Origin of the sequence: Flavobacterium myungsuense, from assembly GCF_042677265.1 — a bacterium.
In the GTDB taxonomy this organism is placed as follows: Bacteria; Bacteroidota; Bacteroidia; order Flavobacteriales; family Flavobacteriaceae; genus Flavobacterium; species Flavobacterium myungsuense.
The window spans coordinates 1-115,343 of the sequence record NZ_JBHTIZ010000013.1; the positions used below are offsets into that span (position 1 = coordinate 1).

113 protein-coding genes and 2 tRNA genes are annotated in these 115,343 nt (G+C 31.9%); 72 read left to right on the forward strand and 43 right to left on the reverse strand.

Features of this window, described 5'->3' with window-relative positions:
• Positions 1–507 precede the first annotated feature (507 nt).
• Positions 508–1,182, reverse strand: a complete 675-nt coding sequence (locus tag ACFQ0S_RS05245) for a DUF4294 domain-containing protein (protein WP_379756812.1) — start codon at positions 1,180–1,182, stop codon at positions 508–510.
• 84 nt (positions 1,183–1,266) lie between these two features.
• Here ACFQ0S_RS05245 and ACFQ0S_RS05250 point away from each other — a divergent pair, with 84 nt between their 5' ends.
• From ACFQ0S_RS05250 to ACFQ0S_RS05305, 12 genes are all read left to right on the forward strand, one after another.
• Complete coding sequence (locus tag ACFQ0S_RS05250; protein ID WP_379756809.1) at positions 1,267–2,355, forward strand: M42 family metallopeptidase; 1,089 nt, start codon at positions 1,267–1,269, stop codon at positions 2,353–2,355.
• 84 nt (positions 2,356–2,439) lie between these two features.
• A complete protein-coding gene (locus ACFQ0S_RS05255) occupies positions 2,440–2,658 on the forward strand; it encodes a hypothetical protein (RefSeq protein WP_379756807.1) in 219 nt (72 codons plus the stop codon).
• Between the two features lie 29 nt (positions 2,659–2,687).
• Positions 2,688–2,831, forward strand: coding sequence for an SsrA-binding protein (locus tag ACFQ0S_RS05260; RefSeq protein ID WP_379756804.1), 144 nt, complete (start codon positions 2,688–2,690; stop codon positions 2,829–2,831).
• Positions 2,832–2,915: 84 nt separating this feature from the next.
• Positions 2,916–2,989 (forward strand) — tRNA-Arg (locus ACFQ0S_RS05265).
• Positions 2,990–3,151: 162 nt separating this feature from the next.
• Positions 3,152–4,015 (forward strand): hypothetical protein, encoded by an 864-nt coding sequence (locus ACFQ0S_RS05270; RefSeq protein ID WP_379756801.1) that lies wholly within the window; start codon positions 3,152–3,154, stop codon positions 4,013–4,015.
• Positions 4,016–4,162: 147 nt separating this feature from the next.
• Positions 4,163–4,378 (forward strand): hypothetical protein, encoded by a 216-nt coding sequence (locus ACFQ0S_RS05275; RefSeq protein WP_379756799.1) that lies wholly within the window; start codon positions 4,163–4,165, stop codon positions 4,376–4,378.
• Between the two features lie 148 nt (positions 4,379–4,526).
• Positions 4,527–4,946, forward strand: coding sequence for a hypothetical protein (locus tag ACFQ0S_RS05280; RefSeq protein ID WP_379756796.1), 420 nt, complete (start codon positions 4,527–4,529; stop codon positions 4,944–4,946).
• 87 nt (positions 4,947–5,033) lie between these two features.
• Positions 5,034–5,402, forward strand: coding sequence for a hypothetical protein (locus tag ACFQ0S_RS05285; protein WP_379756793.1), 369 nt, complete (start codon positions 5,034–5,036; stop codon positions 5,400–5,402).
• Positions 5,399–5,593 (forward strand): hypothetical protein, encoded by a 195-nt coding sequence (locus tag ACFQ0S_RS05290; RefSeq protein ID WP_379756790.1) that lies wholly within the window; start codon positions 5,399–5,401, stop codon positions 5,591–5,593. The genes ACFQ0S_RS05285 and ACFQ0S_RS05290 overlap by 4 nt, the downstream gene beginning before the upstream one ends.
• Entirely contained in the window at positions 5,568–5,774 is a 207-nt protein-coding gene (locus ACFQ0S_RS05295; protein WP_379756787.1) for a hypothetical protein, read from the forward strand. The genes ACFQ0S_RS05290 and ACFQ0S_RS05295 overlap by 26 nt, the downstream gene beginning before the upstream one ends.
• A 121-nt stretch (positions 5,775–5,895) precedes the next feature.
• Positions 5,896–6,513: a recombinase family protein gene (locus tag ACFQ0S_RS05300; RefSeq protein ID WP_379756783.1), complete on the forward strand. Its 618-nt coding sequence runs from the start codon at positions 5,896–5,898 to the stop codon at positions 6,511–6,513.
• Entirely contained in the window at positions 6,503–6,943 is a 441-nt protein-coding gene (locus ACFQ0S_RS05305) for a hypothetical protein (protein WP_379756780.1), read from the forward strand. The genes ACFQ0S_RS05300 and ACFQ0S_RS05305 overlap by 11 nt, the downstream gene beginning before the upstream one ends.
• A gap of 99 nt (positions 6,944–7,042) precedes the next feature.
• Here ACFQ0S_RS05305 and ACFQ0S_RS05310 read toward each other — a convergent pair whose 3' ends face one another.
• The 8 genes from ACFQ0S_RS05310 to ACFQ0S_RS05345 all read right to left on the reverse strand — a co-directional run bounded on the left by ACFQ0S_RS05310 (position 7,043) and on the right by ACFQ0S_RS05345 (position 16,571).
• A complete protein-coding gene (locus ACFQ0S_RS05310) occupies positions 7,043–7,468 on the reverse strand; it encodes a hypothetical protein (RefSeq protein ID WP_379756778.1) in 426 nt (141 codons plus the stop codon).
• A gap of 2 nt (positions 7,469–7,470) precedes the next feature.
• Positions 7,471–10,668: a type I restriction endonuclease subunit R gene (locus ACFQ0S_RS05315; RefSeq protein WP_379756776.1), complete on the reverse strand. Its 3,198-nt coding sequence runs from the start codon at positions 10,666–10,668 to the stop codon at positions 7,471–7,473.
• Between the two features lie 3 nt (positions 10,669–10,671).
• Entirely contained in the window at positions 10,672–11,268 is a 597-nt protein-coding gene (locus ACFQ0S_RS05320) for a mobile mystery protein B (RefSeq protein ID WP_379756773.1), read from the reverse strand.
• Positions 11,259–11,723 carry a mobile mystery protein A gene (locus tag ACFQ0S_RS05325; RefSeq protein WP_379756771.1) on the reverse strand — a complete coding sequence of 155 codons (465 nt, stop codon included), beginning with the start codon at positions 11,721–11,723 and terminating at the stop codon, positions 11,259–11,261. The genes ACFQ0S_RS05320 and ACFQ0S_RS05325 overlap by 10 nt, the downstream gene beginning before the upstream one ends.
• 83 nt (positions 11,724–11,806) lie before the next feature.
• On the reverse strand, positions 11,807–12,457 hold the full coding sequence (locus ACFQ0S_RS05330) for a hypothetical protein (RefSeq protein ID WP_379756768.1): 651 nt from the start codon (positions 12,455–12,457) through the stop codon (positions 11,807–11,809).
• Complete coding sequence (locus tag ACFQ0S_RS05335; protein WP_379756765.1) at positions 12,454–13,614, reverse strand: restriction endonuclease subunit S; 1,161 nt, start codon at positions 13,612–13,614, stop codon at positions 12,454–12,456. The genes ACFQ0S_RS05330 and ACFQ0S_RS05335 overlap by 4 nt, the downstream gene beginning before the upstream one ends.
• Positions 13,611–15,644, reverse strand: a complete 2,034-nt coding sequence (locus ACFQ0S_RS05340; protein ID WP_379756762.1) for a type I restriction-modification system subunit M — start codon at positions 15,642–15,644, stop codon at positions 13,611–13,613. The genes ACFQ0S_RS05335 and ACFQ0S_RS05340 overlap by 4 nt, the downstream gene beginning before the upstream one ends.
• 36 nt (positions 15,645–15,680) lie before the next feature.
• The gene (locus ACFQ0S_RS05345; RefSeq protein WP_379756760.1) at positions 15,681–16,571 is read right to left on the reverse strand and encodes a helix-turn-helix transcriptional regulator; all 891 of its coding nucleotides are present in this window, start codon (positions 16,569–16,571) and stop codon (positions 15,681–15,683) included.
• 109 nt (positions 16,572–16,680) lie between these two features.
• On the opposite strand from ACFQ0S_RS05345, the gene ACFQ0S_RS05350 reads away from it, so the two are divergent.
• From ACFQ0S_RS05350 to ACFQ0S_RS05380, 7 genes are all read left to right on the forward strand, one after another.
• The gene (locus ACFQ0S_RS05350) at positions 16,681–17,256 is read left to right on the forward strand and encodes a DUF4468 domain-containing protein (protein ID WP_379756757.1); all 576 of its coding nucleotides are present in this window, start codon (positions 16,681–16,683) and stop codon (positions 17,254–17,256) included.
• Positions 17,257–17,540: 284 nt separating this feature from the next.
• Positions 17,541–18,158, forward strand: coding sequence for a hypothetical protein (locus ACFQ0S_RS05355; protein WP_379756754.1), 618 nt, complete (start codon positions 17,541–17,543; stop codon positions 18,156–18,158).
• Between the two features lie 77 nt (positions 18,159–18,235).
• The gene (locus ACFQ0S_RS05360) at positions 18,236–18,691 is read left to right on the forward strand and encodes a hypothetical protein (protein WP_379756752.1); all 456 of its coding nucleotides are present in this window, start codon (positions 18,236–18,238) and stop codon (positions 18,689–18,691) included.
• A 256-nt stretch (positions 18,692–18,947) separates the two neighbouring features.
• Positions 18,948–19,397, forward strand: a complete 450-nt coding sequence (locus ACFQ0S_RS05365) for a LexA family protein (RefSeq protein WP_379756749.1) — start codon at positions 18,948–18,950, stop codon at positions 19,395–19,397.
• Positions 19,397–20,656, forward strand: coding sequence for a Y-family DNA polymerase (locus ACFQ0S_RS05370; protein ID WP_379756746.1), 1,260 nt, complete (start codon positions 19,397–19,399; stop codon positions 20,654–20,656). Before ACFQ0S_RS05365 ends, ACFQ0S_RS05370 begins: the two co-directional genes overlap by 1 nt.
• The gene (locus ACFQ0S_RS05375; RefSeq protein ID WP_379756743.1) at positions 20,656–21,294 is read left to right on the forward strand and encodes an SOS response-associated peptidase; all 639 of its coding nucleotides are present in this window, start codon (positions 20,656–20,658) and stop codon (positions 21,292–21,294) included. The genes ACFQ0S_RS05370 and ACFQ0S_RS05375 overlap by 1 nt, the downstream gene beginning before the upstream one ends.
• 67 nt (positions 21,295–21,361) lie before the next feature.
• The gene (locus ACFQ0S_RS05380; RefSeq protein WP_379756740.1) at positions 21,362–21,655 is read left to right on the forward strand and encodes a helix-turn-helix domain-containing protein; all 294 of its coding nucleotides are present in this window, start codon (positions 21,362–21,364) and stop codon (positions 21,653–21,655) included.
• Between the two features lie 37 nt (positions 21,656–21,692).
• Here ACFQ0S_RS05380 and ACFQ0S_RS05385 read toward each other — a convergent pair whose 3' ends face one another.
• Complete coding sequence (locus ACFQ0S_RS05385; RefSeq protein WP_379756737.1) at positions 21,693–23,003, reverse strand: site-specific integrase; 1,311 nt, start codon at positions 23,001–23,003, stop codon at positions 21,693–21,695.
• 303 nt (positions 23,004–23,306) lie between these two features.
• Here ACFQ0S_RS05385 and ACFQ0S_RS05390 point away from each other — a divergent pair, with 303 nt between their 5' ends.
• From ACFQ0S_RS05390 to ACFQ0S_RS05455, 14 genes are all read left to right on the forward strand, one after another.
• A complete protein-coding gene (locus tag ACFQ0S_RS05390; protein ID WP_379756734.1) occupies positions 23,307–23,876 on the forward strand; it encodes a pentapeptide repeat-containing protein in 570 nt (189 codons plus the stop codon).
• A 364-nt stretch (positions 23,877–24,240) separates the two neighbouring features.
• Positions 24,241–24,858 (forward strand): GNAT family N-acetyltransferase, encoded by a 618-nt coding sequence (locus tag ACFQ0S_RS05395; RefSeq protein WP_379756731.1) that lies wholly within the window; start codon positions 24,241–24,243, stop codon positions 24,856–24,858.
• A 46-nt stretch (positions 24,859–24,904) separates the two neighbouring features.
• On the forward strand, positions 24,905–26,098 hold the full coding sequence (locus ACFQ0S_RS05400) for an argininosuccinate synthase (RefSeq protein ID WP_379756729.1): 1,194 nt from the start codon (positions 24,905–24,907) through the stop codon (positions 26,096–26,098).
• Positions 26,091–27,068, forward strand: coding sequence for an N-acetyl-gamma-glutamyl-phosphate reductase (gene argC, locus ACFQ0S_RS05405; RefSeq protein WP_379756727.1), 978 nt, complete (start codon positions 26,091–26,093; stop codon positions 27,066–27,068). The genes ACFQ0S_RS05400 and argC overlap by 8 nt, the downstream gene beginning before the upstream one ends.
• A 20-nt stretch (positions 27,069–27,088) precedes the next feature.
• A complete protein-coding gene (locus ACFQ0S_RS05410; protein WP_379756725.1) occupies positions 27,089–28,255 on the forward strand; it encodes an aspartate aminotransferase family protein in 1,167 nt (388 codons plus the stop codon).
• 2 nt (positions 28,256–28,257) lie between these two features.
• Positions 28,258–29,454, forward strand: a complete 1,197-nt coding sequence (locus tag ACFQ0S_RS05415) for a glutamate-5-semialdehyde dehydrogenase (RefSeq protein ID WP_379756722.1) — start codon at positions 28,258–28,260, stop codon at positions 29,452–29,454.
• Entirely contained in the window at positions 29,438–30,208 is a 771-nt protein-coding gene (gene proB / locus ACFQ0S_RS05420) for a glutamate 5-kinase (protein ID WP_379756719.1), read from the forward strand. The genes ACFQ0S_RS05415 and proB overlap by 17 nt, the downstream gene beginning before the upstream one ends.
• Before the next feature lie 69 nt (positions 30,209–30,277).
• On the forward strand, positions 30,278–31,228 hold the full coding sequence (locus ACFQ0S_RS05425) for an N-acetylornithine carbamoyltransferase (RefSeq protein WP_379756716.1): 951 nt from the start codon (positions 30,278–30,280) through the stop codon (positions 31,226–31,228).
• Positions 31,218–32,003, forward strand: coding sequence for an acetylglutamate kinase (gene argB / locus ACFQ0S_RS05430; protein WP_379756713.1), 786 nt, complete (start codon positions 31,218–31,220; stop codon positions 32,001–32,003). The genes ACFQ0S_RS05425 and argB overlap by 11 nt, the downstream gene beginning before the upstream one ends.
• A complete protein-coding gene (locus ACFQ0S_RS05435) occupies positions 32,000–33,073 on the forward strand; it encodes a M20 family metallo-hydrolase (protein ID WP_379756710.1) in 1,074 nt (357 codons plus the stop codon). The genes argB and ACFQ0S_RS05435 overlap by 4 nt, the downstream gene beginning before the upstream one ends.
• A gap of 54 nt (positions 33,074–33,127) precedes the next feature.
• Positions 33,128–34,408, forward strand: coding sequence for an argininosuccinate lyase (argH, locus tag ACFQ0S_RS05440; protein WP_379756707.1), 1,281 nt, complete (start codon positions 33,128–33,130; stop codon positions 34,406–34,408).
• A gap of 206 nt (positions 34,409–34,614) precedes the next feature.
• Entirely contained in the window at positions 34,615–35,139 is a 525-nt protein-coding gene (locus tag ACFQ0S_RS05445; RefSeq protein ID WP_379756704.1) for a hypothetical protein, read from the forward strand.
• Positions 35,140–35,202: 63 nt separating this feature from the next.
• On the forward strand, positions 35,203–35,964 hold the full coding sequence (locus ACFQ0S_RS05450; RefSeq protein WP_379756701.1) for a superoxide dismutase: 762 nt from the start codon (positions 35,203–35,205) through the stop codon (positions 35,962–35,964).
• A gap of 99 nt (positions 35,965–36,063) precedes the next feature.
• Positions 36,064–37,260 (forward strand): LETM1-related biofilm-associated protein, encoded by a 1,197-nt coding sequence (locus ACFQ0S_RS05455; RefSeq protein ID WP_379756699.1) that lies wholly within the window; start codon positions 36,064–36,066, stop codon positions 37,258–37,260.
• On the opposite strand, the gene ACFQ0S_RS05460 is transcribed toward ACFQ0S_RS05455, so the two are convergent.
• Positions 37,257–38,180 (reverse strand): LysR family transcriptional regulator, encoded by a 924-nt coding sequence (locus ACFQ0S_RS05460; protein ID WP_379756697.1) that lies wholly within the window; start codon positions 38,178–38,180, stop codon positions 37,257–37,259. The genes ACFQ0S_RS05455 and ACFQ0S_RS05460 overlap by 4 nt on opposite strands.
• Before the next feature lie 149 nt (positions 38,181–38,329).
• Between ACFQ0S_RS05460 and ACFQ0S_RS05465 the strand changes: the two genes are divergently transcribed.
• The 6 genes from ACFQ0S_RS05465 to ACFQ0S_RS05490 all read left to right on the forward strand — a co-directional run bounded on the left by ACFQ0S_RS05465 (position 38,330) and on the right by ACFQ0S_RS05490 (position 42,611).
• Complete coding sequence (locus tag ACFQ0S_RS05465; protein ID WP_379756695.1) at positions 38,330–38,764, forward strand: transposase; 435 nt, start codon at positions 38,330–38,332, stop codon at positions 38,762–38,764.
• A 92-nt stretch (positions 38,765–38,856) separates the two neighbouring features.
• Entirely contained in the window at positions 38,857–39,153 is a 297-nt protein-coding gene (locus ACFQ0S_RS05470) for a hypothetical protein (protein WP_379756692.1), read from the forward strand.
• A gap of 400 nt (positions 39,154–39,553) precedes the next feature.
• The gene (locus ACFQ0S_RS05475; protein WP_379756689.1) at positions 39,554–39,832 is read left to right on the forward strand and encodes a hypothetical protein; all 279 of its coding nucleotides are present in this window, start codon (positions 39,554–39,556) and stop codon (positions 39,830–39,832) included.
• 5 nt (positions 39,833–39,837) lie between these two features.
• A complete protein-coding gene (locus tag ACFQ0S_RS05480; RefSeq protein ID WP_379756686.1) occupies positions 39,838–40,674 on the forward strand; it encodes a DUF6671 family protein in 837 nt (278 codons plus the stop codon).
• An 8-nt stretch (positions 40,675–40,682) separates the two neighbouring features.
• Entirely contained in the window at positions 40,683–41,642 is a 960-nt protein-coding gene (locus tag ACFQ0S_RS05485) for an L-threonylcarbamoyladenylate synthase (protein ID WP_379756683.1), read from the forward strand.
• A 6-nt stretch (positions 41,643–41,648) separates the two neighbouring features.
• Positions 41,649–42,611 (forward strand): sodium-dependent bicarbonate transport family permease, encoded by a 963-nt coding sequence (locus tag ACFQ0S_RS05490; protein ID WP_379756680.1) that lies wholly within the window; start codon positions 41,649–41,651, stop codon positions 42,609–42,611.
• 10 nt (positions 42,612–42,621) lie between these two features.
• Here ACFQ0S_RS05490 and can read toward each other — a convergent pair whose 3' ends face one another.
• Positions 42,622–43,266: a carbonate dehydratase gene (can, locus tag ACFQ0S_RS05495; RefSeq protein ID WP_379756677.1), complete on the reverse strand. Its 645-nt coding sequence runs from the start codon at positions 43,264–43,266 to the stop codon at positions 42,622–42,624.
• Between the two features lie 21 nt (positions 43,267–43,287).
• Positions 43,288–44,943, reverse strand: a complete 1,656-nt coding sequence (locus tag ACFQ0S_RS05500) for a SulP family inorganic anion transporter (protein WP_379756674.1) — start codon at positions 44,941–44,943, stop codon at positions 43,288–43,290.
• Between the two features lie 173 nt (positions 44,944–45,116).
• Here ACFQ0S_RS05500 and ACFQ0S_RS05505 point away from each other — a divergent pair, with 173 nt between their 5' ends.
• Complete coding sequence (locus tag ACFQ0S_RS05505; protein WP_379756671.1) at positions 45,117–46,058, forward strand: LysR substrate-binding domain-containing protein; 942 nt, start codon at positions 45,117–45,119, stop codon at positions 46,056–46,058.
• A gap of 35 nt (positions 46,059–46,093) precedes the next feature.
• Here ACFQ0S_RS05505 and ACFQ0S_RS05510 read toward each other — a convergent pair whose 3' ends face one another.
• From ACFQ0S_RS05510 to mnmD, 3 genes are all read right to left on the reverse strand, one after another.
• Positions 46,094–46,291: a hypothetical protein gene (locus tag ACFQ0S_RS05510; RefSeq protein WP_379756668.1), complete on the reverse strand. Its 198-nt coding sequence runs from the start codon at positions 46,289–46,291 to the stop codon at positions 46,094–46,096.
• A 219-nt stretch (positions 46,292–46,510) separates the two neighbouring features.
• A complete protein-coding gene (locus ACFQ0S_RS05515; protein ID WP_379756666.1) occupies positions 46,511–46,708 on the reverse strand; it encodes a hypothetical protein in 198 nt (65 codons plus the stop codon).
• Between the two features lie 175 nt (positions 46,709–46,883).
• Positions 46,884–47,546, reverse strand: a complete 663-nt coding sequence (gene mnmD / locus ACFQ0S_RS05520; RefSeq protein WP_379756663.1) for a tRNA (5-methylaminomethyl-2-thiouridine)(34)-methyltransferase MnmD — start codon at positions 47,544–47,546, stop codon at positions 46,884–46,886.
• Positions 47,547–47,835: 289 nt separating this feature from the next.
• Between mnmD and ACFQ0S_RS05525 the strand changes: the two genes are divergently transcribed.
• The gene (locus tag ACFQ0S_RS05525) at positions 47,836–48,903 is read left to right on the forward strand and encodes a branched-chain amino acid aminotransferase (RefSeq protein WP_379756660.1); all 1,068 of its coding nucleotides are present in this window, start codon (positions 47,836–47,838) and stop codon (positions 48,901–48,903) included.
• A gap of 435 nt (positions 48,904–49,338) precedes the next feature.
• Here the strand turns inward: ACFQ0S_RS05525 and ACFQ0S_RS05530 are convergent, their stop codons facing one another.
• Positions 49,339–50,193, reverse strand: a complete 855-nt coding sequence (locus tag ACFQ0S_RS05530; protein WP_379756657.1) for a DUF2911 domain-containing protein — start codon at positions 50,191–50,193, stop codon at positions 49,339–49,341.
• A 141-nt stretch (positions 50,194–50,334) separates the two neighbouring features.
• On the opposite strand from ACFQ0S_RS05530, the gene ACFQ0S_RS05535 reads away from it, so the two are divergent.
• The 3 genes from ACFQ0S_RS05535 to ACFQ0S_RS05545 are packed head-to-tail and all read left to right on the forward strand — an operon-like array spanning position 50,335 to position 52,831.
• Positions 50,335–50,802: an SRPBCC family protein gene (locus ACFQ0S_RS05535; RefSeq protein WP_379756654.1), complete on the forward strand. Its 468-nt coding sequence runs from the start codon at positions 50,335–50,337 to the stop codon at positions 50,800–50,802.
• A 2-nt stretch (positions 50,803–50,804) separates the two neighbouring features.
• Positions 50,805–51,503 carry an SDR family NAD(P)-dependent oxidoreductase gene (locus ACFQ0S_RS05540; RefSeq protein ID WP_379756651.1) on the forward strand — a complete coding sequence of 233 codons (699 nt, stop codon included), beginning with the start codon at positions 50,805–50,807 and terminating at the stop codon, positions 51,501–51,503.
• A 41-nt stretch (positions 51,504–51,544) separates the two neighbouring features.
• Positions 51,545–52,831 carry a cryptochrome/photolyase family protein gene (locus ACFQ0S_RS05545; RefSeq protein WP_379756648.1) on the forward strand — a complete coding sequence of 429 codons (1,287 nt, stop codon included), beginning with the start codon at positions 51,545–51,547 and terminating at the stop codon, positions 52,829–52,831.
• 2 nt (positions 52,832–52,833) lie between these two features.
• Here ACFQ0S_RS05545 and ACFQ0S_RS05550 read toward each other — a convergent pair whose 3' ends face one another.
• From ACFQ0S_RS05550 to ACFQ0S_RS05560, 3 genes are read right to left on the reverse strand one after another with little or no spacing between them, the layout of a single operon-like run.
• Positions 52,834–53,490 (reverse strand): HAD family hydrolase, encoded by a 657-nt coding sequence (locus tag ACFQ0S_RS05550; RefSeq protein ID WP_379756645.1) that lies wholly within the window; start codon positions 53,488–53,490, stop codon positions 52,834–52,836.
• Positions 53,491–53,496: 6 nt separating this feature from the next.
• Positions 53,497–54,240: a tRNA threonylcarbamoyladenosine dehydratase gene (locus ACFQ0S_RS05555; RefSeq protein WP_379756642.1), complete on the reverse strand. Its 744-nt coding sequence runs from the start codon at positions 54,238–54,240 to the stop codon at positions 53,497–53,499.
• A gap of 47 nt (positions 54,241–54,287) precedes the next feature.
• Positions 54,288–54,944, reverse strand: a complete 657-nt coding sequence (locus tag ACFQ0S_RS05560) for a TatD family hydrolase (RefSeq protein WP_379756639.1) — start codon at positions 54,942–54,944, stop codon at positions 54,288–54,290.
• Between the two features lie 84 nt (positions 54,945–55,028).
• Between ACFQ0S_RS05560 and ACFQ0S_RS05565 the strand changes: the two genes are divergently transcribed.
• Positions 55,029–56,246, forward strand: a complete 1,218-nt coding sequence (locus ACFQ0S_RS05565; RefSeq protein ID WP_379756636.1) for an MFS transporter — start codon at positions 55,029–55,031, stop codon at positions 56,244–56,246.
• A 107-nt stretch (positions 56,247–56,353) separates the two neighbouring features.
• On the opposite strand, the gene ACFQ0S_RS05570 is transcribed toward ACFQ0S_RS05565, so the two are convergent.
• The 7 genes from ACFQ0S_RS05570 to ACFQ0S_RS05600 all read right to left on the reverse strand — a co-directional run bounded on the left by ACFQ0S_RS05570 (position 56,354) and on the right by ACFQ0S_RS05600 (position 60,535).
• Complete coding sequence (locus ACFQ0S_RS05570) at positions 56,354–56,644, reverse strand: ankyrin repeat domain-containing protein (protein ID WP_379819063.1); 291 nt, start codon at positions 56,642–56,644, stop codon at positions 56,354–56,356.
• Positions 56,635–56,775: a hypothetical protein gene (locus ACFQ0S_RS05575; protein ID WP_379756633.1), complete on the reverse strand. Its 141-nt coding sequence runs from the start codon at positions 56,773–56,775 to the stop codon at positions 56,635–56,637. The genes ACFQ0S_RS05570 and ACFQ0S_RS05575 overlap by 10 nt, the downstream gene beginning before the upstream one ends.
• Positions 56,776–56,982: 207 nt before the next feature.
• A complete protein-coding gene (locus tag ACFQ0S_RS05580) occupies positions 56,983–57,192 on the reverse strand; it encodes a YgaP family membrane protein (RefSeq protein WP_379756630.1) in 210 nt (69 codons plus the stop codon).
• Between the two features lie 36 nt (positions 57,193–57,228).
• Complete coding sequence (gene trxA / locus ACFQ0S_RS05585; protein ID WP_379756627.1) at positions 57,229–57,528, reverse strand: thioredoxin; 300 nt, start codon at positions 57,526–57,528, stop codon at positions 57,229–57,231.
• 14 nt (positions 57,529–57,542) lie between these two features.
• On the reverse strand, positions 57,543–58,949 hold the full coding sequence (locus ACFQ0S_RS05590) for an MBL fold metallo-hydrolase (RefSeq protein ID WP_379756624.1): 1,407 nt from the start codon (positions 58,947–58,949) through the stop codon (positions 57,543–57,545).
• Positions 58,950–59,024: 75 nt separating this feature from the next.
• Positions 59,025–59,828, reverse strand: a complete 804-nt coding sequence (locus ACFQ0S_RS05595) for a sulfite exporter TauE/SafE family protein (RefSeq protein WP_379756621.1) — start codon at positions 59,826–59,828, stop codon at positions 59,025–59,027.
• A 77-nt stretch (positions 59,829–59,905) separates the two neighbouring features.
• Positions 59,906–60,535, reverse strand: coding sequence for a Crp/Fnr family transcriptional regulator (locus tag ACFQ0S_RS05600; RefSeq protein ID WP_379756618.1), 630 nt, complete (start codon positions 60,533–60,535; stop codon positions 59,906–59,908).
• Positions 60,536–60,700: 165 nt separating this feature from the next.
• Here ACFQ0S_RS05600 and porX point away from each other — a divergent pair, with 165 nt between their 5' ends.
• The 5 genes from porX to ACFQ0S_RS05625 are packed head-to-tail and all read left to right on the forward strand — an operon-like array spanning position 60,701 to position 66,211.
• A complete protein-coding gene (gene porX / locus ACFQ0S_RS05605; RefSeq protein ID WP_379756615.1) occupies positions 60,701–62,281 on the forward strand; it encodes a T9SS response regulator signal transducer PorX in 1,581 nt (526 codons plus the stop codon).
• A 56-nt stretch (positions 62,282–62,337) separates the two neighbouring features.
• Positions 62,338–62,748 (forward strand): tRNA (adenosine(37)-N6)-threonylcarbamoyltransferase complex ATPase subunit type 1 TsaE, encoded by a 411-nt coding sequence (gene tsaE, locus ACFQ0S_RS05610; RefSeq protein ID WP_379756612.1) that lies wholly within the window; start codon positions 62,338–62,340, stop codon positions 62,746–62,748.
• 45 nt (positions 62,749–62,793) lie between these two features.
• Positions 62,794–63,987 carry an alanine dehydrogenase gene (locus tag ACFQ0S_RS05615; RefSeq protein ID WP_379756609.1) on the forward strand — a complete coding sequence of 398 codons (1,194 nt, stop codon included), beginning with the start codon at positions 62,794–62,796 and terminating at the stop codon, positions 63,985–63,987.
• A gap of 35 nt (positions 63,988–64,022) precedes the next feature.
• Complete coding sequence (locus ACFQ0S_RS05620) at positions 64,023–64,397, forward strand: DUF4258 domain-containing protein (protein WP_379756606.1); 375 nt, start codon at positions 64,023–64,025, stop codon at positions 64,395–64,397.
• 29 nt (positions 64,398–64,426) lie between these two features.
• Entirely contained in the window at positions 64,427–66,211 is a 1,785-nt protein-coding gene (locus tag ACFQ0S_RS05625; RefSeq protein ID WP_379756603.1) for an ABC transporter ATP-binding protein, read from the forward strand.
• Between the two features lie 86 nt (positions 66,212–66,297).
• Here the strand turns inward: ACFQ0S_RS05625 and ACFQ0S_RS05630 are convergent, their stop codons facing one another.
• Both ACFQ0S_RS05630 and gyrA read right to left on the reverse strand, forming a co-directional pair.
• Complete coding sequence (locus tag ACFQ0S_RS05630; RefSeq protein ID WP_379756601.1) at positions 66,298–67,581, reverse strand: tetratricopeptide repeat protein; 1,284 nt, start codon at positions 67,579–67,581, stop codon at positions 66,298–66,300.
• A gap of 24 nt (positions 67,582–67,605) precedes the next feature.
• Positions 67,606–70,227 carry a DNA gyrase subunit A gene (gene gyrA / locus ACFQ0S_RS05635; RefSeq protein ID WP_379756598.1) on the reverse strand — a complete coding sequence of 874 codons (2,622 nt, stop codon included), beginning with the start codon at positions 70,225–70,227 and terminating at the stop codon, positions 67,606–67,608.
• Between the two features lie 262 nt (positions 70,228–70,489).
• On the opposite strand from gyrA, the gene ACFQ0S_RS05640 reads away from it, so the two are divergent.
• The 3 genes from ACFQ0S_RS05640 (at position 70,490) to ACFQ0S_RS05650 (ending at position 75,018) form a co-directional block, all read left to right on the forward strand.
• Positions 70,490–73,033 (forward strand): ATP-dependent Clp protease ATP-binding subunit, encoded by a 2,544-nt coding sequence (locus ACFQ0S_RS05640; RefSeq protein ID WP_379756595.1) that lies wholly within the window; start codon positions 70,490–70,492, stop codon positions 73,031–73,033.
• Positions 73,034–73,114: 81 nt separating this feature from the next.
• A complete protein-coding gene (rimK, locus tag ACFQ0S_RS05645; protein WP_379756592.1) occupies positions 73,115–74,485 on the forward strand; it encodes a 30S ribosomal protein S6--L-glutamate ligase in 1,371 nt (456 codons plus the stop codon).
• Positions 74,486–74,502: 17 nt separating this feature from the next.
• Entirely contained in the window at positions 74,503–75,018 is a 516-nt protein-coding gene (locus ACFQ0S_RS05650; protein WP_379756589.1) for a DUF421 domain-containing protein, read from the forward strand.
• Here the strand turns inward: ACFQ0S_RS05650 and hutH are convergent.
• Complete coding sequence (gene hutH / locus ACFQ0S_RS05655) at positions 75,015–76,520, reverse strand: histidine ammonia-lyase (protein WP_379756586.1); 1,506 nt, start codon at positions 76,518–76,520, stop codon at positions 75,015–75,017. The two genes, ACFQ0S_RS05650 and hutH, sit on opposite strands and share 4 nt — an antisense overlap.
• Positions 76,521–76,947: 427 nt before the next feature.
• Here hutH and thrA point away from each other — a divergent pair, with 427 nt between their 5' ends.
• The 3 genes from thrA to thrC all read left to right on the forward strand — a co-directional run bounded on the left by thrA (position 76,948) and on the right by thrC (position 81,813).
• On the forward strand, positions 76,948–79,395 hold the full coding sequence (gene thrA, locus ACFQ0S_RS05660) for a bifunctional aspartate kinase/homoserine dehydrogenase I (protein WP_379756584.1): 2,448 nt from the start codon (positions 76,948–76,950) through the stop codon (positions 79,393–79,395).
• 67 nt (positions 79,396–79,462) lie between these two features.
• Entirely contained in the window at positions 79,463–80,383 is a 921-nt protein-coding gene (locus tag ACFQ0S_RS05665) for a homoserine kinase (RefSeq protein WP_379756581.1), read from the forward strand.
• A gap of 143 nt (positions 80,384–80,526) precedes the next feature.
• On the forward strand, positions 80,527–81,813 hold the full coding sequence (gene thrC, locus ACFQ0S_RS05670; RefSeq protein ID WP_379756578.1) for a threonine synthase: 1,287 nt from the start codon (positions 80,527–80,529) through the stop codon (positions 81,811–81,813).
• Here the strand turns inward: thrC and ACFQ0S_RS05675 are convergent, their stop codons facing one another.
• The 4 genes from ACFQ0S_RS05675 to ACFQ0S_RS05690 all read right to left on the reverse strand — a co-directional run bounded on the left by ACFQ0S_RS05675 (position 81,814) and on the right by ACFQ0S_RS05690 (position 87,387).
• Positions 81,814–82,671 (reverse strand): NAD(P)H-hydrate dehydratase, encoded by an 858-nt coding sequence (locus tag ACFQ0S_RS05675; RefSeq protein ID WP_379756575.1) that lies wholly within the window; start codon positions 82,669–82,671, stop codon positions 81,814–81,816.
• Positions 82,672–82,738: 67 nt separating this feature from the next.
• Entirely contained in the window at positions 82,739–84,754 is a 2,016-nt protein-coding gene (locus tag ACFQ0S_RS05680; RefSeq protein WP_379756572.1) for a protein-disulfide reductase DsbD family protein, read from the reverse strand.
• Positions 84,751–86,064 (reverse strand): tRNA lysidine(34) synthetase TilS, encoded by a 1,314-nt coding sequence (tilS, locus tag ACFQ0S_RS05685; protein ID WP_379756569.1) that lies wholly within the window; start codon positions 86,062–86,064, stop codon positions 84,751–84,753. The genes ACFQ0S_RS05680 and tilS overlap by 4 nt, the downstream gene beginning before the upstream one ends.
• Before the next feature lie 27 nt (positions 86,065–86,091).
• Entirely contained in the window at positions 86,092–87,387 is a 1,296-nt protein-coding gene (locus ACFQ0S_RS05690) for an anthranilate synthase component I family protein (RefSeq protein WP_379756566.1), read from the reverse strand.
• 200 nt (positions 87,388–87,587) lie between these two features.
• On the opposite strand from ACFQ0S_RS05690, the gene ACFQ0S_RS05695 reads away from it, so the two are divergent.
• Both ACFQ0S_RS05695 and ACFQ0S_RS05700 read left to right on the forward strand, forming a co-directional pair.
• A complete protein-coding gene (locus ACFQ0S_RS05695) occupies positions 87,588–88,478 on the forward strand; it encodes a DUF4349 domain-containing protein (RefSeq protein ID WP_379756563.1) in 891 nt (296 codons plus the stop codon).
• 173 nt (positions 88,479–88,651) lie between these two features.
• Positions 88,652–89,026, forward strand: coding sequence for a DoxX family protein (locus ACFQ0S_RS05700; RefSeq protein WP_379756560.1), 375 nt, complete (start codon positions 88,652–88,654; stop codon positions 89,024–89,026).
• A gap of 61 nt (positions 89,027–89,087) precedes the next feature.
• Here ACFQ0S_RS05700 and lpdA read toward each other — a convergent pair whose 3' ends face one another.
• Positions 89,088–90,491 carry a dihydrolipoyl dehydrogenase gene (gene lpdA, locus ACFQ0S_RS05705; RefSeq protein WP_379756557.1) on the reverse strand — a complete coding sequence of 468 codons (1,404 nt, stop codon included), beginning with the start codon at positions 90,489–90,491 and terminating at the stop codon, positions 89,088–89,090.
• 281 nt (positions 90,492–90,772) lie between these two features.
• Between lpdA and ACFQ0S_RS05710 the strand changes: the two genes are divergently transcribed.
• On the forward strand, positions 90,773–91,843 hold the full coding sequence (locus ACFQ0S_RS05710) for a T9SS type A sorting domain-containing protein (protein WP_379756555.1): 1,071 nt from the start codon (positions 90,773–90,775) through the stop codon (positions 91,841–91,843).
• Positions 91,844–91,930: 87 nt separating this feature from the next.
• On the opposite strand, the gene ACFQ0S_RS05715 is transcribed toward ACFQ0S_RS05710, so the two are convergent.
• Positions 91,931–93,610, reverse strand: coding sequence for an amino acid permease (locus ACFQ0S_RS05715; protein WP_379756552.1), 1,680 nt, complete (start codon positions 93,608–93,610; stop codon positions 91,931–91,933).
• A gap of 228 nt (positions 93,611–93,838) precedes the next feature.
• On the opposite strand from ACFQ0S_RS05715, the gene katG reads away from it, so the two are divergent.
• The 4 genes from katG (at position 93,839) to ACFQ0S_RS05735 (ending at position 97,568) form a co-directional block, all read left to right on the forward strand.
• On the forward strand, positions 93,839–96,022 hold the full coding sequence (katG, locus tag ACFQ0S_RS05720; RefSeq protein ID WP_379756549.1) for a catalase/peroxidase HPI: 2,184 nt from the start codon (positions 93,839–93,841) through the stop codon (positions 96,020–96,022).
• 244 nt (positions 96,023–96,266) lie between these two features.
• A complete protein-coding gene (locus ACFQ0S_RS05725; RefSeq protein WP_379756546.1) occupies positions 96,267–96,902 on the forward strand; it encodes a peroxiredoxin in 636 nt (211 codons plus the stop codon).
• 89 nt (positions 96,903–96,991) lie between these two features.
• Complete coding sequence (locus ACFQ0S_RS05730) at positions 96,992–97,306, forward strand: thioredoxin family protein (protein ID WP_379756542.1); 315 nt, start codon at positions 96,992–96,994, stop codon at positions 97,304–97,306.
• Between the two features lie 4 nt (positions 97,307–97,310).
• Positions 97,311–97,568, forward strand: a complete 258-nt coding sequence (locus tag ACFQ0S_RS05735; RefSeq protein ID WP_379756539.1) for a DUF6952 family protein — start codon at positions 97,311–97,313, stop codon at positions 97,566–97,568.
• Positions 97,569–97,773: 205 nt separating this feature from the next.
• Here the strand turns inward: ACFQ0S_RS05735 and ACFQ0S_RS05740 are convergent, their stop codons facing one another.
• The 7 genes from ACFQ0S_RS05740 to ACFQ0S_RS05770 form a co-directional block, all read right to left on the reverse strand.
• The gene (locus tag ACFQ0S_RS05740; protein ID WP_379756536.1) at positions 97,774–98,901 is read right to left on the reverse strand and encodes an efflux RND transporter periplasmic adaptor subunit; all 1,128 of its coding nucleotides are present in this window, start codon (positions 98,899–98,901) and stop codon (positions 97,774–97,776) included.
• Between the two features lie 4 nt (positions 98,902–98,905).
• Positions 98,906–103,258 (reverse strand): CusA/CzcA family heavy metal efflux RND transporter, encoded by a 4,353-nt coding sequence (locus ACFQ0S_RS05745; protein ID WP_379756533.1) that lies wholly within the window; start codon positions 103,256–103,258, stop codon positions 98,906–98,908.
• Between the two features lie 87 nt (positions 103,259–103,345).
• Positions 103,346–103,648, reverse strand: a complete 303-nt coding sequence (locus ACFQ0S_RS05750) for a hypothetical protein (protein WP_379819058.1) — start codon at positions 103,646–103,648, stop codon at positions 103,346–103,348.
• Positions 103,649–103,785: 137 nt separating this feature from the next.
• Entirely contained in the window at positions 103,786–104,817 is a 1,032-nt protein-coding gene (gene arsB, locus ACFQ0S_RS05755; RefSeq protein WP_379756526.1) for an ACR3 family arsenite efflux transporter, read from the reverse strand.
• A gap of 82 nt (positions 104,818–104,899) precedes the next feature.
• Positions 104,900–105,508: an arsenate-mycothiol transferase ArsC gene (locus tag ACFQ0S_RS05760; protein ID WP_379756523.1), complete on the reverse strand. Its 609-nt coding sequence runs from the start codon at positions 105,506–105,508 to the stop codon at positions 104,900–104,902.
• 114 nt (positions 105,509–105,622) lie between these two features.
• The gene (locus tag ACFQ0S_RS05765) at positions 105,623–106,099 is read right to left on the reverse strand and encodes a DUF6428 family protein (RefSeq protein WP_379756520.1); all 477 of its coding nucleotides are present in this window, start codon (positions 106,097–106,099) and stop codon (positions 105,623–105,625) included.
• Between the two features lie 66 nt (positions 106,100–106,165).
• Positions 106,166–106,489, reverse strand: a complete 324-nt coding sequence (locus ACFQ0S_RS05770; protein ID WP_379756517.1) for an ArsR/SmtB family transcription factor — start codon at positions 106,487–106,489, stop codon at positions 106,166–106,168.
• A gap of 140 nt (positions 106,490–106,629) precedes the next feature.
• On the opposite strand from ACFQ0S_RS05770, the gene tpx reads away from it, so the two are divergent.
• The 9 genes from tpx to ACFQ0S_RS05815 all read left to right on the forward strand — a co-directional run bounded on the left by tpx (position 106,630) and on the right by ACFQ0S_RS05815 (position 115,262).
• The gene (gene tpx / locus ACFQ0S_RS05775) at positions 106,630–107,127 is read left to right on the forward strand and encodes a thiol peroxidase (protein WP_379756514.1); all 498 of its coding nucleotides are present in this window, start codon (positions 106,630–106,632) and stop codon (positions 107,125–107,127) included.
• Between the two features lie 6 nt (positions 107,128–107,133).
• Entirely contained in the window at positions 107,134–107,508 is a 375-nt protein-coding gene (locus ACFQ0S_RS05780; protein WP_379756511.1) for a diacylglycerol kinase family protein, read from the forward strand.
• A 35-nt stretch (positions 107,509–107,543) separates the two neighbouring features.
• Positions 107,544–109,991, forward strand: coding sequence for a DNA translocase FtsK (locus ACFQ0S_RS05785; RefSeq protein WP_379756508.1), 2,448 nt, complete (start codon positions 107,544–107,546; stop codon positions 109,989–109,991).
• 1 nt (position 109,992) lies between these two features.
• The gene (locus ACFQ0S_RS05790; RefSeq protein ID WP_379756505.1) at positions 109,993–110,634 is read left to right on the forward strand and encodes a LolA family protein; all 642 of its coding nucleotides are present in this window, start codon (positions 109,993–109,995) and stop codon (positions 110,632–110,634) included.
• Positions 110,635–110,640: 6 nt separating this feature from the next.
• A complete protein-coding gene (locus tag ACFQ0S_RS05795) occupies positions 110,641–112,092 on the forward strand; it encodes an LptF/LptG family permease (RefSeq protein ID WP_379756502.1) in 1,452 nt (483 codons plus the stop codon).
• A 6-nt stretch (positions 112,093–112,098) separates the two neighbouring features.
• Complete coding sequence (gene ribB / locus ACFQ0S_RS05800) at positions 112,099–113,232, forward strand: 3,4-dihydroxy-2-butanone-4-phosphate synthase (protein WP_379756499.1); 1,134 nt, start codon at positions 112,099–112,101, stop codon at positions 113,230–113,232.
• Positions 113,233–113,390: 158 nt separating this feature from the next.
• A tRNA-Ser gene (locus ACFQ0S_RS05805) sits at positions 113,391–113,475 on the forward strand.
• Positions 113,476–113,768: 293 nt separating this feature from the next.
• A complete protein-coding gene (locus ACFQ0S_RS05810) occupies positions 113,769–114,998 on the forward strand; it encodes a site-specific integrase (RefSeq protein ID WP_379819064.1) in 1,230 nt (409 codons plus the stop codon).
• A 39-nt stretch (positions 114,999–115,037) separates the two neighbouring features.
• Positions 115,038–115,262, forward strand: a complete 225-nt coding sequence (locus ACFQ0S_RS05815) for a DUF4248 domain-containing protein (RefSeq protein ID WP_379756492.1) — start codon at positions 115,038–115,040, stop codon at positions 115,260–115,262.
• The last annotated feature ends 81 nt before the right edge of the window (positions 115,263–115,343 follow it).

Below are 115,343 nucleotides of genomic sequence, written 5' to 3' on the forward strand. Positions count from 1 at the left end.
TTCAATATGTCTAGGAACGTGTTCTTCTTCTTAATAACGCTTTCATTCTCAAAGCGGGTGCAAAAGTAAGCATTCTTTTATATCTAACAAGCTTTTTGAAATAATTTTTTGATTTTATTTTCTTTTGTCTCGTTTTCAGTATTTTATAAGAACATCCCTCTTTCGCGGGGTGCAAAGATAAACACTTATCTTACTTTTTTCCAAAACTTTCTTACCCTTTTTTTTACTTTTTTTATAAATCGTTGGACATGTGCGGGTTGTCAATTTTAAAATTTGCTTACAAAGGCGCAATGTTTTTTTTATGAGTTAATAAAAATAGCTCGAAAAGGCGCTAAGACGCAAAGTTCATCAGGAAAACAAACTAACAAAGTACAAAAAGTTATTCAAATGTGCTTTTGAAATCAAATGCTAATAGCCCTGATAGAAGTGAAAATCCTTTTTTTTGCTTCTTTAGCAAGAAAAAGATTGTAACGGATAGCAGGAAGTAGCTCCTTGAAAAAATGAGATTTAATTTTTATTCAATGCTTTTTGCTCCCAAAAATCGGATAAATCATCATAACTGACTGGGTTTTTAGATTCTTGTTTGATTAATCTTCCGCTATTGAATGCTCTAAAGAGAATAGTTTCAATAAGATAATCTTCGTTAACTTCGTATGGAGAATAAGGTGTTTTGAGATTTATGTCGAATACTTTTGCAGTTGTGTTAGACCAAAATGCTTTCCAACCGCTTTTATAATCTTTAATTAATTCATAAGTTGTAAAACCCGTTTGACGGTGAATGAGCTTCACTAATATTTGCCCTTGCTTGCGAGATAACTTTTTTAATTGTTCGGTAAATTCATTCTCCATATAATCTTCAACAATTTTGAAGTACTTTCTTTTTTCTTTACTGGTTTTCAACTTGTCCATAGTATTATTGATAGCTACTAATCGTACTGAAGCAATTCTTGCATAAGGATATGTCTTATAGACTCTGTTTCGCAATAATAAGTATTGCTTTTTACTTTCTGGATCTAGTTTCTCTTTAAGGATTAAGATTTCTTCAAGCTGAATGGGTTCACTTAATAAGGTGTCGCTTTCTTTAAGCTGATACCCCATTTTAACAGTATCTTTTTCTGATATTTGTGATTGAACTGAAATTGATACTAAAAGAAAAAAGAAAAAAGAAATTATAATCTTCATAAACGAGAAAAATTAATTGATAAAATTATACATTATATATGCAAGTGTAATGCCAAATTTATAAATTAGCAAAAAAAAATACGTATGAGTTCAGAATCTATATTAAAAAAGTCTTCAATAACTTTTTTGGAAAACTATTTAAACAATGCATCACCTACCGGTTATGAAGCTGAAGGTCAAAAATTATGGATGGAATACATAAAACCTTATGTTGACACTTTTATTACCGATACTTATGGCACAGCCGTTGGTGTTATTAATCCTGAAGCTCCTTATAAAGTAGTCATTGAAGGTCATTCTGACGAAATTGCATGGTATGTAAATTATATTACTGATGATGGATTGGTGTATGTAATTAGAAATGGAGGTTCTGATCATCAAATAGCACCTTCGAAACGTGTAAATATTCATACTAAAAATGGAATCGTAAAAGGTGTTTTTGGGTGGCCTGCTATTCATACTAGAAATAGAGACAAAGAAGAAAACCCAAAAATCAGTAATATTTTTATTGATTTAGGGTGCGAATCTAAGGAACAGGTTGAAAAAATGGGAGTTCATGTAGGCTGTGTGATAACTTACCCTGATGAATTTATGATTATGAACGAAAACAAATTTGTTTGTCGTGCTATAGACAATCGTATGGGCGGATTTATGATTGCCGAAGTAGCTCGATTATTACATGAAAATAATATTAAACTTCCTTTTGGTTTATACATTACCAACTCAGTGCAAGAAGAAGTTGGTTTGCGCGGGGCTGAAATGATAACTCAAACCATTAAGCCAAATGTTGCCATAATAACTGATGTTTGCCATGACTCTTCAACACCAATGATTGAAAAGAAAATTGAAGGAGACACAAAAATAGGTCGTGGCCCTGTTGTTACATACGCTCCAGCGGTTCAGAATAATTTAAGAGAATTAATATTGAATACTGCTGTAGAGAAAGGAATTCCTTTTCAACGACTAGCTTCTTCTAGAGTTACAGGAACTGACACTGATGCTTTCGCCTATAGCAATGGCGGAGTAGCATCGGCACTAATTTCGTTACCATTACGTTATATGCATACAACCGTAGAAATGGTGCATCGTGATGACGTTGAAAATGTCATTAAACTAATCTACGAAACACTATTGAAAATTGAAAACGAGGAAACTTTTTCGTATTTCAAATAAAATCAATTACTTAAAACGAGTGTTTCTAGCTAAAAATTATCTTTTTTATTGATTATCGAAATACTTTATATAACAAAAAAAGCAATGTCAAAAGGAATTTACACAGGTATAATAGAAAAGGATGCAAACGGAAATTACCATTGCGGAGAATTTCTTTTAGATTATCAAATGGTTTCTAAAGGGTTCAATTTAGGTGACAAAATCACTATTAAAACAACCATAGTAAATCCAAGTGATAAATCGTTTGCCGAATACCCAAAAAAATCTAGAAATTTTGCGTTGTTTAATAATAAGCCCGATTAGTATTATAATATATTAAAAACTAGAATTGTATGTTTAAAATTATTGCTAAAGCTAACAAATTTATTTTACCTAGTTTTTCTAAACAACAATTGGATATAAGCAAAGCTACGAAATGGCAAATGGCAATTATTAGTTGGAGATATTTTATAACAACCAGAGCGTTAGAGGAGTAAAATAGATTAAAATCTAAAATATATTTTATTTGAATTTAGATTTGCAGATTTACCAAAATTACTTATATTTGCACCCACAAAAAAGGCCTCGTGGCGCAACTGAATAGCGCACTTGATTACGGCTCAAGAGGTTACTGGTTTGAATCCAGTCGAGGTCACAAAACATCATCCCGAAACACTTGATATACAAGGTTTCGGGATTTTTTATTATGTTTGTGTGGCTATTTTGTGTCCTTTATCATAACTGTTGCCAATTTAAACAAATAACATTATCAAAATATAAAAAATAAAAAATAATTGTATCAACTTAAAATATAGATATGTTTGACCTTCCTGAGGAAACTTTAAAATTATACAATGCTAGTAAAAACGATTTTGAAAATCTACTAAATACAATTCAACAAGATTGTAAAAAAATTAAAATAGATTTTTTGTCAAAAGAGTTCTACGCTATAAAACCAAAGGCTGAAATAAATGATTGTTATAGTTTTTTTTTACAATTTACACCGTATCTAAATCAACTTATTTTTTTTTCAAACGATGACGAGGTAATTTCTAAATTAAAAAAATATGGTTTTAATTATTCCTCTTTAAAGTGGATGATTAACATAAATGAAATTGAATCCGAAATTAGAAGATTAGAAAAAATAGAAGGTTTACTTATTTTTCCTGAAGTTTACCTCTCATCTTGCATAATCTATGTTAGTTCAAAATTTCAATTAGATGCATTTGAGAATTTTATTGGTAATGTAAATCACAACGGATTATTTACTAACAAACTTTATGTTGATTCGATTAACAGATTTAGAAGAAGGAATTACAACCAAATTAACAATTCAAAACCATATAAAGACGAATTTGAGTATTTAATGAATGAACAATTTGATTTGTTGGAAAACAAAGCAATCGAAAATGGAGAAGAAAAATCAAAAGCATCAAAATTTGTTTTAAAAACATTAAATGGAAATAGCGGAAATATTAATGAATTATTTCAATTTTCAACAAGTGGTATTAGTCAATCAAGCGTCTATTATGAACTTTTCCCTTTGCTAAAACTAATTTTAAAAGAAAAAAAATATAAAAGCGAGGAAGAATTTTACGAAAATAATAATGAAGCTAATTATAACAACAAATATCGTCTTTACAAAATATCCAAAGTAAGAGATTTTTTCAATTTAAAATAATTAAAAATCGATATGATAATAATTACTTATCCTGACCAAAATTGGTCAGGATTTTTTTTTGGTAAAAAAACCGCTCACTTTTTAATTTGCACATTTTATTTATTTACACCGGCGAAATAACTAAAATAAATAATTAAAAAAAACATTATGAAGACAGAAAAAATAGAACTCCGAACACTTTGGACAGTAAAAGAAACAGCAATCTATCTTAGAAAGTCAGTGAAGACAATAAGAAGGCGTCTTAAATGTGACCGCATCAAAGGATTTAAGGAAGGTAAAAATGGGAACATATTAATTTATGCGGATACAGTTACAGAGGAAAACCTTAATTCTGCCAAAGCAAAATTTAAAAATAATCTTTAATAAAATGACTGAATTTATATTCACGGAGAGAATCTCCAATATATCCTCTCTCCAATTAGACATTAATAATATCAGAAGACCTCTTTTTGAAAAGACATTCAGATATTCCTCAAACGGTCAGAAGTTCATACTAACCGATGTTCAATTTATGAAATACAAAAGAAATCGTATTCTTGAAAAGTTTAACTCAATGTACAGTTCGATTGACTATACTTGGTTGGAAATAGGATTTGATTTTAGCGTTAATACAAGAGTCTCGGAGATATTACTTAAACTAAAGAGAAATTTGACTAAAATCGGTGTACCAATGGCAGGTTATATTTGGTTAATCGATAAAGGCGACTTGCACGGTATTATGCACTTTCATCTAATTGTAGCGATACCAAGATTAGATTTAAAAGGAAAGACATTACCTGATTGTTTAAAACTGAAATTTAAGAACAAAAAAATCCACAGTTCATTCGTGACCAATAAACCAAAAATGATTGATTATTTACTGAAAAAAGAAATTTATTTCATCGGTAAAAGAAAACGAGTTTACGGTAAGAGTCGAAATATAAAAGTATAAAGAAATAAAAGCAACCTCTTTAAACAGTAATGATAAGGTTTTGCTTAATTAACAAAACAAATATTAACATCTTAAAAACATTTTACAATGCTAGACAACCCAACAAAAACAAGGCTTTGCCCATTTTCAAATACATTTTTTGAAGCCAAACGACAGAACCAGATTTATCGGTCAAAATTTGACCGTATTTCGGCTAATAACGAGCGAAATAATTCGCTTCGTCGAAAGTTAAATTCTGTAAACAAAGAATTATTAAAAAGTTATAAAGTTGCCGATGATTTATTAGGCGATAAAATCGAGGTTATAGTGAATAAACATTTTATGCGAGGAAGAGGATTTTCGTTCCAGATGTTTACAAACGTTGTTAATCAAGATGATGAAATTGTATACGGTCTTTACGATATTACGTTCAAGAAAATAAACGATGATGAATATTTAATAAGAAGAAAAAAATGATAGATATAGATTTACAAAATTTAAAAATACTACCGACCGACCACATAGCTCTAAAAGATTATGATTATGCCGTCGGTGTAGATAAGGAAAACAAAATATTAAGCAATGCCATTTTAGGAATCATAGCAGTTGGACTTACAGTATTAATTTATTACATTATAATCGATGCAGAATCAAGAAAAAAAAGGTAGTGTTAATGTGCCCAACATTAAACAAATGGTAAAAGACGAACTCTATAAAAGCAAATATGTAAAAACTGCAATATATGTTTTTGGGGGCGTTCTCGGATTGTTTGCATTAGGTTTTGTTTTCAAAGCAGTCAACTACACTGCCTACAATTTCAAAAACCTAAATGCCACACTTAAACGATAATTTTAGGGTACACCCCGTGATGTGAATGGAAAATGAAGTAACCAAGAAACTTTTAACAACAAAAACAGCCAATTTTAAACAATATTAGGGTGTATTATACCCGAACCATACGATGTGCAAAATGAATATACTTTATACAAGAATTTCGACAATTGAACAAAAGAACAACAGACAAGTTCAAAATGCCAAAGAGTTTGATTATGTTATTGAAGACAAATGTTCAGGTGCAACACCATTTTTTGAGAGAGATGGTGGGAAACGAATTAAAAAGATGATTGCCAAAAGTCAAATAACGAAAGTCACTGTTCATCAGATTGACCGTTTGGGTAGAAATCTTTTAGATATTCTAAATACAATTGACTTCTTCAATAAGAAAGGTATATGTATAAATTTCATACAGCAGGGTATTAAAACACTCAACGATGACGGAACTGAAAATCCAATATCTAAAATGATAATTTCGGTACTCGGTGTTGTAGCAGAAATGGAACGTAACCTCATTAGAGAACGTCAGGCAGAAGGTATAGCGATAGCAAAAGCAAATGGAGTTTACAAGGGTCGTGTTTTAGGAACTAAAGAGTCTAATTTAGATTTCTTAAATAAACCAAAAGTAAAACTTGCCATAGAATTTTTAAACAGGGGAAAGAAAAGTGTTGAAGTGCAAAAATTAACTCTATTACACCGCAACACGATAACAAAAATAAAAAAACTTAATAAGTTATTAAACAATGAAAAGTAACTTCAAATTAGGCGAAATTTTATGTGAAAGATGCAGTTTAAAAAAACCTGCTAACCAACGTTACTACTATGTAGTTATACAAGAAGAAACTGATGATAAGTATTTGGTAATACAAACTATCAATTCAAATTCTTTGTATGCTTCGGGTACATCAATAAATCCAACTCATCCTGAAGATGATTTGGTAGTTACAGAATTAAAAGCCTCATATCTACTTCATCAAGAAATTACAGTTGTAGATTCTATAGTCAATGAACCTGTTGTTTCTAATGCTATAGGGTATGAAGGAAATAATAGAATTATAATGTTCACACCTGTCAATGATGATTTGATTGGAAATGTTTATTACGAAGTAAAAAGCCAAAAAAAATCAACTGTTTCGGGTTATTTATATTGCGAATTTTATCGAAAAGAAAAATTTATCAAATAAAAAATATTTTTATTCAGAATACCATCTGAATTTCTTACACAAAATCAGAATTTATTTTTTGATTTTTAAAACAAAAAACTTCAAAATCACTTAAAATTATCACATAGTTTTAAAAGTGAACTTCATATTTTTATTAATTTTTTTCATCAAAACTAATTCTACTTTATTTATAGATTTTCCAAATTTTTCATTTTGAATTTCTAATAACCTTATGTTAATAAGTGCTAACTCTCTGCTGTAAATTAAATTATAGATATTTTTTTTATTTGAAAGTTTTGAATGGGAATACTTGTCGAAACCTACTAATTTATTAAGAAATTTTAAATCTTTGTTGTCAAATAAATCAAAGTCTATCTTTTTCGCAAATTGACTTATGTTAATTAAAATAACTTTTATATTATCAATTAATTTTTCATTAGTACTAAATACACTAATTTCTAAATAATCAAGTTTAGTAATTTCATAAATACTGTCAATTGAAATAATTATTTTTTCAATTAACTCATAGTTTTCTTCCTTTTTCATAATTAAGCTACTTTACAATAATTTGCATACCTCGTTTTAAAATAATCAAATAATATTTCTGTTTTTACTACCCTATCTCCATCACTGAATGTCGGAAAAGGTAATTTCGTATATAAGTGGTCATTGATAGCTTTCTTAACAGCCGATGCCGTTTGTGTTTTCTCTGACCAGTACTCTACTTTAAACTCATTATTTTTGAGATGTTCTAATAACTTTCTTGCGGTATCTTTTACCTCAACTTTTTCCTTGTCAGTGATTTTTTTATCTCGGTTCAGCATATCGAAAACCGTTAATTCGTCTTCGTCTAACAATTCTCGTTCGGCACGCTTTTCTTCTTCTGATAAATCTCCTAACAATAATATCAGGGCATCAAACAACTCTTTGACCGTAGCATATTCTTTACCATTATTGTAGTTCTCAATGATTTCTTGATAACGCTCGTAAAAATCAATTCGTAGCGGATTCTGGTCAAGCAGACGATTCATTTTCTTAGCTACACGGTCTTTTAGCGATTGTACTGCAATATTTTTGTTGCCATCAATTTTCAAAAATTCCTCTTCAATTTTCCTGAAGTCTAAACCACTCAAATCTATTTTTTGACCATAGCCTTCCACGTGTTCCATAACCATATTCAAACTCTCGATAGATTGGTTCACAACATACTGAACTCGGGAAACAATATGAGTAACATTAGCTTCGTCAATCTTATCATTCATTAACGAATACAAGGCATTTATAGCATCTCGTTTGTCCTTATATTCATAAATTGAGTTATCAGGCATTAAAGCTTTATACTTCTTAAAAACCTCTCTTGCTAAAATTCCAAATTTATTTCGGGTTTCGTCATTTTTGCAAAGTACGTTATAGCCCTGTTCTATGTATTTAATTTTGTATAAATTATCTTCAGCATTGATGATTGAAAGTAGCTTAAACTTACACTCATCATCCAAAAATAATTCAGTGGCTTGAATCGTTTCATCTAAGTCAGCAATCAGTTCTTCTAATGGTCGAACAGGAACATCGTCTGTTCCGTTTGGTGTTCCTTTACTTCCGCTATCTCCATAAATGGCTAAGGCTTCCAGCAATGCCTTGTAGGTTTCTATATAGTCAACAATAAGACCGTTGTTTTTATCTTCGTGGACACGATTAGCCCTAGCTATGGTTTGCATCAAAGTATGAGATTTCATTGGCTTATCTAAATACAAAGTCGATAAACTCTTAACATCAAATCCAGTAACCCACATCGCCGTCACTATCGCTAGCCTAAATGGGTGGTTTTCCGCCTTGAAATCTTCTTCAAGGTTGCGAGTATTCATTTTCAAACGGTGCGGTTCTATATCCAATCCCCACGCTTCAAACTTGTCTATCTCGTTCTGTTCGTGACTGACCACAACACTAATTTCGGTTTCCCTTGCCCAATCCCATTCTCGCTGTTGCGAAAGTTGCTCCTGCAAATCTTCAATTTTTTCAATTTCCTTTTTACGAGTTTCCAAATAGACAGCCCATTCTTCAGAAATCAAATCATACATTTTTACAACCGTTACCTTATCCATAGCAACAAACATAGCTTTGCCTTTGTAACCTCTTCCGTTGAAATGCGAAACCACATCTTTAGCGATTGCTCGTAATCGCTTTTCTGCTGTTAAAATTGGATATTCTCTTGCGAAAAGTTTCTTGAGTTTTGCTTGTTGGTCATCGTCTAAATCTTCTTGTTCAATGGCTTCTCGAATTTGGTCATTGATTATCGGATTGTCTAACCGCAACTTCTCGCCTCTGTTTTCATAATACAACGGTACGGTTGCGCCATCTTCTATTGACCTTTTAAAATCATATTTGGAAACATACTCTCCAAATATTCTTCGGGTTATTTCATCGTCTTTAAATAAAGGTGTTCCTGTAAATCCAATAAACGAAGCATTTGGTAACGCTTTTCGCATATTCATTGCTAATGAACCACCTTGTGTTCTGTGAGATTCATCTGACAAAACGATAATATTATCCCGTAAAGTAATAACCTCATTAAAGTTGAATTTATGAATTAACGAAAAAATATAGCGTTGGTCGGTCTTCAATAATTCTTTTAAATGCCCTCCACTTGTGGCTTTTACATTCAAATCCTGAACTGCTCCAACTCCTGTGAAAGTCTTGTATATTTGGGTGTCTAATTCGTTTCTATCTGTTACCAAAAGAAAAGTATAACCACCACCTAAAGCCCGTAATATCTTTTGGCAAAGAAAAACCATAGAGTAACTCTTACCACTTCCTTGCGTATGCCAGAAAACCCCTAATTTCTGCGCATTCTCTTTTGAAATCAATCCATTTTTGGCTTGTTCTTGAACGGAAACAAAATGTTCTACTGCCTTGTTTACACCAATAAACTGATGGTTTCTTGCAATCAATTTTACAATAGAACCGATGGAATTATCAAACAGCACAAAGTTCTCGAACAAATCCATTATTCGGTTTTTCTCGCAAACTCCTTTTAGAATTCCATCTAAACTGATAATACCTTCTTGCTCTTCGGTGATACGTTTCCAATCGTGGAAATGTTCATATTTAGAAGTGATTGCTCCTATTTTACTTTCAAAACCATTACTTAAAATAATAAAAGCGTTGGTGTGAAACATTTTAGGAATGGTCTGCTTGTAATCTTTTAAATTGGTTTCAAAAGCTACTTTAATTTTGCGGTGGTGTGCTTTGAGTTCAATGAACAACAACGGAATACCATTTACAAAGCCAACAATATCAGGACGCTTTCTGCGCTTCGATTTTCCTTCAACCCATAATTGTTGTACCGCAAGAAAGTTGTTGTTTTCTATGGTGTCAAAATCAAAAACCTTTATTTTCTTGTTGCGGATAATTTCGTTTTTTTCATTCTTATACGTAACAGGAATACCTTCTTTCAAGAAGTTGTGTTTCTCAAAGTTTAAATCGGATAAACTCTTTGTCGCATCATCACTATTTATTATTTCATAAGCCAATTCATAAGCCTGAACAGGTAGGTTTGGATTCAGTTTTTGGATTGCCTCCAAGAACCTGTTTTTTAGTAAAACATCCGCTTCACTATGTCTTCCAATAGTTCCGTTTTCGCCAAAGGTTTCCCCTTGATATACGTTGGATATTTCCCAATGCAATTGATTTTTGAAAATATCAATACAAGTCTGTTCAATCAATTGGTCTTCTGAATAATTGTTTCCCATAGGTTATGATTTTGCAAAGACAATTAGGGGCTGAATATCATTTTTATCAGCCTTTCTAACTGCCTGTATATAGTTGCTCCTTGCTTCGGTGGCTTTTACTAAATTAGTACTGCCCCAAGAAAAGAATTTGCTGTTGTATAATTTTTCCATTATCAAATCTGCAATCAAACGAGAATGTCTTCCGTTTCCGTTGGCAAAACAATGAATACTTACCAAACGATGTTTAAAACGAATGGCAAGTTCTTCCGAATCGTATGTTTTGTTTTCCTGCCAAAATACAGCATCGTCCAATAACTGTTTCAGTTCTATAGCTATGAGATAACTCTTGATACCTATGTTCTTTTCAGAGGTTCTAAACGTTCCTGCCCATTTCCAAACTTCGCCATACATACGCTTGTGTAGGTCTTTGATAAACTTTTCCGAAAACAATTGTTCGGCTTTTAGTTTTTTACCAAAAGTCCACTGAATTGCTTTCTCGATATTGAGTTGCTCAAATTCGTCCAATTCCTCCCGAGTGGTAATAGAAGGAATACGCAATCCTTCTTTTTCCTCCTCATCTAAAGGCGTTTGACCGTCTATATATTCAATCGTTAATCCCATAGGTATTTTGGCATTTCACTTTTAATCTCATTTGTTTTTTGAGCAATAGCTTTTTCGATGCGTTCCTTAGAGTTTTGTTGGTCTTCCAACGTCATTGTATTGTTGGTGCGCATCACTATCTCGGTGGCTAATTCTTTGGCACGTTTTCCTATCATTTGCTCTAACGATTCGTGTTTGGAAACAAAACCATATACCAATTGCATATCCATAGCATTGGCTACATCACGCAACGAGTTTAATGTAATTGTACCGTTGGCTTCTCGTTCTTCAATTTCTTTTGTGCTTTGTGGCGCAATATTTAAACGATTACCCAATTGACGTAACGACATTTTTAGTGCCGTACGAAAGGTGTTAACCCAACCTTTTGCAGGAACTACTGTTGCTTTCAAATCCTTGAAAGCCTCTAATTTCTTATCGGTTTGCTGTAAAAGCAAATACTGTTTATTGTTTTTCATAAGGCTATTACCTGAACTATTCGATACAAATTTAAGGTTATTACCTGAAATAAAAAAATATTTTTAAGGTTATAGCCTTAAATTTATCCAATGTATTTATCATACTTATAATATTCTTTTAAATTTTTATCAAAATAAGGTTTTAGTTTTTCTATTCTTTTAAAATACCTATTCCAAGTTTTATAATTATTTTCAGAGAAAAGATTGCAGTCTTGTCTTAGAAAAGAAGACCCTCGAATTTCAAATAAAATATTTCTTAATTCTTCATCTAAATATTTACCTGAGAGCAATAATTTATCAACTGTGTCAATGGTTGAAGTATTCCTTTTATTTAGGAAAAAAGTCCAATCTTCCTTCGGAAAATAAAATTTTACTTTTTCTTGAGATTGAATTTTTGATAAATGCTCTTTAAACTCTTGCTCTGTTAGCCACCAACTAAAATCAAATTTCATAACACCTGTTATGTTGTGTATAATTGTGTGGTTATTGGAAATCAAACTCATTACGTTACTTGCAATGTAGGGCATAATATGTTTTTTTTCTTCTCTTTCAACAAGGTAATTATTTAGAAAAAAGAATATATAACCTGCAATATAAGACATACATAAATTTTCAATCAGGTTATTAATTTTAACTCCATCGAGAGTAGTTTCAATCTTAAAATCAATAAAATTTATCCAAATGACTATAAGACCCAATATAAAAGCAATGAATGTTAAACCTTTTATTTTCATACATCTATCGTTCTATTCATCAATCTCGGCAACAGTATATCTCTTGCTTCTTTGAGTTTTTGGTTGTAATTCAACAGATGAATTGTTTGCTCAAGCAGTGGATATGCTTTTTTATTAAACTCATCCAATGTTTTTTCATCAGGAATTATTATTGGCTGCTCCTTCATAAACTTGTAATGTCTTGCGTAAGCATAATTTGAGAGGTCAATATTATTTATTGACAAATAAAAATAAGCGGGAAGTAAATTTTCATTTTTAGGAAACATTAATTGAGTACCATCTGCCCCTGAAACAAAAGGGAAATTTACAAATTTCACTCTTCTTGTATGGTCGCCAAAAACCACAATAGGTAGATGCAAATCTTGAACAACTTCCTCATTGTTAGTATAACCTGCAATAAATCCATTTGCTTGGTCTATAATTGGAAATTTACCTTCTAATTCATAATCGTCTGTTTTTAGTTTACCGTTACGCTTTATTGTAAGCAATTGATTTCCGATAATATCAACAGACCACCCAACAGGCAAACCACTTTCCACATCAAACGCTGTATGCTCATAATTAGCGAAACGAAAATTAACAAACCACTCTTTGTAAATATTTTGTGCCGTTTCTTCTAATAACTTAATTCGTTTAAGGTTATTTTCTATTAAATCATCAAATGAAGATAAAACACTTCCTATCTTCTTTTGAGTTTCAATATCTATAGGTACTTCAAGTTTTAATGTCATAAAATTACTTTTACTTACATTTTCTCTTCCTGAAGATGCACCTGTGTCAGCAGATTTAACTTTGTGCAAAATATTTTTCAAAGCATAGAAAACAAAGAAAGGGTCATATTTTTTTTCATCAGGAATTACAGCATTAACTGCTTGATTTATAAAAGAAAAATCATTGGTCAAAGTAATTTTTTTTCCAATACTACCTATTGTAACAACACAAGTAGAAAGTGGCGGTATTAATGAATTTATATACTTCTTGTATGCAAGTTCTGAATAATAATCTTCTGTTATTGGAGTATATCTTTGCCCGATTTCCATATCAGTAGGTTTAATAAACTTATAGTCATTGCCATAAAATTCAGGATTGCTTTTCGGAGGTGTATTGCCTGTGATAACTTTTCCTATGTCGCCGATACTAATCTGAATCCAACTCATAACCCTAATTCATTAAGGTTAATCTGAATTTGTTCTGCAAGAATAATGGCTTCGTCATTCAAACTTTGCAGTTCTACTTTTATTTCTGCCATACGCTCTTCGTAATCAAAATCTTCGTCTATTTGAGGTGCAACGCCAACATAGCGTCCTGCGGTGAGGCTGTAATCGTTGGTGGCAATTTCTTCTTTAGTAACTACTTTACATAAACCTGCAATATCAGCATACTCACTTTTCGGGAAACGGCTTACTAACCAATGGGCTTCTTTATTAAAATAAAGCACTTGGTCAAGGGTGTGGCTAAAGTCCACAAAGTCCAATTCCATCTGTTTTAATTGGTCTAAAACTTGTTTTTTCCATTCTTTTTGCTTCCGCAAATCGCCCTTTTTTCCTGCTTCTTTTACAAAAGCGTTTATGGCTTTCAAGAAGTTGATATAGGCACGTTTTCCTTTCTTTAATTGGTCGGTATTGTCCTTCGTTAAGGTCTGTAATACTGCGGTGTTGTTGTAGGTTAGTTTTGTTTTTGAAAAAGCGGTTGCTAATTGCGTAATGCTTTCAATATCATCAGCATCAAAGGTTTCGTTCCATTGGGCTAAAGTCACTTTAGGCAATAGTTTTTCAAAGGTGGTTTGAAGTCCTTTGTTGTATTTATCAGCCAAACTATTCGCTTGTGCTGTGATTTGGCTTAAATGGTCGTTAATAGTCGAGAAGTAATGCGACACAGTTTTATCAAACACTTCTCGTTTGCCTCTATACAATCCTACAACGGCTTGAATGTTGGCTAACTGCTCGGGCGTGAAATCGTGCAAATTAGAAGATACTTTGCGATAAACGTCTCTCAAGTCAAGCATCAAGGTTTGGTTGGCTCTGTGAGCATCTTTTTCTTTTTCTCTATCAAAGAACCAAAGCGTACAAGGCAAGGAACGAGTATAGAAGAATTTAGTTCCAATAGAAACCATAACATCTACCGCTCCTGTTTCTACTAATTTTTGGCGAATGTCTTTTTCTGAATGCCCTGCATCCGAAGCCGAAGAAGCCATTACAAAACCTGCTCTTCCTGTTTCATTAAGCAACGAATAAAAATATTGAATCCAAAGGTAGTTTCCGTTATCGTTTTTTGGTAAACCAAAAGGCAAACGTGGGTCTTTCTTTACGCTGTCTTTGCTTTTATCTACTCCATCCACATTAAACGGCGGATTCGCCATTATGAAATCGCATTTCCCTACCAAGTCGTGTTTGTCTTCATAAAAGGTATTTCCTTGCAAGATGCTACCTTCTAACCCGTGTATTGCCATATTCATTTTGGCTAATCGAGTATTGGTATCGGCTTTCTCTTGTCCGTAGAATGTTACTTTGTTGGATGGGTCAACACCTTCTTCCTCTTCAATAAAGTGAGCCGTTTGCACAAACATACCTGCTGAACCTACAGCAATATCGGCAACTATTCCGTGATTGGGCTGGATGATTTTTACAATCGTGTTTACTAATGATGGTGGAGTAAAAAACTCGCCACCTTCTTGCGCTCCAATCATTGCGAACTTATTCAGGAAGAACTCATAGATTCTACCGAAAACATCGCCTGAAACATCGTTTAAAGATTCGTCATTAAAAACACGAATAAGGCGTTGTAAGAGGTCTTTGTCAAAAAGGTTATATTCTTTAGGCAAAACACCTAAAAGGTTCTCATATTCGCTCTCAATATTTCGCATTGCTTCGTTGATGTATTCGCCTATGTCGGCACTATCAGGAAGATTGGCTATGGTAGTCCATTTCGCTGTTTCGTTTAGGAAAATGGCTTTGGCAGTTAGGAAGTCATTTTTTTCAATTTGTCTCACTCCACGTGTGGGATGCACAGGCAGTGATTTCTCGATTTGTTGTTTGGCAATGATAAATCGGTTGTACGCTTGACGAAGAAATATAAGTCCCAATACAGGGAAACTATATTCTGATGCGGTAAGTTTACTATTGGCTCGTAAATCGTCTGCGGTTTTCCAAAGACGTGTTTCTAATTGTTTGAGTTGTTCTGCTGTCATTTATGATTTCTTGGTTTTCAAATGTATTAAATATAACTAAATTTTGAGAGACTTTTCAGTATTTAAATAAGCAATAAAAGACTTTGAACCCTTTATTTCAAGTTCATCTTTAAATCCTTTAATTAAACTCACGATAGGCTTAGGATTATTAACATTGACTTTCAGCAAGTAAAGAGCTGTATTTTCAATTCTGGTCATATATTTTTCCAAACCCGCATTTGCTTCTTTGAAAAGAATATAAGCTCGAAGCGATAAAGTTAGTTCAACCTCAAATTTTTTACCATTGCGTTCTGTAAACCCAAAAACATCTGTTGGTTCAATTAAATGCAGATTATGAAACTCTTGTTCGTTCTCCAGTACTTCAACATCAATTATTCGTTCTAAATTAAAGTATTTTGTAATTTGACTTTCCACTTCAAAGGCACAAATAGCGTTATAACTTTCCGTAAACTGAATGGGTTCTACCAACCTATCAGAAATATTATTAGAATTAACCGAATGATACTGCTTTAAAACCACTTTCTTATTGTTTGCTATGCCAATGTTTAATTTTTCAACTAATTTGCTTAAATGGGCTTTAAATAATGCATTAGCCTGTTGAGAAATTTCAGATTTCAAATAGATTTTTTTAAGAATAGCATCTTTTAGCAAGTTTTCCTTCCCAACGGTTTTAACCATTTCTACTAAAAAGGTAGCTTCCTCGTTTGTAAAATGTTCTTCAGATTGATTTTCAGCTACTATAAAAAACTTGTTATGCTCGTCTTTTTGCACATTAAAGCCCAATTGCTTTAAAAGGTCTATGTAACGATAGGTGGTTCTTTCGGTACATTCTAAAAAAGTAGCCATAAATCGAACAGATTTTGAAGGCTTGTTTTGCAGTTGCGTAATAAGTTGCAATACTCTATAAATCTTATGCTGATTGAACATAAATTAAAATTTTGGGACAAGTTAAGTCAAAACAATAACCCTAACAATCAATTGTCTTAAGTTGTCACAAAAGTTAATGTTATTTGTTTAAATTTTAAAATTATAGAATATGAAAAAAGTATTTTTAATGGTTGTGTTTGTTGCACAATTTGGTTTTGGACAGGAAGCAGAATTTACATTTGATAACCAAAAAGGTATGACTGATTATGTTGTAGGAACGGTTGAAAATAAATCTGCATCTGAAATCTACAAAAAAGTGATAGAGTGGATAAAAGTTACTTATAAAAATCCCGATAAAGTAATATTATCTACTATTGAAAATGAGTATGTTAGATTTGAAGGGGTTTCTTCTTTATTGTATTGTATTAACTCGTTGGGTATGAAAAATTGTTACACTACAAAATATCAAATTGAAATTTCTGTTAAAGATGGAAAATACAAATTCGATTTGCTATCAATGGAATATTACATCAGTCCATCGCAATATAGTAGCGGTGGATGGAATGATGAAGCAATTTTCAACAAAAGTTCTACACCTGAGCAATTAACAGGAGTATTTAAAAAAGATGGTTCACTACGAGCAATTTTTAAACATGTTCAAGAAATACCATTATATTTCAACAATTTAAATCAATCCATTTTGGAATACATAAAGGCAGAAAGTCCTGCAAAAAGAGAGTGGTAATTAAAAAATGTTATTATTATTTAGAATAATAAATATTATATATTTGTATTTGTAAAATATCGTAACTAATAGCGTTTTGCTATATTTCTTGTCTTGAAAACCGACCAAGTATTCTAAAGGAACAAGGAAGTATTGTAAGTCGCCTCCGTCGAGGCGTAGGCTTTGCATATACTTTGTTCCAAGTTCTTGGTCGGACTTTCAAGGCAGGTATATCGTGATTGTCCTACGCCTTAGTTTTAATCAAAAACTAAAAATCTCTTTAGGGCGGGGGAAATAAAACAATTATGAAAAATTTATTTAAAAAAATTGCAATTTTAAGTGTTGCGATTATGGTGTTTGGATGTTCTAAAGATGATGCTCCATCTTCTCCATCTTCTCCATCTTGCGTATCTATTACTTGTTTAAATGGAGGAGTATCAACCGCTGACTGCGGATGTACTTGTCCTACAGGATATACAGGTGCTAATTGTGGCACTCAAGTTACTCCAACTAAAATTATTATAACTAAAATAAGAGTTACAAAATTCCCAAATTTAAAAACTGATGGTTCTTCTTGGGACTCTTGGGCGGTAAATCCATTTACAAGACCTGATATTTTTCCTGTACTGTTCAATTCAGCAGGAACTACTGTTTTATATGAAGGAACACCTGCAATACAAGATTCGTTTAGTTATGGAACTGACACTTTTGATTTTATTCCATCTACCCCAATTCAGATTACTAATACTACTTCTTCATATAATCTTTATTTATTTGACGAGGATTCTTCTTCAGCACAAGAAATAATGGGTGGGTTTAATTTACCTCTGTACACATCAACAACAGGATTCCCAACTTCAATTACCTTAGGTCAATCAACTGATATTGTTAGGTTTGAATTAACAGTATATTACGTTTGGTAATTAACATATATTAAAATAATTTATTTAATCAAATACTAATAAACATTTCTTTTAAAGAGAAATAAACTAAATTAACTATGAAAAATTTATTTAAAAAAATTGCGATTTTAAGTATTGCGATGATGGTCTTTGGATGTTCTGAAGATGGTGCTACAGGAGCTAACGGAGCTAATGGCATTAATGGTACTAATGGTACTAATGGTAATGATGGTAATGCAAATGTTTTTGGTGCAACTAACGTGACTACTACATCTGCTTCGTGGACTCCTTCAGGTTCAGGAACTTTTTGGAATACAACTATACAAATACCAGAAATAACACAAGCCGTATATGATAAAGGAAATGTTAGTGTTTTTAAAAAGTATAATGGTGGTATTTGGAATACTTTGCCTTACTCATATAATAATGAGTCTTGGAATTACGGATTTTTTGTTGGAGGTGTCAATATCTTTTGCGTGAGTAATAGCGGAAAAGCTATTAACAATCCAGACGCACAAACTTTTAGATTTGTTATTATTAACGCTTCAAATTAGGATGGCAAACCCTAACAAAAATTAGAATAATTGTGACGAAGTAAAAACCACGTTGAAATAAATGATTAGTTAACTTCTTAAATCAGGCTTAATAGCCTGATTTTTTTATAAAAGCTTGAACTTAAATAAATAGATTTTAACCATCTTGTCTGTAACCATATATTATTTTACTAAATAGGTTAACCTCTTATTTGGTTAATAACTATTTACTTCAAATTTGTAACAACCAATTTGTAACTTCATTAATTTTACAACAATGAAATTAAGAAGACTAAATAGCACCCCTACATTAGAGTTTTACTTCCCAGATTACTCCTCAAAAATGGAACTTCCTTTTTTTGATGTAGGTATCAGTGCAGGTTTTCCCTCTCCAGCCGACGACTTTATTGAACTTACAATTGACCTTAACAAATTGCTTATTAAGAATAAAGACACTACTTTTTTCGCAAAGGTTAAAGGTCATTCCATGAAAAATGTAGGCATCTATGATGGCGATTTGCTGGTTATAGACAAAAGCCTCGAGCCTCAAAACAATAGAATTGCTATTTGCCAAATCGATGGAGAATTTACAGTGAAACGGATTAAAATAGAAAAAGACATTGTTTGGCTAATTGCTGAAAATGATGACTATGCACCAATCAAAGTAACCCCTGAAAACGATTTTATGATTTGGGGAATTGTAACAAGCTCAACAAAAATTTTCTAATGTTCGCCTTAGTTGACTGCAATAACTTTTACGCCTCTTGTCAGAGAGTGTTTGAACCGCATTTGAGAAACAAACCCATTGTGATTCTCTCGAATAATGATGGCTGTGTCATTGCGCGTTCTAACGAAGCTAAAGCATTAGGTATTCCAATGGGCGCACCAGCCTTTGAATATAAAAAAGTGTTTGAAGAAAATAACGTATTTGTATATTCATCCAATTACGCTCTTTATGGCGATATGAGTTCAAGAGTAATGAACATCCTTGCAACCTATTCGCCCGAAATAGAAGTTTACAGCATTGATGAAGCATTTCTTAAATTTAAAGGTTTTGAGTTATTCAATCTGCAAGAAATTGGAATTGATATGCAACGCAAAGTCACAAAAGGAACTGGAATTCCTGTTAGCATTGGTTTTGCACCTACAAAAGCATTGGCTAAGGTTGCCAATAAGATAGCAAAGAAGTTTCCTGAGAGAACTCAAAGCGTTTATTTGATAGATAGCGAGGAAAAAAGAATAAAGGCTCTTAAATGGACGAAAATAGAAGATGTTTGGGGAATTGGCAGAAAACACGCAAAACGTCTTCAAGCAAAGAATGTTTTTAACGCCTATCAGTTTACGCAATTGTCAGATGATTGGGTTCGTAAAGAAATGGCTATTGTTGGATTACGATTAAAGCATGAACTCGAAGGTAAGCCAACATTAGATTTGGAAGCTCCAAAAAACAAAAAGATGATAGCTACGACTCGTTCGTTTGAGAAGATGTACACTAAATTTGAAGATATTTCAGAAAGAGTCTCCACGTTTACAGCTTCTTGTTCCGAAAAATTAAGGAAACAGGAAAGCCATTGTAATATGATAATGGTTTTTGTACAAACTAATTATTTTCGCAAAGACCAGCCTCAATATTCACGCAATATCGTCATCAATACAGATTTTCCTACTAACTCTACCATAGAACTTAATTACTATGCGCAAATAGGCTTAAAAGCAATTTTTAGAGATGGATATAGCTATAAAAAGGCAGGAGTTATCGTAATGGGTTTGACTCCTAATAATGAAACACAACTTTCGCTATTCAATTCATCAAATCCAAAACATCAACCGCTAATGAGCGTGATTGATAAAATGAACAAAAGCTACGGAAAAAACAAAATAAAGTTTGCTACCCAATCATTAGATAGGCAATGGAAAATGAAGCAGGAAAAGCTCTCAAATTGCTACACCACCAAAATAAATGAAATAATTAAAATTAATTTGTAATGTGTTTCCAATCTAAGCAATCAAAATCAGCGCAAGAAGTTGAAAATAGGTTCAATGCAACCATAGATAATCCGCTAAAATTTAAACAACAAAATCAAATAAATGGTTTTGATTACCCAGAAACTCCGATAATAGTAGATGAACGACCGAACATAATAACTCATTATCATTGGGGATTAATTCCTTCTTGGGCAAAAGATGAGGAGATAAAAAAATACACTTTAAATGCTAAAATAGAAACAGTTGAAGAAAAGCCTTCTTTCAGGAACTCCATCAACAAAAGATGTTTAGTTATTTCAAACGGCTTTTATGAATGGAAATGGTTAGATTCAAAAGGAAAAATAAAAAACAAGTACGAAATTGGATTACCCAATGAAGAATTATTCTCATTTGCAGGTTTGTATTCAGAATGGGTTGATACGACTACAGGAGAAATAAAACACACTTATACCATTTTAACAACAGAAGCTAACCCACTTATGGCTGAAATTCACAATACAAAAAAGCGAATGCCCGTAGTTTTGAAAAAAGAAGATGAAGCAAAATGGTTAAAACATTATCCAATTAATGAATTTGCCTTTCCCTATTCTGTGGATTTTATTGCTAAAAATTTGGATAGTCCTACAACATTATTCTAATTTTTTGAAATGTGATTTTACTAATATTTAGTTGAATATATTTTTAGATAACATTAAAATCAAAATTATGGAAAAGTCAATATTGCTTCACTGTATTTCGCCTGACGAATTCAAACAAATCATCAAAGAGGTTATTAGAGAAGAACTTTTAGAAGTCAAAATACAACTTCAAGAAAAAAAAGATTCAGAAATTCTGATGACAAGAAAAGAAACTTGTGAATTTTTTAAAATTGATAGCACAACGCTTTGGAATTGGACAAATAAAGGAAAAATAGATAGTTACGGTATTGGTAATAGGCGTTATTATAAAAAAGAGGACTTGCTGAATAGCTTGGTTCTTTTAAAAGTAAAAAGGGCTTAAAAAAAGCCCTTTTTAATACATTATCCAATTGAATTAATTACTGCATAAAAGGGTATTCCTTAGAAATCCTAATTGCATTGTCCTTCATTTCAACTTTTATATAATTGAAAAATATTTTTTCAGTTTTATGACCTGAAATTGCCATAATATCGTGCGGAGGCATACCTGAATAATAGGCATTTGTGCAGAAAGAGCGTCTTGCAGTATGCGTACAGATAAATTTATATTTTGGCTCAGAATGTTCAACTTTAACTCCTCCTTCTGTTCTATAATATGAGTAGTTATCAATTATCTTGGCTCTCTTGCAAATAGATTTAATATGCTCGTTTATTATATTTTGATGAAGATAATTAGGCAAATTTCCATCCCTCTTATCTAAAATTCTTTTAATAACTGAATTGATTGGAATAACTACAGAATTTGAAGTTTTCTTCTGTGAAATTTGAATTAATTTTGTGTTGTCTTTAGAAATAATTTTAGGTTTTTTGATGAAATCAAGTAAATCTCCAATTCGTAATCCTGTATTACATCCAATAAGAAAAATATCCCTTACAGTATTTAGTTCCTCATCTTCTAAAACTAATTTTTCAATATTAATCAATTCCTCATTATTCAAATATGGATGATTAATAACCTCTGTAACCTTTGAAAAATAGTTTTTCTTATATTCAAGATTGGTGTGCTTATCTTCATCATAAGCATACCCCATCACTGTTTTCAATTTTTGAATCACAGTTCCAATATAGTTTTTGGTGTATTTTTTTTCATTCGTCAAATAATCAATAAATTCATTGTAAAATTTTCTATTTATATCATCAAAATATAAGGTTTTAATTTTCAGATGACCCATAAATTGTTTAACTACATTTAAAGCACTTTTTAATGTTGTTAAAGTTCCTTTAGTGAGTATTTTTTTTGAATAAGGCGAATTGTTTTTGGAGTAAAAAACTAAAAACCATTCATAATAAGTAATAAAATCTTCACTTAACTTTCCTTCTACGGAAGCAACATTAAAACACTCATTTTTAAATTTTGATGCAGGTTTACCATTTACATCAAAAACTTTTGAGAAAATCTCTCTAACGGAATCATTCCCAATATACTTATCGTTCTCTCTGTAGAGTAAATCATTTAACAAATTGTCAAATTCTGACAACTTACTATTAATTAATTTAGCATTGACCGTTGATGAAGGTAACTTCATTTTTTGTTTATTAGATTCCCAATCATTATCGGAATTAATTACAAAATTGGTTGATGCTCTAAATCTTGAGTTTTTTCCGTTTCTAAACTCAAATTGGATAGTACTTTTTTCACTACCTTTGCGAAGATAAAACTTAGCTTTCATACTTTAATTTTTAATAAATTATTAATATTTTAAAATTATGAAAAGGGTTTTTTTTAGTCAAAAATTGTGGCTGTTTTTGTGTCCCTTTGTGTCTTATTTTGGCAATTTATGTCCACACATCAAAAAAACAACTCACTCTCAATGCCAAAAAAAGCGCTACAAAGTCAATAAATGAGCTAAAAACCTTCACTAAATTTAATTCAGTCGAGGTCACAAAACATGGTAAAAGCTCAAACAAAGGTTTGAGCTTTTTTGTTTAAAAAAACATCCTAACTACATAAAAAAAATAGTAATAATTAAATGATGGCTGATTATTTTCTAGATATTGAATACAATAGCATCGTGTATAATAAAGAGGATGTCAATTTCAAGGAATTCGAATCCTGTACTTTTAATTATTGTGATTTCTCTAAATGTTTGTTTTTATCTGTAACATTTATTGATTGTATTTTTAATAATTGTAATTTCAATTCCGCTAAAATCAATTATTTGGCTTTACGAACAGTAACATTTAATCATTGTAGCATTAAAGAAGTTAATTTTGCCATGTGTGATAAATTAATTTTTGATATTGCTTTTAATCATTGTGTTCTCGATTTTTCTAAATTTTATACTCTAAAACTAAAGGGAACCTCATTTGCGCATTGCAGCATCATAGCTGTCGATTTTATGAATACCGACTTAACAGAAACCATATTCGATTTTTGTGATTTGTATCGAAGTGAATTTGATAAAGCTATTGCAAACAAAGCCAACTTTAAAACAAGTTCAAATTTTGCAATTAACCCAGAAAGAACGAAATTGAAGAAAGCCATCTTTTCAATTGATAATTTAAATGGACTTTTGACAAAATATGACATTGTCATAAATTGAATAACGTCACTAATTCCAACAAAAAGTAACATTGCATTAAAAAATTGTTATAAAATAAAAAAAACAAAATTGTTTTATAAAAAATTGTAATTTTGCGGTAATGAATAAAATGATTTTACATATAACTTCTATCTCAAGGATAAACAAACGCTTGGCTTCACCCGAAGCAAGGATGCAATAATTATTTATAAGTCCAAAAAAGTTTGTTACGTTTATTCATCTTTCATTTTATTATTTTGAAATTACCTTTTTTTTACTCTGAATTTTTTAAACATACAATTAAAACTATTACTCAAACATTACGTTTTAGAATAGCTTTTTTAATAATATTATATTTTTTTAACCTAAACTTCTAACTCTTGAAATGAAAATATCTATTGTTATTGCTCAAGAAGAACATAATAAATATGCACAAGAAATTTGTGACACTATAGAATCTTCTGCTTTATTAAGAGGTACTGGAATTGCAAAAAGGACTCCTGACTACATTAAAAAGAAGATTCAAAATAGAGATGCCGTTATTGCATTAGACAACGATATATTTGCCGGTTTTTGTTATATTGAAAGTTGGCAACATGGAAAATTTGTCGCACATTCAGGACTAATTGTGCATCCTGATTACAGAAATTTAGGTTTAGCTAAGAAAATTAAATCGAAAGTATTTGATTATTCATTGAAAAAATATCCTGATGCAAAAGTTTTTGGTATCACCACAGGATTGGCAGTAATGAAAATTAATTCCGATTTGGGATACAAACCAGTTCCTTTTTCTGAATTAACAACTGATCCGAGTTTTTGGAAGGGCTGTCAAACCTGCACCAATTATGAAATTTTGAAAAGTAAAGAGAACAAAATGTGTTTGTGTACTGGAATGTTGTACGACCCTAAGGAAAAGGCAAAAGACCCTCCAAAACACCCATTTAACATTAGGATTTGGAATAGATTAAAAGAAATAAAACAAGCTCTTTTCTTAAAAAAATAATTGATAGCCTTAACGGCCTAATGAATAAAATATAAAGATAAAAGAAATGAAAAAAGTAGTATTAGCTTATAGCGGGGGATTAGACACCTCATATTGCCTGAAATATTTAAAAAATGAAAAAGGATATGAAGTTCATACCGTTTTAATAAATACCGGTGGATTTGATGAAGCCGAGCTAGTTGCAATTGAAAAAAGAGCTTACGAATTAGGAAGTGCCAAACACGCAAATTTGACCATCCTTGATAAATATTATGACAAAGCCATAAAATATTTGATTTACGGAAATGTATTAAAAAACAATACATATCCATTGTCTGTAAGCGCTGAACGTGTTTTTCAAGCCATTGAAGCGATTAAATATGCTAAATCTGTTGGTGCCGAAGCGATTGCTCACGGAAGTACGGGTGCAGGAAATGACCAAATTCGTTTTGATTTAATTTTTCAAACCATTGATCCTGAAATTGAAATCATTACTCCTATCAGAGATTTAAAATTATCTCGTCAAGAAGAAGTTGCTTATTTGCAAGCAAATGGTGTAGAATATTCTTGGGAAAAGGCACAGTATTCTATCAATAAAGGGCTTTGGGGAACTAGCGTTGGAGGAAAAGAAACGTTAACTTCTAGACAGCCATTGCCTAGTGAAGCGTATCCTTCTCAATTGCAAAAAGAAGGCGAAGAAAAAGTTACTTTGGAATTCAAAAAGGGCGAACTAGTGGCAGTTAATGGAAAAGCTGACAAACCTTCAAACAACATTGTTGTTTTAGAAAAATTAGCCAACGCATATGCTATCGGTAGAGATATACATGTTGGCGACACCATTATAGGAATAAAAGGGAGAGTAGGTTTTGAAGCAGCGGCGCCACTAATTATTATAAAAGCTCACCATTTACTAGAAAAACATACTCTAGGAAAATGGCAGCAATATTGGAAAGAACAACTAGGTAACTGGTATGGTATGTTATTCCATGAAGGTCAATTTTTGGATCCTGTAATGCGCAACATAGAAACTTTCCTTGAAGATACGCAAACCACGGTGAATGGAACTGTAACAGTATCTTTAAAACCTTATCATTTCTCATTGGACGGAATAGAGTCCGAGAATGATTTGATGAATACTGGATTCGGACAATATGGCGAAATGAATAATGCATGGACCTCTGATGATGCTAAGGGATTCATCAAAATTTTAGGAAATGCTCAAAAAATTTATTCATCTGTAAATCATTTGGAATATGATTAATGTCGGAATAATAGGAGGCTCTGGTTACACTGCAGGAGAACTCATCAGAATATTGATGTTTCATCCCAATGCAACCATAGATTTTGTTTACAGTACTACTAATGCTGGAAAACCACTTTCGATAGCACATCATGACCTTTTGGGGGATATCGAAATGAATTTTACTGATACGATAAATCCAAATGTAAATGTTGTTTTTTTATGCTTAGGACATGGAAAATCAAAAGCATTTTTAGAACAAAATCAATTTGCTAGCCATACCAAAATTATTGACTTAGGTAATGATTTTAGATTGAATAAGGACGCCCTATTTGACGAAAAAACCTTTATATACGGCTTACCTGAATTGAATAAAACAAAAATAAAAAAGGCTCAATATATCGCCAATCCAGGGTGTTTTGCAACCGCAATTCAATTGGCTTTATTACCATTAGCAAAAAATGGAATGCTTATCTCTGATGTTCATATTAATGCAACCACGGGAAGCACAGGTGCTGGGGTTGCATTGTCAGAAACCTCGCATTTTAGTTGGAGAAACAACAATATGTCACATTACAAAGCCTTTGAACATCAACATTTGGGTGAAATAAACCAAAGTATAAACCAAATTCAAGCTAATTTTTCCAATGAACTAATTTTTATTCCAAATCGAGGCGATTTTACCAGAGGTATTTTTGCAACACTATACACCACTATTGAAGATAGTTTAGAGGACATTGTTGCAAAATATGAAACGTTTTATGCCAAACAACCTTTTGTTACGGTAACGACTACCTCCATAAACATGAAACAGGTTGTACAAACCAATAAATGTATCATTAGTTTACTCAAAAAAGGAAACCGGCTTTTGATTACTTCAATTATTGATAATTTAACCAAAGGTGCTTCAGGACAAGCCATTCAAAACATGAATTTGATGTTTGGATTGGATGAAACTACTGGATTGCATTTGAAACCAAGTGGATTTTAGAAACCATTAAAAGATTAAAAATGAACTTATTTGACGTTTACCCATTATATCCCATAACCCCTGTAAAAGCTTTAGATTGCACGATTACAGATGAAAATGGTACTGAATACCTAGATTTATATAGTGGTCATGGAGTAATTTCAATTGGTCATTCACATCCTGAGTATGTAGCCAAACTCAAAAATCAATTGGATAACATTGGATTTTATTCGAATGCGATTCAAAATCCATTACAAGCGGAATTGGCAGAAAAACTTGGCAAATTATCAGGATACGAAGACTATACCTTATTCTTATGTAGTTCTGGAGCTGAAGCCAATGAAAATGCTTTGAAATTAGCTTCTTTCCATACCAATAAATCTCGGGTAATTTCTTTTGAGAATGCTTTCCATGGAAGAACCTCTGCTGCTGTTGCCACAACGGATAATAAGAAAATTGTAGCTCCAATTAATGCACAGCAAGTAGTTACTTTTTTACCTTTAAATAACATTAGTTTAGTTGAAGAAGAATTACAAAAAGGCGATGTTTGTTGTGTAATTATTGAAGGAATTCAAGGTGTAGGAGGACTAGACGAAGGGACAACAGAGTTTTTTCAATCTTTAGAAAAAATATGTGCTAAATATGATGTGATTTTAATTTTAGATGAAGTACAATCAGGTTATGGAAGAAGTGGAAAGTTTTTTGCGCATCAACATCACGATATCAAAGCGGACATAATTTGTTTAGCCAAAGGAATGGGAAATGGATTCCCTATTGGTGGTATTATGATTTCTCCTAAATTTACAGCGAGTTACGGATTGTTAGGAACAACATTTGGAGGAAGTCATTTGGCATGCGCTGCAGGAATAGCGGTTTTAGATGTTATTGAAAGTGAAAAATTGATGGATAACGTCAATGACGTTTATGCTTATTTTTTAGAAGCCATCAAACAAGTTCCTGAAGTCATTAAAGTAAAAGGAAAAGGATTAATGCTGGGAGTAGAATTCAATTTTGATGTCAGTACGTTGCGCAAAAAGATGATTATTGAAAAACATATTTTCACTGGAAATGCTAACAATAAAAACTTATTGAGAATTCTTCCTCCATTGACAATCAAGAAGGAAGCTATTGATACTTTTATTGTTGCTTTAAAAGAATCTTTAGAAGAAATAAGCCTTAGCGAACAGGCAAATCAAATAAAAGCATAATCATGAGCCAATTATTATCCATAGAAAAACGAAATGCTGTTTTAAACCGAATGGCTATTCTTTTAGAACAAGAAAGAGTCAATATCAAAAGTGCAAATCATCAAGATCTAACGAACTATTCTGGTGGGGATTTAGCTATGGAGAAAAGACTTTTGGTAGACAATGCTAAGATTGACGGAATGATCCTTTCGCTTCAACAATTGGCCAGTCAAGAAGACCCTGTGGGTCAAATTCGATTTGATTTTACTCATGAAAATGGATTGAAAATTTACAATAAAACTGCAGCTTTCGGTACGATTCTGATTATTTATGAATCCAGACCGGATGTAACCGTTGAAGCTGGAGGAATCGCATTCAAATCAGGGAATAAAATATTACTCAAAGGAGGAAAAGAATCGTTACAATCTAATCTAAAAATTGTGAGTCTTTGGCATCAATCACTGCAAGATAATGAAGTGTCTACAGATTGGGTGGAATATTTGAATTACAACAGAGAAGAAACGCAGGCTTTTTTAGAAAAACCTACTCAAAGAGTCGATTTGATTGTTCCTCGTGGGGGAGAAAATCTAATTGTATTTACCAAAAAACATGCTAGTTGTCCAGTAATTGTAAGTGGTCGCGGCAATAACTTTGTCTATGTACACTCTGAAGCCGATTTAGACCAAGCACTTTCAGTAATTATAAACGGAAAGACCTCAAATATATCTGTTTGCAATGCTTTAGATAAAGTTTTGATTGATACTAATTTGGGACATTGGGAAGTTTTTGCTAAAACAATAATTGGAGAATTACAACAAAGAAAGGTTACTGTTTTGGGAGACGAAACCATTTCGAAACTTGCCGCAGTTCCCCAAATAGAATCCGAGTTGGTTTGGTATGAAGAATTTCTAGATTATAAAATTGTCATTGGAATCACCAATTCCAACAAAGAGGCAATCGATACAATCAATAAATATAGCGGAGGACATTCTGCATCAATTATCACCAAAAATGATAGTGTAGCGCAAGAATTTATGGAAAATGTGGATACAGCTGCGGTCTATCAAAATGCTTCAACTAGATTCACAGACGGTGGACAATTTGGTTTAGGAGGGGAATTGGCAATCAGCACAGACAAATTGCACCAACGTGGGCCAATTGGTTTGCAACATTTAGTTACTAATAAATGGTATATTTACGGTCATGGACAAATCAGGTAAAAAAAGAATCTTATTAAAAATAGGTAGTAACACCTTAACCAAAGAAACCAATCATATTTCCAGAGGGAAGATTGAAGATATTGGTATACAAATCGCTGCCCTCAAAGACGATTATGAGTTTGTTATTGTAAGCTCAGGCGCTATTGCTGCGGCCAAACAATTTGTAAAACTAGAAGCTCCTGATAACGAAATTTTTGTAAAACAAGCTTTGGCTTCTATTGGGCAACCTCATTTGATGCGTATTTTTCATGAAAATTTTAGTGATTTGGGATTAAACACTTCTCAATGCCTACTTTCCTATTCTGATTTTGAAAAGAAGCAAACCAAACTTAATATTGTAAACACCATCAATGTATTGGTCAACAACAGTTACATCCCCATCATTAATGAAAATGATACGGTAGCTACTGATGAAATTCAATTTGGTGATAACGATAAACTAGCCGCATTAACAGCCGTTTTATTAAACGTTGATATTTTGATTATTGCCACCAATACGAACGGAATTTATACTAAAGCGTCCATACATAACGAAAGTCCTGAAACTATTTCATTGGTTTCGGATTTAAATTCTCTGCAAAAAGAAATTGGAGAATCTAAATCTTCTCATGGAACTGGTGGTATGCAATCTAAAATAGATTCAGCAGCCATAGCTAAAGCAGCAAATATTGAAACTTGGATTATCAATGGTTTGGAAGATAATTTTATTTTGAAAGCGTTGAAAAACGAAATTGCGTTTACAAAGATTGTATAAATATTTGGACACGGATGATAGTGATATTCTAAATCATCATATTAGAAAACAACATAACTAACAACAACAATGAACTATACTTCTATAAAAGATATCGATAATCTCTCACAATGGGTGAAAGAAGCACTTGAAATCAAAAAAAATCCTCTAAAAAACAAACAATTGGGTGAAAACAAAACCCTAGGAATGTTGTTTTTTAATCCTAGTTTGAGAACCCGTTTAAGCACTCAAAAAGCGGCATTGAATCTCGGAATGAACGTAATGGTAATGAATTTCACTAATGAAGGCTGGACCTTAGAGTTTGAAGACGGAGCCATCATGAACAAAGGAGCTTCCGAACATATCAAAGAAGCGGCCGAAGTAATCTCACAATATTGCGATATCATTGCCATTAGGGCTTTTGCAGGATTAGTAGATAAAGAAAAAGACAATTCCGAAACAGTACTAGCTGGTTTTATAAAATATGCCACTGTACCTATTGTAAATATGGAAGGGTGTACTGGTCATCCATTGCAATCGCTTGCTGATGCTATAACCATGGCTGAACATAAAACCAATCATAAGCCTAAAGTAGTATTGACTTGGGCGCCTCATCCAAGAGCTTTGCCTCAGGCTGTTGCGAATTCATTTGTTGAAATGATGCAATTACAAACCGAAATGGATTTTGTAATAACACATCCTGAAGGTTATGAATTGAATCCAGAAATCACCAAAGATTCAAAGATTGAATACGACCAAAACAAGGCCTTCGAAAATGCTGATTTTATTTATGCTAAAAATTGGAGCAATTATAGAGAATACGGACAAATTACGAATTCCGACCCGAATTGGACCGTTTCTGCAGAGAAAATGAAACTGACTAACAATGCCAAATTTATGCACTGTTTGCCGGTTCGTAGAAACATGATTGTTACTGATGAAGTTATCGACAGCGAAAATTCAATTGTTATTGAACAAGCCAATAATAGAACCTATTCAGCACAATTGGTCTTACAAAAAATATTGGAACATGGAAAATAAAAAATTCCTAACCATATTAAAAATAGGTGGAAATATTATTGACAATCCTACCGAGTTAAAACAGTTTTTATCTGATTTTTCAAAAATAGATGGCTATAAAGTATTAGTACATGGTGGCGGAAAATCGGCGACTAAAATGGCGCAAAGCATCGGTCTAGTTCCTCAAATGATTGAAGGGCGACGCATTACCGATGCTGCTATGTTAGAGGTCGTTGTTATGATTTATGCAGGCCAAATTAATAAAGATATTGTTGCCCAATTGCAAGCGTACAATACAAATGCTGTTGGATTTTCAGGTGCTGATGGAAATTTAATGCTATCCTCAAAACGAAACCATCCAACGATAGATTATGGATTTGTAGGCGATGTCCAAAAAGTGAATACTACCTTATTGGGAACTTTAATTAATAGTGGCATTGTTCCTGTTTTTTGCGCCATCACACACGATGGAAAAGGACAATTATTAAACACCAACGCCGATACTATTGCTAGTGAACTAGCGATTGCCTTATCCGAATTTTTTGATGTAACTTTGAATTACTGTTTCGAAAAACCGGGAGTTTTGTTTGATGCAGCCGATGATAATTCGGTGATTACATCCATAAATCAAGAATTATACGCTACATTAAAAGCTGATGGTGCTATTCATTCGGGTATGATTCCAAAATTAGACAACTGTTTCAATAGCTTACAAAAAGGCGTTCAAAAGATAAAAATTGGCCATCATCGAATGTTAAACGATACGAAAGCCTTGTATACCACAATCACATTATGAAAAGTATAGAAACTCTTACTCAAGAAGCTATTTTGCTTTTAAAAAATCTGATTGAAACCCCTTCCTTTTCTAGCGAAGAAGACCAAACGGCGCTTTTAATTGAGAACTGGTTTACTTCAAACAACATCCCTTTCAAAAGAGAAAACAATAATATTTGGGCTTTCAATAAACATTTTGATAAATCCAAACCCACACTTTTATTGAATTCACATCACGATACTGTAAAACCCAACCAAGGATATACAAAAGACCCTTTTAAAGCTATCGTCGAAGACGGAAAATTATTTGGACTTGGCAGTAACGATGCCGGCGGTTGTTTGGTTTCGTTGTTGGCCACTTTCGTTCATTTTTATTCCAATGAAAATCTGCCTTACAATGTTGTAATGGTAGCCTCAGCCGAAGAAGAAAGCAGCGGAAAAAATGGACTAAATAGTGTTTTAAAACATTTGCCAGAATTGGATTGTGCCATCATTGGAGAACCCACATTAATGCAACTTGCCATTGCTGAAAAAGGACTATTAGTATTAGATGTAATTGTCAAAGGTACGGCAAGTCACGCGGCACATAATAATCTTGACAACCCAATTTATAATGCAATGCCCGTTATTGAATGGTTCAAAACCTTTCAATTTGATAAAATATCAGAAGTGTTAGGACCCGTAAAAATGACGGTAACCCAAATTAATGCAGGCAAACAACATAATGTAGTACCTGCCGAATGTCATTTGGTGGTGGATATTAGAGTGAATGATTGTTACAGCAATCAAGAAGTTTTGGATACGGTCAGAAAACATTTGACTGCCGAAGTTACGCCTCGTTCCATGCATCTCAACGCTTCATCAATTCCAATTACACATGGACTCGTTCAAGCAGGAATCGCATTAGGAAGAAGTACTTATGGATCACCTACGCTATCCGATCAATCGGTAATTAGCTGCCAATCTTTAAAATTAGGACCTGGAGACAGTTTACGATCACATTCAGCAGACGAGTTTATTTTTATTCATGAAATCGAAGAAGGAATACAATTATATATCAAAATATTGACCGATTTTTTTAAAAATATATAAGTAATTAACCCTGACAGGGTTCAAAACCCTGTCAGGGTTGCTAAAATAAAAAACATGAAACTTTGGGAAAAAGGAATACCAACGGATAAGCAAATAGAACAATTTACTGTTGGAAACGACCGTGAACTCGATTTGGTTCTAGCAAAATATGATGCCTTAGGCTCTATAGCTCATGCAAAAATGCTTGGGCAAATTGGACTTTTGACTGATTCCGAAACGGTTTCATTAGTTCAAGCATTAGAAGTAATTATAAAAGACATTGAAAACGGAAACTTCGAAATTGAAGACAGCTTTGAAGATGTTCATTCCAAAATTGAATACCTGCTCACCATAAAATTAGGGGATGCTGGGAAGAAAATTCATACTGCCCGTTCTCGAAACGATCAAGTTTTGGTTGATGTGAATTTGTATCTAAAAGACGTGGTAACTGAATTCAAATCTCAAGTAAAAACCTTGTTCGACTTGTTGATGGAATCAGCCGAAAAACACCAAAATGTATTGTTACCAGGCTATACCCATCTGCAAATAGCGATGCCGTCTTCATTCGGAATGTGGTTTTCTGCCTATGCTGAAACTTTGATTGACGACATCACCATGCTGAATGCGGCTTTGAAAATTGTAGACCAAAATCCATTGGGTTCTGCTGCAGGTTATGGTAGCTCCTTCCCTATTAACAGGACGTTTACAACAAAGGAATTGGGATTTGAAACCTTAAAATTCAATTCGGTTGCCGCACAAATGAGCCGTGGAAAATCAGAAAAAACCTTGGCTTTTGCTATAAGTAGCGTTGCCGCTACCCTAGCCAAATTTTCGATGGATGTTTGCTTATATATGAGTCAGAATTTTGATTTCATCAGTATGCCTTCCCATCTTACAACGGGTTCGAGCATTATGCCTCACAAGAAAAATCCAGATGTTTTTGAGTTGATTCGTGGAAAATGCAACAAAATTCAAGCCTTGCCGTATGAAATTACTTTAATTACGAATAATCTACCAAGCGGTTACCATAGAGATTTTCAATTGTTGAAAGAAGGATTGTTTCCTGCTATTCAAAACCTTAAAGCTTGTTTGGATATTGCTATTTTTGCGATTAAAGACATTAAAGTAAAAGACAATATTCTCGCCGATAAAAAATACGATTATCTATTTACTGTTGATGCTTTAAATGAAATGGTGGTTGCAGGAATTCCTTTCAGAGATGCTTACAAAGCGGTTGCAGAACAATTAGAAAATGGCACTTTTGTATCTCCAAAAGAAACCAAACATACTCATGAGGGAAGTATTAATAACTTGTGTTTGGAAGAAATAAAAGACAAAATGAATATAGCATTCTAAAATATATTAAGTGTATTTATATTCAAGATGCTCTTTTTTATGGCTTAAACACTCACATTGGATGAACACAAATAAATTTTGAAATAATTAACAGAGTTACATTTTATAATGATTCATTATTTATATTTTATGTAATTCATTTATAAATTAATTAAATCTTTTTTGATTATCTTTTATTGTTTCCTATTTTCGTTAAAAAATTTAAAATGAAAATATTAGGAATAGGATCAAGAATTCAACATGCTGAATACGGTAAAGGAGTAATCACTAATGTATCTTCAAAAGAGTATTGGGTGACTTTTATAGAAAATGGTTTAGAAACCATTGCAATTAATAGTGACTTTGAAGTAATAGAAGCCGCAGAAAATGAAGTAGATACAGTTAGTTTTTATGATGTTGAAAAAAGCTTACTTCAAATTCTAAAAAAATGGTCTGATATTTCTGAAATTGTACCAATAGCTGATAAATGGAAAGGCGGGAAAATAATTTTAGACCCTGGACAAGCCGGTTTAGCCTCTAAAGAAATTTCGATTGACACCTTCTTTCATAAAATTATTATGGTTCGTGATCGTGTTAGAGTGATGGAACAAAAAATTAACTCTAGTAAAATTGAAGAAATTGAAAAAGTAGAATTGCAACAATACATCACCAGAATATATGGAAGTCTAACTACTTTTAATGTTTTATTCAAATCGACCACAGATTATTTTATAGGTGAAAAATCAAAATAAATTTAAGTTAAATTTAAACTTTACTTGCCTTTATATCTTTAACTTTATAGGAAATAAAGTAATATGGAAAATACTAATTCTCGCAGAGATTTTTTAAAAAAATCAGCACTAGTTTCGGCGGGTGTATTTATGGGCTCAAGTATAGTAAATCATGCTTATGCAAGTTCAAACAAGTCATTATTGAAAATCCTGTCTCTTAATGTTGATGGCCAATATACATTACCAAAGCTACCGTATTCTTATGATAGTTTAGAACCGCATATTGATAAAATGACCATGGAAATTCATCATGGCAAACACCATCAAGCCTATGTTACAAACTTAAATAAAGGTTTAGAATCTTTAGATTCTAGTTTATTAGAATTTTCTAAAAGAATGGAATCCATTTTTCTAAATATGTCTAAATTTCCAGACGTGATTCGCAATAATGGTGGCGGACATTTTAACCATACTTTATTTTGGAACATTTTGCATCCAAATGGCGGTGGCGAGCCTACAGGAAAATTAGGCTTAGCAATCAAATCTACTTTTGGAAGTTTTGAAGAGTTTAAGAAACAATTTGGTGAAGTTGCAACAAAACGATTTGGTTCTGGATGGGCGTGGTTAGTTGTTACCGATGGTAAATTAATTATTACTTCTACAGCAAATCAAGACAACCCATTAATGGATATTCCTTCAGTAGCTGTAAAAGGCAAACCAATTCTTGCTTTAGATGTTTGGGAACATGCTTATTATCTAAAAAATCAAAACCGACGAGCGGATTATATTGATTCATTTTGGAATGTTGTCAATTGGGATACTGCTGAAACCATGTTCAATTCATAAACGTTTTTACTTCCGTTTAATAAAAAGATTCGGATTAAATAGTATCAAAATTTTTACTCATTAATAAAAAAACATAGCTTTGTAACTTAAAGCAAAGTGATGATTAACCCTTCGGCTCCAGGTTGGATAGACAAATTTTTTATTGAACATAAATTCAGTGAAGAATCTATAGCTAAATCGGATAAAATCTTTTACAATAAAGTAAGAAAAACAGGATTTATTTATGGTCATATTGTTACCATATCTACTCAAAATCAAATTCAGATTGTTGATTGGTTTAAATCTGAAATTTCAAAAATAGCATTATTAAATACCTTATTCGAACTTTTTTGTTTAACAAAAAACAGTCTCGATTCAAATGAATTTATTAAACAATCAGTAGCTTTTTATAACGAAATGAATCCACAGGGATTCAATTTATTTCATAAAATATTACCTACTAATAATCCTTCAATAACTTTAGAAAAAATTATTGATGAACGAGTTCAAACTAACGAAAACAGCATAAGTAAAAACTTTACCCATCTCGTAACAAATGCTTTGTTGTTTATAGATGTTTTAGCTTTTCAATCGTTTTTAATACATGGTATGATACCTGAAAAATATTTAAAAAAAGTAGAAGAGAATGTAATAAATGTTTTGGCTTTAGCTCTACAAGTCAAATCAAATAAATCACAGCACGATGATTTACTAATAAAACTTTTTGAATCGTCTATCCGTTATAGTAAATTTTCAAAAGTTACAATTCAAAATTTAGAACAAATTGAACTTAATTTTTTTACAACTGAATTAGAAAAAAAATATATAATTGATATTGCAGGAATGGCTTTATGGAGTGACGGAGTAATTGAAAACAATGAAGCTTATTTTTTATATAAACTTGCTGAAATTGTAATGATTCCTGAAGATTTTGTAAGTAAAAGCATCCAAGATACCAACAACTTTATTTTGCAACACAAAAAAGAAATTCCCTATTTTAATCATTCAAATCCAGTAAAGCATTTTTACGATCATACTACACAAAGTGTAGTAACTCTAATTACTCGAAATAAAAATAGATTAATTAAAGAAATTCTACAAAGTAAAGAATTGATGGTTTTATTAGCCTATTCTACCCGAAGAGATTTAAACGAAAAAGAAAAAAAGAAAGTAAAAAAACAACTTTTAGACATTTGTAAAACAATCCCTTCACTCACCATTTTTTTATTGCCTGGAGGAAGTTTATTATTGCCCATTTTAATAAAATTTATACCTACTCTATTGCCTTCGGCATTTAATGAAAATTTGAATGATTAATACAAATTAATCCATGAAAAATTTTCATTATTAATTCTTTCTTTATTTTCTGTTAAAAATTGTAAATAAGCTAAAGCAATTGGGCTTAACTTCTTTTCTTTAAGCCAAATTAATCTCCAATTTGTAATTATTGGTAATTCTTTTATTGGTAAAATTTGAATATCTCCGTTTTCTAATTCATTTTTTAAACCAATTAATGGCATAATCGACAATCCTAAACCAGCAATAACAGCTTGCTTTACAGCTTCATTTGATGTTAACTGTAGTTTCATTCTGGCATTTATACCTTTATCATAAATAAATTTTTCCATAGAAATTCTAGTAGCCGAACCTACTTCACGATAAATTAAGGGGCTTTCGGAAAGCAATTCATCAATTTTGATATTTCTATCTAATAAAATGTTTTTGTTTCCTACTAAAAATAATTTATTTTGCATTAAAACTTCCGATTCAACATTTAAGTCACTTGGCAATATGGACACAAGTGCAAAATCTACCTCATTATTTTTCAAAGCTTTTATTACTCTAGTTTTATTGGTAACATCCATTTCTATTTCTATTCCTTTATTCTTATTTGCAAACTCAGAAAGAAAATATGGCATAACATATTTTCCTGTTGAAACAACAGAAATTTTAATTTTACCTGACAAAATTCCTTTATATGCCATGGTTTTATAGCTTATAGCATTAACTTCTTCCAAAATTCTTTCGGAGGCTTTTGCAATTTCTTTACCAAAATCAGTTACATATAATTGCCTTCCGATGATTTCTGTTAATGGTATTTCAAATTGATTTTGCAAATTTCTTAATTGAATAGATACTGCTGGCTGAGTTAAATGTAATTCCACAGCGGCTTTTGTTATACTCTTTGTTTCTGTAATTTTTAGGAAAACTTGTAATTGGTGCAAAGTATAATTCATAAATTATTTTTATATATATCATTACAAATATAAATAAAAATATATAAATTAATTATTTCATTTTTGTAAAAAAATAAATAGCACATTTAGAGATGAGAGAATGTATAACTGTCATGTCCTGAAATAGCGGTATACAAAAAAGTATCCTTATGGAAAAACAAGAAGAAAGTCACTATGTAAAGCGCACACAAAAAGATTACACAATGTCTTTTAAATTACAAGTTGTTCAAGAAATTGAGCAAGGGGGATTATCAACTTACGAAGTTTGTCGTAAATATAATATTCAGTCACGTTCCACTATTGTTGGTTGGCTTCAAAAATTTGGAAACTTTGATTGGGAAAATCAAACACCATCTAATATGCCAAAATCTCCAGAGCAAAAAATAATGGAACTAGAAGCAAAAGTTAGGCTGCTTGAAAAGCAGAAAGCATTTTTAGAACAACAAGCTTTTGTAACTGATAAAAAAGCCATCATTTTTGATATGATGATGGATATCGCAAAAAAAGAATATCAAATCGACACCCGAAAAAACTCATTACCCGAAAAATCAACCACTTTAAAGATCAACAAAAACAAACAGTAATATTTACCTCTACTTTGTTCGGAGTAAATAGAGAGATTTATTATCGAAAAATTAATCGCCATATTATCAATTAAGATAAATCAAAATTATTAATGAATATATTTTCAGAAATCAGGACACTAATTCTTAGAATTGGCGCTAAAAAGCTTTATTATTTGTTAGATAATGACTTAAAAACACTAAAAATAGGAAGAGAAAATTTCGTTTATATCCTTATTGCTAATCATTTATTAATACTCACAAAACATTCTTATCATATTACCAGAAACTCCCATCATCGCTTTAGAAAGTATAAAAATCAGTTACTGTATTTGCAAATAAACAAGCCAGAACAAGTATGGTTATCAGACATTAATTATACAGGAAAAAGAGAAAACCTTGTAATTTAAGTTTAATAATAGATACTTATTCTAACAAAAATAGTAGGTTATAATGTGTCCGATAATTTAAATTCACCTTCCAATTATGAAATAAATGATAAAAGAAACTGTGCAATTTATAATGAAAAAGTACCTCATTTATCAAACCATATGTTAACACCAAATCAAATGCATAAACAAAGTAAACTAATAATGAGAACCTATAATCTGTATCGATTATTCAGGACTAGTCAAACTTTAAATCAAGGAATTATAAAACTAACATTATTATTGATCGGACTATTATTAAGCTTATTTATGAATATAAAACATGAAGAAAATTGCATGATGGTTGTAATCCTAGGAATATTCATACTTGCTTCCGTCTATCAATTAAAAAAAATGAAAATTAAACTTTAATAAAAAAAATATGGAAAATCAATATGATTTTAAATTAATAGATGGAATATTTTCACCAACTGATGCTGGAAAAGTTCTCACAACATTGATAAATAATAAGATAAACTATCATAATCTAGAAGATTTCAGCAATCATATACGTTTTAATAATGATTTGAAACATTCTAAAAAAAGAGTTATGGAGCTTAATCAGTCAACAGAAGATATCAAGAAAATACTAGAATTGGCTGAGAGTAATGGATTTAATTTATTAGTAAAAAGTACTATAGACATCAAGTTTGTCAAATAAAAAACATGTTTCAAGGTAGAACATTACTTATAGCTACAATGCATCATAAAGAAAAAGCTATTGCCCCTATTTTTGAGAAAGAATTAGGAGTAAAATGTTTTACCTCTGATAAATTTGACACCGATACATTAGGAACTTTTTCAGGGGAAGTAGCAAGGAAAAATAATGCATTAAATACTCTTCGGGAGAAGTGTCTTTTTTCAATAGAAAAAAATGACTGCGATTTAGTTGTTGCTAGTGAAGGCTCTTTTGGGTCGCATCCATTAATTTTTTTTGCTCCAGCAAATGAAGAAATGTTAATGTTTAAGGATATCAAAAATGATGTAGAAATTGTTGTTAAAGCGATTAGTACAGAAACCAACTTTAATGCAGCAGAAATTAAAAATGAATCCGAATTAATGCAGTTTGCCAATAAAGTAAAGTTTCCATCTCATGGTCTCATTTTAAAACCTTCTGAAAATGATTTTTCAAAAATAGTAAAAGGAATTACTGATGAAGTTACCTTAAAGAATAGTTTTAAAGAAATAATGAATGAATTTGGCACAGCATATGTAGAAACTGATATGAGAGCTTTATACAATCCAACACGAATGGAATTAATTGAAAAAGTGACTTTAAAATTAATCAAAGCAATACAGTCAAAATGTCCGAATTGTAATTACCCAGGGTTTATTGTATCAGAATCTAAACCGGGTTTAAAATGTGATTTATGCCATTCTCCTACTCGATCAATTTTGAGCGATATTTCAAAATGTAAAAAATGTAATTATACTACAGAACAATTATATCCAAATAATAAAACAACAGAAGATCCAATGTATTGTGATTTTTGTAATCCTTAAAACAAAATATGTCTATCATATCTACTGATATTAAACAAGCTATTAAAATCTTAAATCAAAACGACCTTGTAGCAATACCTACAGAAACGGTTTATGGTTTAGCTGGAAATATTTACAGTGAAAGTGCCATAAAAAAAATATTTGAATTAAAGCAAAGACCGCTTTACAATCCCCTTATAGTTCATGTTGCTTCCATAGGACAACTCGATGAAATAGTAGAAGATTTTCCTGAAAAAGCTAAAATATTAGCGAACACGTTTTGGCCAGGTCCTCTAACAATGGTTTTAAAAAAGAAATCCAAAGTTCCTGATCTTGTTACAGGAGGAAAGAATACTGTAGCTGTTCGAATTCCAAATCACACAATAACATTAGAATTATTGCAATTGCTTGATTTTCCTTTGGCTGCTCCTAGCGCAAATTTATTTGGCATGATTAGTCCTACTAATGCTGTTCATGTTTTAGATTCCTTTCAGAATAATTTACCAATGATTTTAGACGGTGGAAGTTGTCAAAATGGGATAGAGTCAACCATAATTGGATTTGAAAACAACGAACCTGTATTATATCGTTTAGGTTCACTATCTATTGAAGAAATTGAGAATACAATTGGCCGTATAAAAATTAAAAACAATAAAGAAAAAAGCCCAGATGCTCCTGGAATGCTATCTAAGCACTACGCTCCTAAAACAGCAACATTTTTAGTGGAAGATGTAGTATCATTTATTCAAAAAAACAACTATAAAAAAATAGGATTGTTACTCTTTAGTAATGTTATAGAAAATAAAACGATACATCATCAAGAAATTCTATCTAAAAATGGTGATTTAAAAGAAGCTGCATCACACTTATATGAAGCTATGCATCGACTTGACAAAATGGATTTAGACATAATAATAGCTCAGGAATTCCCTAATTATGGTTTAGGAAAATCAATAAATGACAGACTAACACGTGCAAGCAAAAAATAAAAAATTATGAATTTAGATTTACTATTTGACAATTTAACAAACCCTGCTCTATTATTTTTTCTATTAGGAATTATCGCTACTAGACTTAAAAGCGATTTGGAAATCCCTAATAACACTTCAAAATTCATTTCACTGTATCTTTTGTTTTCAATAGGTTTTAAAGGTGGACAAGAATTATCACACAGTGAATTTGATTTAGAAATCATTTGGTCAGTAATTTTCGGAATATTTATAGCCGTAATAATACCTATTTATAGTTTCTTTATTCTAAAACGAAAATTTAATATTGAAAACTCAGGAGCTATAGCGGCTGCTTATGGTTCGGTTAGCGCTGTAACATTTGTAACCGCAATAACTTTTTTAGAAATTCAAAAGTATACTTTTAGTGGACACATGGTTGCAGTAATGGCTCTAATGGAAGCTCCTGCTATAATCATTGCAGTAATATTAATGAGATTGTATAAAAAAGAGGAGTCAAATACTACTAAGTTAAGCTCTGTTATCAAACATTCTTTAACAAACGGTAGTGTACTATTAATTTTAGGAAGCTTACTAATAGGATTCTTAGCAAGCGATCAACAAGCAATGGGAATAAAACCATTTACTACTGATATCTTTAAGGGCTTTTTAGCAATTTTTCTTTTAGATATGGGAATCGTTAGCGGAAAAAAATTAGATGATTTTTTTAAAAGTGGATGGTTTACTGCGCTTTTTGCCATATTAATACCACTTATAAATGGTTGTATAATAGCATTTGTTAGTCAAATTGTTACTCAAAGTGTTGGTAACCGATTTATATTTGCAATTCTCGCAGCAAGTGCATCGTATATTGCAGTACCCGCTGCAATGAAAATTATAGCTCCTAAAGCAAATCCTGGTATCTTTCTTCCAATGGCACTAGCAGTAACGTTTCCGTTTAATATTACTTTTGGAATGCCAATTTATCTAGCTGTTATACTTTATTGCTAATTTATTTGAATTAAATTGAAAATTTTAAACGATAAACATCGTCTAATTCTGAATTTGAACTCATATTTACACCCAAATCTGTTACATATCCAGAATTTAATCCGTATGTCCATCCATGAAGAGTTAAGTCTTGTCCATTCCTCCATGCATTTTGAACAATAGATGTTTTGGCCAAATCAAAAACCTGTTCTTGAGCATTAACTTCAACAAATTTATTAAACCGTACATCTTCATCTTCAAAAGAATTTAGATAATCTTCATGTAATCTATATACATCTTTTATATGTCTGATCCAATTATCAATTAAACCAATTGATTGATTTCCCATGGCTGCTTTAACTCCTCCACAACCGTAATGACCGCATACTATAACATGCTTTACTTTTAAAACATTTACAGCATAATCAAGTACGCTAAGCATATTCATATCGCTATGAATAACCATGTTAGCAATATTTCTATGAACAAAAACTTCACCTGGCTTTGCTCCTATAATTTCATTAGCAGGAACTCTACTGTCAGAACAACCTATCCAAAGCAATGGGGGTTGCTGACCCTTAGCTAAATCTTTAAAATATTCTTTATCAATAGCTAATTGATTTTCTACCCATTTTTTATTATTATCAAGAATCTTTTTATAAAAATCTGCTCCCATATTATATTATAGTTGTTGTAATTATTCAAATTGTATTTCTTTTTTTTCTATGACTTCTATTTTACGCTTCATTACATTGTATTTATGCTCAATTGTAACTGTATTTTTATAGTCATCACTATTTTCTAAATTATAAGCTTCTTTAAAACCAATTAATTTAACATTAATATTTAACTCTTTAGATTTTACTTTTTTGAATTCGTATATTAAATCTAAAATATCATGGGCTATATAAACGGTATCACTTGCATTTATAACCACTTTTGAATTTTCAGGCAAGTCATTTAAAGTTGTTTTTATAGAAGACTTATTTAAAAAAGAAACTTCTTGAGCTAAATCTATATGAATAATATCGTCTTCTTGATATTCTTCTTTTCTGAATTTATAAGCACGTTTTGAATTTCCAACTAAAATAAATAGAATGTTAACAATCATCCCGAGTGCTACTCCTTTTAATAAGTCGGTAAATACAACCGCTAAAAAGGTTAAAATAAATGGGATAAACTGAAAAATTTTATCTTTTTCCCAGAAATGTCTAACTATTTTGGGATTGGCCAATTTATATCCAACCATTAATAATACCGCAGCTAAAGTAGCTAAAGGAATTTTATTAAGAATAGTTGGAATTAATAAGACACTAATTAATAAAAGTATTCCATGAATAATGGCAGACATTTTTGATTTTGCTCCAGCTGTATTATTAGCAGAAGTCCTAACAACAACAGAAGTCATAGGTAATCCACCTAATAAAGAACTTACTATATTTCCAAATCCCTGGGCTTTAAGCTCCACATTTGTATCTGTGTATCTTTTCTGGGCATCCATTCTATCACTAGCTTCAATGCACAGTAATGTTTCAATCGATGCTACTATAGCTATAGTTAATGCTATAATCCAAACTTTAGAGTTTGTAATTGCAGAAAAATCCGGTATCACAATTAAATTTTTAAATTCTATTAAAGTTGTTGGAACTGGCAAACTTACCAAATGGCTTTTTACGATAACAAAACTACTCCCAGTTTGAATAAATAATTCATTCAAAATAATACTAAGTATAACTGCTACTAGAGCAGGAGGAATTAATTTTATTTTTTTTAGGAATTCCGATTTATTCCATAAAATTAAGATTGATAACGAAATTAACGTAATTATAATTGAACCTATTTGCACGTGATTAAATACTTGGAAAAGTTCAGTAAATGTATTTTGTCCATCCGGTTGAAAAAATGATTCGTCACCTTCAAAATCGGGATCGTAGCCAAAAGCATGTGGAATTTGTTTAAGGATAATAATTACTCCAATACCTGCTAACATTCCTTCAATAACATTATTGGGAAAATAATTAGAAATCGTTCCTGCTTTGATAAAACCTAATACTAGTTGAATGATACCGGCAATTAAAACAGCTAATAAAAAAACATTAAATGATCCTAAGTCTTTTATAGCTGTTAAAACGATAGCAGTTAGACCAGCAGCTGGCCCTGAAACACTTAAATGAGATTGACTAAGATATCCTACAACTATACCTCCAATAACTCCTGAAATTATTCCTGAAAACAATGGCGCTCCACTAGCTAATGCTATACCGAGACAGAGTGGCAATGCGACAAGAAACACCACTAAACCTGATGAAAAATCAGATTTTAAGTTTTCAAAAAGATTAATTTTTTTTGTCATTATTTAATTAAATTATTAAAGTGCTTTTAAATTTTAAAAAAATACGTGGATTAAAACGGTCATAAATGTATAATTTTTAATCAATAAAAGAATAATAAATATGTGTTAAATAATTTATCGATTAATTATATGTTAAACCTGTTAAGTTTATCTTTGCAGACAAAGATTATATAATGACAATTACACAATTGAAATATGTATTGGCTGTTGCTGAACATAAAAACTTTACCCTCGCTGCCGAAAAATGCTTTGTAACTCAACCTACCTTGAGTATGCAAATTCAAAAAATTGAGGAGGAACTAAACATACAAATATTTGATAGAACAAAAAAACCAATCCAACTTACTGATATTGGTCAAAAAATTGTTACTCAAGCCAAAAATATAGTAAATGAGGCCGATAGAATTCAGGATATCGTTGAGCAACAAAAAGGTTTCATAGGAGGTGAATTTAGATTAGGTATAATTCCAACTATAATGCCAACGCTTTTGCCAATGTTTTTGAATAATTTTATCAAAAAGTATCCAAAAGTAAAGCTAATCATTGAAGAACTCAATACCGAAGAAATTGTAACAAAGTTAAATAATGGACATCTTGATGCAGCAATTGCAGCTACGCCACTGATGGAAGATAAAATAAAGGAAATTGTTTTATACTTTGAGCCATTTGTTGCTTATATTCCTGAGGGACATCAAAATTTCGAAAAGCACGAGATTGAAGTTTCGGATTTGAATTTTGACGACATTTTATTATTACAAGACGGTCATTGCTTTAGAGATGGAATAATGAATTTATGTAAAAATTATAGTAAAACCGAGTTCAACCATTTCCAAATAGAAAGCGGAAGCTTTGAAACATTAATAAAATTAGCCGATGAAGGTTTAGGCATAACTTTGCTGCCTTACCTACATACTTTAGACTTAAAAGAAAAAGATAAATTAAAATTAAGACATTTTATAGCACCTAAACCAGCTAGAGAAGTAAGTTTAATTTATCCGAAAAATGAATTAAAAATTCAAATTATTGATGCACTTAGAAATACCATCTCAGGAGTTATAAGAGGTGCAATTACTTTTCAGAATGTTGAAATTATAAGTCCAATTCATAAAAAATAAAAGAAGGATCATATAGCTCCTTCTTTTATTTTAAACTAACTAACAATACTAATGTATTGCCTCAGTTCAGGATGCTCGGTTGAGGTAAAATTCTGCAACCATTTTTTAAGTTGCTCAATTTCATGTGGCAATAAGTTTTTTATTGCTTTTCTCAATTCTTTACAAAAAAGAATCGGATCAAAACTTACTCTCTCGAGTACAGATTTTGTGTAGTCATAAATCATTCTAGGCATAATACTAAGATTTAGGGGTTATCTTATATAAGAACTTTGTGTAAAAGTAAAATAAAAATACATTCAACACAATAAAAACAATTAAAAAAAGACGCTTAAGTACTAAAAAAGACGTTTATTGACGTTAATTGCTGTATTATTAAAGATTAAACTTACAATATAAATTAACAAATAAAACCAATATGAATAAAAAAAAGAGCTGTTTAAGCTCTTTTTGAATTATTTGTTTACATAAATTAGACACTGCCTTAACTCAGGTCTTTCAATAGTATAGCTTAATAGCCATTCTGTAAGTTGTTCAATTTCATAAGGTAGAAGCACTTTTAATGCTTTATCTAATTCTTTACAAAAAAGTTGAGGATCAAAACTTACTCTTTCAAGTATGCTTTTTGTGTAAGCAAACATTGTTCTTTTCATATATTGACATTTATTTATTAATTGGTTAAAAGTAATTCTCATATCAACAAATTATAAATTATGCTCATATTATAAAATAACAAACTCAATTTATAATTAAATGAATTACACTTTCAAATTTAAATAAAATACAGTTAGGTTTTACAAACTAAATGTTAATTGGTAATAATATATATTATTTTTTTGTTGCCCTAAACATTTCTCTTTTTCCTGGTGGTCCCGCTAATTTCTCTACAGTAAAACCTACTTCAATCATACTTCGCTTAACAACTCCTCTAGCTGCATAAGTTACAAGAGTACCATTTGGTTTTAAAGAAGCATACATACTCCTAAAAATTTCGGTACTCCATAATTCTGGTTGTACTCTATACCCGAAGGCATCAAAATAAATCAAATCGTACTGCTCTACATCATTTATTTCTTCAAAAAACTGTTTACGTTTTGTTAATGAAAATATGTTAGACAATCTATTCTTTTGTTCCCAAATACAAGAATGCATTGTTTTGAAAATTAAATCTTTATCTGGAGCCTCTAATTCATCAATATAATTCATGGCAAGAATCTCATCTGATGAAATAGGATAAGCTTCTACTCCAACATAATCAATATTCAAATTGAGTTTTGGAGCTTCTAAATAAGTGATAAACGCATTTAAACCAGTACCAAAACCAATTTCTAAAATAGAAATAGTTTTATTTTGAAATAAAGAGAGTCCATTCTTAATAAACACATGCTTTGCTTCCTGAATGGCACCATGTTTAGAATGATAGCATTCATTCCAATCTTGCAGTTGTATTGTTGTCGAACCATCAAGTGTTTTTATAATATTTCTTTTCAAGACATTTAAATTATTTATTATACTAGAAATTTTTGAATGTCAAAATTACCTAATGCAAATGTAAAAGCTTAAATAAATCAATTTTTTATTAGATAATTAATATTATTTACGACAAATAGGATAACTTTTTTAGAATATAAACAAATCAACAGTAAACGCTATTTTAAATAGATTTTTGGCAAGTTTTTTGCTAAATTTTATTTAATTTTGCATCAATCGTTTATGTGTTTTTACAATATATAAAACAATAATTTCAACCCAATTCATTATATTAAATAAATTCATTGCCATGAGTACAACTCAAACTAGTAAAATTGAAATAATTAAATCTTCTACTACAAAAATAAATTCGGTAGACTTTGAAAACTTAAATTTCGGAGCTGTTTTTACAGATCATTTATTTGAATGTGATTTTAAAAATGGTAAATGGCAAAAACCAGTCATTAAGCCCTATGCACCTTTTTTAATAGATCCTTCTACTAGAGTTTTTCATTATGGCCAAGCTATTTTTGAAGGTATGAAAGCCTATAAAGATGACAATGATGACATTTGGCTATTTAGACCAGATGAAAATTATTATAGATTCAATAAATCGGCAGTTAGAATGGCAATGCCTGAAGTTCCATCAGCTATTTTTATGGAAGGGCTTAACGAGTTGCTTCGATTGGATGAGGCTTGGATAAAAAAAGGGAAAGGAAATACTATGTATATAAGACCTTTTATGATTGCTACCGGAACTGGAGTTGTGGCAAATCCTTCTGATGAATATAAATTTATGATTCTTTTATCTCCAGCAAAAGCCTATTATTCAGGAGAAGTAAAAGTACTTATTGCAGAACATTTTAGTCGTGCTGCAAATGGCGGTATTGGCTCAGCAAAAGCTGCTGGTAACTATGCAGCACAGTTTTACCCAACAAACCTAGCGAACAAAGAAGGTTTTCAGCAAGTAATTTGGACTGATGACGCTACTCATACCAAATTAGAAGAAGCAGGAACTATGAATGTTTTCTTCAGAATAAATGACACATTACTTACTGCGCCAGTTAGCGAAAGAATACTTGACGGAGTAACAAGAAAAACCCTTATTGATTTAGCAAAAAGCAAAGGAATAGATGTAGAAGTTAGACCAGTTCTAGTTCAAGAACTTGTAGAAGCCTCAAAAAATGGCACATTGAAAGAAATTTTTGGTGCGGGTACAGCTGCAGTTGTAAATCCTATTGTTGGATTTTCTTTTAGAGAGGTTTATTATGAGTTGCCAAAAATTGAAAATTCATATGCATTACAACTTAAAGAACACTTAACCAATATTCAGCATAAATTAGCTGACGATACTTTTGGGTGGACTGTAAAAGTTTAGTCCATTGTATTAAAAAAAAGGATTTATATAATAATAAACTCCCTCGGGACAGAGTAAAAGAGGTTATAATATTATTTTTTAAATTCTTTTTTTTGTTTAATTTGTGTTCATCATACTTTTTATCGCTTCTGAATATTAAATTTACATATTGTGTTAACGCAATAAACACTTGGTTAAAAATTACATCCTCATAAATTCAAATTTATTTCTAAATTTTTTTTGAAAAGTTATTTTGTTATTATATTTTTTATTTTTTGGATTATTTTCCCGACTGAATTTGAAGGGAAACTTTGAATCAAAAAAATTAACGTGATCTTCCTCATAACCAATCTCTTCAAGATTAATTCCCTAATTTTCATTGATTTCAATAGAGGTTTCTTTTGAAACCTCTATTAATTTCTTCTATTATAACTTTTTTAATTTATTATTTAAAGTCTATTTTTTACTCCATTCTACTATGCTCTCTTTATTCATTTTTACATAGTCTTCATTTTTAGCTTTTTCTGCACCTGCAATAGATAATTTTGCTGTTTCGATAGCTCCTTTTTTATCATTTAATTTTCCTTGAATTAATGATTTTAATCGTAAGTGCCAAAACGGAACATCCATTCCGTCTTTAGTCATAGATACTGCTTTATTTATATATTCTAGGGCTTTATTCATGTCGCCATTTGATTGAAAAAAATACTGGGCAGAAGAAAAATAATCTCCCGCTGATGGTCCGGCTAGTGCTTTTTCGATATTTGCTAATGCTGCTTTTTGAGTTGGAACTTCAAATTTTACTGCTACCAAAGTTTTCTCCCAAGACAGCTCTAGATGCGCAAAATTATTGTCTAAATTGTTAATTGCAATTGTAAAACTCTCAACTGACCTATTTAGCATTTCAGATTTAACAGTTGTGCGTAAAGCAACTTTACTTTCGTTAAACTCATCAGGTATACCCCAATTATCTGTATCAGTATAAAAAACAATTTCCCAAGATTCAGCCTTAGGAGTAGCAAATAAAGCATATTTTCCTTTTTTTATTGTCTTGCTATCAATAACTACATCATCACTGAACGAAATTGTTGAATTAGCATTTGCTCCTGTTCTCCACATTTTACCAAAAGGCACTAAATCTCCAAAAATAGTTCTCCCTTTAGCACTGGGTCTTGAATATTCTATAGCAACATCGGTTAAACCTACCACTTGCTCTAACTTCGATTTAGGGCTGGGTGCAGGAGTCTTTACTTGCGCTTCGATAACAAAATTAACAACCATCATTGCCAATACCACAATTATATTTCTCATAATAAAAAATTTAGTTAAGCATCAAAATTACAAATTCATAACTGTTTATCTGTTAATAATTCCTTAATTTGAATACTAATTTTGTTTAACATTTTTTGCTATTTATAAAACAAAAAACATTTATCTTTGTAAAAAAAAGTAATGAAGATATATACTAAAAAAAGCAAACAAAATCTACCAATAACAATTGATGAAGCTTGGGAGTTTCTTTCAAACCCTAAAAACCTTAAAACAATTACACCAGATTACATGAGTTTTATTATTGAATCAGGCGCAGATAGACCTATGTATCCGGGACAAATTATACAATATATAGTAACTCCCATTTTAGGAATAAAAACCAAATGGGTAACAGAAATTACTCATGTTCAAGATAAAAAATATTTTGTTGACGAGCAGCGTTTTGGTCCTTATGCACTTTGGCATCATAAACATTTTATAAAGGAAATTCCAGGAGGTGTAGAAATGGAAGATATTATTGATTATAAAGTTCCAATGGGAATATTAGGACAATTAGTTCATCCTTTTTTAGTGAAACCTAAATTGGACGAAATTTTTAATTACAGACACAAAAAATTAATTGAGTTATTTGGCGAATTCAAATCATAAATATGAAAAACATACTGTTAATTGGTGGTTCGCAAGGAATTGGTCTTGCCATCGCAAAAGAGTTAGAAAACAAAAATAATGTTTATGTAGCTTCTAGAACTTCAGAAAATTTAGAAAAACTAAACGTAACGCACATTCCGTTTGATGTGCTAACAGATACACTTGATATTTCCTTATTACCAGCTACTATTGATGGTTTGGTTTATTGCCCCGGAAGTATCAATCTAAGACCGTTTCGTGGATTAAAATTGGAAACTTTTGAGAGTGATATGCAAATAAATTTCTTTAGTATGGTAAAAGTCATTCAATCTATTTTACCACAACTTACCGCTTCTAATCAGTCTAGCATTGTATTGTTTAGTAGTGTAGCGGCCTCTATGGGTATGCCTTTTCATACTAGTGTAGCCGCAGCAAAAGGAGCAATAGAAGGTTTTGCTAAAGCTTTAGCTGCTGAATATGCCCCTAAAATTCGAGTAAATGTGATTGCACCTTCCTTAACCAATACACTATTAGCAGATAAATTTTTAAATAACGAAACCAAGCAAGAAAAGTCTGCCGAAAGACATCCATTAAAACGATTTGGTCAACCAAAGGATTTAGCGCAAATGGCTAGCTTTCTTCTTAGCGAAAATTCATCATGGATTTCAGGGCAAATTATGCATGTAGATGGCGGAATGTCTACTTTATTAGTTAATGGATAATTTATTTTTTGATGTATTCCATTTTAAGAAAAAAATAAAATATGAATGTATTCTGGTTTCGACGTGATTTAAGAATTGACGATAATAATGGCTTTTACCAAGCTTTAACGAGTGGTAAAGATGTTCTTCCAATATTTATTTTTGACTCAGACATTCTAAACGAACTTCCAAAAGATGATGCCCGTGTTACTTTTATTCATGAATTAGTATCTAAAATAAATTCAGACCTACAAAAAAAAGGAAAATCACTAGCTGTATTCCACGGAGAGCCAGCAGCCATTTTTGAACAGTTGGCTGTAGATAATAAAATTGAAACGGTTTACACCAATCATGATTATGAACCTTACGCCAGAAAACGAGATTTAGCTGTTTTTCAAGTTTTTAAAAAATACAAAATAGCATTTTTAACCTACAAAGATCAGGTTATTTTTGAAAAATCGGAAGTTACAAAGGACGATGGATTACCTTATGTTGTATATACTCCATACTCTAATAAATGGAAAGAAAAATTTAAAAGTACAACTTTAGAAAACTACAAATCAGAAGATTTTCTAGATAAAATTGCGACTCACTCCTACCCTTTTTTGAGTATTAAAAATATAGGTTTTGAAACTTCTAAAATTAAAGTAACTCCTTATGATGTTTCTAGTAGCTTAATTCAAAATTATGAAGCAACACGAAACTTTCCGTATCAAAATAAAACTTCCTATTTAGGGGCGCATCTTCGTTTTGGAGCAGTATCCATTCGGAAAATGGTAGGTAAAGCCATACAAGAGCAAAATGAAACGTTCCTAAAAGAACTGATTTGGAGAGAATTTTTTATGCAAATATTGTGGCATTTCCCAAACACTAAAAATGCAAGTTTCCGACCAAAATATGATGCTATTCAATGGAATAATAATGAAGACGATTTTAAAAAATGGTGTGAAGGAAAAACTGGTTATCCCTTTGTAGATGCTGGCATGCGGGAGTTGAATGCAACAGGACACATGCACAATCGGGTTCGGATGATTGTAGCGAGTTTTTTATGCAAACATTTACTCATTGATTGGAGATGGGGCGAAACTTATTTTGCCCAAAAACTACTCGATTACGAGCAAGCTAGTAATGTAGGAAACTGGCAATGGGCAGCAGGAAGTGGCGTTGATGCAGCCCCTTATTTCAGAATTTTTAATCCTACAGAGCAAATCAAAAAGTTTGATAAAGACCTGGAATACATCAAAAAATGGATTCCAGAACTTGAGTCCTTTGATTATCCAAAACCTATTGTAGAACATAAAATGGCAAGAGAACGTTGCTTGAGAATTTTTAAAGAAGCCGTTGGGTAGAGCTATTTAATATTTCTAATTTTCTCAAAATTCAATTCATCAAAATGTCTAATTACTTCATTTGCTAATGACAAATCTTGCATTTTAGAATTCTCACTATCATACCCTATGCAGTATATTCCTGCCGCATTAGAAGCTATAATCCCATTGGTACTATCTTCAATAACAATACAATTTTCTTTTGATGTATTTGATAAAGAAACGGCGTGTTCAAAAATAGCCGGATGCGGTTTCGATTTTGGAAAATCTTCACCAGAAACAATATGACTAAAATAAGAATGCAAATTGAATCGTGTAAAAACACGATCGATAGTTACTTTTGATGCTGATGATGCTAATATCAATTGCATACCGTTGTGATATAAATCTTTAATTAATTTTTCAACTCCATCTAATAGAATCAAATCTTCTTTTTTATCGAATGCATCATTAAAAAGAGTTCGTTTTCTTAAAATCAATTCTTCTACATCATGTTCTAAATCGAACGATTGTTTCAATTTCTGAAAAGTATTTCGTGTTGAATTTCCCATATAAGTTGTAAACAGTTCTTGAGAAACTTTAATATTTAATTCGTCAAAATGCTGAAAATAGGCATAATGGTGAACGGGTTCTGTATCAACAATAACACCATCCATATCGAAAATTACTGTTTGTATCATTTGAAGTTAGGAGTTGGTAGTTTTGGGGTTTGGTTCGGTATTTTTAAGTAAATATCGAATAACTGTTTCGGCTGCATACAATCCGAAAAGTCCGGGCATATAACTGTTGGTTCCGTAAAATGATTTTTTAAAATTAGAACCATCTGTCATTTTCAAGCTTGTTTCATCTTGAATTTCTGAAGAATAGACTACTTTTAATTTATCAATTTTTACAGCTTTCAATTTCTTTTTCATGGCTTTTGCCAAAAAACAATTTACAGTACTATTGATATCGGCCACCTTTACTTTAGAAGCTTCCATCTTTCCGCCAGCCCCCATACTGCTTATAATTTTTACTCTTTTTCGCTTTGCGGCAATAATCAAATTTAATTTTGGTGTTAAGCTGTCAATGCAATCCAAAACATAATCATAGTCTTCAGTAACAACCTCAAAAGCACGTTCTGGCGAAAGAAATTCTTTTACTTTAGTCAATTTCAATTCCGGATTTATGTCTAATAAACGGCTGCCTACTATATCTATTTTAGGTAAACCTACTGTTGAATGCAATGCTGGCAATTGCCTGTTAATGTTGGTTATATCTACAACATCTCCGTCAACAATTGTCATATTACCAACACCCGCTCGTGCAATAAATTCGGCTGCAAAAGAACCTACTCCTCCAACTCCGACAATTAATACATTTGCTTTTTTTAAATTTTCTAAACCTTCTTTTTTAAATAAAAGTTCGGCTCTTTCTGTCCATTGTGCCATTTTTTTGTTCTTAAATTCTGAAATCGAAAATCGTTAATCAACAATCTTCAATCAAAAACATTTTTATAATTATTTCCTATTTGTTTTTGGAGTTCATCCAAAGTTATATTTTTATATTTTGCTGCTAATGCATATACTTCATAAATTCCTTCTTCAACGGTATCCGTTTCTAAAAAAAATCGATGATTAGGAATACTTTTAAAAACAGATTCTAGTTCAGTCCCGAGGCTTCGGGATTGCAATAAATATTTGCCAAACGACAAATAGAAACCATTATCAACCAATTGTCTAGCAACTAGTTCATTTTTTGAAAATCCGTGAATAATCATTGGAACCGAAATAGCAAGTCGCTTTTTAACTTCAATTACTTCTTGAAAAGCAGCAACACAATGAATTATGACTGGCTTTTTATATTTTTCGGCTAAATGCAATTGCTTTTCAAATACACCAATCTGTATGTCTAACGGAGTTTCAATACGTTTATCTAATCCACATTCTCCGACTGCCAAACAATTGATAGTTTGAAGTTTACTTTCAATAATCTTTAATTCTGACTGTACCCCATTTTCTTCAATTTTCCAAGGATGAATACCTATGGAATAGTAAGGAATTTTTTCATCAAACTCATTTGGATATTGATTGACTAATTCTAAAACATCCTTAGAATTAGTGTAATTATGAGTGTGTAAATTAAAGAATTCCATTTTGCAAAAATAGTTTAAAAGTTGTAAAACCACAAAGCATTAAAGACACAAAGTTTTTTACCTTTGCTACTCTGAAATAGTAGTATGATCAAAACTGGTTTGCAACGTTATATTGATAATTATAAGGGATTTTCTAGAGAGATTTGGATTCTTGCTATTATCACCTTTATCAATCGCGCAGGAACGATGGTGTTGCCTTTTTTGACCAAATATTTAAAGGAAGATTTGCAGTTTTCTTATAATGAAGTGGGTTGGATTATGGTCTGTTTTGGTTTTGGTTCAATGCTAGGCTCTTGGTTGGGCGGAAAATTATCCGACAAAATCGGATTCTATAAAGTCATGGTTTTTAGTTTGTTTACAAGCGGCATTCTATTTTTTATTTTACAATTCATTACTTCATTTTGGGGCTTGTGCTTTAGTGTTTTTGCAATTATGACTATTGCGGACATGTTTAGACCTGCCATGTTTGTATCACTAGGTGTTTATGCAAAACCTGAAAATCGAACAAGAGCTTTAACATTAGTTCGATTGGCTGTAAATCTTGGTTTTGCTGCTGGTCCGGCTTTAGGAGGATTAATTATTATGGGAATTGGCTACAAAGGATTATTTTGGACAGATAGTTTAACCTGTATTATTGCTATTCTAATTTTTGCATTATTAGTAAAAGAAAAGAAAAAAGCACCAACAATTGTTCCTGATTCAAATACTGTTCAAGTTTTATCTGTTTTTAAAGATAAAATTTTTTGGCTTTTTCTATTTATTTGCTTTCTTACTGCAGTACTTTTTTTTCAAATATTTACCACTTTACCGTTGTATCATCATGAAATGTTTGGATTAACTGAGTTTCAAAGTGGATTGCTACTTACCTTAAACGGATTACTTATTTTTTTCTTAGAAATGCCAATAGTAAGCGCCTTTGAAAGACATAAAATTAGCAAAACTAAAATTATGCTTTGGGGTTCATTACTTATGGCTATTAGTTTTTTTGTATTAATGATTACTGGCTGGGCTGGAATTTTTATTTTCAGTATTATTTTTATCACTTTTGGCGAGATGTTTATTTTTCCTTTTTCGAATTCGTTTGCACTAAGTAGAGCACCAAAAGGTCATGAAGGACGCTATATGGCTTTGTTTACAATGAGTTTTAGTTTAGCACATATTGCCAGTTCTAAAACAGGAATGGAAGTTATAGACCGCTATGGCTATCAAACAAACTGGATTTTGATGGGAACTCTAGGAATCATTTCTGTAATTAGCTGTATTAGATTACTTTATTTACTAAAAAAGGAAAGTAAATTGTAAATTTTATTCTTATTTAAAAACTATTCCCGAAACATTTCCTTTATAATAAAGAAATGTATCGAGAATTTTAATTGCATTATAATTTACAAAAAGAGAGTCTTTAATAATTACTCATTATGAATAGATAATTGAGAATAAAAATTAGTTGATATACAATTTTTAAAAATTAAAACAGCCTCTTTTACAGAAGAAAGTTCTGCATATTTTAAAGCTGTGAATCCTTTCTCATCTTTTGAAATTCTATCTGCCCCATGCTCTAATAAAAATTTAATAATCTCCACTTTATTGTAACGAGCAGCGACCATTAATGGTGTCATTCCATTCGATTTTTCATTTAAATCAGCACCATATTCAACAAATTTTTTATCTATATCAAATTCTCCTTTACTTATTGCAATACATAAAGGTGTTGAACAATAAAATCATACTTTTCGATTCTTTGTTGCGATTTTGTATGTAGTGGTGTTGCAATTGAAACATTAGAAAAAGTAATAAATGCAGTTCCTAAAATAATGATTGATTTCTTCATGATTATTGATTTTAAATAAATGATTTATATACTAGAAGTATAACTATAATTATCGTTACAAATAATAGTTAAATTTTAACATTGATAAGTAAGAAGATTTTTATTTAAACAATTGAATCGTGAAGCCAAATTAACAAAAAAAACAGTCCAAATTTAACTCATTATACAATCTTGATTTTTACAAAGAAAAACTTTATACTCCTGCAATCATTTCCCTGCTTTTTTTCTAGTATTTATTCCAAAAGGCAAATACAAAGGGCAGAAACTCAAAAAACTTGTAAAGATCATAATTAAAGCAAATACTCCTAAAACAAGAGCAATTGTCCCATTTATTGTTCCTATAAAATAAAGTATAGCTACAAAAATTGCTACTGCAATTCTAATGATTTTGTCTATTAAACCAATATTCTTTCTCATCTTGATTTATTAATTGGGTTCAATTATTTTTACTTCCTAATTACTTTTTTCTATAATGTTTTTAATGATTTCTTCTTTAGATAATACACCCGATTGTCTCCACAACTGTTTGCCATCTTGAAATAGAATCATTGTAGGAACGCCACGAACTTGATACTGATTAGAAATTTGTTGGTTTTTATCCACATCAATTTTGAGTATTGTAATTCGTTCTCCTAAACTGTCTTTTACTTGTTTTAAAATAGGAGCTAATGCTTTACATGGGCCGCACCATGTAGCAAAAAAGTCAATTAATACTGGCTTTTCTGATTTAATGAAAGTATCAAAATTACTCATGACTAATGTTTATGTTATTTTAAAGTAGACGGACAAACATAATTTGTTGTTTTTATCCCTGTTTTTTTAATGGCATCAAAACCTCCTAATACGTTAATTGCATTGTGATATCCTCGAGCCTTTAATATTGATGTAGCAATCATTGATCGATATCCTCCGGCACAATGCAAATAAAAATTATCTTCTTTAGGAAACTCTGCCAAATGTTCGTTAAGGAAATCTAAAGGGGTCGAAACAACTTCAATAATGTGTTCTGCAGCATATTCTCCGGGCTTTCTAACATCAAAAACAGGTGCTTTATGCAGAATCATTTCTTCTAATTCTCCTGCAGAAACTGAAGTCACAGTATCATATTCTAATCCTTCTTTTTTCCAGGATTCGAAACCACCTTTAAGGAAACCTAATGTATTGTCATAACCTACTCTTGCTAATCGCATAATAGTTTCTTCCTCTTTTCCTAATGGAGTTACTAAAAGTATTGGATGCTTACTGTCGATAATTAATGATCCCACCCAAGGAGCAAAATTACCGTCTATACCTATAAAAATAGATTTTGGAATATGTCCTTTGGCAAAATCATCCTGATGACGAACATCCAAAATTAATGCATCGGTTTCGTTAGCAACCAATTCGAAGGTTTTGGGTTCATAGGCTATAGCTTCTTTTATAATATCATCCACATTTTCGTAGCCTTCTTTGTTTAACCTTACATTCATAGGGAAATATGCTGGCGGTGGTAATAAACCATCTGTGACTTCTTTAATGAATTCTTCTCTAGTCATATCTTCACGAAGCGCATAATTTATTTTCTTTTGTTCACCAATAGTTCCCACAGTCTCTTTGCTTAAATTTTTACCACAAGCACTTCCTGCACCATGAGCAGGATAAACAATTACATTGTCTGGCAAAGTCATCACTTTAGTTCTTAAACTTTCAAAAAGTATCCCTGCGAGTTGCTCTTGTGTCATATGTGCGGCTTTTTGAGCCAAATCAGGTCTGCCAACGTCTCCTAGAAATAAAGTATCACCGCTAAACAGAGCATGCGCTACACCGCCCTTGTCTTTAAGAAGATAGCAGGCACTTTCCATAGTATGTCCAGGAGTATGAAGAACTGTAATAGTGATTTCACCTAACTGAAAGACTTCTCCTTCTTTAGCAATATGTGCTTTAAAACTAGGATTTGCATTAGGTCCAAAAACAATAGGCGCACCTGTTTTTTCAGCTAGGGTAACATGACCACTTACAAAATCAGCATGAAAATGAGTTTCAAAAATGTATTTGATTTTAGAATTGTTTCTATTTGCTATATCTATATAAGGTTGCACTTCACGCAATGGATCTATAATAGCTACTTCACCTTTACTTTCTATATAATAAGCGCCTTGTGCCAAACAACCTGTATAAATTTGCTGTACTTTCATTTCATTTTTGATTTTAAAGTAAAATTAATTCCTATTTTTATAATAATTTGTAACAAATGATACATTTATAATGAATCAGGTCCATATAAACTCTTTTATTATAATGTAAATTCCCATGGCCAAAACAAACCAACCAAAGGCTGTTTTGAGTTTGTTGCCTTCAACCTTTCTAGCTATACGATTTCCAATAAAAATTCCAAGAATAGAACAAAAAGTAAAAAGAGAAAGTAATTTCCAATCAATAATTTGAGAGCCTTGAATATCGCCCAAAAAGCCTATTAAAGATTGTGAAGCTACTATAATGAGAGAAGTTCCTACGGCCATTTTCATTGGTGTTTTAGCTAAAAATAATAGTGTTGGAATTATTAAGAAACCTCCACCTGCACCTACAAATCCAGAAATTAAACCTATAGCAATACCTTGTATTCCAATTTTATAATAATTGAGTTTTTCTCCACTTCTATATTCAATTACTTCTGATGGTTTAATCATTTTAATTGACGCAACTATCATTACAACCGCAAAAACTAGCATAATTAAAACCGATTTACTTAATGTGAATTGGTCTGTTTCAAATAGAATCGTTGGAATTCTTGGAACTAAAATTTTGCGTGTAAAAAAGACAGTAATCACTGTAGGAATACCAAATAGTAAAACTTTCTTCAAATCGACTTGGTTTTGTTTGGCTTTTTGAATACCACCAACAAGTGATGCTGAACCAATTACAAATAAAGAATAGGCTGTTGATAATGTAGGTTCTATACCCATTACATACACTAGTATTGGAACCGAAAGAATAGAACCTCCACTACCTAGCATGCCTAAAGTCATCCCTACAAAAATGGCTAGTATGTATCCTATGATTTCTGTAATCTCCATATACAACTATTTTATAGTGCAAAGATGAACCAAATAGTATATGATTTGTGCAACAAAAGTTACAGAATAAGCATTTATTATTTAAGAAGTTCAATTGAGGCTCTATGCAAACGAATTGTTCCTTCGTTTTCAAGGGATTTTAGTATTCGGGAAACCACTACTCTTGAAGTATGCAAATCGTAAGCAATTTCTTGATGAGTATTCTTTATTTCTTTGGAATTATTGATTTTAACTTTATCTTTTAGATAATGTAAAATTCGTTTGTCCATATTCATAAAAGCAAGATTGTCAATTGCATGGAGCATTTCTTTTAGACGGCTGTTGTAACTATTAAAAACATAAACTCTCCAACTTTTATACTTCCCTAACCATTCTTCCATTTTGTGAACAGGTATCATAATAACAGTACCATCCGTCTCAGCGACCGCTTTAATTTCGCTTTTAGTATCTCCCATGCAACATGCCATAGACATGGCGCAGGTATCTCCTTTTTCTATAAAATATAAAAGTAATTCGCCTTCATCAACATCTTCTCTAAGTATTTTTATAGCACCAGTTATAAGTAATGGCATTTTCTTGATGTAATCACCAAAATCAATTAGTATATCGTCTTGTTTAAAGTCCCGAAATAAAGAAACAGCTACAATTTCGTCTATTAGCTTTTCTTCAAAGAGCGTTCCGTAGGTTTCTTGAAGCAGTTTTTTCATACCTTAATACTTATTTGATGTTGTAAATTTCGGAATTATTTATTGATTTATTGAATAAAAACATTCATAATTTTAATAGAAATAACTTTACAATAATTTTAAGAAGTACTCGTTGAAATAATGTTAAATTAGCTTCAAAATACATAAGAACAAAAACCATTCAAAATGGATCAAATAAAAATACTTTGGGTAGATGATGAAATTGATTTGCTCAAGCCTCACATTCTTTTTTTAGAAAAGAAAAATTATCATGTAACTACTTGTAACAACGGTCGTGACGCAATAGATGTTTTTGAAGAAGGAAATTTTGATATTGTTTTTCTAGACGAAAACATGCCAGGAATGAGCGGATTGGAAACTTTGGCTGAAATTAAAGAGAAAAAATCTTCAACTCCTGTAATTATGATTACCAAAAGTGAGGAAGAATATATCATGGAAGAGGCTATTGGTTCTAAAATTGCAGATTATTTGATAAAACCAGTTAATCCAAATCAGATTTTGTTGAGTTTGAAAAAGAATCTAGATCATTCGCGATTGATTTCTGAAAAAACTACTTTAGATTATCAAAAGGAATTTAGAAAAATTGCTATGGATTTAGCAAATGTAAATTCCTATGAAGATTGGATAGAATTGTATAAAAAATTGGTTTTTTGGGAGTTAGAACTCGAAAATATTGAAGACCAAAGTATGATAGCCATTCTTGAATCTCAAAAAGTAGAAGCCAATTCGCAATTTGGTAAATTCATTGAACGCAATTATGAAGATTGGTTTGCTACGCCAGTTCGCCAAGGTTCGAGTGAACCTAAATCAGATAAACCTGTCCTTTCGCATACTTTGTTTCGAGAAATCGTAGTTCCTGAAATCACAAAAAAAGATAAACCCATTTTGTTTATAGTTATTGACAACTTGCGTTACGACCAATGGAAGGCTTTTGAAAGTGTAGTAACTAATCATTACAAATTAGAAAAGGAAGTTGATTATTACTCTATTTTGCCAACCGCAACACAGTATGCAAGAAATGCTATTTTCTCTGGTTTAACGCCATTAGAAATGGAAAAACAATTTCCTCAATATTGGAAAAATGATGTGGAAGATGGTGGAAAAAATTTATATGAAGCTGAGTTTTTGACTGCTCACCTGAAACGATTAGGATTAAGTATCAAACAGGATTATTTTAAAATCACTAATCTAACTAGCGGTAGGAAACTAGCAGAAAACTTTAAGACTTTAAAAAATAATGATTTAGTTACAGTTGTTTACAACTTTGTTGATATGCTTTCACATGCTAAAACAGAAATGGATGTGGTGAAAGAATTAGCTTCAGACGATAAAGCGTATCGCTCCTTAACGTTAAGCTGGTTTAAGAACTCACCGCTTTTAGAGATTATTCAACAAGGTCAAAAAATGGGATTTAAACTAGTCTTAACCACTGACCACGGAACGATTAATGTAAAAAATCCTTCGAAAGTAATAGGAGATAAAAATACCAGCTTAAATCTTCGCTACAAAACTGGACGAAGCCTAACGTATGAAGATAGAGATGTTTATGCCGTAAAAGATCCTAAGAAAATCGGCTTGCCTACAATTAATATGAGTAGTTCTTATATTTTTGCAAAAAATGATTTTTTCTTGGCCTACGTAAATAATTACAATCATTATGTAAGTTATTATAAAAACAGTTACCAGCATGGTGGAATTTCGTTAGAAGAAATGATTATTCCTTTGTTGGTATTTAATCCAAAATAGAATAGGTTTTAGTCATTTTTAGTAAACTGAACAGTAAAAACTGAATACAAAATTTTATGGAAATTACATTTTCATTAGAGCAAATTAATGAGGTTGCAAAACAAATCTTAAATTCAAATCCAAAAAAAGTTATATTATTTAATGGTCCAATGGGGGCTGGAAAAACAACTCTAATTAAAGCTATAACTAAACTTTTAGGTGTTGAAGGTGCTACTAGTAGTCCAACTTTTTCTTTAGTTAATGAATACCTAACAACTGATAATAAATCGCTTTACCATTTTGATGTGTATCGATTAAAAAACGAAACTGAAGCTTTAGATATGGGTATTGATGAATACCTCTATTCCGGCAATTGGTGTTTTATAGAATGGGCAGAAAAAATACCGAATTTGATTCCAGAAGCATATTCAATAATTGAAATGAAATTAAATACAGACGGAAAAAGAACAATACAATTAACTTGTTAAGCATAAAATTTTGTAAATTGCTCCGGATAATTTACAATTCTATTTATGGCACTTACACCATTTACTAAGCAACAATTACTTCCACAAGAAGAAAAGTTAGAAATAACCCGTCATAAAAGCGAACTTTTTATAGGCATACCCAAGGAGACCAGTTTTCAAGAACGGAGAATATGCTTAACTCCTGATGCTGTAAATTCGCTTACTTCGCACGGTCATCGTGTACTTTTAGAATCTGGTGCTGGTTTAAGTTCTAGTTATTCGGATAAGGAATATAGTGATGCTGGTGCTGAAATTTCAAATGATCCTAAAAAAGTTTTCAAATGCCCTATACTTCTAAAAGTCGAACCTTTGACTATTGAGGAAATTGAGATGGTAAATAGAGAAGCGATTGTTATTTCCGCCATTCAATTAAAAACCAGAAAGGCAGATTATTTTCAGGCACTTAAAAAAAAGAAAGTAACTGCACTTGCTTTTGAATATATTAAAGATGAAGACGGTTCATACCCCGCAGTGAAATCTTTAAGCGAAATTGCAGGAACAGCCTCAATACTTGTTGCCGCCGAATTGATGATTAACAACCAATTTGGGAAAGGCTTATTATTTGGTAATATTACTGGAGTTCCTCCTACTGATGTTGTAATACTTGGTGCTGGAACTGTAGGTGAATTTGCAGCTAAAACGGCTTTGGGTTTGGGTGCTAATGTAAAAGTTTTCGATAATTCAATAACCAAACTAAGACGTTTACAAAACAATTTAAATCAGCGCATTTTTACGTCGACGATTCATCAGAAATCTTTACTAAAAGCCATTCGTCGCTGCGATGTGGCTATTGGTGCTATGAGAGGTAAAGAACGTTGTCCTGTTGTGGTTACTGAAACCATGGTCGAACATATGAAAAAAGGTGCAGTTATTGTAGATGTAAGTATCGACACCGGGGGATGTTTTGAAACATCGGAAGTAACAACTCATGAAAAGCCTACATTTATAAAAAACAACGTGATTCATTATTGTGTTCCTAATATTCCTTCTCGTTATTCTAAAACAGCTTCTTTATCTTTAAGCAACATTATTACTCCTTTCTTAATTCAAATTGCCGACGATGGGGGTCTTGAAAGTGCTATTCGATGTAATAAAGGCCTTAAAAATGGCGTCTATTTGTACCACGGAATTTTAACTAATAAAGCTATTGGGGAATGGTTTAATATTCCTGATAGTGATATTAATTTAATAGTTTTTTAACGGAACTTTAAATTACATTTGCAAAAAAATAACACATGACTTTTAAATATCGCTTTTCCTATTATTTAATCGGTTTTATAATGGGAATGTTCTTTGTTGCAATGGTTTTTAGTGGTAAAGATACACGTTGCAATTACTTTCCTAATGCTCGGGTTTTGAATGACATGAGAAATAAACCATTTTCTTTTTCGGAAAAAGCACAACAAATACTAGCTCAAAAATGGGTTGACACATCGGATATTAAAAACTCCCTAACCTATGGTGATATTGATTTTGACAAAAGTAATATTCCCTTCGAAAAAGGAAAGCTTTATATTATTGAGGGCAAAACAAAAAACAATCAACCAATCATTTTAGAAGTTATTAATTATACTGACAAAGCGATTTTAAAAGATATTATTAGGAAATAAAGATGCTTTCATAAAAACATATTTTTAAAATGGCACGATTCAAAGAAAACGATTTACCTAAATCTAAAATTACGGCAACTTCACTTCAAAAAGCGACCGTAATTTTTAAATATGCTGCAAACCATCGTTGGAAATTTTATTTAGGTTTAGTTTTCTTACTATTAACAAGTGTAACTGCATTGGCATTTCCTAAATTTATGGGAATGCTAGTGGATTGCGTCAATAAAAAAGACGGACATCAAGCCAATTTAATTGCATTAGGACTTGGATTGGTTTTGCTCTTACAATCTGTTTTTTCTTTTTTTAGACTGTCATTATTTGTAAATTTCACTGAAAATACGTTGGCTAATGTTCGTTTGGCATTGTATACTAATTTAGTAAAATTGCCAATGTCCTTTTTTTCTCAAAAGAGAGTGGGAGAATTAAACAGTAGAATTAGCAACGATATCAGTCAGATACAAGACACACTTACTACTACAATTGCTGAATTTTTACGTCAGTTTATATTGATTATTGGAAGTTTTGCTATGTTGGCTAGTATAAATATTAAGTTAACCATTATGATGGTTTCAGTCGTTCCACTGGTTGGAGTTGCTGCAGTTATTTTTGGTCGATTTATACGCAAGTATTCTAAAAAAGTTCAAGATGAAGTTGCCGATAGTCAGGTAATCGTAGAAGAAACCATGCAAGGTATTAGTATAGTTAAGGCTTTTGCTAACGAGTGGTATGAAATAAGTAGGTATCAAGATAAAATTAAAGAGGTCGTTAAAATTGCCATTAAAGGTGGACTATTTAGAGGGTATTTTGCTTCATTTATTATAATATGTTTGTTTGGAACTATAGTTGCTGTTGTTTGGTATGGAGTTGTATTGAGTATAGCAGGCGAAATTACAGTAGGAGAATTGTTTACTTTCATCCTTTATTCTAGTTATGTTGGCGCATCGTCAGGCGGAATTGCCGAATTGTATGCTCAAATGCAAAAGGCCATTGGTGCGACCGAAAGAGTTTTCGAATTGTTAGAAGAAACACCTGAAAAAATCAATAGTTCTTCATCAATAGTACTCCAAAAAATTAAAGGCAATATGACTTTTAAAAATGTAAAGTTTAGCTATCCTTCTAGAAAAGAAATACAGGTTTTAAAAGATGTGAGTTTTACCGCCAACTTTGGACAAAAAGTAGCTATTGTAGGTCCGAGTGGTGTAGGAAAATCGACTATAGCTTCACTCCTACTTCGTTTTTATGACATTGAATCCGGCACTATTGAAATTGATGGGAAGAGCCTTTATTATTTTGATCTAGAAACACTTCGTGGTAATATGAGCATTGTACCTCAAGATGTGATTTTGTTTGGAGGAACCATAAAAGAGAACATCGCTTATGGGAAACCTAACGCAACCGAAGAAGAAATTTTTACGGCCGCTAAACAAGCCAATGCCTTGAATTTTATAGAAGGATTCCCTGAACAATTTGAAACTATTGTGGGCGAAAGAGGCATCAAATTATCAGGCGGACAACGACAACGTATTGCCATAGCTCGTGCCTTACTTAAAAATCCAAGTATCTTAATTTTAGACGAGGCGACTTCATCATTAGATAGCGAAAGTGAGAAACTAGTTCAAGAAGCTTTAGAGATTTTGATGCAAGGCAGAACGAGCATCATTATCGCCCATCGTCTATCTACTATTCGGAGTGCGGACCAAATTTTAGTTTTAGATAATGGAGAAATCACAGAACAGGGTACGCATCAGGAATTGGTTGCTCTTGAAAATGGGGTTTATAAAAACTTGAGCAACTTACAGTTTAGCAATTCGTAGTTTTTTTAAGTTATAAAAAAGTGCAAGTAAACCAGGATTTATTCCTTATTTACTTACACTCATTAATAATTAGGGGTATAGCATTATTATTTAACTAATTTAGCTTTCAAAGCTTTTTTCTTATCTGACATTTCTAAAGCGCCATAAACATTTAATAGTGTGGTAGATACATCTTCATTTTTAGGATCAAGTTCATTAGCTTTTTCTAAAAAAGGTAAGGTATCCATAAAAACAGCTAGTCTTTGTTTTTTAAGCACTTCATATCTCTTGTTGTCTTTTTCGGAAGTTCCTAATTTATTCATTTCGTCAATGATTTTTTTCTCTCCATCTAATTTTAAAATGGCTAAATTTAGGTATGCATTTACATAATCAGGTTTAATATCGATGGCTTTTTTATAATATTTTTCAGCCTCGACAGCATCTGTTTTAGCAGAAATAACCCCTAGGTTAAATAATAAATCTGGATCATTTGGATTTTTTTCCAAAACTTCTGAAATCAGTTTTTTGTAAGTTGTAAAATCTTCTAACTTTAAATACAAATCGGCTTCAGTAAGTGTTAAAGAAGAGTCATCTGGATTAGCAACTCTTGCCTCTGAAAGCGCTTTTTTAGCTTCGTCTACTTTACCTTCTTGAACTAAAATCAAGGCGATGTTCTTATAAATTTCACCTCTTTTTGAAGGAATTTTTTCATCTCTGGGATCGATATATACTTTAAGTTTAACTTTACTATCTCTGTCAGCTTTGGCTTCAGGAGTTGTACCAAAATAATCTTCCTTTTCAGTAAGTACATTTTTAGCAAAATAAGACATTCCTTCACCTGAAAAATTCTGTGCCTTAAGTTCATTATAATAAGATAATGCTGTATCATATTCCTGAGCATTTACCGCATAGCTTGCTGCATAATACAGTTTTTCCAAATCTGATTTATCTAATTCGTATACTGTGTACAACGTTTTGGAAGCCTCAGAATATTTTTTATTGGTCCCATCTTCAATAGCACTGCTTAATAGTTTTCCTTTAATATCAGTAATTGACGTTTCAGCTTGACTCGTGTATTTTGATTTTCCTGAAATTTTTTCAACAGCAATTAAGTCTTGATAGGCTTTTGCAGCATCTAATTGATTTTTTGCAACATCAATTTTCTTATTAGCCAAATCTAATAGCGTGTTTCCCTTTACAAAATAATATTGCGCTTTTTCAGAATCGGTTGCAGCACCTATTAAAGATTCTGCTTGCAATAAAATAGTTTTAGCTTCGGTTGAATTTCCGTTTTTTAAAGCTTTTTCAGCCGCTTTAATTTGATCTTTTTGAGCAAAAGTGCTAACCGATATCATCAAAGCTGACGCGAGTACTACATATTTACTTTTCATTATTATATAATTTAATTTGTTTAATTATTCATCATCGTCTGAATCATCTTCCTCCTCTATTTCTTCTTCTATTTCAGAATCATCATCTTCATCGTCATCTTCATCAGCAGCGCCGTCGTCTTCAAGAATTTCTAAAACTGGTTTCACCCTTTCAATAGCTTCGGTTTCTATAACATTACCGTCTTCATCAACAACAACTTCAACGACATCATCTTTCATAACTTTAGTTACTGCAGCAATAGAATCATTTCCTTTAATGTTGATTAACTTAACACCTTGGGTTGCTCGACCCATTACTCTCAAATCTTCAACTGCCATTCTGATGGTTAATCCTGATTTGTTGATAATCATTAAATCATCGGCATCAGTTACTGCATTTATAGAAATTAATTTTCCAGTTTTCTCTGTAATGTTAAGGGTTTTAACTCCTTTTCCTCCACGATTGGTAATTCTATATTCGTCTAAGCTAGATCGTTTACCGTAACCGTTTTCAGCAACTACAAGAATTTCACTGTTCATATCATTTACAGTAACCATACCAATTACTTCATCTGATTCGTCTTTTAAAGTAATACCACGAACTCCAGAAGCTGTTCTTCCCATCGGACGGGTTTTAGTTTCTTCAAAACGAACTAGTTTTCCAGATTTTACAGCCAAAATAATTTGACTCTCACCATTAGTTAATTTAGCTTCTAATAATTCATCTCCATCTTTAATAGTAATTGCAGCAACTCCATTCACTCTAGGTTTTGAATATTTATCAAGTGATGTTTTCTTAACCTGACCTTGTTTGGTTACCATTACTAGATTATGGCTAGTAGTATATGCTTTATCTTTTAAATCTTGCGTACAAATAAATGCTTTTACTTTATCGTCGCTTTCTATATTGATAAGGTTTTGTAAAGCACGTCCTTTTGCTGTTTTACTTCCTTCTGGAATTTCATATACTCGCATCCAAAAACACTTCCCTTTTTGAGTAAAGAACATCATATATTGGTGATTCGTAGCTACAAACATGTGTTCTAAGAAATCCTGATCTCTAGTTCCAGCACTTTTTTGGCCAACTCCTCCTCTATTCTGCGTTTTGTATTCAGTAAGATTTGTACGTTTAATGTATCCAGCATGCGAAATGGTAATAACCACATTTTCATCGGCAATTAAATCTTCAATACTTACATCACCACCTGAATATTCAATTTGAGAACGACGAGCATCACCATATTTATCTCTTATTTCGATTAATTCTTCTTTAATTAATTCTGTTCTTAAATTAACGTCTGCTAATAATGCTTTTAAGTGTTCAATTAATTTCATCAACTCCTCATACTCCGCTCTTAACTTGTCTTGTTCTAAACCAGTCAATTGACGCAAACGCATCTCTACAATAGCACGAGATTGAATATCTGATAATTTAAATCGTTCAATTAATTTTTCTCTAGCTTCTTCAGTATTTTTTGATCCTCTTATTAAAGCAATTACTTCATCAATATTATCAGAAGCAATAATTAAACCTTCTAAAATATGGGCTCTTTCTTCTGCTTTTCGTAATTCAAATTGAGTTCTACGAACTACAACATCATGACGGTGCTCGATGAAATAATGAATCATATCTTTTAGATTCAACATTTGCGGACGCCCTTTTACCAATGCAATATTGTTTACACTAAAAGAAGATTGCAATTGTGTAAACTTATATAAAGTATTTAAAACCACATTTGGCGTTGCATCACGTTTTAAGATATAAACGATACGCATTCCATTTCTATCCGATTCATCACGAATATTGGCAATACCTTCAATTTTTTTATCATTAACTAAATCAGCAGTACGCTTAATCATATCTGCTTTGTTAACTTGATATGGAATTTCTGAAACAATAATAGATTCTCTTCCATCTACTTCTTCAAAGCTTACTTTTGCACGCATGACAATTCGTCCGCGTCCTGTTTTGAAAGCTTCGCGAACCCCTTCGTAACCATATATAATACCACCTGTAGGGAAATCGGGAGCTTTAATATGGTTCATTAATTCGTCGATTTCAATTTCATTATTGTCAAGATAGGCTAATGTACCATTGATAACCTCAGTTAAATTATGAGGAGGCATATTGGTTGCCATACCTACAGCTATTCCGGTTGCTCCATTAATTAATAAGGTAGGAACACGTGTTGGCATTACTTTTGGTTCATATAAAGTATCATCAAAATTCAATTGAAAATCAACCGTTTCTTTTTCGATGTCAGCCATGATTTCTTCAGAAATCTTTTTCATTCGAGCTTCAGTATAACGCATAGCTGCAGGGCTATCTCCATCTACCGATCCAAAATTCCCTTGCCCGTCTACTAATAGATAACGCATACTCCATTCTTGAGCCATACGAACCATCGCATCATAAACTGAGGTGTCTCCGTGTGGATGATACTTTCCTAAAACCTCTCCTACAATTCTTGCAGATTTTTTATGGGCAGATTTTGAGGTTACTCCTAAATCATACATACCGTATAAAACTCTTCGATGTACCGGTTTCAATCCGTCACGTACATCTGGCAGTGCTCTTGACACAATTACTGACATCGAATAATCGATGTAAGCTGATTTCATTTCGTCTTCTATGTTAATAGGAATTAACTTTTCTCCGTCAGACATATTTATAGTTATATTTAAAATTATATTATTTAAAAAAATCTTGCTAATATAACCTTTTCAGATTATTTTTTGCATAAATGTTTATAGAAATTTGATTGATTTATTAACAAAATCGAGGTCTTTTTAAGTTAATAAGTTAATTTATTTTTAACAAAAAAAATTGTTTTTTTTTTGTCTATTAGCTGACAGTACATTTATAGGGTATGGTTATTGTAATTACAATTCATATTCACTAAATTTACATTATAAAACATACAATTTTATGGATGATAATTTTTCACCAAGAGTCAAAGATGTTATAACTTACAGTAAAGAAGAAGCCTTACGTTTAGGACATGATTTTATTGGAACTGAGCATTTAATGTTAGGGATTTTAAGAGACGGAAACGGTAAAGCAATATCAATTCTGAACAATTTGTCAGTTGATTTGGATCACTTGCGAAAAAAAGTTGAAATATTAAGCCCTGCTAATCCGAATGTGATTGTGAGTAACGAAAAAAAGAATTTGCATTTGACCCGTCAAGCCGAAAGAGCACTAAAGACAACTTTTCTTGAAGCTAAAGTTTTTCAAAGCACTTCAATAAGCACAGCGCATTTGTTATTGTGTATTTTAAGAAATGAGAACGACCCTACAACCAAGCTCCTCAATAAACTAAAAATAGATTATGATGTAGCTAAAGAACAATACCTCAATATGACACCTAACGAAGAAAATTTTTTAGAAAATTTGCCTAGAAACGAATCGTTTAATGATGATTCAGGTCAAGATGATAATCTTAGAGAAGGCAACTTTAACAATCCGGCAAATAAATCGAACAAAAAGTCAAAAACTCCTGTTTTAGATAATTTTGGAAGAGATTTAACCGAAATGGCCGAAGAAGGCAAGCTTGACCCTGTTGTGGGCCGCGAGAAAGAAATTGAACGTGTATCACAAATTTTGAGCCGACGTAAAAAGAACAATCCGTTACTTATTGGCGAGCCAGGAGTTGGTAAATCGGCAATTGCTGAAGGATTAGCTTTACGAATTATTCAGAAGAAAGTGTCAAGAAACTTATTTAACAAGCGTGTAGTTACATTAGATTTAGCTTCTCTTGTGGCGGGAACAAAATACCGTGGTCAGTTTGAAGAGCGCATGAAAGCTGTTATGAATGAACTTGAAAAAAATGATGATATTATTCTTTTTATTGATGAAATTCATACTATTGTTGGCGCAGGTGGAGCAACGGGTTCGCTTGATGCCTCTAATATGTTCAAACCTGCTTTGGCACGAGGTGAAATTCAGTGTATAGGAGCCACTACGTTAGATGAATACAGACAGTATATAGAAAAAGACGGCGCTTTAGAAAGACGTTTTCAAAAAATTATTGTTGAACCGACATCTGTTGATGAAACGATTACTATTTTAAATAACATCAAAAACAAATACGAAGACCATCACAACGTTACGTATACTCAAGAAGCAATTGAGGCTTGCGTGAAGTTAACTAACAGATACATGTCTGAGCGTTTTTTACCAGACAAAGCTATCGATGCGCTTGATGAAGCTGGTTCTCGTGTTCATATTACCAATATTGAAGTTCCTAAACAAATATTAGACTTAGAGCGTCAGTTGGAAGATGTTCGTGAATTGAAAAACACAGTAGTCAAAAAACAAAAATATGAAGAAGCCGCTAAGCTTCGTGATGATGAAAAACGCATAGAAAAAGATCTAGCAATTGCTCAGGAACAATGGGACGAGGATTCTAAAAACAATAGAATAGTTGTAACAGAAGATAATGTTGCCGATGTAGTTTCTATGATGACAGGAATACCTGTAAATCGTATTGCACAAACCGAGAGTAATAAATTAGCTAATCTTCCTGAACTAATTGAAAATAAAGTTATTGGACAAAAAGAAGCAGTGCTAAAAATTGCTCGTTCAATACAAAGAAATCGTGCTGGATTAAAAGATCCGAACCGACCAATTGGTTCGTTTATTTTCTTGGGTCAAACGGGTGTAGGTAAAACTCAATTGGCTAAAGTATTAGCTCGAGAATTATTTGATTCTGAGGATTCACTCATTCGAATTGACATGAGTGAATACATGGAGAAATTCGCCATATCAAGACTTGTTGGTGCTCCTCCAGGCTATGTTGGCTATGAAGAAGGAGGCCAGTTGACTGAAAAAGTGAGAAGAAAACCATATTGTGTAGTATTACTTGATGAAATTGAGAAAGCGCATCCAGATGTTTTTAACATGCTGTTACAAGTTTTAGATGATGGTTTTTTAACAGATAGTTTGGGTAGAAAAATTGATTTTAAGAATACCATAATCATCATGACTTCTAATGTTGGCGCACGTCAGTTAAAAGATTTTGGTCAAGGTGTTGGATTTGGAACTGCTGCAAAAGTAGCTCAAGCTGATGATAATTCGAAAAGTATTATTGAAAATGCATTGAAGAAAACATTCGCTCCCGAATTTCTTAACAGAATTGACGATGTCATTGTGTTTAATGCTTTAGAAAAACACGATATTGATTTGATTATTGAAATTGAATTGAAAAAATTATACGATCGAATTGCTGAATTGGGTTATAACTTAAAACTTTCAGATAAAGCAAAAGCATTTATCGCTGATAAAGGTTTTGATAGACAATTTGGTGCAAGACCATTAAAAAGAGCCATTCAAAAATATGTTGAAGATGCTTTAGCAGAAGAAATTATTACTTCTAAAATTGGATCAGGGGATGAAATTTTTATGGATTTAGATGAAGTGGCTCAAGAGTTGTTTATTAATGTTAAAAAAGCAGAAAAACCAACAAATTAATTTTATTTTTTTTTACCACGAATAAATGAATAGTTTAGAATACGAATTCATTTATTCGTGTTTTTTTTAATCCTCTTTATTATGCCACAGAACAAAGTTATTCTAGGCTCAGAAGAATGGTTTTCTTTTCCTGATTTAGGAATCCCTACCATAAAAGCACGTGTCGATTCAGGTGCGAAAACTTCAGCGCTTCATGCAATAAATATAGCTCCATTTATAAAAGACGAGAAGAATTGGGTTAAATTTGATATTAATCCGATACAAAATGACCTAAAAACAATCATTCATTGTGAAGCCCCACTAGTAGACAAAAGAATAGTAAAAAGTTCTAGTGGCTATAGAGAACAGCGTTATGTAATTCAAACCACTTTAGACATAGGAACTGCAAGTTGGACCATAGAAATGACATTAACAAACAGGGATTCGATGGGATTTAGAATGCTTTTAGGCCGTGAAGCTATGAGTGGCAGAGTGTTAGTAGATCCTGAGCAACTTTTCCTTTTGGGGCAAGCTTCAAGTGATAAATTAAGTGAAATTTATCAAAATTCTGTAATTCCTTCTTCGGGTTTGAGAGTTGGGCTTTTGGCCAGTAATCCTGAATTATATAGCAATAAAAGAATTATGGAGGCAGGCGAAATGCGAGGTCATGAAATGCACTTCTTAAACATCAAAGAATGCTACATGAAACTGGATGCTACTAAACCAGAAATTCATTATAGAGGCGGAAAAATTTTAAATCAATTTGATGCTGTTATTCCTAGAATAAGACCAAGTATTACCTTCTATGGTTGCGCATTAACTCGTCAATTTGAGGCTCTTAAAGTTTTTTGTTTAAATTCTTCAACAGCAATAACTCAATCTAGAGACAAACTATTTTCATTACAGTTGTTGTTGAATCATGGTATAGAAATTCCTACCACTGGTTTTGCTAATTCACCATTAGATACTGACGATCTTATTAAAATGGTTGGAGGACCACCATTAATAGTTAAATTATTAGAAGGCACACAAGGAAAAGGTGTTGTATTAGCTGAAACAAAAAAGGCTGCTGAAAGTGTAATTAATGCTTTTAAAAGTTTGAATGCTAATATTTTAGTTCAAGAATTTATAAAAGAAGCAAATGGAAAAGACATTCGTTGTTTTGTAATTGACGGAAAAGTCGTTGCTGCCATTCAGCGAGAAGCATTGCCAGGAGAGTTTAGAGCAAATATTCATTTAGGAGGAACAGCCTCTATAATTAAAGTAACTTCTGAGGAGAAAAAAATTGCCATAAAAGCTGCAAAAGCAATGGATTTGAAAGTAGCTGGTGTTGATATTATTCGTTCCTCTAAAGGACCTTTATTATTAGAAGTAAATTCATCACCAGGATTAGAAGGTATTGAAGGAGCAACCAATAAAGATATTGCTGGAGAAATGATTAAAGCTATTGAAAAAAACATCAAACAAAAATAATCTACATCAATAAATAGATGAATCCATATTTAGATATTATTTTACGTAGTGCTGGGGTATATTTGTTTATGGTTATCGCCTTACGAATTTTTGGTAAAAAGGAATTATCACAACTCAATACAGCTGATGTTATATTAATTTTACTAATAAGTAACTCCGTTCAAAATGCAATGGTTGGAACCGACACGAGCCTTTGGGGTGGATTAGCAGCGGCTTCAGTTTTGTTTGTTATTAATTTTGTCTTAAAAAAATTAATGTATCGTTATAAGGGATTTAGTGATTTCATGCAGGAAAAGCCCGAAATTCTAATTCATGATGGAAATTTGGATTTTAAAATATTAAGTAAATTAAACATTACTTCCGACGAATTGAAAGAAGCCATGCGAGAGCACGGTGTAGAATATTTTAAGGATGTGAAATTGGCGATGCTAGAAATTGATGGTAATATTAGTATTATTTCTGGAGATACTAATTTAACGCAAACTCATTATAAAAGAAAACGCAAACATAAAAGCTTGATTGACGGGAATTAATACTCCAATCCATCTATCATAAAACTATTCAAAAAAGCTAGTGATTTTTCAATATCATAATGAAAAATTCTATCGTTTTCTATTAAAGGAACTTCTTCCCTGTAAGATTTCAAGAACATTTCTATAAAATTACTAGACTTTAAAGGTCTTCGAAATTCGATAGCTTGCGAGGCATTCAATAACTCAATTGCCAAAATTCGTTCTAAATTATCCATGATGCGCAAGGCTTTTGTTGCGGCATTTGCTCCCATACTCACATGGTCTTCTTGACCGTTACTAGAAACAATATTATCTATACTTGCTGGGGTTGCCAACTGTTTGTTTTGACTAACAATACTTGCAGCTGTGTATTGTGGTATCATCAAACCAGAATTCAAACCTGGATTATCGACTAAAAATGCAGGAAGATTTCGCAAACCAGAAACCAATTGAAAAGTTCTTCTTTCGGAAATACTTCCTAATTCTGCCAATGCATTAGCTATAAAATCTAAAGCTAAAGCTAATGGTTGACCATGAAAATTACCTCCCGATAAAATCTGATCACTTTCTATAAAAATATTAGGATTATCAGTAACTGAATTGATTTCTGTTTTAAACACTTTTCTCACATAATCAATTGCATCTTTTGAAGCTCCATGTACTTGCGGTATACAACGAAACGAATATGGGTCTTGCAAATGTGACTTAGATTGTTCAGCAATTTCGCTTCCTTCTAAAAATTCTATAATTCTATTAGCAGTCATAATTTGACCTTTGTGCGGTCGTATATAATGAATAAGCTCATTGAATGGTTCAACTTTACCATCAAAACCTTCAAGAGAAATAGCCGCAATTAAATCAGCAATATAACAATACTTAACCGCTTTCATTAAAATATGTGAACCGTAAGCACTCATAAACTGAGTTCCATTTAATAATGCTAAGCCTTCTTTAGATTGTAAAACAATTGGCTCCCAATTAAAATGTTTTAAAACTTCAATTGAACTAACTCTATTGCCTTCAAAATTAACCTCTCCTAAACCAATTAACGGCAATGACAAATGTGCTAACGGAGCCAAATCGCCAGAAGCACCTAAAGAACCTTGCTCGAAAACTACTGGAAGAATATCATGGTTATAAAATTCAATTAATCGCTCAACAGTTTCTAATTGAACGCCCGAATAACCATAACTTAAAGATTGAATTTTAAGCAATAACATCAATTTTACAATAGCCTGAGGAACTTCATTTCCAGTACCACAAGCATGCGATTTAACTAAATTCTCTTGTAATTGGGATAAATTCTCATTCGAAATCTTAACATTACACAACGAACCAAAACCTGTATTAATACCATAAATTGGACTGTCTTGAGAAGTCATTTTATTATCTAAATATTCTCTACATTTTTGAATATTTATCTTTGCTTCTTCTGATAGAGCGATACTTTTGTGATAGGTAATAATTTGATGTATGGTTTCTAAATTTAAAACTTCGGAGCTGATATAATGAAAATTGTCCATTTATGTATAATTAAGACTTCAAAATTCAATAAACGATTGTTAAAAAACAAGTGATGTTGATAATTAAATTAATTTAAAATGCATTTTCAATAAATTTTAAACTTCAAAACTCAATAATAATAAAAATAATACAACTAATGCATTTATATCTAAAATATTCGCAATAATAATAGAGTATTTTTTATAATCGATGAAATGAATTACTTTTGGAAATTAAAAATCTGAAAAATGTTTTTTTACACTAAAATTCCTTTTTTTATTAATGCAACCAAAAATTTGGTAATCATTTTTAGCACCTCTACAAAATCTACAACCCCTTTCGGGGTATAAATTAATCATATAATCCTATATTTGTTTTCTTCTTTTTATGAAGAAACAAAAATCATGAATTTATGATGCATAAAAAATACTTTTTAAATAAACAACAATGAAAATTTTAAAATTCGGTGGAACTTCGGTTGCCAATGCACAAAACATAAAACTCGTACTCGATATAGTAAATACAAAAGCTAAAAATGATAAACTAGTTGTAGTAGTATCTGCATTAAGCAAAGTAACCGATTTACTTCATCAAGCAGCTATAAAAGCAGCTAATAATGACGAAAGTTATAAAGAAATTGTTGCCGAAATAGAGAAAAAACATCTTGAAGCACTTAAAGCCTTAATCCCTGTAAGTGAGCAAAGTGGCCTATTAAGTCACGTAAAAAGAATAATAAATCATCTTGAAACACTTTTAGAAGGATGCTTTTTATTAGGCGAATTGTCTAACCGAACAACTGACACCATTTTAAGTTTTGGAGAATTGTTATCATCTTATATTATAGCAGAAGCTTTAAAGCAAAACCTAAAAAATAGTAGTTACAAAGACAGTCGTGAATTAATAAAAACCAATGCTAATTATGGAAAAGCAACAGTTAATTTTGAAGTCACTAACCAACTTATAGTTAATTATTTTGCCTCAAATGAGTCTCAAGTTGTTGTTATGCCTGGATTTATTGCCTCAACTCTTGACGGTATCAATACAACATTAGGGCGTGGAGGTTCTGATTATACAGCGGCAATTATAGCTGCTGCTTTGAATGCTGTTGATTTAGAAATATGGACTGATGTAAATGGAATGTTTACTGCCAATCCTAAAATTGTAAAACAAGCCCAGCCTATTGCAACTATTTCCTATCAGGAAGCCATGGAATTATCGCATTTTGGTGCTAAAGTATTATATCCTCCAACGATTCAGCCTGTGTTAAGAAAGAATATTCCGATTCTTATTAAAAACACTTTCGAGCCTGAGGCTGAAGGTACTTATATTTCAAACAAAGTCACTTCGCAAAATAATCCCGTAAAAGGAATAAGTCATATTGATAATATTACTCTAATCACATTAGAAGGTCCAGGAATGATTGGAGTTGCTGGTTCTTCAAAAAGACTTTTTGAAGTATTGTCTCAAGTAAATATTAATGTAATTTTTATTACTCAAGCATCTTCTGAGCATTCAATTTGTATCGGAATTTTAAACTCTGATGCTCAAAATGCTGAACAAGCAATCAATAAAGCCTTTGAAGTTGAAATTGCTCAAAACAAAATTGATGCTTGTATTGTTGAAAAGAACTTATGCATTATTGCCTTAGTTGGTGAAAATATGAAAAACCACCAAGGGTTAAGTGGCAGAATGTTTAGTACTTTAGGAAAAAACAATGTTAATATTAGAGCTATTGCTCAAGGTGCTTCTGAAAGAAATATTTCGGCGGTAATCAATGAAAGAGATGTCAAAAAAGCACTGAATACGCTACACGAAACTTTCTTTGAAGAAAACACTAAACAGTTGAATTTATTTGTAATGGGGGTTGGAAATGTTGGCGAAAAATTCATTGAACAAATTCACCAGCAAAAAAAATATTTAAAGGAAAATCTAAAAATAAATTTGAGAGTTATTGCTTTATCTAATTCCAGAAAAATGTATTTTGATGAAGAAGGAATTCCTTTAAAAGATTGGAAATCTTTAGTAGAAAACGGAGAAAAATCTGATTCTGAAACCTTTATTTCTAAGGTGAAAGCCCTGAATTTACGTAACAGTATTTTTGTAGATATTACTGCTAATGAAAACGTTTCTAAAACCTACGATCAATATTTGAAACAAAGTATTGCAGTGGTTACATGTAATAAAATTGCTTGTTCATCAGCTTACGACAATTATAAAAATTTAAAAAATCTATCTCGACAATTCAAAGCACCTTTCTTGTTTGAAACTAATGTTGGCGCTGGATTGCCTATTATTGACACCGTAAAACACTTGATTGCTTCAGGAGATAAAGTCAATAAAATTCAAGCCGTTTTATCAGGAAGTTTGAACTTTATTTTTAATAATTTTAGCGATTCGTACAGTTTTCACGATGTAGTAAAAGAAGCTGGTGTACAAGGTTTTACTGAGCCTGACCCTAAAATTGATTTAAGTGGTGTAGATGTTGCTAGAAAGATACTTATTCTAATACGCGAAAGCGGTTACCAAATGGAAATTGAAGATATTAAAAATAATTCTTTTCTTCCTTCCGAATGTATGAGCACAACAAACAATGATGATTTTTTTAAATCATTAATTACTTATAAATCACACTTTGAAAATCTTTTAGCCGAAGCTAAATCTAAAGAAAGCCGACTGAAATTTGTAGCTACATTTGAAAATGGAAAGGCAAGTGTTGGTTTAGAGTTGATACCGAAAGACAGTCCGTTTTATAACCTTGAAGGTAAAGACAACATCGTTCAATTTTATACTGATCGCTATATTGACCAACCATTATTGATTAAAGGTGCGGGAGCAGGTGCTGCAGTTACTGCTTCTGGAATTTTTGCAGATGTAATTAGAATAGGAAACATATAAAAAGTTTAAAGCTTTAGGTTTAAAGTTGTATGTGAACCTGAAGCTTGAAGCTTGAAACAAAATAAGTATGAACGAAATAAAAATATTCTGTCCAGCTACAATTGCTAATCTTTCCTGCGGATTTGATGTGCTAGGACTTTGTTTAGATAACGCTGGCGATGAAATGATTATTCGAAAATCAAACAAAAAAGGTGTTCGGATTACTAAAATTGTTGGTGCCAACTTACCTTTAGAAACCGAAAAAAATGTTTCTGGAGTAGCTGCTTTAGCAATGTTAGAAGCAATAGAAACCGAATTTGGTTTTGAAATTGAAATTTACAAACACATCAAAGCAGGTAGTGGTATTGGTAGCAGCGCAGCAAGTTCTGCAGGTGCTGTATTTGGAATAAATGAATTATTAGGAAAGCCTTTCACTCGAAAAGAACTTGTGTTATTTGCCATGCAAGGCGAAAAACTAGCTAGCGGAAATGCTCATGCTGATAACGTTGCACCTTGTCTTTTAGGTGGTTTTACCTTGGTAAGAAGTTCAAATCCTTTAGACATTATTAAAATTGAAAGCCCTTCAGAATTATATGCCACAGTCGTTCATCCTCAAATAGAATTAAAAACTTCTGATGCCCGTTCGGTTTTAAAACAAACCGTTACATTAAAAAGCGCGATTACCCAATGGGGAAATGTTGGAGGATTAATTGCTGGTTTATACACTAAAGATTACGAACTTATTGGTCGTTCCCTTCATGACGAAATTGTAGAACCTTTACGAAGTGTATTGATACCAGGATTTGATTTGATTAAGAAAACTGCTTATGAAAACGGAGCCTTAGGCTCTGGAATATCAGGCTCAGGCCCTTCTATATTTGCCCTGAGCAAAGGAAAGGAAACTGCTGATAAAATTGCAAAAGCGATGAGTACGATTTACGATGAAATGAAATTACCTTATGAGATTCATGTTTCGAAAGTGAATGACCAAGGAATAAAAATAATTTAACGCTAATAAAAATAAATGTTTAAGATTTAAGATTAACAATTTATGACCCGAGAGCTTGCTCGAACAGGTGAAGCAATTCAGATGTAACCCAAATTGCTAAAAATCAAAAAATCGTTAATCTAAAATCTATAATCTAAAATCAAATGAACTATTACAGCTTAAACAATAAAACACATTACGTTTCTTTTCAAGAAGCCGTTATACAAGGTTTAGCGCCAGATAGAGGGCTTTACTTTCCTGCAACATTAACAGTGTTACCACAATCTTTTTTTGACAACATTGAAAGTCTCAGTAATGAGGCTATTGCTTTTGAAGCCATCAAACAATTTGTAGGAGATGAAATCCCAGAAATAGAATTAAAACAAATTCTAAAAGAAACATTGTGTTTTGATTTTCCGCTTGTAAAAATAGAAGATGATATTTATTCCTTAGAATTATTTCACGGCCCTACTATGGCTTTTAAAGATGTAGGAGCACGTTTTATGTCTCGTTGTTTGGCGTATTTCAATAGAGATAAAGATCAGAAAAATACTGTACTTGTGGCTACTTCTGGAGATACCGGAGGTGCAGTAGCGAGTGGTTTTTTAGGCGTAAAAGGTGTTGATGTAGTGATTCTTTATCCTTCTGGTAAAGTGAGTGATATACAAGAACGTCAGTTGACCACTCTTGGACAAAATATTACTGCTTTAGAAGTCGACGGTTTTTTCGATGATTGTCAAGACATGGTAAAAAAAGCATTTCTCGATACCGATTTGCAACACAAAAATCTTACCTCTGCCAATTCTATCAATATTGCACGTTGGTTGCCGCAAATGTTTTATTTTTTCTTTGCTTACAAAGAATTAAAGAAACACAACAAACCGTTAATCGTTTCTTGTCCTAGTGGTAATTTTGGTAACATTTGCGCAGGAATTATAGCTAAAAAATTAGGCTTGCCCCTAACCCATTTTGTGGCTGCTACCAATGCTAACGATACGGTACCTCAGTTTTTAGAAAAGGGAATTTATAAAGCCAAACCTTCTGTGGCAACGATTTCTAATGCTATGGATGTAGGAAATCCAAGTAATTTTGTGCGAATTCAAGAAATGTATAATAATGATTTAAACGAATTCAGGAAAGATTTTTCATCTTATACTTTTACGGATGAAGAGACAAAAGAAACTATGAAAAGTATCTACAATCATAATGGATACATCGCAGAACCACATGGTGCAGTAGGCTATTTGGGTTTGAAAAAAGAACTCAAAAACTATCCTGATAGTATTGGGTTTTTCTTAGAAACTGCTCATCCTATTAAATTTTTAGATATTGTAGAACCCATTTTAAATGTTCAATTACCCATTCCAAAACAAATTATAAGCGTTCTAGGTAAAGAGAAAATAAGTATTAAGATTAAAACGTATGAGGATTTAAAAGATTTTTTAAGTTAACTATTTTTGATATTCTTCTAGACTCAAAAATGCCTTATCTAAATAATTAATAATATCTGAGGCGATAAATGATTGATAACCTGTTTCCGGTAAAGCGATATCAGAAGTTAATCCGTGTATATAAACTCCTAAAATTGCTGCTTGTAATGGATCATAGGATTGAGCCAAAAGGCTTGTTATAATTCCCGTAAGTACATCGCCACTTCCTGCAGTTGCCAATGCAGCATTTCCAGATGTATTTTCATAAATGGTTTCGTTATCAATAATTAGAGTTGGAGCTCCTTTTAGTACTATAATTACATTATATTTTTTAGAAAAAGCTATTGTTTTGGCTATTTTTTCTGTTTCAGAATTCCATTTTCCAATTAATCGCTCTAATTCTTTTAAATGTGGAGTACATATTGTTTTTGGTTGAAGTAAAGAAAGCCACGAAGGATTAAGACCCAAAATATTTAAAGCATCTGCATCAATTACCATAGGATTTAAATTAACCTTTAAGAAATCACAAAGTGCAATTTGGGTTTTAGATTCTGTTCCTAATCCAGGACCAATACCAATTGCTTGTGGCTCAAAATCAAAATTGATTTTAGTAATAAATTTATTGCTAACATCAGTCAAAACCATGACTTCAGGTATGCTAATCTGCACTATATTGTACCCGCATTCCGGAATAAAAGCTGTCACCAAACCGCAACCTGATTTAATTGCAGCTTTGCTTGATAAACAAATGGAACCCATTTTACCATAGCTCCCACCTATTAATAACGAATGACCTTGAATACCTTTATGGGTAGTAGCAACAGTAGTTTTATAGTAATTTAGGATTGATTTCTTATTGATTAGAATAGAATTTTTCATTGGTTAAATGGATTAAAGTACTAACAATAAATCAAACTTAATTTATTTACTATATATAAAAGAGGTCTTATTTTTTAAATTTAGAAATACCTTCTAGTAACCAGTTTTCATACTCATTTATTGATACAAAACTTATTGAAGGCTGATTCACATTTAAACTATTACCTTTCAAATCTGTCAAAACATACAAAGGCTGGGTGTTCGTCTTATATTTTGAAATCATAAAATCTGTCCACTTATCTCCTACGGTAACAATCTCTGAACCAGTAGTTTTTGATACAAACTGTTCATTATTAGGCAAATCAATATCTTCATCTACATACAGAGAAATCAAAACAACTTCATTTCTCAATATCTGAAGAATTCTTTTGTCTGACCAAACAGTATTCTCCATTTTTCTGCAATTTACACATGCGTGTCCTGTAAAATCAAGCATAATGGGTTTACTTACACTTTTAGCATATGCAAGTCCTTTTTCATAATCATCAAAAACAACAAGACGATGTGGTCCACTTTTAGCTCCGTCGGGCAAAATATTTGCTTCTACTGAACTTCCGGCACCAACTCCAAAAGGACTTTCACTATACTCCAATGGTGGTGGAAATGCATTTATTATTTTTAGAGGTGCTCCCCAAAGTCCCGGAATCATATAGACTGTAAATGCCAGTGTAATTAAACCTAAAGAAAATCTACCAACTGAAATATGGGATATAAGACTATCATGAGGCAATGTTATTTTTCCAAATAAATAAAGCGATAGCGTTCCAAAAATAGCAATCCAAATCGACAAGAATACTTCTCTTTCTAGCCAATGCAACTGCAAAACTAAATCAGCATTAGATAAAAATTTGAATGCCAAAGCCAATTCTAAAAAACCCAAAACTACCTTTACAGTATTTAACCAACCGCCTGATTTTGGCAAAGAATGTAGCCAACCTGGAAACATGGCGAACAACATAAATGGTAAAGCTAATGCTAATGAAAAACCAAACATTCCAATTATTGGTGCAATTCCTCCTTTTGAAGCGGCTTCTACCAAAAGTGTTCCAACAATTGGCCCTGTGCAAGAAAAAGAAACAATTGCCAAAGCTAATGCCATAAATAAGATACCAATTACTCCGCCTCGATCAGCTTGACTGTCAACTTTATTGGCCCAAGAATTTGGCAGCATGATTTCGAAAGCTCCAAGAAATGAAGCTGCGAATACAACTAATAAAATGAAAAATATAACATTAAACCAAACATTGGTTGATAATGCATTCAAAGCATCAGCGCCAAAAATCCAAGTAACTATAAATCCCAATAGCACATAAATTACAATAATTGAAATTCCGTAAAAAATGGCATTCCTAATTCCTGCGCTTTTGTTTTTACTTTGTTTAGTAAAAAAACTTACCGTCATTGGAATCATCGGAAAAACACAAGGCGTCAGTAATGCCGCAAACCCTGATAAAAATGCAATAAAAAATATTGACCATAATCCTCGATGCTCATTTGGTTTAGAATTTTCAACTTTGCTTACGTTAGGTACTTCTTTAATACCTTTTTGGGTTACTTCTATTTTACTTATTGTATCGCTTTTTGATGAATCTAAAGCAACTGTTGTTTCATCAGTTTTTGTAGTTGAAATGGCTATACCTGGCATTACAAACGTTAATTTCTTTTCCAAATTAATACAAACTTCTTTACAAACTTGGTAATTCAATTCGACTTCTATAGTTTTAATTTTAGGATTTAACAACGCTATTTCTTGAGTAATTTGTGCTTTATGCTCAAAGAAAGTTTCGTTTACTTCAAAAATATCATTGTATGCAGTTTTGGTTTTACTTTCTTTGGCTTTTCCTAATAGATTAAAATTTCCTTTTTGGTTTTTAAAATTAATTTCTAGCGGCAACGGTCCACCATCAGGTGTAAACTGCGAATACATATGCCAGTCTTTTTCAATTACTCCATTAAAAGTGAGAATGAAAATAGTCTCTGACTTTTTCTCAATTGTAGTAGTCCATTTTACTGGATCAAGAATTTGAGAATAACCCTTTGCAAAAGCTAAAAAAACTATGAATATATATACTAATTTCTTCATATTATTAGTTGTATTTTAAGAATATTTGTTGTTGTTTTTTCAATTCTATATCGTTCGTCTTGTCGAATACCTGTTACCCAAACTATTTGATTATTCGAACATAAAAGCCAAGTGTTTTCTTTGTCTAAAAGCGATAGTTTTTCATCTTTAAACAACTTACTTATTTTTTTTTCTTTCCCATTCATGCCAAAAGGTTGAAAAAAATCACCTGTTTTCCATTTTCTCAAAACCAAAGGAAATACAAGCAAATCTTCATCGACAAAGATAATTGTATTTGAAGCTAAACTAATGTCAGATACTTTACAAATAGCTAATTTTAAGGGAATCTTAACTTCCGATTGATTTTTTTCTATAAAATATTCATCAATTGCATCTTCTTGAATTAAAGAACTTAATATCAAATATTTCCTGTCTTTTAACAATCTAAATTCATTCGAAAACACTTGCTTTCCAGACTGTCCATCAACTAAATTATAAATGTCTTCCCAAGCTGAAAAACCAAAATCTTTAAGCCAATGATATAAATAGGATTTATAATTAGGTAACTTACTCAACTTTTTAACATTAAAATAAAAAGCATCGCCTTTTTCTTCAACTACTTGACTAAACAGTATTGAAGCGGCATCATCGACCATTTCGTTAGCTTGTTGCAAATACTGTTGCGTTTTTTGAAAAGATGCTAAAAAGTTTGGATGTATTTCTTTTAAAATTGGAACTAATTGATGTCGGATTTTATTTCTTACATACTTGTCTGAAGCATTGCTACTGTCTTCTCGCCATTTAATTTGGTTTTCATTGGCGTAATTTTCAATATCAAGACGATTAAATACTAATAACGGTCGTATAATTGTATCATTTTGCTCAGGAATTCCAATTAATCCATCTAATCCTGTTGCTCTAGACAAATTAATTAGGAATGTTTCTAGGTTGTCATCAGCATGATGCGCCGTTAAAATAAAATCATAATTTTGCTCTTCTAATTGCTCATAAAACCAACTGTAGCGCAACTCACGAGCCGCAACTTGTATCGAAAGTTTATAATCTTTTGCAAAATTTTCAGTATCGAATTGTGTATAGAAAAATGGAATTGAATTTTTAATACTATATTCCTGAACAAAAATTTGATCTTGAAAACTTTCAATTCCACGAAGTTGAAAGTTACAATGCAAAACAGCAATATCGTACTGTAATTGTCGAAACAGATGCAACAAAACCATACTGTCTAATCCTCCGCTTACAGCAAGAAAAAGTTTTCCGTTTTTTAAAGAAGGGAAATTTTGTGCAATATGGATTTTAAATTTTTCTAACATATTCAAAAGTAATTATTTCTTTTGATTTTAACTTAACACTTCGCACATTGCTTTTGCTTTTAGCAAGCACTCTTCATATTCTTTTTCAGGAATTGATTGAGAAGTAATAGCACTACCTACAGAAAAAGAAACATATTGATTGGTTTGATTGTATAAAATACTCCGAATTACAACATTAAAATCGAAATCACCATTTGGTGTAAAATAACCAATGGCTCCGCTATATAAACCACGCTTTGATTCTTCAAGCTCTTCGCATATATTCATTGCCGAAAATTTGGGAGCTCCTGTCATACTTCCCATTGGAAAAGAATATTTAATTGCTTCTATTATAGAAAATTGACTGTCTAAATTTGAAGTAATAGTAGAAATCATTTGATGTACCTGTTCAAACGAATATACTTTACATAATTCCTGAACTTTAACTGAATTTCGTTGAGCTATTTTTGATAAATCATTTCGAACCAAATCGGTTATCATGATGTTTTCTGATCGCTCTTTACCATCTTTTTCTAATTCATTTTTAGAATTTTCATCTTCAATTGGGTTTAAAAATCTTTTTGCAGTTCCTTTTATGGGTTGAGAAACGAGTTGTTCGCCTTCTTTTTTTAAATACCGTTCTGGTGAAGCACATAATAAAAACTGTTTGTTATTTTTAAAATAGGCTGAAAACGGTGCTTTTGAAATTGAATTGAGTTTTAAAAATTTAGCTAATGGATTTATTATAGCATTTTCAGCAAAAAACTCCAAACAAAAATTAGCTTCATAAATAGCTCCGTGATGAATATGCTCCAGCAATTTGGAAACTTTCTCGATATATCTTTCTTTTGAAATTCGTTGTTGAATTGCAACAACTTCAACATTTTCAACTTGTGACTTATGCATAGCACTTATTTCTTGAAAATCACTATTAATTTCATCTTCGCACATGTTGAGATATTGAATTTCAAGTTGATTTCCCTTCAATAAAAACATTTTTTTAGGTTGAAAGAAAAATAAATCTGGAAAATCTAATCCATCAAAGTTCTCAGAATTTAAAACTTCAGTGTCGTTTTTTAAATCATAAGTTAAATAACCAAAAAGCCAATCTCTTGTGGTTTGCTGGTACTGTTTTATGTCTTCAAAAGCATTATGAAAATCAGTTTTTATTGATGTAAAAGCGTCTATAGCAAGCAAACAATCATAACTGGAATATTTTTGATTGGTATTGAATTCTGAATTGCTATCTAAAAATACAATTTCTCTGAATTGTTGTGACCAAGTCAAAAGTTGTTCTTTTAATGCAATTGGATTGGGAATAGATTTAAAAATAGAAACTCTCAAAAAAATAAAATTTAGATTTCAAAATTACAATAAAAATATTCCATCCGAGAAGTCAATTTAAAAATTAATGGCACGATTTTTATATCACATCAAATAACTCCTTTTAATAAATTGATTCCAGTATTGATAGAAAACTACTTATTGCATTTTATTATTTTCTTAAGTAACCCATTTATTAATCAATACTAAATCTTTTTATTATGAAAACAATTGCAAAATTTGGCTTGACTGTTTTATTTTTAATTGTCTTACTACATTCTTGTAAGCAAGCAGAATCACTTGAAGAAGTTACATCAGAATCTGTCATTCAAACTACAGATAGTATTTCATCTCTTAGTGCTGTAGAGAAAAAAGGAGTAAATCGAAAATTTATTCGAACTGCTGATTTAAAGTTTAAAGTCAAAAATGTTGCAAAATCTACCTATGCTATTGAAAACACTACAAATAAATTTGGAGGATTTGTCACTTATACCAATTTACAAAGCACAATTAATAATAAAATCGAAACTAAAATAAGTCAAGATAGTATATTAGAAACGCTAAAATATTCTGTTGAAAATAATATAATTATTCGTGTTCCCAACACAAAACTAGATACTGTAATCAAAACTATTGCAAAGCAGATTGATTATTTAGATTATCGGGTGATTAAGGCTGGTGATGTTTCTTTACAAATGCTTTCGAACGAATTAGCTCAAATAAGAAATATAAATAACGAAAGAAGAATTGAAAAAGCAATTGATTTAAAAGGCAAAAAGCTAAATGATGTTATAGCTGCCGAAAGTAATTTGGCAACAAAAAATGAACAAACTGATAATCATAAACTCGAAAATTTATCTTTAAAAGATCAAGTAAATTTTAGCACAATTACTTTACTAATTTATCAAAGCGAAAGCATAAAACAAGAAATTATTGCCAATCAAAAAGACAAATATGCATATCAAACTAATTTTGGATTACAGATTTTAGATGCTTTAAAAAGTGGTTGGTTTATTCTACAAGATATAATTGTATTTCTGTTTCAATTGTGGTGGTTTATTGTATTAATTAGTATTGGTTTTTTTGTTTACAGAAAATATACTCGAAAATAGCACGCAAAATCATGATTATCTATTGGTTAAATATCTCAAAAATATGATTATATTTGATTAAGGATTAAACATTTTTTAAATTCACTTTTGTGAGAATTTACTAAGTATTTAGGTGGAAATTTAAAATAATATTGCTATTCTTAATCGTGTTTAACCACTAAAACCAAATAATCATGAAAATTGTCACTATTGTTATACGAACCTTAATGGGGTTATTGTTTCTGTTTGCGTCAATTAGTTTCTTTTTAAAATTAGTCCCAGAACCAGTAACTACGGGAGATTTTAAAGCTTTTCAAATTGGACTTGTAGCTTCGGCTTATTTAATTCCGTTAGCAAAATCGATAGAATTGTTGTGTGGATTGGCCTATGTTTCTGGTCGTTTTGTTTCTTTAGCTAATATTGTACTCTTACCTGTATCATTAAATATTTTACTTATTAATTTTTTTCTGACACCTGAAAGTCTTCCGATTGCTATATTTATATTTTTAGGAAATCTATTTTTAATTTTTAGATATTGGAAGAATTACAAAAGTGTTTTTACGATGTAAATGGAATAGAATTAAAAAAACCGTTTCACTTTATAATGAAACGGTTTTTTTAGTTAAAATATTATACGTGTAATGCTCGATTGTCTGTAGCTGCTAAAGCGGCTTCTTTAATTGCCTCTGCAAAAGTTGGATGTGCGTGACTTATTCTAGAAATGTCTTCAGCTGAAGCTTTAAATTCCATAGCGGTTACAGCTTCTGCAATCAAATCAGCGCAACGAGCTCCTATCATATGAACACCAAGTACTTCATCGGTTTTTGCATCGGCGAGAATTTTAACAAAACCGTCTAAATCACCTCCAGCTCTAGCTCTACCCAAAGCTTTAAAAGGAAAACTACCTGCTTTAAATGCAATTCCATCTGCTTTTAGTTGTTCTTCGGTTTGCCCAACAGCAGCAACTTCTGGCCATGTATAAACTACACCTGGAATTAAATTATAATTGATATGTGGTTTTTGACCTGATAAAATCTCAGCAACCATAGCTCCTTCTTCTTCTGCTTTATGAGCTAACATGGCTCCACGAACTACATCTCCAATAGCATAAATATTAGAAATGTTGGTTTGTAAATGATCGTTTACTTCAACCATACCCCTATCATTAAGCTTTACTCCTGCTTTGTCTGCATTTAAGCCTTCAGTATACGGACGACGACCTACAGAAACTAATGAATAATCACCTTCTAAAGTTATTGTTTCGCCTTTTAGGTTTTCGGCTTGAACAATTACTGCTTGACCTTTTCTTTCAACTGATTTTACTTTATGTGAAACATAAAATTTCATGCCTTGTTTCTTCAAGACCTTAGTCAACTCTTTAGATAATGAACTGTCCATTCCTGGAATAATTCTATCCATAAACTCCACCACAGATACATGTGCTCCTAAACGTAAATAGACTTGCCCTAATTCTATTCCTATCACTCCACCACCTATTATAACTAAGTGTTTCGGTACTTCTTTGAGCTTTAAAGCTTCAGTAGAAGTAATGATTCTTTCTTTATCTATTTTGATAAAAGGTAATGACGAAGGTTTAGAACCTGTAGCAATTATTATATATTTGGCTTCAATAGTTTCTGAAGTTTCATCCGATTTAGCTATTGTTATATGAGTTGCATCTATAAAAGAACCTAAACCTTCAAAAACTGTAATTTTATTTTTATCCATCAGGAATTTTACTCCTCCTGAAGTTTGATCTACAACAGCTTGCTTACGAGAAATCATTTTCTCTAAATTAACTTTTACATCGCCCGATACTTCAATTCCATGATCAGCAAAATGTTGCAATTCCTCATAATGATGTGAAGAAGCTAACAATGCTTTCGATGGAATACATCCTACGTTTAAGCAAGTCCCGCCTAATGTTGAATATTTTTCTATTATGGCTGTTTTGAAACCCAACTGCGAACAACGAATAGCAGAAACATATCCGCCTGGTCCTGAACCTATAATGACTACATCAAATGAACTCATATTATATAAATATTATTTTTTGTCATGCAAAATTAGGGAATTAAGTTTTGTTTAATACTTAAATTAAAGGTTTTTTAAGACTAAAATTGAAGAAATAGATTAGGTTTCATTTCAATATGTTTTTTGTAAGAAATAATTTTCAATTATATTTTGTTCATCGGCTTTAATTACACATTAACGAAAAAGAAAAGTTATTGAATTTTATGTTTCATAATAGTATTAGGTTTGCTTTATAAAATTGACACTTTTTAATTATTAACCCCAAATTAATTTCTATTGTCATGAAAAACCTATATGTAACTTTACTTCTCCTTTATGCTAATTTTTCGCTAACTGCTCAAAATGTTTCAATTCCTGATTCTAATTTTAAGAACAAACTTATTGCTCTTGGTGTAGATTCAAATAATGATGAAATTATTCAACAAAGTGAAGCTTTAGCAATTGAAGAATTGGACATTTCAAATGCTTCAATAAATTCTTTAGCTGGAATTGAAAGTTTTACGAATTTGAGAAGATTAAATTGTAATAATAATTCAATTTCTAATTTATCATTAAATGAACTTGAACTTTATGAGTTAAGATGCAGTAGTAATCGATTAACTGAATTGGATGATATTAGTTCTCAAATTACTGAACTTGATGTTTCATACAACAATTTGAATGTTTTAAAATTACCAGAATCTGTTAATTATAATTATTTAGATATTTCAGGAAACAATTATACATCCGTTGAATTTAACGATTTAAAATTGCAGTTTTTCTATTGTAATGATACTAAATTAACTACTTTAAATTTCTCGAATGTGAGACAATTGAGTGAAACCATTTCTATTAAAAATAACCCGAATTTAGAAGCAATTAATTTTAGAAATGGTAAATTCGATTTGTGTTATGTAATGTTAGGTGGTTGCCACTTTTATTTAATGATAAATGACAATCCCAAATTAGAATTTATTTGCACTGATGAATTTGAATATAAAGGACCAACTATCGTTACAGAAACAGAGTATTTTCAATCGTATTATAACTTATCGAATGTAAAATATAACTCTTATTGTACCTCTAATACTGATCGTTCCTTAAGTGTTTCAAATACTAACGTTACAGAACAACAAAACTTTACATTTTATCCAAATCCGGTTCAAGACATTTTAACAATTGAAATGGAAAGCCTTACTGCTATTTCATCGATTAACGTTTTTAATACAATTGGACAATTAGTAAAAAAAATATCAAAACCAACATTGTCAAAACAAATTCAGGTTTCATTATCTGATTTAAAAACGGGAAGTTACTTAGTAGAAGTAGTTTCAAATCAAGGTAAGACAAATAAGAAATTAATTAAGTTATAAATAATCACCAATTATTTTGAACCGCTTATATATATGAGCGGTTTTTTTATTTATAATTCTCAAAAAACAGAATACAAAAATTAGAAATTATTTGGAAAAATTCAATTTACTATTTTTATAACCATATAAAAAGTAAAAAATTAAACCAATAACCAACCAAATTCCAAACCACATCCAGTTTGAAACAGCCATTCCTGTTAGTAAATAACAACAAGAAACCAATCCTAATAATGGTATTAACGATAAGTTTTTTATAAATGAAAGTATTGCCATTAGTATGCAAACTATTATAAATACTATCATTGGTATGTTAGTTGCCAATTTGCCATCTGAAAAATCTAAAACAGAAGTAAAGAAAGTTGGTACATAAGTATTTATTAAAACTGTTCCTAAGATAACCATTAAAGGGAAAATATATTTTGAATTCATATACGGGATTCTGAATTTTCCTTTTGTTGCTCTTTCTGCTAATTCAGACTCGCTTTGTGGAGATAACATTAAAACTCCGCCACAAACTAATACAAATGCGAAAAGTGTTCCTATACTCGTAAAATCGAGAACGAAATTTTCATCAGTAAAAAAAATCGGAATCCCAACTACCAAACCTGTAACTAGGGTTGCAAATCCTGGTGTTTTATATTTTGGGTGAATTGAAGAAAATCGTTTAGGCATTAATCCGTCACGACTCATTGTCATCCAAATTCGAGGTTGTCCCATTTGAAAAACCAGTAATACACTAGTCATCGCAACAACAGCAGCAATAGATACAATAAACAACATCCATTTTACGCCTTTTAATGCGAAAATTTCTGCCAATGGATCGCTAACGCCTAATAATTCGTACGAAACCATTCCAGTAATAACTAATGCTAAAACTATAAAAACTGCAGTACAGATAACTAATGAATAAATCATTCCTTTTGGTAAATCGCGCTGAGGGTTTTTGCTTTCCTCGGCAAGAGTGGAAACGGCATCAAAACCTATATAGGCAAAGAAAACTGCCGAAACCCCTCCCATAACTCCACTAAAACCGTTAGGCATAAAAGGAGTCCAATTATCGATATCTATATAAAAAGCTCCAACGATAATCACCAATGCAATAATCGCTAATTTAATGTAGACCATTATATTGCTAAAGTTTTTAGATTCTTTCGTACCTCTGTAAACTAAGTAGGTGATTAAAAGGTTAATTACAACTGCAGGCAAATCAAAAATTATTTTTAATCCAACAAGAACCGGAGCATTTTGCCAAGCCATTAATCCTTCGTTCCCTTTATTAGCGACAAATGCATCTTGAGCCGACTTGTAATTTATAGTTAGCCATTCTGGTAAATGAATATGAAAGGTTTCTAGTAAATTGGTAAAATAACCTGACCAAGAAAAAGCGATATAAATATTACCTATAGAATATTCCATGATTAATGCCCAGCCAATAATCCATGCAAAAAGCTCTCCAAAAGATACATAAGCATAGGTATAAGCACTACCAGAAACAGGAACTCTAGAAGCGAATTCGGCATAACACATAGCTGTAAATCCGCAGGCAATTGCACACATTATATATAGTAAAACTACTGCTGGACCTCCTGAAAAACATGCGTTTCCAATAGCACTAAAAGTACCTCCTCCTATTATTGCAGCAATTCCAAAAAAGGTTAAATCTCTAACCGTTAAAACCTTATTTAATCCTGAGTGTGAATCTCCATCTCCACCTTCCTGAACAATTGCATTTGCAGATTTTTTTCGAAATAGTTTGGAAAAACTCATGTAATATTTGTAGTTTATTGTTGTACTTAACTAAAACAAATATAGTACAATTTCATAATGATTTACAAACCTGAAAAAAATTAGAGCGTATAATTAAAATCTATTAAAAAATAAATTTAAAACATTAATTATCTATAGTTATATCATTTGTAATATCTAAATTTGTTAGAAGTGAAAATAAAAAATCAACAAAAAATTATAACTAAAATTAAATAATTAGTACTATCTATGGAACATTCAAACGACATTAGCAAATGCCCATTTCATCAAAATCAAAAAAGTTTGAGCGATGGTGTCAAAAACTACGATTGGTGGCCTAAAGCCCTAAATCTAGATATTCTTCATCAACATGATACCAAAACCAATCCTTTGGGTGAAAAATTTAATTATGCTGAGGAATTTAAAAAACTAGATTTAGAAGTTATCAAAACCGACTTAAAAAACCTGATGACTGACAGTCAAGATTGGTGGCCAGCCGATTGGGGTCATTATGGTGGTTTATTCATTAGAATGGCATGGCATTCTGCTGGAACGTATCGAATTGCCGATGGTCGAGGCGGTTCTGGAACAGGAAATTTAAGATTTGCACCTTTAAACAGTTGGCCTGATAATGGAAACTTAGACAAAGCTAGAAGATTACTTTGGCCTATCAAAAAGAAATATGGAAACAAAATTTCTTGGGCAGATTTAATGATTCTTGCCGGAAATATGGCTTATGAATCTATGGGATTAAAAACCTTTGGATTTGCAGGTGGGCGTGAAGATATTTGGCATCCTGAAAAAGATATTTATTGGGGTGCAGAAAAAGAATGGTTAGCAAAATCAGGTGGTGAAGGAACTAGATATTCTGGCGAAAGAGACTTAGAAAATCCACTTGCTGCAGTGATGATGGGATTGATATATGTTAATCCTGAAGGTGTAAATGGTCAACCTGACCCCTTGAAAACAGCTCATGATGTTAGAGTTACCTTCCAAAGAATGGCTATGAATGATGAAGAAACAGTGGCATTAACCGCTGGTGGCCATACTGTTGGAAAAGCTCATGGTAATGGTGATGCTTCAAAACTTGGAAGAGAACCAGAAGCTGCCGAAATTGAGAATCAAGGTTTTGGTTGGATCAATCCAAAGGGTGACGGAAATGGAGCTGATAGCGTTACTAGTGGGCTTGAAGGGTCATGGACAACTCATCCTACCCGTTGGGATAATGAATATTTTTATTTATTGTTAAACCACGATTGGGAATTAAAGAAAAGTCCTGCTGGCGCATGGCAATGGGAACCTATCAATATCAAAGAAGAAGACAAACCAGTTGACGCATACAACCCGTCGGTTAGAAAAAATCCAATTATGACCGATGCTGATATGGCTATGAAAATGGATCCTGCTTACCGAGAAATCTCAGAGCGCTTTTATAAAGACCCTGCTTATTTCTCAGATGTTTTTGCTCGAGCTTGGTTCAAATTAACTCATAGAGATCTAGGTCCGAAAGAACGATACCTTGGTGCTGATGCTCCATCAGAAGATTTGATTTGGCAAGATCCTATTCCGAAAGTAGATTACACTTTATCGGAGGCTGAAATAGACGAATTGAAAGTAAAATTATTGAACTGCAGATTAACTAGAGCCGAATTAATCAACACCGCTTGGGACAGTGCAAGAACGTTTAGAGGCTCCGACTTTAGAGGTGGTGCCAATGGAGCACGAATTCGATTAGAACCTCAAAAAAATTGGGTAGCTAACGAACCTGAAAGACTACAGAAAGTATTGAATACCCTAGTTGAACTACAAGCTACATTGAATAAAAAAGTAAGCCTTGCCGATTTGATTGTTCTTGGCGGTAGTGCTGCTATAGAAAAAGCAGCTCAAGAAGGGGGCTATACTGTGAAAGTTCCTTTCCAAGCAGGTCGAGGCGACGCTTCACAAGAAATGACCGACGCAGAATCCTTTGAAGTTTTAGAACCAACAAACGATGCTTTCAGAAACTTCATGAAGGCCAAATATGTGGTTCAACCCGAAGAATTACTATTAGACAAGGCGCAACTTCTAGGTTTAACTGCCGCTGAGATGACAGTTCTTATTGGCGGAATGCGTGTATTAGGAACCAACTTTGGTGGGACAAAACATGGAGTTTTCACTTCTAACGAAGGGGTTTTGAGCAACGACTTCTTTGTAAATCTGACGGATATGAGTTACAGTTGGAAACCAGCCGGTGATAATCTCTACAACATTGTTGACAGAAAATCTGGTGCTACAAAATGGACTGCTACTAGAGTAGATTTGGTATTCGGTTCCAATTCCGTTTTAAGAGCTTATGCTGAAGTATATGCACAAGATGATAACAAAGATAAATTTGTTCATGATTTTGTGAAAGTTTGGGCTAAAGTGATGCATTTAGACCGTTTTGATTTATAATAGCAACCTGCTAAGTATTAGTTTTTCTAAAAGCCACCTTTTTAAGGTGGTTTTTGTTTTTTATGCAATAAATATCTCTTTAAAATACACATAACGAAATTTTTATAATAATATTTTGTAAGAAATATATTGATAATTTTTCTCTATTACTTAATCGGAAAATAGAATATATATCCTGCTTTTATCGGTGACCTATTTCTAATTTTGCAGTAGAAAATTAATTCTAATATTAAAAATTAAAATCATGTCATTAGTAGGAAAAAAATTCCCAAGTATTACTGTAGATGCTATATCATTTATGGGGGATAATTTAAGAATTAACGTTTTAGAAGAAGCGGTAAACAACAAGAAAAAAGTTATTTTATTTTGGTACCCAAAAGACTTTACTTTTGTATGTCCAACTGAACTTCATGCTTTTCAGGCAGCATTAGATGATTTCGAAAAAAGAAACACTATGGTAATTGGAGCTTCATGTGATACAAACGAAGTACACTTTGCATGGTTAAATACTCCAAAAAATAACGGAGGAATAGAAGGAGTAACGTATCCTATTTTAGCCGATACAACACGTAATTTATCTGCTGCTTTAGACATTCTAGATGCAGAATGGGTGTATAATGAAGAAATAAACGACGAAATTTTAGAAGGATCAAATGTAACTTTCAGAGCAACTTACTTGATAGATGAAGAAGGAAAAATTTTCCACGAAAGTGTAAATGATATGCCTTTAGGAAGAAATGTAAATGAGTACCTAAGATTAATTGATGCATATACTCATGTTCAAACAAAAGGAGAAGTTTGTCCTGCAAACTGGGAAGAAGGAAAAGAAGCTATGAATGCTGATAGATTAAGTACTGCTGCGTATTTAGCTCAAAACTAAATAAATAAATCACAATCATAATTGCAATGACACTATCAAAGTTTACAATTGAAATTTGATAGTGTCATTGAAATTGAAATTTTAAAATTATGTTAATCGAATTAAACGAAGATATTTTACAAGATTTAGTATCATCAAATAATAAAGTTGTAGTTCAATATTCAGCATCTTGGTGCGGGAATTGCAGAATAATGAAACCTAAATTCAAAAAATTAGCATCAGAAAATGAAGAGATTACCTTTGTTTTAGTTGATGCTGAGAATGCTCCAGAATCTAGAAAATTAGCAAATGTTTCTAATTTACCAACTTTTGCAACATTTGTAGGAGGAAAGTTATTGAACGAAACACAAACTAATAAGGCAGAAGTTTTGGCTGAATTGGTGAGTGAAATTTCATCAAATTAATAGAATGAAACTACCGGTAATTAAACACCTTACTCAATTTATTGAAGAAAACGATCAAGATTACTTGATTGAAACCATCGAAGTATTGGAAGCTTTAACTGAAGTTTCTTCATTAAAGGATGAAGAGTTAGATGTCATAGGAGAATTGATTTCCAATATGTATGGAGCTCTAGAAGTTCACAAAATGGTTAAAGAAGGTAAAGATAAAAAAACTGCATTAAATGAATTTATGAAGCGAGTTTTAGGCTCGATTGATAAATAAAATAGTATTTATGTATTTAAAATAAAAAAGAGGGGGGCTAAAACTATGCGTTTCCCTCTTTTTATTTTTTCGTTAACAGAAAATCATTAGAAATTAAACCTCATTTGACCTATAAAGGAATAGATTTTAAAATTTATTGCAAAATTCTCAGTAAAATTCTCAGTTTTTGGGTTTTGAGACGGATTCTTTTTTATGGTATTCATGATTATTCATCTGTTTTATTCTTTAATTTCATTAAAATCGTATATGCCCCTTTTGTGACTATTTTACTATCTTGTAGGTATTCCGGATTCTTAATTTCTATAAATCCATTTTCACTATTTCCTATTTTCACTTCGGTCATACGGAATTGATTTTCATTAATTCCAACAAAGACATAGTCTCTCCCTTCAAAATTTACAATTGCATCTTGAGGCAAAGTCAAAACATTATTACCTTTAAGCTCAATATCAGCATTCATGTACATTCCCGGTAATAATGCTTTATCATAATTTTCAAAATGACAATGCACATCTGCAGAATGTTCATTAGCAGATAAATCTTTACTAATTAAAAGAATTTCACATTTATGTTTATTCTCTGGCTGATTATTAGTGTAAGCGACTAATTTTTGTCCAATAGAAAGCTTCGTAATGTCTTTTTCAAAGATTTTTAAATTCAAATGAATATCCGATGGATTAATTAATTCGAATAACACATCTGATGGGTTAACGTATTTCCCAATATTTACATTTACTTTTGATACATATCCATTAATTGGAGCAAAAATATTGACACTCTTAGAAATGTTTTTTTCAGATAAGGTATTTGGATTTACATTGATTAATTTCAACTTTTCGCTCAATGCATTCAATGTAATACGCAATATTTTATATTCAGAATCTGCCAATTGGAATGTTTTTTCGCTACTTGCTTGATTTTGATTTAATTCTTTTTGACGTTCGTATTCTTTTTGTGCATAAAATAATTTAGATTTTGTAGTCAAATAATCTTGTTGTAATTGTACATATTGTTGATCTTCCATAGTAGCAATAACTTCACCTTTGTTAATATGAAGTCCGGGTAAAAGTTTGGTAGATTTCAAGTAACCACCTAACGGCATGCTTACCGAAACCATATTTTGTGGGGGAACATCAATTTTTCCAGTCACTTTTAAAACAGATGAGGTGCTCCTTTTTTCCAAGTTTCCAATTTCAAAAGAAGTATTTTTTAGTTGTGCAGCTGTCAAAGTAGCTACATTGTCATTATTTTTTGTGGTCGTTTTTTCTTCAGTAGTTTTTGAATTGCAACTAACTATTAGAAGAAGTAAAAAACTTGATATTATATTTTTCATAAGATTACTGTTTTGAAGTTAGATAGTTTAGTTGAACAACACTTTCATTATGACTTAAAATAGTGTCAATATAATCACTCTTGATGGCAATACTTTGATTGATAAGCACAACCCAATCTAAGTAATTTATTTCGCCATTTAGAAATTGTAAATTTGCTGTTTTAATAATTATTTCGGCATTTTGCAGGGCAGTTTTTTCAAAATAGTCTAACTTTTCAATATTGCTATTGTATTGATTGAATATTGCCTTGAATTGTTTTTCAAGAACTTGTTTTTCTTTTTCTAACTCATTTTGCGCCAATTTTTCTCCAATTTTAGAAGCCGCAATTTTGGCTTTTTGAGAACCTCCAAACAACGGAATCCCAAGTCCAAATTGAGCCGATTGAAATCTGTTGGATTTGTCATAAAAAACATTATCAGCGCCTGTTCCAGCGATAGATGTATTGTTATATCCCAAAATTAAGTTTGGCAACAACTTCGATTTTTCAAGTTTAGTTGAAGTAGCATTTATCTTTTTTTGTTGTTCTAAAAGAGCAATAAATGGGTGTTGTGCAACCAATGTGCTATCTATAGTTTTATCTAATACTAACTTAAGGGTTTCTATTTGTGGTACTAATTCTTGATCTGAATTGAGTAGTAATTGCAGTTGATTTTGAACTAATTCTTTTTCTTCACGCAATTGAATTAACTGCATTCTTACAGCACCTCTCTGGGAATCGGCGGTTGTTTTTTCAAGAATATTACTTTCTCCTTTTTTAAATCGCAATTCTGATTTTTTTAGAAATTCAGCAAAAACTGTATCACTTTTTATCAATAATTTTTCTTTTTCATTTAGATACACTAAGGTGTAAAACGTTTTGGTTACCGAGCGTTTTAGTTCGGCCTCTTTAAGACTAACATTTAATGCCGCTGATTTCCATTCTTCAGTATATAATTTTTTTTGTCTACTGTAGACTGTTGGAAAACTCAATGATTGCGATAATCCAAATCGATTATCATTATAAACACTGTTAAATTGTCCATAGTCGCCAGTAATGTTTACCGGGGCAATATTGGTTGCCGTTTTAATTATTTTTTGTTGATAGTCCGATTTTAGCCGTTCTCCTTTAATACCGTAATTATTTTTTAAAGCTGTCTCTACTGCTTTTTGCAAAGTAATTGTGGTCTGAGCTTGAGCAGTATTTAAAGACAACATTCCTAAAATTATTAAAATTGAAACGTTCTTCTTAAATGGATTAAAACCAACTCCTTTTTCAAAAGTTACGTATAAAATAGGAAGCACAAACAATGTTAAAAAAGTTGCAATCATTAATCCACCTATAACTACAGTAGCCAAAGGTCGTTGCACTTCTGCACCAGCACCATTGCTTATAGCCATTGGTAAAAATCCTAATGATGCTACAAAGGCGGTCATTAAAACAGGTCGTAAACGAACTTTGGTTCCCATTAAAACAATACGATTCAAATCGGTCATCCCTTCTGATTTTAGTTGATTAAATTCAGAAATTAATACAATTCCATTTAAAACAGCTACCCCAAAAAGCGCTATAAAACCTACTCCAGCACTAATACTAAAAGGCATTCCTCGGAGTGCTAAAAATAAAATCCCACCAATAGCCGAAAGTGGAATTGCAGAGTAGATTAACAATCCTTGTTTTACAGAATTGAAAGCGAAAAATAATAAAATAAAAATCAATAATAATGAAACTGGAATTGCAATCATCAATCGAGCTTTGGCTTCATTTAAATTTTCAAAAGCACCTCCGTAGGTAGTATAATAGCCTGGTGGATATTTAATTTTTTGCTCGACTTTTTGCTGTAATTCATCTACAATACTTTGTACATCTCTACCTCTAACGTTAAAGCCAACGACTATTCTGCGTTTGGCATCTTCACGTTGTATTTGATTTGGACCGTTTTTAATAGCGACATTCGCTAGTTGTGAAAGTGGAATTTGTGTTCCCTGTGGTGTCGGGATTAATAAGTTTTGAACATCTTCAACATCTTTTCGTTGATTGTTATTCAATCGAACCACTAAATCGAAACGTTTTTCCCCTTCAAATACCAATCCAGCACTTTGACCAGCAAAAGCAGTATTGACAACTTTATTTATATCTTCAATATTCAAATGATATTGGGAGATGATGTTTCTATTGTACTCAATTACAACTTGTGGCATTCCAGTAACAGGCTCAATAAATAAGTTTTGAGCCCCTTCGACAGTAGTAATTATTTTTCCTAACTTGTTGGCATAAACCGCCAATGTGTCAAGGTTTTCTCCAAATATTTTACAAACAACGTCTTGCCGTGCTCCAGTCATTAGTTCGTTAAAACGCATTTGAACAGGGTATTGAAAACCTGCAGTAATCCCGGGAACATCTTCTAATGCTTTACTCATTTTACCTGATAATTCATTAAAAGTTTTGGCCGATGTCCATTCTGATTTGTCTTTTAATATCACCATCATATCACTTGCTTCCATTGGCATTGGATCTGTTGGTACTTCGCCACTACCTATTTTCGAAACTACTTTTTCAACTTCCGGAAATTGTGATTTAAGGATATGAGCCGCTTTTTGAGTGCTTTCAATAGTAGTGTTTAAATTACTTCCTGTTAAAACTCTTGTATCAACAGCAAAATCACCTTCTTCTAACGCAGGTATAAATTCGCCTCCTAGTGATGATAGTATCACAACAGAAATAACGAATAAAGCAACTACAGATGAGATTACAATTTTAGGAAAATTTAAAATCTTTCTTAGCAAATATTGGTACTTCATTTCAATTTTTATCATAATTCTGTCCGAAAGATTGGCTTCATGTTTTACTTTTTTGCTTAAAAATAAAGCACTCATCATTGGAATATAGGTTAGTGATAAAATAAAAGCTCCTAATAATGCAAAAGCTACAGTTTGAGCCATTGGTTTAAACATTTTTCCCTCTATGCCTTGTAAAGTGAATATTGGAAGGTAAACAATAAGTATGATAATTTGTCCAAAAACCGCACTGTTCATCATTTTACTGGCTGAAATTTGCACTTCTTTATCCATTTTTTTCTGAGACAAGGTATCTACTTTTTTAAATTTTTTACTGTGTGTTAATTGATGCATGACAGCCTCAACAATAATTACAGCTCCATCTACAATAAGTCCAAAATCTAGTGCCCCCAAACTCATTAGGTTACCGCTTACTCCAAAAGTGTTCATTAAAATAATTGCAAACAACATTGCTAAAGGAATTACCGATGCAACCAATAAACCAGCTCTGAGATTACCGAGGAAAATGACCAAAACAAAAATTACAATTAAAGCACCTTCAAGTAAGTTTTTTTCAACTGTTCCTATAGCGTTGTTCACCATTTTAGTGCGGTCTAAGAAAGGTTCTATTACAACACCCTCAGGTAGTGTTTTTTGAATTTGAGCCACACGCTCTTTTACATTTTTTATAACATCGCTACTGTTTGCTCCTTTAAGCATCATAACTACAGCACCCGAAACTTCTCCTTGATCATTATAGGTCATTGCTCCATATCGGGTTGCGTATCCTAATTGTACTTCAGCTACATCCCTAATAAATAAAGGTGTTCCCGAGGCCTCAGTTTTTATCGCAATGTTTTGAATATCTTCAATAGTACCTATTAACCCTTCGCTTCTAATAAAAAGAGTTGTAGCGCCTTTTTCAATATATGATCCTCCTGTATTTTGATTGTTTTTTTCAACAGCTGTAAATACATCATTGATGGTTAATCCGTAGGACTGTAATTTGTTGGTATGTATTGCAATTTCATATTGCTTTAATTTTCCTCCAAAACTACTTACTTCGGCAACCCCTTTTACGCCTATTAATTGTCTGCGAACAATCCAATCTTGAATCGTTCGTAATTCGGTTTCATTGTATTTTTCTTCGTACCCCTTTTTGGGTCTAACAACGTATTGATATATTTCCCCAAGTCCAGTAGAAACGGGTCCCAATTCAGGAGACCCTATTCCACTTGGGATTTGAGTTTGCACCTTTTGCAATCGCTCCATAACTTGTTGTCTTGCCCAATAAATGTCTGTATCATCATCAAAAACGATAGTTACTAATGACAATCCAAATCTTGAAAAACTTCTAATTTCTTTTAACCCAGAAATGTTATTATTGGCTTGTTCAATAGGAAATGTAACTAAACGTTCAATATCAGTTGCCCCAAAAGATGGAGCACTAGTTATTACTTGAACCTGATTGTTTGTAATGTCTGGAACAGCATCAATGGGTAATTTAGTGGTTTCATATATCCCATAGGAAACTAAAGCAAACATGAATAATCCAATAATTAGCTTATTTTTTATTGAAAATGCAATGATTTTATTTAGCATGATATCGTTAAAATTAAATTTATAAATGCAAACTTCCTTCCAAAACAAATTGTATTGAAAATTGTCTTTAAGAAATAAAAAATCTAATTAACCAAATTGGGGAGGTTGCCAAATAGCAGACAGATAACTGGAGATAAATGAGAAAGTGTATGTGAACTTTTGTTTCTTAAACTCTTTAAAGAAGAATTTAGTAGTAAAACTATAGTTTTGATTTACAAGACAGAAGATAAACGTGCACAAGCAATTTGAGCTGTGTGATTTGAATGGCAATTTCATATCTTTTTCAAAATCATCGTCATAAACTTCACCATACATATAATGAATGCAAATAAATTGCAATAGACTAATCGTAGGTTCATTTTCTTGATGCTCTTGATAATGTTCAAACATGTTAGGAATTTTCAATAATTCATTTACTTGAACCACCGAGAACAAGTAAATTGAGAGAAACATTATGGAGATGCATTTTACCATAGTAAACAAATATAGTATTTAAACTTTTATTCAAAAAATATTTGTGTGAAAACCTAATGAAAATATTTCTTTCTCAACCAAAATGCTACATTCACTAATAGTATCAATGCTGGAACTTCTACTAAAGGTCCTATAACACCTGCGAAAGCTTGTCCGCTATTGATTCCGAAAACACCTATAGAAACAGCGATTGCTAATTCAAAATTGTTTCCAGAGGCTGTAAATGATAATGCAACCGCATCACGATAATTGGCTCCAATTTGTTTAGAAACAAAAAACATTAAGAAAAACATAATTGCAAAGAAAATAACTAACGGAAGTGCAATTCTAAGCACATCTAATGGTAAATCGACAATCATTTCTCCTTTTAAACTAAACATTATTACAATAGTAAAAAGTAACGCAATTAAAGTGATAGGAGAAACAAACGGAATGAACTTTTGATTGAACCATTTTTCACCAATAAACTTTTTAATTAAAAATCGACTGGTAACAGCTAAAGCAAAAGGAATTCCTAAATAAACACCAACAGTCTTGGCAATTTCAGTAATAGTAATATTCAATTCTTGACCTTTAATTCCAAATAAAGGCAACATGATTTTCAAATAAAAATAGGCATACAAACTAAAAAAGAAAACCTGCAATAAACTATTAATTCCGATTAAACCAGCTGTTAATTCTCGGTTTCCTTCGGCAAGTTCGTTCCAAACAATAACCATAGCAATACAAGGCGCAATTCCTATAATGATTAAACCGGTCATGTATTCAGGATAGTCTTTTAGGAAAAAAGTCGCCAATAAAAACATTAAAAATGGACCAACAATCCATGTTATTAAAAAGGAAGCAGTTAGCAGTTTTGGTTTGCCAAACATTTGTGGCACTTTGGAAAAGTCAATTTTGGTTAACGGAGGATACATCATCAAAATTAAGCCAATAGCTAACGGAATATTTGTAGTACCCGATGAGAAGGAATTGATAAAGCTAGCAGAGTTCGGAATAAAATAACCAATTCCAACTCCAATTACCATAGCAAGAAATATCCAAAGTGTTAGCAATCTGTCGAGAAAGTTGAGACGCTTTTTCATTTTTAAACCATTAAGATATTAAGTTTATTAAGATTTGTATGTCTATTGAAATTATAATTGACCTTGATATTGCGATTGATACTTATTTGATTTGAGAAAACACAAAATACATTTCACTTGCAATTTGTAAACTTCTTTCTGCGTATTTTTCATTCATTAAAACCGTTCCGTCAAAAGCTTTTGGGTCGTCATATTTTATTGGAAATCTTGATTCTGCACCAAAAACCATTGGGCAACCTTTGTCAGCATTATTACAAGTCATGATTGCTCCGAAATAAGTTTTTGGATTGAAATCATGAAAATAGGATTTTGAAAAACAAATGACCGGATGCTGATTCTCATCAAATTTTACGGCATATACTGGGTTTTGCTCTTCGCTTACTCTCTGAATTTGAAATCCTTGATTGGTTAACGTCTCGGCGACTTTAGGAAACATTGCTGTAGCTTCGGTTCCGCCTGAATAACAAAATACATTTTTAATTCCGAAATGAAACGCCATTGTTTGTGCCCAAATTTGAGATAAATGACTTCTTCTAGAATTGTGTGTACAAATGAAGTTCAACCTAATTTCTTCATTCGCGTTTATTTTGTTTTGAATGTAATTTACTAAAGGATTTAATACTTCTTTTCGTTCGTTTGGAACAGGAATTTCTGAAATAGACTTAATTGTTTTTGATAAATTTTCTAACATATTATTTCTTTTACCACAAAGACACAGAGAAGGCACAAAGCTCACAAAGTGTATTTTAAATTATTTATATTTTTTAGATTCTTTAGATTTTATTGTTTCTATTTGATTAAAATTTTAGCAACAACCTGATTCAGGCGTGCAACACGAAGTTTCTTTTGGCTTCCAATCGCCTATTTTGACTTTTAATTTTTCTGGTGGAATACCACAATTGTCTTTGGCTAAGCAATCAGTTAGTTTTGATTTTAATTGGAAGTTTTTACCGTCAAAATCCAAACCGAATTTTCCTATAGTTGCTGCCATTTGATATTCGACTTCTATTTCTAAATCTGGAATTTGAAGCTTCTCTTCAGACAATTCAATTATGTGAAGCAATTTTTCAGGGTGTAATCTGTGATTGTAATCGTTGGCTTCCCAAAGTTGGAAATTAGCTACCTCTTCTTTACGAACCACGCCACCACAATCGATGAAATCTTTGGATACTTTTCCCACTTCGGTAACGTGAAAATGATGAGGAACCCATTCGCCATTGGGCAATTGAAAAGCAATTTGAGAAAGACTTTTTAGCTGTTTTTTTATTTCTGATAGTTTCATAATTAGAGTTTTAAGACTTTTAGTATTAAGTATTAAGATATTAAAATTAATACCATTGGAATTTACTTAACAACATTTGTTCTTTAATTTATGGCGAATCATACCAAAATGATTTTCAATTTTATCAATAGTGTCAGGATTGATACAATAACAAATAGCAGTTCCTTCAATATTTCCTTTAATGATGTTGGCGTTTTTTAGTGCTGCCAAATGCTGCGAAATGGTGGGTTGTGCCAAAGGCAATTCGTTTACAATATCACCACAAATACAGGTGCCGACTTTCAATAAATAATCGACAATTGCTATTCTGGCTGGATGCGAAAGTGCTTTAAACAAACTTGCCATTTCGTTATGTTCTTCTGAAAAAGACTCTGATTTTGATGCTCCCATTTTTATATTAATTACTATATTGCAATATTACAATATAATAATATTATAAGCTGTATTTTTAATGTTAAATTTATAAATAAGTTGTTATTACCAAATCCGAAATAATTTCCTATTTTTGGTGATTCATAAAATATACAAAAATGGCATCAATAACATTAGGAGGAAATCCTATAAACACAAGCGGTGAATTACCAAAAGTAGGTTCAAAAGCACCACAATTTGAATTAGTAAATACCGATTTAGGTTCAACTTCTCTAGCTGAATTTGCTGGAAGTAAATTAGTATTAAATATTTTTCCTAGCGTTGGAACAGGAGTTTGTGCTGCATCAGTAAGACAATTTAACTCAAAGGCTAGTGCATTAGTAAACACTAAAGTACTATGTATTTCCCGCGATTTACCTTTTGCACAAAAAAGCTTTTGTGGTGCAGAAGGATTAGAAAATGTTATTAGCTTATCTGATTTTAAATCAGGAAGCTTTGGTAAAGATTATGGCTTAGAAATACTTGATGGGCCTTTTGCAGGTTTACTTTCTAGAGTAGTTATTATTTTAGATGAAAATGGCATTATAAAATATACCCAACAAGTTCCTGAAATTGCAGATGAACCTAATTACGAAAAAGCAATAGCTGCTTTATAATAAATAATGGAATTTCAAAAAGACAATTCTTTTTTTACCGGAAGATTTAAAAGCATGGGATTTGCTCTTAAAGGTGCTATAAAGCTTGTTACGACTGAACATAGCGTAATGGTGCAAACTTTTATTGGCATTTTAATGGTATTTGCTGGCTTTTATTTTCATATTTCGCATGAAGAGTGGCTCGTTCAAACGCTTGCTATTGGTTTGGTTCTTGGTATTGAAGGATTAAACACTGCAGTAGAAAAAGTAGCCGATTTTATTCACCCAGAGTTTCATGAGAAAATAGGTTTTATAAAAGACATTGCCGCAGGAGCAGTATTCTTTGCCGCTATGACGGCTATAGCTGTTGGCTTAATTATATATGTACCAAAATTTCTATAAAGCAAATAAAATTTTAGTTTTCTATTTTAATAAGTATGGCAAAAACAACCAAGACAACCACTGATAAAAAAATAGACAATACTAGCGAGCAGAAAAAAAGCTGGAAAATAACGCGACAACAAAAAATGCTTTTTGGGAGTTTGCTAATGCTATTTTCTATTGCTTTACTAGTTGCATTTATTTCATTTTATATTCATGGTCAAGAAGATCAAAGTGCTGTTTTAGAAATAGGTAACAAAAATGAAACGGTAAACAATTGGTTAGGAAAATTTGGTGCAATTATAGCTGACTTCTTTATTTACAGAGGGTTTGGATTGGCTTCCTTTTTATTTGTAAAATTATTTTTTCTTACAGGAGCATTCCTAGCACTAGATATTTCCTTACTGAAACTAAAAAACATTTGGTTTTGGGATTTATTTGTAATGATAATCCTTTCAGTTTTATGTAGTTTCTGCTTTAGTAATTTGCCAGAATTAGGGGGTACAATTGGCTATGAAATAAACCTACTTTCTCAAACTTATTTAGGAAAAACAGGTACTTTATTGGTTTTATCTTTTGGAATAATCATCTATTTAATCTACAAGATAAGAGTATCGCCAGATGCCATTAAATCTTTCTTTGAAAGAAGCTCAAAAGAGATTTCTGACGACCTTAAAACTTCAAAAACCCCTATTATTTCTAATGACTATAATCTTGAAGAATTTGCTGTAAATGAGGAGGATGAGGATGAGGATGAGGAAATAGAAGAGCCCGAATTAAAACCCATTTCGAAATTTGAAATCAACAAAGAAAGTTTAAAACCCACGATACAACACGCTTCCGAGATACAATTAGAACCGTCTATCAAACAGAGTGTTGCTCCTACTCCGGAACTCATACATACCAATGATGAAGCTTTTGTAATTGAAAAATCAAAAGAAGAAGACATTATTGAAGAGAATTTAGCTTCTCGTTTAGTAGCCGATTTTGGATTGTTTGACCCAACTTTAGATTTATCTAATTATAAGTTTCCTACTTTAGATTTGTTAAAAGAATATTCTACAGGAGGAATTACAATTAATCAGGAAGAATTAGAAGAAAACAAAAATAAGATTGTAGAAACACTTCGCAATTATAAAATAGAAATTGCACAAATTAAAGCAACTGTAGGGCCATCTGTTACATTATATGAGATTGTCCCAGAAGCTGGAATTCGGATTTCTAAAATTAAAAGTTTAGAAGATGATATCGCCTTATCGCTAGCGGCATTAGGAATTCGTATCATTGCTCCTATTCCCGGAAAAGGAACCATTGGTATTGAAGTTCCCAATAAAAACCCTACCATGGTTTCGATGAAAAGTGTTATAGGTTCAGCCAAATTTCAGGAAGCCGAAATGGAATTGCCAATAGCCTTAGGAAAAACCATTTCTAACGAAACTTTTGTGGTCGATTTGGCTAAAATGCCTCACTTGTTGATGGCTGGAGCTACTGGTCAAGGAAAATCGGTTGGTTTGAATGCGGTTTTAACTTCTTTACTATACAAAAAGCACCCTGCAGAAGTAAAATTTGTATTGGTAGACCCTAAAAAAGTGGAGCTGACTCTATTTAACAAAATTGAAAGACATTACCTTGCCAAACTACCAGATTCGGGTGATGCAATCATTACTGATAATGCAAAAGTAGTCAATACTTTAAACTCTCTTTGTGTTGAAATGGACAACCGATACTCTTTATTGAAAGATGCAATGGTTAGAAATATAAAAGAGTACAACGAAAAGTTTAAATCCCGTAAGCTAAATCCTGAAAACGGTCACCGTTTTTTACCTTATATTGTTTTAGTTGTAGATGAGTTTGCCGATTTGATAATGACTGCCGGAAAAGAAGTAGAAGTTCCCATTGCCAGATTAGCGCAATTGGCTCGTGCTATTGGAATTCATTTAATTATAGCGACACAAAGACCTTCTGTAAACGTAATTACGGGTTTAATAAAAGCCAATTTCCCTGCTAGAATCGCTTTTAGAGTAACGTCGAAAATTGATTCGAGAACTATATTAGATACGCAAGGTGCCGATCAGCTTATAGGTCGTGGAGATATGTTGTACACCAACGGAAATGATGTCGTTAGGGTGCAATGTGCCTTTATAGATACTCCAGAGGTAGAAAAAATAACTGAATTTATAGGCTCTCAAAAAGCTTATCCAGACGCTTATTTACTTCCTGAATTTATTGGAGAAGAAAGTGGCATTAATCTTGATATAGATATTTCTGAAAGAGATTCTATGTTTAGAGAAGCAGCAGAAATAATTGTAACTTCTCAGCAAGGTTCGGCTTCATTGCTGCAACGAAAATTAAAGTTGGGCTACAACAGAGCGGGAAGATTAATTGATCAGTTAGAAGCCGCTGGAATTGTTGGTCCTTTTGAAGGAAGTAAAGCAAGAAGCGTAAACATTTTAGACATGAATGCTCTAGATCAGTTTTTTAACAATGAACAAAATAATTCATAACATGAAAAAATGTTTAGCTGTATTTGCATTACTTCTTTTTAGTTATTCCATTCAAGCGCAAGATAAAAAAGCCAAAAATCTATTAGACCAAGTAACCGCAAAAATCAAAACCTATGAAAACATAGTGATTGATTTTAAGTACACTTTAAATAATAGCAAGGAAAACATCAATCAAGAAAGCAAAGGCAATGTTACCATGAAAGGCAATTTGTTTGTTTTGAATTTAATGGGTGTTACGAAGCTTTTTGATGGAAAAAAGACGTATACCATTAATCCTGAAGACGAAGAAATTAACATCACAAAATTTAATGAAAAAGACGAAAGTTCTATAACACCCTCTAAAATGTTAACTTTTTTTAACTCAGGTTACAAATATGTTTGGGATATTTTGCAGGATGTAAAAGGCAGAAAAATTCAGTACATTAAGTTAATACCAATAAATGCTAAAGATGCCAGAAAAGAAATTCTTTTAGGAATCGATAATCAAACCAAAAACATTTACAATGTAATTGAAGTGGGGAAAAATGGAACCAAAACCATTTTAACTGTAAATTCTTTCAAAACCAATCAACCTTTGTCAAAAAATCAATTTACCTTTGAGGCGAGTAAATACCCAAAATACTACATCAATAAGTTAGATTAGTTTTAAGTGAAAATACTAGATAAATACATTCTAAAAACATTTGTGATTACATTTACCTCTGTATTTGTAATCCTTTTTTTTATATTCATTCTTCAAACAGTTTGGTTGTTTATTTCTGAACTTGCGGGTAAAGATTTAGACTTTATTTTGGTAATCAAATTCTTAATGTTTGCCATGCCAAGAATTATTCCGCTAGTATTACCTCTTTCGGTTCTATTGGCTTCTATAATGTCATTTGGTGATTTTGCTGAAAATTATGAATTTGCTGCCATGAAATCGGCTGGTATTTCGCTGCAAAGAACAATGAAGTTTTTAACTTTTTTCATTTTAATTCTGAGTTGCGGTGCGTTTATATTTGCTAATAATGTAATTCCGTATTCTGAATTTAAATTTATTAATTTCAGGAAAGACATCGCACAAATAAAGCCTGCAATGGCAATAGCCGAAGGACAATTTAGTGATGTAGGAAGCTACAATATTAAAGTCGATAAAAAATCAGGGGAGAATGGCAATTTTCTTACCGGAATAACTATTCACAAAAAATCGAACAATTTTGACGGGAGCAAAAACGTAATTAAAGCCAAAAACGGAGAACTTATTAGTAACGAAAAATCTAATATTTTAAAGTTAGTACTCAATGATGGCTATTATTATGAAGACATTGTTCCTGAAAAATACGAAGAACGAAATAAAATTCCTTTTGCAAAAAGTTCTTTCAAAAAATACATCATCTATATAGATTTATCAAAATTAAACAACACCAATAGCGAAGATTATACCATTACAAACACCAATTCGATGCTTAATTTGAGTGAATTAAAGTACACCATCGATTCACTAGAAAACAACCGAAAGAAAGATATTATTTCGTTTGTAGATAATTCGTATCAAAGGACTGTAGCGCAAGCCTATTTTAGTGCAAACAAAGCGTTAAATGATAGCATCACAGCTTCTAAAATAAAGAATCCTGATTTAATTTCTAATTTTACACCTCAGGATCAATCGGCAATATTACAATTAGCCAATAGCTCTATTATCAATACCAATTATATGATTGATTCTACAGAACAAGAACTCGAATCGAAAACAAAAGTAATTAACAGTCATTGGATTGCTTTTTACGATAAGTTTGTAATTGCATTTGCCTGTATTTTAATGTTTTTTATAGGCGCCCCATTGGGTGCAATTATAAGAAAAGGAGGTTTGGGACTTCCAATTGTTTTTGCGGTGTTAATCTTTATTATTTATCACTTCGTAAATACCTTTGGAAAGAAAATAGCTCAGGAAGACGGACTCACGCCATTTTTAGGGTGTTGGATGGCCACTTTTATTTTAACCCCTTTTGCGTGTTTATTAACCTATAGAGCAACCAATGATATCGGTTTTATAAATATGGATGTAGTACTTCTGCCTTTTCAAAAATTATTTAAAAAAATATTTCCTTCACAAAATCAATAGCCCAAAATGCAAACTGAACAATTAATTCTGAATACAATTGAAGAAGCCATTGAAGATATTCGTCAAGGTAAAATAATAATTGTAGTAGATGATGAAGACCGTGAAAACGAAGGCGATTTCTTAGCTGCCGCTGAAAAAGTAACGCCAGAGATGATTAATTTTATGGCAACCCATGGTAGAGGTTTAATTTGTGCCCCATTAACAGAAAGTCGTTGCAAAGAATTAGAGTTACGTCCTATGGTTTCGAACAATACCGATCACATGGAAACTGCTTTTACCGTTTCGGTAGATTTGAAAGGAAATGGAGTTACAACGGGCATCTCGGCATCAGACAGAGCCAAAACAATATTGTCTTTAATAGATTCAAATACAAAACCGTATCATTTAGCGCGTCCTGGGCATATTTTCCCGCTTGTAGCCAAACAAGGAGGAGTACTAAGAAGAACGGGGCATACAGAGGCGGCTATTGATTTTGCAAGACTGGCAGGTTTTAAATCGGCTGGAGTGATTGTTGAAATCATGAATGAAGATGGTACTATGGCTCGTCTCCCTCAATTAGTTGAAGTAGCTAAAAAGTTTAATTTAAAATTAGTCTCTATTGAAGATTTAGTTGCCTACCGCATGCAACACGATTCTTTGATTGTAAAGAAAGAAGATTTTGATGTAGAAACTCGATTTGGTATTTTTAGATTAAGAGCATACGAACAAACCACCAACAAACAAATTCATATTGCCTTAACAAAAGGCACTTGGAATTTAGGCGAACCGGTTTTAACCCGAATTAATTCGACACAAGTGAATAATGATTTGTTAGGAACGTTGACTAATAATGCCGACCAGCAGTTAGATGACATGTTTAAAATCATTAATGAACAAGGACAGGGAGCTGTAATATTCATTAACCAAGACATGCAGTCAGTAAATTTACTAAGTAGGATTTCAGAACTTAAAACATTGCAATCAGAAGGTATTTTAAAAGCACCAAAAATTGTAATTGACAGCAAAGACTATGGTATTGGTGCTCAAATACTACATGATATTGATATTTCTAAAATACGATTAGTTTCTAATGCAACCCATACTAAGAGAGTTGGAATGATTGGATATGGGCTTGAAATCACAGAATATGTGACTTATTAATTATTATAAGCTACTTTTGATTCGTGTAACCTATAGATAATGAAACGCTTAATTTGTTAGTATTAAAAATAAGTTCATTTTTATAAAAATAGTTTTTGCAAAACAAAAAAAGGTTCCTATATTTGCAACCGCATTGAGAAATTGATGTTTGACTTATTGGAGAAATGGCAGAGCGGTCGAATGCGGCAGTCTTGAAAACTGTTGACTGTAACAGGTCCGGGGGTTCGAATCCCTCTTTCTCCGCATCATTTCTAACAAGAAATAAGCTAAAACCCTGATTATCAATGATAATCGGGGTTTTTTTTATGGAAAAATATGGCTCTGAAAACGACTTAAAACGCCATAAAACGACACATTTATTTTGCAACTTGTGACGTAATCCAAAAAAACACCAATTACGTCACAGTATGTCGCTCAATGTCGCGTCCTGTCTCGTTTTGACGTTTTGCAACTCGAGATTTTGTCATCAAATTTGTACTCAAAATGGGGGGCCATTTGATAAAATTATTATGTCGTCAAAAACAACTTTCAGATTGATGTTTTACATCAACAGATCCCGTCCTACAAAAAACGGAGACTGCCCCATCAACATGCGAATTACCATCAACGGTCAATCGCTCGCCATGTTCACAAAAAGATATGTTCAACCCGAAGTTTGGGATGGCAAACTTGGAATGTGCAAAGGAAAAACTTCAGAGGCTTTAGAAGTAAATCGTTACATGGAAGCGTTCAAAGCAAATGCGTATAACAAGTACGCAGACCTTAACGCTCTCTATGACCAGGCAACTCCTGAACTTTTACGCGATGCCATTTTGTGTGTGAACACTAGCAAGTCAAAAACACTTTGTACCGTGTGGGAAGACCATACCCATGACCTAAAATTACTCATCGGAAAAGAAACCTCTTATGCAAACTATCAAAAGTATTGCACGGCTTTGAAATGGATGAAGCAATTCCTCTTGGAAGAATACCGAGTACATGATGTGCCGATTAAATTAATCAATCGACAAATGGTTGTAAAGTTTGAAGTGTTTCTCCGCACAAAAAAAATGTGCAACTACAACACCACTATCAAGTATTTACAAAACTTCAAACGGATTGTAATGATTGGATTTAAAAACGGCTGGCTTAAAATTAATCCGTTTGCAGATTTTAAATTAACGCTTCGTGAAGTTGATCGTCCTTACCTCACTGAAAAGGAATTGCAGAACATCATGGATTTAGAAATCATGATTCCTCGATTAGAGCTCGTTAGAGACCTTTTCGTATTCTCTTGTTTCAGTGGGCTTGCTTATGCGGATTTATTCAAGTTAAAGGCCTCAGAAATCGAATGCGACCCTAAAGGTGTGTTATGGATTCGTACCCGAAGACAAAAGACAAAGGTTAAGGCGCAAATTCCATTGTTGAATGTGCCAACCTTCATCATTGAGAAATATACCGACTTGAGTATTTTGAAAGCAGAGGAAAAAGTATTGCCAGTAATTAGCAATCAAAAATTAAATGCCTACCTCAAAGAAATTCAAACGCTTATAGGGCTAGAAAAATCATTAACCTTTCACGTTGCCAGGCATACGTTTGCTACTACCGTTACCATGATGAATGGCGTGCCTATTGAATCGGTTTCCAGGATGCTTGGGCACAAGGATATAAAATCAACGCAGCATTATGCCAGGATTGTAGATACTAAAATTGGAAATGACATGACGGACTTGGCTCTTAAAATGGGTTCACGACTTTCGTTTCCAAAGGCAGCTGCATCAGTTTAATTTATTCAAAACGGGGGGTGTAATTTAAACGACACCAAAATGAATGAAGAAACTTTTAAAGTGCGAGCTTACGGTTATGGTGAGCTCGCACAATTATATTGTCCGCATGTAACTAAAAAAAGTGCAAGTGCACAGTTGCATAGATGGATAAACGAAAGCGAAACTGCTTTACCAAGACTTGAAAAACTTGGGTATAAATCAGGTATTAGATTATTTACTCCAGCTCATGTGAGAGTTATTATTGATGAGTTTGGGGAGCCGTAGTTTAATAACGAAAGTTGTTAAGTTTATATCCTCTTATAGTGCTGTTTTTTAGATTTAGTGATACATTTGCAATTCTTAAAT

Bases quoted from the DNA above. Each gene is read 5' to 3' on its own strand.
- ACFQ0S_RS05480 (WP_379756686.1), top strand. From the start codon at position 39,838: ATGTTTCAAGGTAGAACATTACTTATAGCTACAATGCATCATAAAGAA.
- ACFQ0S_RS05395 (WP_379756731.1), top strand. From the start codon at position 24,241: ATGAAAATATCTATTGTTATTGCTCAAGAAGAACATAATAAATATGCA.
- ACFQ0S_RS05415 (WP_379756722.1), top strand. From the start codon at position 28,258: ATGAGCCAATTATTATCCATAGAAAAACGAAATGCTGTTTTAAACCGA.
- ACFQ0S_RS05325 (WP_379756771.1), bottom strand. From the start codon at position 11,723: ATGAAAAACAATAAACAGTATTTGCTTTTACAGCAAACCGATAAGAAA.
- ACFQ0S_RS05500 (WP_379756674.1), bottom strand. From the start codon at position 44,943: ATGACAAAAAAAATTAATCTTTTTGAAAACTTAAAATCTGATTTTTCA.
- ACFQ0S_RS05650 (WP_379756589.1), top strand. From the start codon at position 74,503: ATGAATCCATATTTAGATATTATTTTACGTAGTGCTGGGGTATATTTG.
- ACFQ0S_RS05385 (WP_379756737.1), bottom strand. From the start codon at position 23,003: ATGAAAGCTAAGTTTTATCTTCGCAAAGGTAGTGAAAAAAGTACTATC.
- ACFQ0S_RS05485 (WP_379756683.1), top strand. From the start codon at position 40,683: ATGTCTATCATATCTACTGATATTAAACAAGCTATTAAAATCTTAAAT.
- can (WP_379756677.1), bottom strand. From the start codon at position 43,266: ATGGGAGCAGATTTTTATAAAAAGATTCTTGATAATAATAAAAAATGG.
- ACFQ0S_RS05320 (WP_379756773.1), bottom strand. From the start codon at position 11,268: ATGGGATTAACGATTGAATATATAGACGGTCAAACGCCTTTAGATGAG.
- proB (WP_379756719.1), top strand. From the start codon at position 29,438: ATGGACAAATCAGGTAAAAAAAGAATCTTATTAAAAATAGGTAGTAAC.
- trxA (WP_379756627.1), bottom strand. From the start codon at position 57,528: ATGAGTAATTTTGATACTTTCATTAAATCAGAAAAGCCAGTATTAATT.
- ACFQ0S_RS05750 (WP_379819058.1), bottom strand. From the start codon at position 103,648: ATGTTTGAACATTATCAAGAGCATCAAGAAAATGAACCTACGATTAGT.
- rimK (WP_379756592.1), top strand. From the start codon at position 73,115: ATGCCACAGAACAAAGTTATTCTAGGCTCAGAAGAATGGTTTTCTTTT.
- ACFQ0S_RS05310 (WP_379756778.1), bottom strand. From the start codon at position 7,468: ATGAAAAAGGAAGAAAACTATGAGTTAATTGAAAAAATAATTATTTCA.
- ACFQ0S_RS05255 (WP_379756807.1), top strand. From the start codon at position 2,440: ATGTCAAAAGGAATTTACACAGGTATAATAGAAAAGGATGCAAACGGA.
- ACFQ0S_RS05490 (WP_379756680.1), top strand. From the start codon at position 41,649: ATGAATTTAGATTTACTATTTGACAATTTAACAAACCCTGCTCTATTA.
- ACFQ0S_RS05810 (WP_379819064.1), top strand. From the start codon at position 113,769: ATGTTTTACATCAACAGATCCCGTCCTACAAAAAACGGAGACTGCCCC.
- ACFQ0S_RS05600 (WP_379756618.1), bottom strand. From the start codon at position 60,535: ATGAAAAAACTGCTTCAAGAAACCTACGGAACGCTCTTTGAAGAAAAG.
- ACFQ0S_RS05640 (WP_379756595.1), top strand. From the start codon at position 70,490: ATGGATGATAATTTTTCACCAAGAGTCAAAGATGTTATAACTTACAGT.
- ACFQ0S_RS05285 (WP_379756793.1), top strand. From the start codon at position 5,034: ATGCTAGACAACCCAACAAAAACAAGGCTTTGCCCATTTTCAAATACA.
- ACFQ0S_RS05730 (WP_379756542.1), top strand. From the start codon at position 96,992: ATGTTAATCGAATTAAACGAAGATATTTTACAAGATTTAGTATCATCA.
- ACFQ0S_RS05615 (WP_379756609.1), top strand. From the start codon at position 62,794: ATGGCACTTACACCATTTACTAAGCAACAATTACTTCCACAAGAAGAA.
- ACFQ0S_RS05780 (WP_379756511.1), top strand. From the start codon at position 107,134: ATGGAATTTCAAAAAGACAATTCTTTTTTTACCGGAAGATTTAAAAGC.
- tilS (WP_379756569.1), bottom strand. From the start codon at position 86,064: ATGTTAGAAAAATTTAAAATCCATATTGCACAAAATTTCCCTTCTTTA.
- argH (WP_379756707.1), top strand. From the start codon at position 33,128: ATGAAACTTTGGGAAAAAGGAATACCAACGGATAAGCAAATAGAACAA.
- ACFQ0S_RS05700 (WP_379756560.1), top strand. From the start codon at position 88,652: ATGAAAATTGTCACTATTGTTATACGAACCTTAATGGGGTTATTGTTT.
- ACFQ0S_RS05675 (WP_379756575.1), bottom strand. From the start codon at position 82,671: ATGAAAAATTCTATTCTAATCAATAAGAAATCAATCCTAAATTACTAT.
- ACFQ0S_RS05735 (WP_379756539.1), top strand. From the start codon at position 97,311: ATGAAACTACCGGTAATTAAACACCTTACTCAATTTATTGAAGAAAAC.
- ACFQ0S_RS05295 (WP_379756787.1), top strand. From the start codon at position 5,568: ATGCAGAATCAAGAAAAAAAAGGTAGTGTTAATGTGCCCAACATTAAA.
- ACFQ0S_RS05620 (WP_379756606.1), top strand. From the start codon at position 64,023: ATGACTTTTAAATATCGCTTTTCCTATTATTTAATCGGTTTTATAATG.
- ACFQ0S_RS05525 (WP_379756660.1), top strand. From the start codon at position 47,836: ATGAGTACAACTCAAACTAGTAAAATTGAAATAATTAAATCTTCTACT.
- ACFQ0S_RS05510 (WP_379756668.1), bottom strand. From the start codon at position 46,291: ATGCCTAGAATGATTTATGACTACACAAAATCTGTACTCGAGAGAGTA.
- ACFQ0S_RS05790 (WP_379756505.1), top strand. From the start codon at position 109,993: ATGAAAAAATGTTTAGCTGTATTTGCATTACTTCTTTTTAGTTATTCC.
- hutH (WP_379756586.1), bottom strand. From the start codon at position 76,520: ATGGACAATTTTCATTATATCAGCTCCGAAGTTTTAAATTTAGAAACC.
- ACFQ0S_RS05725 (WP_379756546.1), top strand. From the start codon at position 96,267: ATGTCATTAGTAGGAAAAAAATTCCCAAGTATTACTGTAGATGCTATA.
- ACFQ0S_RS05465 (WP_379756695.1), top strand. From the start codon at position 38,330: ATGGAAAAACAAGAAGAAAGTCACTATGTAAAGCGCACACAAAAAGAT.
- ACFQ0S_RS05425 (WP_379756716.1), top strand. From the start codon at position 30,278: ATGAACTATACTTCTATAAAAGATATCGATAATCTCTCACAATGGGTG.
- ACFQ0S_RS05770 (WP_379756517.1), bottom strand. From the start codon at position 106,489: ATGGGAGCATCAAAATCAGAGTCTTTTTCAGAAGAACATAACGAAATG.
- ACFQ0S_RS05435 (WP_379756710.1), top strand. From the start codon at position 32,000: ATGAAAAGTATAGAAACTCTTACTCAAGAAGCTATTTTGCTTTTAAAA.
- ACFQ0S_RS05455 (WP_379756699.1), top strand. From the start codon at position 36,064: ATGATTAACCCTTCGGCTCCAGGTTGGATAGACAAATTTTTTATTGAA.
- ACFQ0S_RS05590 (WP_379756624.1), bottom strand. From the start codon at position 58,949: ATGAAAGTACAGCAAATTTATACAGGTTGTTTGGCACAAGGCGCTTAT.
- ACFQ0S_RS05365 (WP_379756749.1), top strand. From the start codon at position 18,948: ATGAAATTAAGAAGACTAAATAGCACCCCTACATTAGAGTTTTACTTC.
- ACFQ0S_RS05375 (WP_379756743.1), top strand. From the start codon at position 20,656: ATGTGTTTCCAATCTAAGCAATCAAAATCAGCGCAAGAAGTTGAAAAT.
- ACFQ0S_RS05695 (WP_379756563.1), top strand. From the start codon at position 87,588: ATGAAAACAATTGCAAAATTTGGCTTGACTGTTTTATTTTTAATTGTC.
- ACFQ0S_RS05475 (WP_379756689.1), top strand. From the start codon at position 39,554: ATGGAAAATCAATATGATTTTAAATTAATAGATGGAATATTTTCACCA.
- thrC (WP_379756578.1), top strand. From the start codon at position 80,527: ATGAACTATTACAGCTTAAACAATAAAACACATTACGTTTCTTTTCAA.
- ACFQ0S_RS05540 (WP_379756651.1), top strand. From the start codon at position 50,805: ATGAAAAACATACTGTTAATTGGTGGTTCGCAAGGAATTGGTCTTGCC.
- ACFQ0S_RS05760 (WP_379756523.1), bottom strand. From the start codon at position 105,508: ATGTTAGAAAATTTATCAAAAACAATTAAGTCTATTTCAGAAATTCCT.
- ACFQ0S_RS05745 (WP_379756533.1), bottom strand. From the start codon at position 103,258: ATGCTAAATAAAATCATTGCATTTTCAATAAAAAATAAGCTAATTATT.
- ACFQ0S_RS05595 (WP_379756621.1), bottom strand. From the start codon at position 59,828: ATGGAGATTACAGAAATCATAGGATACATACTAGCCATTTTTGTAGGG.
- ACFQ0S_RS05450 (WP_379756701.1), top strand. From the start codon at position 35,203: ATGGAAAATACTAATTCTCGCAGAGATTTTTTAAAAAAATCAGCACTA.
- ACFQ0S_RS05740 (WP_379756536.1), bottom strand. From the start codon at position 98,901: ATGAAAAATATAATATCAAGTTTTTTACTTCTTCTAATAGTTAGTTGC.
- ACFQ0S_RS05360 (WP_379756752.1), top strand. From the start codon at position 18,236: ATGAAAAATTTATTTAAAAAAATTGCGATTTTAAGTATTGCGATGATG.
- ACFQ0S_RS05580 (WP_379756630.1), bottom strand. From the start codon at position 57,192: ATGAGAAAGAATATTGGTTTAATAGACAAAATCATTAGAATTGCAGTA.
- tsaE (WP_379756612.1), top strand. From the start codon at position 62,338: ATGGAAATTACATTTTCATTAGAGCAAATTAATGAGGTTGCAAAACAA.
- arsB (WP_379756526.1), bottom strand. From the start codon at position 104,817: ATGAAAAAGCGTCTCAACTTTCTCGACAGATTGCTAACACTTTGGATA.
- ACFQ0S_RS05530 (WP_379756657.1), bottom strand. From the start codon at position 50,193: ATGAGAAATATAATTGTGGTATTGGCAATGATGGTTGTTAATTTTGTT.
- ACFQ0S_RS05560 (WP_379756639.1), bottom strand. From the start codon at position 54,944: ATGGAATTCTTTAATTTACACACTCATAATTACACTAATTCTAAGGAT.
- ACFQ0S_RS05470 (WP_379756692.1), top strand. From the start codon at position 38,857: ATGAATATATTTTCAGAAATCAGGACACTAATTCTTAGAATTGGCGCT.
- ACFQ0S_RS05400 (WP_379756729.1), top strand. From the start codon at position 24,905: ATGAAAAAAGTAGTATTAGCTTATAGCGGGGGATTAGACACCTCATAT.
- ACFQ0S_RS05340 (WP_379756762.1), bottom strand. From the start codon at position 15,644: ATGACAGCAGAACAACTCAAACAATTAGAAACACGTCTTTGGAAAACC.
- ACFQ0S_RS05290 (WP_379756790.1), top strand. From the start codon at position 5,399: ATGATAGATATAGATTTACAAAATTTAAAAATACTACCGACCGACCAC.
- ACFQ0S_RS05625 (WP_379756603.1), top strand. From the start codon at position 64,427: ATGGCACGATTCAAAGAAAACGATTTACCTAAATCTAAAATTACGGCA.
- ACFQ0S_RS05250 (WP_379756809.1), top strand. From the start codon at position 1,267: ATGAGTTCAGAATCTATATTAAAAAAGTCTTCAATAACTTTTTTGGAA.
- ACFQ0S_RS05785 (WP_379756508.1), top strand. From the start codon at position 107,544: ATGGCAAAAACAACCAAGACAACCACTGATAAAAAAATAGACAATACT.
- ACFQ0S_RS05355 (WP_379756754.1), top strand. From the start codon at position 17,541: ATGAAAAATTTATTTAAAAAAATTGCAATTTTAAGTGTTGCGATTATG.
- ACFQ0S_RS05765 (WP_379756520.1), bottom strand. From the start codon at position 106,099: ATGAAACTATCAGAAATAAAAAAACAGCTAAAAAGTCTTTCTCAAATT.
- ACFQ0S_RS05460 (WP_379756697.1), bottom strand. From the start codon at position 38,180: ATGAATTATACTTTGCACCAATTACAAGTTTTCCTAAAAATTACAGAA.
- ACFQ0S_RS05550 (WP_379756645.1), bottom strand. From the start codon at position 53,490: ATGATACAAACAGTAATTTTCGATATGGATGGTGTTATTGTTGATACA.
- thrA (WP_379756584.1), top strand. From the start codon at position 76,948: ATGAAAATTTTAAAATTCGGTGGAACTTCGGTTGCCAATGCACAAAAC.
- ACFQ0S_RS05535 (WP_379756654.1), top strand. From the start codon at position 50,335: ATGAAGATATATACTAAAAAAAGCAAACAAAATCTACCAATAACAATT.
- ACFQ0S_RS05275 (WP_379756799.1), top strand. From the start codon at position 4,163: ATGAAGACAGAAAAAATAGAACTCCGAACACTTTGGACAGTAAAAGAA.
- ACFQ0S_RS05260 (WP_379756804.1), top strand. From the start codon at position 2,688: ATGTTTAAAATTATTGCTAAAGCTAACAAATTTATTTTACCTAGTTTT.
- gyrA (WP_379756598.1), bottom strand. From the start codon at position 70,227: ATGTCTGACGGAGAAAAGTTAATTCCTATTAACATAGAAGACGAAATG.
- katG (WP_379756549.1), top strand. From the start codon at position 93,839: ATGGAACATTCAAACGACATTAGCAAATGCCCATTTCATCAAAATCAA.
- ACFQ0S_RS05270 (WP_379756801.1), top strand. From the start codon at position 3,152: ATGTTTGACCTTCCTGAGGAAACTTTAAAATTATACAATGCTAGTAAA.
- ACFQ0S_RS05815 (WP_379756492.1), top strand. From the start codon at position 115,038: ATGAATGAAGAAACTTTTAAAGTGCGAGCTTACGGTTATGGTGAGCTC.
- lpdA (WP_379756557.1), bottom strand. From the start codon at position 90,491: ATGAGTTCATTTGATGTAGTCATTATAGGTTCAGGACCAGGCGGATAT.
- argB (WP_379756713.1), top strand. From the start codon at position 31,218: ATGGAAAATAAAAAATTCCTAACCATATTAAAAATAGGTGGAAATATT.
- porX (WP_379756615.1), top strand. From the start codon at position 60,701: ATGGATCAAATAAAAATACTTTGGGTAGATGATGAAATTGATTTGCTC.
- ACFQ0S_RS05565 (WP_379756636.1), top strand. From the start codon at position 55,029: ATGATCAAAACTGGTTTGCAACGTTATATTGATAATTATAAGGGATTT.
- ACFQ0S_RS05630 (WP_379756601.1), bottom strand. From the start codon at position 67,581: ATGAAAAGTAAATATGTAGTACTCGCGTCAGCTTTGATGATATCGGTT.
- ACFQ0S_RS05710 (WP_379756555.1), top strand. From the start codon at position 90,773: ATGAAAAACCTATATGTAACTTTACTTCTCCTTTATGCTAATTTTTCG.
- ACFQ0S_RS05665 (WP_379756581.1), top strand. From the start codon at position 79,463: ATGAACGAAATAAAAATATTCTGTCCAGCTACAATTGCTAATCTTTCC.
- ribB (WP_379756499.1), top strand. From the start codon at position 112,099: ATGCAAACTGAACAATTAATTCTGAATACAATTGAAGAAGCCATTGAA.
- ACFQ0S_RS05280 (WP_379756796.1), top strand. From the start codon at position 4,527: ATGAAATACAAAAGAAATCGTATTCTTGAAAAGTTTAACTCAATGTAC.
- ACFQ0S_RS05380 (WP_379756740.1), top strand. From the start codon at position 21,362: ATGGAAAAGTCAATATTGCTTCACTGTATTTCGCCTGACGAATTCAAA.
- ACFQ0S_RS05545 (WP_379756648.1), top strand. From the start codon at position 51,545: ATGAATGTATTCTGGTTTCGACGTGATTTAAGAATTGACGATAATAAT.
- ACFQ0S_RS05680 (WP_379756572.1), bottom strand. From the start codon at position 84,754: ATGAAGAAATTAGTATATATATTCATAGTTTTTTTAGCTTTTGCAAAG.
- ACFQ0S_RS05445 (WP_379756704.1), top strand. From the start codon at position 34,615: ATGAAAATATTAGGAATAGGATCAAGAATTCAACATGCTGAATACGGT.
- ACFQ0S_RS05515 (WP_379756666.1), bottom strand. From the start codon at position 46,708: ATGAAAAGAACAATGTTTGCTTACACAAAAAGCATACTTGAAAGAGTA.
- ACFQ0S_RS05330 (WP_379756768.1), bottom strand. From the start codon at position 12,457: ATGAAAATAAAAGGTTTAACATTCATTGCTTTTATATTGGGTCTTATA.
- ACFQ0S_RS05245 (WP_379756812.1), bottom strand. From the start codon at position 1,182: ATGAAGATTATAATTTCTTTTTTCTTTTTTCTTTTAGTATCAATTTCA.
- ACFQ0S_RS05370 (WP_379756746.1), top strand. From the start codon at position 19,397: ATGTTCGCCTTAGTTGACTGCAATAACTTTTACGCCTCTTGTCAGAGA.
- ACFQ0S_RS05335 (WP_379756765.1), bottom strand. From the start codon at position 13,614: ATGAGTTGGATTCAGATTAGTATCGGCGACATAGGAAAAGTTATCACA.
- ACFQ0S_RS05350 (WP_379756757.1), top strand. From the start codon at position 16,681: ATGAAAAAAGTATTTTTAATGGTTGTGTTTGTTGCACAATTTGGTTTT.
- ACFQ0S_RS05345 (WP_379756760.1), bottom strand. From the start codon at position 16,571: ATGTTCAATCAGCATAAGATTTATAGAGTATTGCAACTTATTACGCAA.
- ACFQ0S_RS05555 (WP_379756642.1), bottom strand. From the start codon at position 54,240: ATGGCACAATGGACAGAAAGAGCCGAACTTTTATTTAAAAAAGAAGGT.
- ACFQ0S_RS05390 (WP_379756734.1), top strand. From the start codon at position 23,307: ATGGCTGATTATTTTCTAGATATTGAATACAATAGCATCGTGTATAAT.
- ACFQ0S_RS05505 (WP_379756671.1), top strand. From the start codon at position 45,117: ATGACAATTACACAATTGAAATATGTATTGGCTGTTGCTGAACATAAA.
- ACFQ0S_RS05575 (WP_379756633.1), bottom strand. From the start codon at position 56,775: ATGAAGAAATCAATCATTATTTTAGGAACTGCATTTATTACTTTTTCT.
- argC (WP_379756727.1), top strand. From the start codon at position 26,091: ATGATTAATGTCGGAATAATAGGAGGCTCTGGTTACACTGCAGGAGAA.
- ACFQ0S_RS05300 (WP_379756783.1), top strand. From the start codon at position 5,896: ATGAATATACTTTATACAAGAATTTCGACAATTGAACAAAAGAACAAC.
- ACFQ0S_RS05305 (WP_379756780.1), top strand. From the start codon at position 6,503: ATGAAAAGTAACTTCAAATTAGGCGAAATTTTATGTGAAAGATGCAGT.
- ACFQ0S_RS05715 (WP_379756552.1), bottom strand. From the start codon at position 93,610: ATGAGTTTTTCCAAACTATTTCGAAAAAAATCTGCAAATGCAATTGTT.
- ACFQ0S_RS05315 (WP_379756776.1), bottom strand. From the start codon at position 10,668: ATGGGAAACAATTATTCAGAAGACCAATTGATTGAACAGACTTGTATT.
- ACFQ0S_RS05410 (WP_379756725.1), top strand. From the start codon at position 27,089: ATGAACTTATTTGACGTTTACCCATTATATCCCATAACCCCTGTAAAA.
- tpx (WP_379756514.1), top strand. From the start codon at position 106,630: ATGGCATCAATAACATTAGGAGGAAATCCTATAAACACAAGCGGTGAA.